This is a genomic window from Novosphingobium sp. G106 (genome assembly GCF_019075875.1).
In the GTDB taxonomy this organism is placed as follows: domain Bacteria; phylum Pseudomonadota; class Alphaproteobacteria; order Sphingomonadales; family Sphingomonadaceae; genus Novosphingobium.
Window position 1 is genome coordinate 2044164 of sequence record NZ_JAHOOZ010000001.1, and the last position, 112237, is coordinate 2156400.

The window sequence follows — 112237 nt, forward strand, 5'->3', positions numbered from 1 at the left end:
ATCGGCAGACGCTCGTCTACTTGCGCTACGCCCGCGCGCTTCGTCCCGGCGGCCTCGCACCCGCGGACCAGCCGGGCGCAAGACGCTTCGAGGCAGATCACCTCTCCACCATCGATCTCGGCCTGCGGTACGCGGCCGCAGACCGTTTCACCGCGAACGCGAGCCTCTTCTACACCGATTGGTATCACATCCAGTCCGACTATCTGCTGGCCAACGGGCTGATCTCGACGCGCAATGCGGGACACGGACGCATTCTCGGCATCGAGGGCAGCCTCGAATGGAAGCCTGCGAAGGGCCTGCAGGTGACTTTCGGCGCAACCTACACCGACGCTCTGCTCCTTAGCACCGAGAACAAGATCGCGATCGACGATCGCCGCCTGCCGGTGGTCCCCGACCTGACGGCACGCCTCGCCGTTCGATATGGCTTCGGTGTCGGGCCATGGAAGGCGGACATCGGGATGCAGGCCAACTACGTCGGCAAGGCCCGATTGACCTTCGATCCGGATCTCGACCGCCAGATGGGAAATTACCTGCCAGTTTCGGCTAGCGCGACCATCGCGCGCGATCGCTTGCGGCTGAGCGTCAGGCTGGACAACCTGTTCGACATCCAGGGCGACACCTTTGCCTTCGGCAACCAGTTCTCGATCATGAACTCGCAGCAGTACACGCCGTTACGCCCGCGGACCTTGACGCTGTCGATAGCGAGATCCTGGTAGCTGCGGCGCTGGACCTCAGTCGCCGAAGATTATCTCGAAGAAAATTTGTGCACCGGAACTGAGGTGCCGCCCAGCCTTGCCGTCATTCGGTGGTTCGGGAGGCCCGATTGAGTTTTCGCAGCCAAAGACCAGCGTGGAACGGAACGCCGGCGCGTTCGCCGCGGAAATTGCTTCTGCTCGCGGTCCACGACGTCGGCCCGCGGTCGGAAAGCGCCGTCGACCTTCTGCTCGATCGTCTCGGCAGGCATGGCCAGGCCGACAAAGCGGCGCTTCTGGTCGTGCCCGATCACTGGGGCGAAGCGCCGATCCGGGCGAAGACGCCCTTCGCCGCGCGGTTGCGCGGCTGGGCCGATCGCGGAACCGAGATCTTTGTTCACGGCTGGTTTCATCGGGATTCGATCCAGCATCGCAGCCGAGCAGCGCAGTTCAAGGCGCGGCACATGACCGCGGGCGAAGGTGAATTCCTGGGCCTCGACCGTGCCAGCGCCCAGGCACTCATGCTTAGCGGCAAGGCTTTGCTGGAAGACATCACGGGCCGCAGCGTTGCCGGCTTCGTCGCCCCGGCGTGGCTCTATGGCCGCGGGGCGCTCGATGCCCTCGCCGAATGCGACTTCAAGATGGCGGAGGATCACTGGAAAGTCTGGGCACCGACCACCGGCGAGGTCCTCGCCGAAAGCCCCGTGCTGACCTGGGCGAGCCGTAGCCGCGGCCGCATCGCATCTTCGCTCGTCGCGGCACGCCTGCTGCCGCCGCTGCTGCAGCGCATGGAGGTTGCGCGCATCGGCGTTCATCCAGGCGACGCTGCCGTTCCGGCGATCCTGGCGAGCATCGATCGTACGGTCGCGCAGCTCAGCAGGTCGCACCGCATCGCCCGATACGGCGATCTCCTGGCGAACAGGCAGACCGCATGCGCGTGCTGACCTTCGTGCATAGTTTCGAACTGGGCGGCGTCGAACGCATTGCGCTGCGCCTCGTCCGGCGCTGGCGCGAAATCGGCGTCGATGCCCCCTTGTTCGTCGGTCGGGTGGAAGGCGACATGCACCGCGACGTCGGCGCCGGCCTCGATTTCTTCACGCCGCCTTCGCCGCCCTTGCGGACTGCGAGTTGGGAAACGCTCTGGATGATCTTGACTTTGCCCCGCGCCGTGCGGCGGCTGCGTCCCGACATCCTGTTCTGTCCCGGAAACAGCTACACGGTCGTCGCGGTCGCGCTCAAGCTGCTGCTCGGGCGCGATTGCCCGCCGATGCTGGCTAAAGTCAGCAACGGTTTCGACCGCCGCGACATGACGTGGTGGCAGCGCGGAGCCTATCGCTTCTGGTTGCGGATGCAGGGCCGCTACCTCGATCTCGCGGTCGGACTGGAAGAGGCGATGGAAGCGGAAATCTGCGAGGCCTTGCGGCTGCCGGCTGAACGCGTCGCGACAATTCCCGATCCGGCCCTGTCGCTGCATCTGATCGAACGGCTCAGAACCGAGCCGCGCCTGCCGAGGCCCTCAGAAGCCGGTCGCCGCTTCGTCTCGGTAGGACGCCTCGTTCCCCAGAAGAACTTCGCGCTGATGCTCCGGGCCTTCCACCGCGGGGCGGCGGAAAACGATACGCTCACGATCATCGGCGATGGACCGGAGCGCGCGCGACTGGCGAAGCTCGCAGCAGATCTCGATCTCGACCGACGCGTCGAATTCCGCGGCTACGTGGCAGACCCTTCGGCGCTCTTGCCGGAATTCGACGTCTGCCTGCTTTCCTCCGACTACGAGGGCGTGCCCGCGGCGGTCCTCGAGGCCTTGGCCGCGCGCGTGCCGATCGTCGCGACCGATTGCTGCCGCAGCATGGCCGGCCTCCTCCTCCATGGCGTACTCGGAGAACTCGTCGCTGTCGGCGACGAGCGTGCCTTCGCCGACGCGATCGCGAATGCATCGCCGGCGCAACCGGACGATGCGCTCAGCCTCGCTCAAGCGCGCCGTTTCACGATCGACCACGCGGGCGAAGCCTATCTGCAGGAAATGCGCCGGCTTCTGCCACGCCCTGCCGGTAGCGCAGAGTTCAGACCAGCCGCGACCCCAGGCACGCCCGTAAGAGAACATTGCGCATGACCCTTCACGCCATGATCGACAGTCCTGCGCCGCCGGTTTTCGACCACCCCGAGCGGGGCGCGGGCATTCCTCGGATGATCGACCCCAAGCCGCTCGTAGAGATCGGCGGAAGCCGGATACGGTGGATCGGCCCCGCCGTCTCGGTGCTGATCCTCCTCGCCGTCATCTATCAGCTTCGCCAGCTCGACTTCCGGCACCTGCTGGAGCTGCTGCCTTTCAGCCCGCCATTCTGGATCGTCTTCGCCGCCTACTATTTCGCCGGCCCGTTTTCGGAATGGGTCATATTCCGGCGGCTCTGGTCGCTTCCGGTCGGCGGCTTCACCGCGCTCCTGCGCAAGCTTGTCAGCAACGAAATCCTGCTGGGATACCTGGGCGAAGTCTATTTCTACGCCTGGGCACGCCGCCATGCCCAGATCACCACGGCCCCCTTCGGCGCGATCAAGGACGTCACGATCCTAAGCGCGCTGACCGGCAATCTGTTCACCCTGTTGATGGTAGCGGTTGCGGCGCCGCTGTTCGGCGCGCTCCATCTCGGAATCAACAGCACTGCCTTCATCGGCTCGACGGTCTTCGTGCTGGTCCTGTCCGCGGCGATGCTGCTGCTGCGCAAGCGGCTGTTCACCCTGCCTAGGCGCGACCTGATCTTCGTAACGCTTGTCCACTCGGCGAGGATCGTCACCATGATGATGCTCGCAGCCACCGCCTGGCACCTGCTGCTTCCCTCCGTGGCGCTGACCTGGTGGCTGCTGCTCGGTACGCTGCGCCAGCTTCTCTCGCGCCTGCCCTTCCTGCCAAACAAGGACGTCGTCTTTGCCGGGCTGGCTTCATTCCTCGTCGGATCGGACGTGCAGATCGCATCCGCCATCGCCCTGTTCTCTTCCCTGATCGTGGGCGCGCATCTTCTTGTCGGAGCCTATGTCGGCGCCGCCGAGCTGCTGCGCGCAGACCGTGGGGCATGATCGCCGTCATGGCTCCCCTGCTGCTCGGTGCCTACCTGCCCTCGACTCCCGAGCTGGGTACTGCCGAAGGGCGCTGCCGGCGCGGCGAGCAGGGCCCCGCCCTGCTCGTGGAAATCGACGGGCTGAAGGATCGGCGTGGCCGGATCAGGCTGGAACTCTATCCGGCGAACGACACCGACTTCCTGCAGGACGACAATCTGCTGGTAGCAGCGGGAAAGACGTTCCGACGGGTCGAAGCGCCGGTTCCGACCGCTGGCCCCGTCGAGCTTTGCATTCGCGCGCCCTCCCCCGGAACCTACGCGCTTGCCGTGTTGCACGACCGCGACGGCAATCGCCGCTTCAGCCTGTCGATCGACGGCATCGGCTTCGGAGGCAATCCGAAGCTGGGCTGGTCGAAACCGAAAGCCGCAGCGGCAAGCATTCGCGTCGGTCCTTCGCCGACCCCGGCGCGGGTCGTCATGAACTACCGCCGGGGACTCTTTTCCTTCGGACCGATCGGGAAATGACCGCTTGCGTATCGTAGATATCTGCGCCTTTTACACCCCCGCGGGCGGCGGTGTAAAAAACTTATGTCGAACGCAAACTGGAGGCTGCACGGCCAGGCTGCGAGGAAGTGATCATCGTCGCGCCGGGCCAGGGTGAAACGACGATACGCCATTCCGCCGCAGGCCGGATCATGACGATACCCGGACCGACGCTGCCCGTCGATCGCCGCTACCGCTATTTCAATGACGAACCGGCGCTGCACGCGCTGCTCGACCGGCTCGACCCCGATGTCGTCGAGGTGTCCTCTCCCTGGGGCAGCCCGGCCATGGTCGCTCGCTGGCGCGGCCGCGCGCTTCGCTCGCTGGTCATGCATGCGGATCCTCTGTCAGCCTATGCCTATCGCTGGTTCGGCGGTATCGCATCGCGCGGGAACATCGACCGCGGGTTCGAATTCTTCTGGCGCCACTTGCGCCGTCTCGACCAGCAGTTCGACATCGTCGTCAGCGCCGGCGCAAGCCTGACCGGCCGGCTGGCGGCAGGCGGAATGCGCAAGGTTCAGACGCTTCCCATGGGCGTAACGCCGGGCATTTTCACGCCGGCACTGCGCGACGAGCGGCTGAGAGCCCGACTGCTCGCTCGATGCGGTCTGGACAGCGATGCGACGTTGCTGATCGGCCTGGGCCGGCTTGCTCCGGAAAAGCGTTGGCCGATGGTGATCGAGGCCGTAGCGGCCGCGGGCTATAGCCATCCGCTGGGACTGGTACTGTTTGGCAACGGACGCGAACGGGCGCGGGTCATCCGGGCCGCAGCCAACAATCCCCATGTCCAGCTGCACGCGCCCATCACCGACCGGGGCGAGCTCGCCACCGTGCTCGCAAGCGCCGACGCGCTGGTTCACGGCTGCGAGGCCGAAACATTCTGCATGGTCGCCGCCGAAGCAAAAGCCAGCGGACTACCTCTCATCGTCCCGGACGAAGGCGGCGCCAGCGACCAGTTCGTTCGCGGCCAGGGCGAAATCTACCAGGCCTGCTCGTCATCGAGCCTGGCAGAAGCGATCGGCCGCTTCATGGGTTCGGACCCGAAGCTTCAGAGACGCCGTGCGACTGCATCGGCCGCGACAGTAGGAAGCATGGACACCCATTTCGCACGCCTGTTCGAGGTCTATGCCAATGCAATGCGTTCGCCCGCCAGCGTAGCCTGAGCCGACTCCGAACGACACTAGCCCTGTGCCATGGAGAGACCGATCACGGGCGCAGCGAACGAGGCGGATTGCGCGAGCGTGGTGACCTGCAAGCCGGCAGCGCGGCAGCGCTCGACGAGGGCACTGGGAAGGCCCCTCCCATCTACCATCACACGCTTGAGCAGCGGCAACCGGCTGCCACATGCCTCGATCACCGAAACCAGTCCCGCAAGTTGCCCGCGATCGATCACGAGCGAGGTGATCCGAAGCTCGCCCAGTGCCCGTGCCAGACGCACGAAATCCGGACGCTGGGGATTTTCGAGACCTATGCGATGGGGCGGAGGAACGACGTAGGTACCGCCGGCGATAATCGTCGCATAGAAACCCGCAGCCGTTTCCACGACGGACCAAGCTGGCAACAAAGCGAGATGGCGGTCGAAATCCTGCCGCGGGCAGGAGTGCACCAGCGTAGCCGCGATTTCGACAAGCAGGTCCACGGATAGACTGACCTGCTTGAACTTGCCCCCCCTGCTCGGGACACACAGGAGCCGCAGATGCCCTTGCAACGGGGCGATCGGCAGCGAATTGCGGAGCTGAATCTTGATCGGCGAATTCAGATAGGCTGCGTGCGCTCCGTTCCAGGCAACGGCGGCGGCCGTATCGCTGGCGCTCAATGTGGTCGGCATGATCAATTGGGAGACCTCTGCCTTGACGAGAGCGAGGTCGAGGATCGACCGGGCAAGGCCATTTCCGATTTGCACCGCAACCGGGCGACTCCGGCTGAATTGCGATGCAAGTTCTCCCGCAAAAGTTCGGACCAGCTCCGAGAACAAATGATAGTCGACGGGCAAATCGACTACCGTGTCCACCGCCATCCTGTGAGCGGATCTGGCGCCATGGCTATGTATGGCATCAATTAGGCAGTTCATGTTCGCTCCGGTAGCACCGTCTCGATCGCGGCGGGGCCGAGCTCATTTCGACGCCGTCCGTTTCGATGACGACACCGAACGCTGTAGCCGCAGTTCGCTCGCCAATAGTTCGCCAACGAAGGGAGGCCCTGAGAGCGAGTTCGCTTAGGCGACCTTCGCATCTTGTATAAATTCCGCGATCCGCTGCGAAGGTTTCGCCGGCTATCCGACGGACGAACGTCCGAAGGGTAGTCATGCGACCGACCGTGAGAATTCTGTGCGCCTCGCTCGTTCTCGCGTTCGCCGCCTGTGGCGGCGCGGCGCGCAAGGCCAGCGACAAGCCGGCCAAGGTCGATCCCGTAGCTCACGAAAGCGAGCTCATGAGGATCACGCAGCGAGGCATAGTCAAGCGACCTGAAATGCACGTGACCTCCTGCTTTCCACCAGCAGGGATTAGAGCCCAGCGGTTTTGTTGCGCATGAGTGCAGGTCCTTATGCAGTTCAGCAGCGTCCTCGGTGGGCGCGTCTCAACCCGAGAGCTTCTCAAATTCCAGTTCGGGGAACCCTTGGTCGGCGGATTGATCGAGCCTGTCGTAGTAATTGTTGGCACCGCCGAAATAGATCAGCACGCGCGGCGGCTTGTCCTGCCGGTTGGCGCCCATCATCCAGGAATGGACCTTGCCGCCCTCGGCCATCAGCGTCTGTCCGTGGATATCAGCAGTGTGCGCCGTCCACTCCCGCTGCGCCTCGAGCCTCGGCTTGAAGACGTCGAAGCCTTCGCGTTCCATTTTCGCGATGCAGCGGCTGATCCAGATCACATTCTGCTCGATCGAGGTCGGCAGGTTGGCAAATGGCGCCTGCGGCCCGGTGACGATGAACATGTTGGGGAAATTGGCCACGCAGACACCCATGATGCTCTCGGACACCGTTTTCCATGTTTCGGCCAGAGTCTTGCCGCTGCTGCCGCGGATCGGAAAGGCTTCGAGCGCGCCAGTATAGGCCTTGAACCCTGTCGCCAGGACGATGATGTCGAACTCATAGTGTTCGCGGGTCGTGCGGATACCGGTTTCCGTGATTTCGACCAGTGGCTCGCGGTCCTTGATGTCGACGAGACGCACATTGTCGCGGTTGAACGCTTCGAAGTAGCCGTGGTCGAGCGGGGGGCGCTTGGCGAACAAGGGATAGTCGTCGAAACTGGGCGAGAGCAGCTTCGCGATCTCGGGATCGTCCACGCGTTCCTTCATCTTCGCGACGATGAATTCCGACGCCATCCGGTTAGCCTCGGGGCTGGTCAGCAGGTCGTCGAAGGTTTCGAAGACCCAGCGGAAGCTGCCGGTCCAGTTTTCCTCGAAGATCCGCTGGCGTTCCTCGTGAGGCGTATCGACGGCGTTGCGACCGACCGGACTGTCGAAGGCCATGCCGAACACGTGGTTGCGACATTTCGCTATGACCGCGTCGTAGTCGGCCTTGATCTCCTTTTCCCATTCCGGGGTCATCGGCTTCTGCATGGCCGGCAGGACGTAGTTCGGCGTGCGCTGGAACACCGTCACGCTGCCGGCGGTCTCCGCAACGACGGGCAACATCTGTACCGTGGTCGCGCCAGCGCCGATGATGCCGATCCGCTTGCCCGCATAGTCGAGCCCTTCCTGCGGCCAGCGGGACGAGTGGAATAGCGGGCCGCGGAAGCTATCCATGCCTTCGATCTTCGGGATCATCGGCTCCGAAATCATGCCCATGCCGCTGACGAAGTATTTGCAGGTATAGGTCTCACCACTGCGCGTGGTGATCTGCCAGCGCCCCTGGCCGTCGAGGTACCGCGCTTCGACGATCTCTGTATCGAGCTGGATATGCGGCCGCATCTGGCACTTGTCGGCGATGAAGTGGAAATAGCGGTGCGTCTCCTCCCAGCCCGGATAGCGCTTTGTCCAGGACCATTCCTGCAGCAGCTCCTTCGAGAAGGCGAGGCAGTAGTAGTAGCTCTCGCTGTCCGTGGCAGCACCGGGATAGCGGTTCCACGTCCAGGTTCCGCCGATGTCCGAGGCCCTGTCGAAGATGCGAACCGAAAGCCCCAGTTCGCGCACGTAGTGGATCAGGGCGAGACCCGCGAAACCGGCGCCGATGCCGATTACGTCGAAGTCTACCTCTGCCGCTGCTCCCTTCTGCAACGAAAGGGCCTCATCGGTCGAAGCGTTCGTAGTGGTCATCTGTCGTGCTCCCAAAACAACCCGGACGGTGCCTTCGTTGGGACCGTCGCTTTTCAGTCCGTATCTTCAATCCGAGCCAAACCAGGCCGGACGCCGTCAGCGCGGTTTGATCTCGGTATCGATTCCGATCTCTCGCAGGATCGCCTCGCGGTCGGAATCGCGTCGCCACATGATCGGCCTGACCGACTCTGTGTCTGCGAAGCGTGGCGCGGGAGAAGGCTGGATGTAGCCACTGTCATCGGCGTAGCTGCCCCGCGCCTTGTTGTGATCGTGAGCGATTGCCTCGTCCATCGTCAGAACTTCGCTGTAACAGCAGTCGCGGTCCTGCAACCTGGCGGTCCAGGCCTCTCGCGAGGCAGAAGCGAAGATCCCGGCCAGACGGGCCTTCATCACGAGCCACTTTGACGGGTCGTACTGATCGGCAAACGCCGGGTCATCGGCGAGTTCGAGCGCCTCGATCAGGCGGGAAAAGAACTTGGCTTCGATGGCACCGATCGCGATGAAGGTTCCGTCAGCACAGGCATAGCAGGCGTAGAACGGCGCGCCGCCGTCGAGCAGGTTTTGCCCTCGCGGCCTATCCCACATGCCGTTGTGCTTCAGCGACCACATCCCCGCCATCATCACCGTGGCGCCGTCGGCCATGCTGCAGTCAATGATCCGGCCTCGGCCGCTTTGCCGCGCCGCGAGCAGAGCCGTGACGAACCCGAAAGCCAGCATCATGCCGCCGCCGCCATAGTCGCCGATCAGGTTCAGCGGCGGCGCCGGCGGCTGTCCTTCGGGACCGATCGCCGCGAGGCAACCGCTGAGCGAGATATAGTTCAGATCATGCCCGGCCTTGTCCGAAAGCGGCCCGTGCTGGCCCCAGCCGGTCATCCGCGCGTAGACCAGGCCTGGATTACGCATCATCAGCATGTCCGGCCCCAGGCCCAGCCGTTCGGCGACACCGGGCCGGAAGCCTTCAATCAGGCCGTCGGCGGTTTCGACGAGCTTCGCGACGATTTCGACGCTTTCCGGTTGCTTGAGGTCGAGCGTGATCGATCGTCGCGAACGCAGGAGGACGTCGCGCCCCTGGTCCTGCCCCAGCGGGTCGCTGCCCCCGGGCCGATCGATCCGGATCACCTCCGCACCATGGTCGGCGAGCATCATTCCACAGAATGGCGCAGGGCCGATCCCGGCCAGTTCGATTACGCGCACACCTTCGAGCGGAGGACGCATCAAACCGCCTTCGACGCGATCCTCACCAGTCATGCGAAACCGCGGCGGGCGCGCGTGGTTGCATAGGCCAAGGCGCCCCTGCCGATTGGCCGGTCGCATCGATCACCCCATGCCGTCGACAGGCCGACGTCCATTTCGCTCTCCTCAGTTGCCTGGCCCATCCTGCTTCGAAGACGCCGCCCAAGACTCGCTGAGCGAGTTTTAACTTATTTGCTTACGTCTAGCAAATATATTTACCGTCACCGCAATTGCTTGATTTTGCTTATTTTACCGACAGGGTATCGAGCGCATTTCGGCGGTAATGCTGGAACACCGCATGCACGTCGATGCGTTCGGGATCGACCAGCCACTGATAGATCAGCCCGAAGATCAAAGAGGCGAACTCCACTGCAAAGCACTGGGGATCGATCGTGCCCCGGATCGTCCCCTCGCTGATACCTTCGCGCACCCAGCGTTCGGCATCGCGGCGGTATGCGGTGTGATTGCGCGCAAGACGCTGACGCACCTCATCGTGGCTCGACATCGATTCGAACCAGAGAATGTAGAGCGCCTTCATCTCGTGCGAGCGGTTGAGCAGGAAATACTCGACCGCATCGAGCGCCGCGCTGAACGCAGGCAGCCCGGTGCTGCTACCGACGGCGTGCCGCAGTTCCTCGGCCCAACGACGATTGAAGTCGCGCACCAGTTGGCTGAACAGGCCTTCCTTGGAGCCGAAGCGATTGCTGGCCAGCCCGCGACTGTAACCCGCCCTCTCCCCGACTTCGCGCAGTGTGGTGTTGTGTGTACCGTGTTCGGCAATCAGTTCCTTCGCCGCTTCGAGCATTCGCGCGTCGGACAGCGCGGTCCGTTCGGCCTGCGTCATGCGCTTGGAAGCCGGACTGCTCTGGACGGCAATATTCTGTTTCATGTCAGCATTCTTCTGCGGCGAACATCGGTTCGTGAACGATGGCTATATGTCCTGCCGCGACTTGCTCCCGCAAGCGCTTCTTGTCGATCTTGCCCACGCTCGTCTTGGGGAGCGCTGGAAGGATCGCCCAATATTCGGGCACCATGAACTTCGCCATGCGGCCGCGCAGCACGGCCCGCAGCGCCGCGAAATCGGGATCGTCGGCACCGTCCCAAGCAACGATAGCCAGTGGGCGCTCCTCCCAGCGCGGGTCGGACACCGCCACCACCGCCACCTCGACCACTCCAGACAGTGCAGCGATCCCGTTCTCGAGGTCGACCGAAGATATCCATTCGCCGCCGGACTTGATCAGGTCTTTGATGCGATCGGTGACCTGGACATAACCGAACGGATCGATGCTGCCGACATCTCCGGTTTCGAACCAGCCGTCGGCCGTGATCGCGTGCGGCGTGTCGTGGTAGCCGGCGGTCACCCAAGGCCCTCGGACCTGCAACTGGCCAATCGCCTCACCGTCCTCCGCAACCGGGGTGCCGCCGTCGTCGACGATGCGCACTTCCATGCCGGCGACGGGCCGACCGCTCTTTGCGCGCCAGGCAGCCTCATCCTCCGGCGCAGTTCCACGAGGCGGGCTGGATAGGACGCACATAGGGCTCGTTTCGGTCATACCCCAGCCCTGCAACACATCGATACCCCACACCTCACGCACGCGCTCGATCAGGTGGCGCGACACGGCCGAACCGCCCGAGATGATTGTGCGGAAGCTCGACATATCCATCGGCTGTCGCAAATTTCGCGTCAGCAGGTCGTTGAGGATCGTAGGGACCGTCATCGTCAGCGTCGGGCGAGCCTGGGCGATCATCTCGGCAATCGGATCGGGCTGGAGGAAGCGCGATGGCATCACCATGTCCGCCCCCGCGAGCCAGCACGAATAGGGCAGGCCCCAGGCGCTGGCGTGAAACATCGGCGGCATCATCAGTACGCGGTCGGCATTGCAGATCCCGAATGCGTCGCTTCCCATTGACGCCAGGCTGTGGAGGAAGATCGATCGGTGACTGTAGGTCACGCCCTTGGGATTGCCAGTGGTTCCCGAGGTGTAGCACATCGCCGCGGCCGACCGTTCGTCGAGTTCCGGCCAGTCCATCATCGGATCGGCGGCCGCCAGCAAGTCGGCCAGGGCATGGGGCACGACATTCATGCCGTCGAATGCCCCGCCCCCGTCGCCATCGGTAACGATGACGTGCCGCAGACCCGGCAAATCGCCTGCAAACGCGGCGAGAAGTTCGACGAGGCTGCTGTCGACGATAATCACCCGATCGTCGGCGTGATTGGCAATCCAGCCAATCTGGTCGGGATAAAGCCTCAGGTTCAGGGTGTGCAGCACGAAACCCGCCGCCGGCACCGCGAGATAGGCTTCGAGATGCGCATGACTGTTCCAGCACAGCGTGCCGACGCGGTCTCCGGGCGCAATGCCAAGCTCGTGCAGGGCGCTCGCCAGTCTCCGCGACCGGTCGGCGATGTCGGCGAAGGTCATCGCCCGCAGGCCCTGGCCGTCGAAGGTGGAGACGGTGCTGTCAGCGAACAACCGCGCACCACGCAGGAAGATCATCTGCGTCGTCAGCGGGAAGTCCATCATCGTCGCATCGATCATCGTGCGGCTTCCTCGACCAGCGTCGCGGCCTCGCGCAGCAGGTTCGGGACATCGTATTCGAGCCCGCGGGCATAGTCGCTCGAAACCTTGCCCTGGGCACAGAGCACCCAGGCGCCTTCGACGATCGCGGCCAGTCGCCACGCGGAAAAGACGATATGCCAGGCGAGCGCCGCATGATCGCGCCCGCTCGCGAGTGACCAGATCTCCGCCATTTCGGCCCTTCCGGGCGCTTCGGAGTGGTTGGAGATCGCCTGCACGAAGGCGAAGCCCAGCGGCGCTGCCGGATCGCGTTTCCAGAAGAACAGGCAGAGGCCAAGGTCGACCAGAGGATCGCCGAGCGTCGCCATTTCCCAGTCGATCACAGCGCGTACTTCGGGCCGCTCCCGCCCGGCAAGGCAATTATCGAGATGGAAGTCGCAATGGATGATGGCGGGGCTGCCTTCCGCAGGAAGCGTGGCGAGCAGCCATTCGCCGACCTCCGTCAGCAGCGGCAGGTCGCGCACGGCATTGTCCGCGCGCACTTTCAGCCAGCGCTCGATCTGCCGCCGCGCGAAGCCTGCAGGCTTGCCGAAGCCTTGCGCGTGCAACGGTGCGGTGTCGACCCGGTGGATCGTGCCGAGCGTTTCCATCAGCGAACGGCCTATCTCGGCAGTCGCATCGGCACCATAGGCATCGGGAAAGGCATCGGTGATGGTCACGCCATCGACGAATTCGGACAGGGCGAACGGCTGGCCGATCACCTGCGGGTCATCGCAATAGGCGACCGGACGCGGCGCCGGGGCGTGATCGGCAAGCGCCGAGATCGCCGCGAATTCGCGCGAGATCCCCGCCGCAGCCTTGTCCGAAACGGTTTCCGTGGGCGGATGGCGCAACACGAAGCGCCCCTCTCGGGCGGTCACCAGGCGCGTGACGTTGGCATTGCCTCCAGCGAGCTGGCCGCCGATCCCGACATCGTGCAGGCCGGCATTGGCGCAGAGCCAGTCCGCGAGCCTGGTGTCGGCATCGGAGGTCACAACCCGCACATCAGGCCCCCGTCGGTGAATACCGTCGAGCCGGTCATGTATGTCGATCCCGCGACCCAGAAGCAGGCCTCGGCGATTTCTTCCGCTTCGCCCATCCGTCCGAGCGGCACTTTCGCCACGATCGCTTCGCGCGCCTTCTTACTGATGCCACTGGTCATTTCGGTCATCACGAAGCCCGGCACCACGAGATTGACCCGGATGCCGCGGCGGGCGAGTTCGGCTGCGAGCACATTGGTCAAGCCAGCAAGCCCGGCCTTCGATGCGCCATAACAGCTATCACCGGAAAAGCCGCGAAAGCCGACTACTGCGCCCACGTTCACGATTGAGCCGCCTTTCCCCATGTGCGGCAGCGCAGAGCGCACGACATGGAGCGGGCCGGAGAGGTTGGTAGCGAGCGTCGCGTCCCAATCCTCGATCGCGAAGCTTTCGACCCGGCCACCCCGATGCAGCCCGGCGCTGTTGACCAGCACGTCGATGCCGCCCCATTCCGCTGCCACCCGCGCGCAGCAGTTCTGCACCTGCGACGGGTCGCTGACATCCGCCGCGATGCCCATAGCCCGGTCGCCAAGCGCCAAGGCTTCCGCCGCAATCGAGTCGCTTCGCGCGACGAGGCAAACCCGGTCCCCCGCCGCCAGCGCGCGTTCGGCGATTGCTCGACCGATACCGCGCGAGGCGCCGGTCACCACCCAGCGGCGGGGCAGTGGCGGGAAGGCCGGCCGATCCACGAGATGCTCCTAGAAAGTCTGCGTGACCGCAACGCCATAGGTCCGGCGCGGCCGCGGTGCGGCGTAGCTCCAGACACCCTGCACGTCGTAGCCGATCGTCCAGCCCTTCTCGTTGGCCAGGTTCTGGCCGAACACGCTTACCGTCGTCTTGTTGAACCGCACGTTGGCCGAAGCATCGACCAGATACTGGCCGCCGTTGCGAAGGTTCGGATTGTTGAGGAACGTGATCTCGTGCGGACCGATGTAATGGACATCCCCGGTAATCCAAGCCGAGGCATTGTCCCCGATTTCGGTTTCATATGTCGCGCCGAAGCTCCACGTCCATTTCGGCGCACGGCGGATCTTGAGGAAGGTCGCGTCCACCGGCGTGCCGGTGCTGAAGATGTCGCCGAAGAATTTCTTATACTTGGCGTCGAGGTACCCTAGATTGCCGTTCACCTTCAGGTTCCGGGTGACCTGAGCCGTCAGATCGAACTCGACGCCCTTGAAATCGGCTGACGACGCGTTGATCGTCCGGTTTTCGCGCCCCGTGGACGTTCCGGGCGCCGGCACGTCGAGATCCTGCTGCATGTCCTTGTACTTCATCAGGAATGCCGAGCCGTTCAGACGTACGCGCCCGCCGGCGAACTCGGTCTTGAAACCGACCTCGTAGTTATCGAGCGTTTCCGGATTGTAGGGGATCGTCGCGGCGCCGATCGTCGATGGCCGGCCGTTGAAGCCACCGCCGCGATAGCCGCGTGACCACAGGGCATAGACCATGGCGTCATTGTTCAGTTCGTAGCGAAGCGAAATCCTGGGCGTGAACTTCGACCAGCTTGCCTTCACCGGCGTCGTCATGACGATCTGCCCGCCCGCAAGGCTGGGCTGGATCACCGCGACAGGGTTTGCCTCCACCAGCGTTCCGTAGATAAAAATCGGCTTGTCGTTGACCAGGCTGGTCTTCTTGTCATGCGTATAGCGTGCACCGACGGTCAGAGTCAGGCCGTCGACCAGCTTGTAGTCGGCTTCCCCGTAGAACGCCCAGGACTTGTTGGTCTGCGTCACGTCCTGCGCACTGGTGAGCAACGGCGCACCAGCGAAGCCGATGTAGTTCTTCAGGTTGATCGTATAGCGCGAATCCCACAGGTAAGCGCCCAGCACGAAAGTCAGCGGGCCGTTCCCGCCCTTGGTCAGGCGTAGCTCGTTGGTCGTCTGACGCCAGCGGGCGGGACGATCGGTGTGGTACAAGGTCTGCGGTCCGGCATCGAAATCCTGATTGATCGCTTCGTTCGTCTTCAACCATCCCAGGATGTAGTCGATCTGAAAATCGGAGCCGAGATCGTAGGTCGCCTTGGCGATTGCCATGTCGAGCTTGAACGTCGCGTTCTTGTCCAGCCGACCGTTGCTCACGCTGACATAGCGGTCGCCGGATGTCGGCACGCCCGGGCTGGGCGAGCACTGCTGATATGCCGCGCAGAAAAGGTCGGTCGGGCGGTTGACCGCGAGGAGCTGTGGCGGATCCTGCTTGGTCTTCTGGTGATCGTAGCTGACCTGGATGTGAAGATCGGTGGTCGGCTCGAACAGCAGCGCGCCGGAGACCGCGTAGAATTCCGAACGCTGGCCCGGCTGGTTGTAGAAGCGGTTGTAGAAATAGCCGTCCGACTTTTCATAGGCTCCACTGACCTTGACCGCCAGATTGTCGGTCAGGCCCGTGCTGGCGACGGCCTCGGCTTTCCAGGTATCGAACTTGCCATAGGTGACGCGCGCCTTGCCCGTCAGGTCGTAGGTCGGCCGTGAGCGGGCAATGTTGATGACGCCACCTGTCGCGTTGCGGCCGAACAGCGTGCCTTGCGGTCCGCGCAGCACCTCGACGCGGTCGATGTCTATGGCTTTGAGCAGGCTGCCCGAGCTTTGCCCGATGTAGACGTCGTCGAACACGACGCCGACCGCCGGGTCGACCGACTTCTCCACGTCGGCAACGCCGATGCCACGGATGTAGACGGCGGCGACGCCCCCCGGCCCCTGTTGGGTATCATCGATGACGACGTTCGGCGATGAATCGGCGAAGTCGCGGACGTCGGAATCGAAGCGCTTGGCCAAGTCGCCGGCCGAAAGAGCACTGATCGAAGCGGGAACATCCTGCATGCGTTCTACACGCTTGCGGGCGGTGACGACGATATCTTCAAGGCCGCCCTCGTTCCTTTCGGCGACCGGCGACGCGGCAGACTGTCCATAGGTGGGAACCGTCCAGGCGACAGCCGAACTGGCAACCGAGAGTGACAGGACAAACCGATTCCGGATCATGCCTGCGAGCATCGAAATCTCCCCTCCATTCAAGCATCGCCGGCCCCTTGCCGGTCATTTTGCTTGCCGCACGCACGACGATTCCGTCGCACCGGCAAAGGCAGATAATCATACTTGCTTACGACAAGCAAGTGTGATTATCTCGACCCATAGGCACTGAAGCGGCGCAACCAAGCTGCCCGGCCTTTCAGCTGCGTCGATATCGGGAGAGCGTGAATGAGTGGTCGATTGAATGGCAAGGTGGCGCTGATTTCTGGCGGCGCCAGCGGCCTGGGCGCTGCGCAAGCCACCCTGTACGCCAGGGAAGGCGCGAAAGTCGTAATCGGCGACTTACAGGAATCGCTTGGTGCCGAAACGGTCGCGACGATTGCGGCCAAAGGCGGCGACGCCCGGTTCGTCCGGCTCGACGTGACCGATCCGGCGAGCTGGCACGCGGCAGTCGCTTTTGCAGCTTCCGAATTCGGAAAGCTCACAACGCTCGTCAACAACGCCGGCATATTTCACCCTGGCGGCGTCGAAAACGAGACCGAGCAAGGCTGGGCGCAAATGATCGCGGTCAACCAGACCGGCGTATTCCTGGGCATGAAGGCTGCGGCGCCAGAGCTGCTCAAATCGGGCAATGCGGCGATCGTCAACATCTCCTCGCTATATGGTTTGATCGGCAGCGCCGATGCGATCGGCTATCATGCGTCGAAGGCGGCGGTTCGCGTGATGAGCAAGGGCACGGCTCTCGAATTCGCGAAGCGCGGCATCCGCGTGAACACGATCTTCCCCGGGCAGATCTGCACGCCGATCCTGGGCGACATCACGCCTGAACAGGATGCCGCGATCAAGGCCGCGATCCCGATGGGCGAAGTCGGCGACCCGATGGATATCGCCTACGGCTCGCTCTACCTCGCCTCGGACGAAGCGAAATACGTCTCCGGCGCCGAGCTTTGGATCGATGGCGGGTGGTACGCAGCATGCTGATCGCACGCACCGGAGGCGCAGGGGCATGAGCTGGGATTTTTCGACCGACCCTGAATTCCAGCAGTCGCTCGACTGGATGCGCGACTTCGTGCGCGAGGAGGTCGAGCCGCTCGATCTCGTGTTCCGCGGACCGGCCGATCCTTTCGACCCGAAAGGACCGGCGCGGCCCATCATCAAGCCGCTGCAGCAAGTGGTCAAGGACCGCGGGCTGTGGGCCTGCCACTTGGGTCCCGAGCTTGGCGGCAAAGGCTTCGGGCAAGTAAAGCTCGGGCTCATGAACGAGATCCTCGGCCGCAGCCGGTTTGCGCCGGTCGTGTTCGGCACCCAGGCCCCCGACACGGGCAATGCAGAAATCCTCGCCCGCTTCGGCAGCGAGGATCAGAAGGCCCGCTATCTCCAGCCTTTGCTGGATGGCGATATTGTCTCCTGTTACTCGATGACCGAGCCGCAGGCGGGCTCCGATCCCGGCGAATTCACCTGCCGCGCGCGGCGCGACGGCGACGAATGGGTGATCGACGGCGAAAAATGGTTCGCAAGCCATGCCTGCGTTGCCGAATTTCTGATCGTGATGACGATCACCGATCCCGACGTCCCTGTGCACGAGGGATCGAGCATGATCATCGTGCCCAATCCCACGCCGGGAATGGAAATAGTGCGCAACACCGCGGTCGGCCCGAGGGACGAGATCGGATCCGGTGTCCACGGCTATATCCGTTTCACGGGATGCCGGGTGCCCGTGGCAAATACGCTCGGACCCGTCGGCGAAGGTTTCAAGGTCGCCCAGTCACGGCTGGGTGGCGGCCGCATACACCACGCGATGCGCACGGTGGGCATGTTGAACAAGGCGCTCGACATGATGTGCGAACGCGCCGTGAGCCGTCGCACCAAAGGAGAGCGGCTTGCCGACAAGCAGATGGTGCAAGAGAAGATCGCCGACAGCTACACGCAGATCCTGCAGTTCCGCCTTCATGTGCTCTACGCCGCGTGGCTGCTCGACCGGGACAAGGGCTACACCCATCCCGTGCGACGTGAGATTTCGGCCGTGAAGGCGGCAATGCCGGGCGTGCTCAAGGATGTCGTCTATCGCGCGCTCCACCTGCACGGTTCGCTCGGCATGTCGAACGAAACGCCGCTGATGGACATGTGGCAATACGTCCCCGAAATGGGCATCGTCGATGGGCCGACCGAGGTTCACAAGGTGTCGGTCGCGCGCGATCTGCTGCGCCACGTCAAACCTGCAACGGGGATATTTCCCAGCTACCACGTGCCGACAGCGCGCGAAGCGGCGCTGCGCAAGTTCTCACCCTATCTCGACGGAAGGGACGCAGCGTGACCGACGCCCTCCTCCAACGCATCGACCGGCTGGAAAGCCGGTTCGCCATGCTCGATCTCGTCAGCGACTATTGCCATGGCTTCGACAAGCGAGATTTCGACCGCTTCCTTGCCATCTGGTGGGAGGATTGCGTCTGGGAGATCGGGCCGCCCTTCGGAACCTTCCACGGCCACGCCGGGATCAACGAGGCCGTGAAGGACATCCTCTGGCCCGCCTGGTTTCAGTCGACCCACTGCACCACCAACCTCCGCATAGACTTTTCGAGCGATGACCATGCCGGCGGCGTTTGCGACGTCGATTGCATCGGTACGACCAGCGATGGCCAGGCGCAAACCGTCGCCGCAACCTACACGGACACCTTCGAACGTCGCGACGGCGTCTGGAAGATTGCGCGGCGGCACGTGAAGATGCACCATTTCAGCCCGCTCGTCGGGATCAAGCTCGAAGCGCCGCAATAGGCGCAACGGCGAGAGGAGAGGAACAGCATGGCCTATCTCGATACGGGCCGGGGCCGAGTCTACTACGAGCATCATGCCGGGGAGAAGCTGCCCGTCCTGCTGATCCACGCCTGGGCGATGAGCACGCGGGTATGGGATTCGACGCTTTCGGCCCTTCAGGAAGCCGGGCATTCGGTTGTCGCCTTCGATCACCGTGGATGCAGCCAGTCGGACAAGGATTTCGACGATTTCTCGATCGGCGCCGTCGCAGGTGATGCCGTCGCGATCTGCGATGGGCTGGGGCTCGAGAAAGTGGCGGTGAACGGCTGGTCTCTTGGCGGCGCCGTCGCGACCGAAGTCGCGCACCGGATCGGCGGGCGGTGTGCGGGGCTGATCCTCACCTGCGGCGCGAGCCCGCGCTATACCCAGGCGGAAGGTTTCCCCCACGGCGGCACCGCCGACGACGTACGGGCCACGGTCGCCGCGATCCGGCCGGATCGCGCCAGCTTCTTCCACGGCATCTCCCGTGCCGTCTGCGCCCGGCCCGTCGGCGAGGCAGTGCTCGATTGGATGTGGTCGGTGTTCATGGAGGCCGCGCCCGGCGCCGACCGCACCCTTGGCGAACTCGCCACGATCGACCAGCGCGACATTCTGGCCGCGCTCGACGTGCCGCTGCTGTCGATTGTCGGCAGCGACGACGTTTTCACACCGCCGGGCATCGGCGAATTCGCCGCGCAAATTGCCAAGCGCCCCCGCCTGGTCCGTTTCGAAGATTGCGGCCACGGCCCCATGTTCGAGGAATATGACCGCTACTGCGCCGAATTGCTCGGCTTTCTCGCCAGACTGGAGTGAGTGCGATGAGCGTGAACTTCGGGCTGTGGTACGATTTCCGCAACCCGCCCCAGTGGCGCCAGCCGTTCGGCCGGATGTACGCCGACTATCTCGACCAGATCGTGCGCGCCGAGGCGCTGGGATTCGATTCCGTCTGGCTCACCGAACACCATTTCTGCGAGGACGGTTACACCCCCTCACCACTCGTTATCAGCGGCGCTATCGGAGCCCGCACGACGCGCATGCGCATCGGCACGAACCTCATCGTCTTGCCCCTGCACGATCCGGTGCGTATCGCAGAGGACGCCGCGACAGTGTCCCTGCTGACCGGCGGACGCTTCGATCTTGGTGTCGGCATCGGTTACAAACAGGGCGAGTTCGAGGCCTTCGGGCGCGAATTGAAGCATCGCCCCAGCCTGATCGAAGACTCCGTGGAGATCATCCGGCGCGGATGGCGCGGCGAGAATGTGAACTATTCGGGCAAACTCCATTCTCTCGGCAACCTGCCGATCACCCCGGTGCCGGAAAGCCCGCCCGCGTTGCTGATCGGCGGAATGGCCGAACCAGCGATCGACCGCGCGGCGCGTATCGGCGATGGTTTCCTGTCGACTGGCGGAATCGGCCTCGACACCTATGTCGAGGCGCTCGAACGGCAGGGCAAGGATCCGGGCCAAGGCCGCATCGCCCTCGGTTGCTGGGCGCTGATTTCCGACGACCCGAAACTGGAGGCCGAACGCGCAGGGCCCCACGCTCTCTACCAGGCGAATGAATATATTCGGTGGGGTGCGTTCGGCCCGCCCGATCAGGTACCCCTGTTCCCCGATGCCGCCACCGCGCTCGATCAGGGATTGTACGAAGTTTGGACGCCCGACGAGGCCATCGCCAAGCTGTCCGCACTGATCGGAAAATACCCTCAGATCGTCGACATTCATTTCTGGGCACAGTTGCCCGGCGAACCGGTCTCGGCAGGTGAGCGCCGGATCGAGTGCCTCGCCGGAAAGGTCCTCCCGCAGCTGAGGACCTGAAGTTGAGGGGCCGCACCGAACCCGCTTCCCACGGTTCAGCTTCCGACTACGGCAGGCCGCCTGGGACGCCCTCGGCACCGGCTCGCTCGCGGCGGTCAATGAGACGGCGACGCCAAGCGAGGCCCAGAGGCCAAAGCATGGCGGCGCCCAACGCCGCGTCGACCGCAACGATGCAGAGAAAGGCACTACTGGTGAACGTATTTCCCCAGGCGAGAAACAACCCCGCGAGGCAAAGTGGAACACCTATTTCGGGATGACGGACGAGCTTGAACGTGCTCCAGCAAAGCCAGCAGAACAGCGCCGCGATCAGCAGCGCGCCGACTATCAAAGCCGCGGACTTGCCGATGATCAACAGCAGCGTCATTTCGGCACCTCTCCGGGTCGCTTGACCCGTCCGTCCCCCTGTGGCTTTCTCCCGAACCACTAGGCTAGTTATATCGTAATACGATACAAATAGCAAGGCAAATTCGCCCGCGCCGCGCTATTCCCCGATGCGGGCGAGCAGATCGGAAAGCATGGGGCGCAGCCGGCGAATCTCTTCGCGGTGGGTGACGCTGAGCTGGGCCAGAAGGCTGTCCGCCTTGTCCGTAGGGACCACCTGCGCCTGTCGGCGGTCACTTGGGGACACCTGCCGCTCCAGCAGGCCAAGTCCTTCGAGACGGTCGACGAGCCCGCTGGCGCTGTGGGGCTTCAGCATCAGCCATTCGGCGATGTTGCCGATCGTCGCTTTGTTCGGTTGCGCGGCCTTTATCGCCAGCAGCGCCTGGTGCTGCTGCGGTGTCAGGCCGACCTCGGACGCGCGTGCCTCGCTGAAGGCCAGGAACCTGCGCAGCGTGCCGCGAAATTCCGCCAGCACGCGGTAGTCGGCATCGTTCAGGGCATCTTTCGTCATGGGCCTCCCGAGCGGTCATTGATAAATATCGCAATACGACATAAATGCGGCCGTCAATCAACGACAGGCCCTTTGCATGAACGCGTCCGCGGCAATCTCCAAGTCCCGAAAACTCGCCGATCACAGCGCAGATCGGCGTATGCTGTGGCTGGTCGCCGCTGCGCTGCCGGTCGGAACGGGCGGCGCCTTCGGCGCGTGGATCCTGCTCAAGCTGATCGCGGTGGCGACCAACATCTTCTGGTTCGGGCACCTCTCGGCTGCACCCAGCCAGATCGCCGACAATAGGCTCGGCCTCGGCGTGGTGATCGTCCCGATCGTCGGCAGCCTCATCATCGGGCTCATGGCGCGCTTCGGATCGGAGAAGATTCGCGGTCACGGCATTCCCGAGGCGATCGAGGCGATCCTCTATGGCGAGAGCCGGCTGTCGCCCAAAGTCGCGGTGCTGAAACCGCTGTCCTCCGCCATATCGATCGGCAGCGGCGGGCCTTTCGGTGCCGAAGGGCCGATCATCATGACGGGCGGCGCGATCGGCTCGCTGTTCGCCCAGTGCTTTCACCTGAGCGCGGCCGAGCGGAAATCACTGCTCGTGTCGGGTGCGGCGGCGGGCATGACGGCGATCTTCGGCTCGCCGGTGGCCGCCGTACTGCTCGCGGTCGAAGTGCTGCTGTTCGAATGGAAGCCGCGCAGCTTCGTGCCCGTCGTCATCGCCGTCCTCGTCTCGCTGGCCTGGCGTCCGCTGCTGGTCGGCTCGGGACCGCTGTTCGCCTTTTCCGCAGCGACTCCGGCGGGCGCGCTAGCGATTGGCGCGGCGATAGGAGTAGGCATTTTCGTCGGCGGCGAGGCGGCGCTGCTGTCCTGGCTGCTCTACCGCGTTGAGGATCTGTTTCATCGCTTGCCGATCCATTGGATGTGGTGGCCGGCCCTCGGCGGCGCGGTCGTCGGCATTGGCGGGCTCGTAGACGCTCACGTGCTCGGCGCCGGATACCAGTCGATCGAGGCCCTGCTGCAGGGTTCGATGGCGCTGCGTGCCCTGCTTACGTTGCTGTTCGTCAAGGCTGTGGTCTGGCTGGTGGCGCTGGGATCGGGCACCTCGGGCGGCGTCCTCGCCCCCTACTCATTCTCGGCGGAGCGCTCGGCCTGCTGGTCGGACAATTCCTGCCCGGAGATCCCGGTTTCTGGGCGATGATCGGCATGGCTGGCATCATCAGCGGTGCCATGCGGGCACAGATGACAGCTGCAGTGTTCGCCGTGGAACTGACCGGCCATTTCGATGCCCTGCCCGCGACGCTGGCCGCTTCGGTCGGCGCCTATGCCGTCAGCGTGCTGGTGATGCGCCGTTCGATCCTGACCGAGAAGATCGCCCGCCGCGGACGGCATATCCTGCAGGAATATACGGTCGATCCGCTCGAGTTCCTCCAAGCCAGAGACGTGATGACTCCGGACCCGACCTGCCTACCAGGATCGATGCCGGTGGCGGACGCCGTGGCCCACTTCGCCCGGCCAGGAGCGCACCGCTCCTATCCGGTCATCGACAGCGACGGCCGGCTGCAGGGTGTGGCTTCTCGGTCAGATGCGCTGCAGTGGCAGATCGACGGCAGTCCGGCGGGTGCCTCGCTGGCCGAGGTGCTGTCCGATGCCTCGCAGCCATTCGGCTGGGCGACATCGCCGATCGGCGAAATTGCCGACCAGATGATAGAGACGGGCATCGGCCGTATCCCGGTCGTCGATCCCGATACGGCACGTGTCGTGGGCATTTTGACCCGCCACGACTTGCTCCGGGCGCGCTACACTCAGACGACTGCCGAAAGCCAACGGAGTCGCTGAAAGCTGCCAGGACTGGGAGCGGATGATGGCAATCCTGTACGTCGTTCTCGCCCTGCTCGGTATGGCCGGGCTTGCGATCGCACTGTTCGCGGAGCACGCGCCGCATTGGCTGCGCTGGGTCGGCGGCGCGCTAAGCGCGGTCCTGCTGGTCTCGGGGGTTTGGCATCTCTAGCGGAGGCGGCGCGCCAAACCCGGAAAGTCCCACTTGGCGCGCCGCCCTCGCCCTACCCTCGCGAAGGCCCGCGCGGTACGTCCCTGAACGGCACGCCCTTGTCCCCCGACGCTTCGCGCGGCATGCCGAGCACGCGTTCGCTGACGACGTTGCGCGAGATCTCGGTGGTGCCGCCGCCGATGCAGCCGACTTGGCGCATCAGGAAGTTCATGCCCTGCGCGCCGGTGTCTTCCTCTTCCTCCTCTGTCCAGGCGGCCGCGCCGGAACCGGCGAGTTCGAAGGCGATCGTCGCCTGGCGGACGCCGGCAACGCCGCGGAACAGGCGGTCGATCGAGGACTGATCGACATTGCCCTTGCCCGATGCCGCGGCCGTGGCGATGCGGCGCGAAAGCTCGTGGCTGACGAGCGAAAGCGCGCGCGCCTCACCGATCAGTTCCTGCGCAGCCGGGTCATCGAGCTTGCCCGCCTTTTTCGCGATCGCGACGTTGGTCGGAGTCTTCGAGCGGGTCTTGCCGCCGCCGCTGACGCCTTCGGGCGTCGTCACATAGGGCGAGTTGTGGCCGAAGCGCTCGTGATACATCCAGCGCTGGCCGACGGTCCAGCCCGCGTCGATCTCGCCCATGCGGTCGCTGTCGGGAATGCGGACGTCGGTGAAGAATTCCTGGCAGGCCTCGGATTCGCCGTTCAGGCGTTCGATGCGGTGGATCTCGATGCCCGGCTGGTGCAGCGGCAGCAGGAACACGGTCAGCCCCTGGTGCTTGGGCACGTTCCAGTTGGTCCGCGCGAGGCAAAGGCCCCAGTCGGCCCACCAGGCGCGCGAGGTCCAGACCTTCGACCCGTTGAGAATCCAGCTATCGCCGTCGCGCGTGGCAGCAGTCGTTGCGCCGGCAACGTCCGAACCGCCGCCGGGCTCCGAGAGCATCTGCACCCAGACTTCGTCACCCTTGAGGATCGCGGGGATGTGCGCGGCCTTCTGCTCGGGCGTACCATATTCGAGCAGCACCGCGGCGCAGGGCGAGAAGGTCGGCACCGAGAAGCGCGACGGATATTCGTGCCCGGCCAGTTCTTCGTTGAAGGCACGGTTGTGCGCCGGGGTCAGGCCCTGGCCGCCGTATTCCTTGGGGAAGCAGATGCCGGCGAAGCCGCCGTCATAAAGCTTGCGCTGCAGGGCACGGTCGCGTGCCACGGCAACGAGCTCTTCCTCGTCGTTCTCGCAGTTCTGGTCGAGATCCCAGGGCTGGACCGGACCGAGGTTCGCCTTGATCCAGGCACGCGCACGCAAGCGGAAGTCCTCGACGCTTTCTTCGATGTCGCTCATGCCGCGTTCTCCTGTGCCATCCGAATCTGGGCGATGAGCCGGCGGTGCTCGGCCGGGGTGCCGTAGAGCAGGCTGTTCAGTGTCACCCGCCGCAGGAAGAAGTGCAGGTCGTGCTCATAGGTCACGCCGATACCGCCGTGGAGTTGGACGCCTTCCTGCGCCAGTTCAGGCCCCTGGACGCCGATGTAGGACTTGGCCGCACTCGCCGTCTCGGCAGCGAGGTCGGTCTGGTCGGCAACAGCTTCGGCCGCAGCGTCGCTGATCGCATGGCTTGCCTCGAGCCAGGACTTCATATCGGCGAAGCGGTGCTTGAGCGCCTGGTAAGATGCGAGCGCGCGGCCGAAGGTGTAGCGGCCGAAAGCCCAGTCGAGCGTCATGTCGAAAGCCGCGTCCATCGCCCCGACCGATTCGGCCGAGAGGATCACCGCGGCGTTCTGGATCTGGCGCGAGACCTGCTCGCCCGCACGGCCATATTCGCCGAGCAGCGCAGAAGCAGGCGCCCGCACGCCGTTGAACGTGACCGAACCGAAACGCCGGGTGACGTCCATGCCCTTCAAGGCCTTGATCTCGATCCCCGGTGCACCGGTTGGGACGAGGACCTGGGTCATCCCGCCCTCACTCATGCCGGTGACGAGCAAGTAGCCAGCCTGCTTTGCCGATTCGACCGGCCGGACCGAACCGTCGATCACGACGTCGTCGCCGTCGCGGCGGATCGTGACGGTGGCTTCGCCAGGCCGCTGCCAGGGCGCGGCGCCCATGGCGCTCGTGGCTATGCTCGCGCCCGAGATGACCTCGCCGAGCACGGCCTGCTGAAGCTCGCCCCCCTGCCCGCTCAGGGCCGCGGCAACCACGTTACAGTCGACGAGCGGCCCCGGTGCGGCATGCTTGCCGAATTCGTAGGCGATCAGCGCGAGATCGACCGCGCCGCGGCCGCTGACGCTGCCGCCGCCGTCATCCTCGCCGACGAGCAGCATGGTCCAGCCGAGTTCGGCGCCGCTTTGCCAATAGGCGGGATCGAAACCCGCGGGATCGTTGCGCAAGTCCTTGCGCATGAGGCTCAGCGGAACCTGATCGCCGAGAAAGCGCGCGGTCGTGTCGCGCAGCAGTTCCTGGTCCGAAGTCAAATTATGCCACATCGAGTCGGTATCCTCCCGCCCGATGCGCTAAATCGCGCGACGCGGATTGGCAATGACACGCTCGCGTCCGGTGACCGCCGGGACGATGCTTGGCACCTATATTGTGATCAGCCCACGCTGGCTCTACGCCATTACCGTCACGGAGAAGGAATGGGCGAATGGCGCTGATCGAGGAATTGCGCGGAAATCTGACCTTGCCGGCCTTCGCCGCACCGATGTTCCTGGTTAGCGGTCCCGCCCTTGCCATCGCCTGCTGCCAAGCGGGCATCATCGGCTCGCTGACGCGCAATCACACGCGCGACTTCGAGGAGATGGAAGCCCAGCTCAAGACCGTGCGCGAAGCACTGGACCAGTTCGCCGATGCCAATCCCGGCAAGGTCATCGGCCCGCTGGCGATGAACATCTCGCCCAATTTCAGCCAGGAGGAATTCCGCCGCCACCTCGATGCTTGCCGCCGCTACGGCGTGCGGATCATCGTCACTTCGGTGGGCGATCCGACGCTCAACGCGCCGCTGGTGCAGGAATACGGCCTGCTCCATTTCCACGACGCGACGACCATCCGCTTTGCCGAGAAGGCCGCGGCAGCCGGGGCGGACGGCATCGTCTGCATCGGCGCGGGTGGCGGCGGCCATGCCGGGACGATCAGTCACCTTGCTTTCGTCCCCGCGGTGCGCGCGTTCTACGACGGGATGATCGTCATGGCCGGCGCGGTCTCGACCGGGGCCGTCATCCGCGCCGCCGAAGTGCTCGGTGCCGACCTCGCCTATGTCGGCACGCGGATCATCGCAACGCAGGAATCGTCGGCACCCGATGCCTACAAGGCGATGCTCGTCGAAGGCGGGGTGACCGACGTGCTCTACACCGCCGCGGTCAACGGCATGCCGGCATCGTGGCTCAAGGCCTCGATGCGCGAGGTCGGGCTCGATCCGGACAATGTCAGCTTCATCCCGCCGCGCCACAACACCGACCACCTGCCCGCGGGGAAGACGCCGTGGCGCGATATCTGGAGCGGCGGCCAGGGCATCGGCCTGATTGACGACCTGCCGACCGTGGCAGATCTGGTCGCGAGGCTGCAGCGCGAGTATGTCGCCGCCTGCGCTGTGCCAGACATGGCCGCCCAGGCCCGGGCCGCGCTGGAGCAGAGCGCGTGAGCGAGGCCCGGATCACGCGAGAGGATGCTGACGGCCTCTGCACGCTAACGCTGAACCGGCCGGACAAGCTCAACGCGCTCGACACCGCCGCCTTCGAAGCGCTCGACGCGCATTGCGCCGCGCTCGAGCAGGCGACGGAGACCATCGGCTGCGTCGTCCTGCGCGGCAGTGGCCGTGGGTTCTCCGCCGGCGCCGACCTCGGCAAGATCGGTGCAACACCGATCGACCCGCGCTTCAAGCCCGGCGTGATCGACCGGCTCAGCCGTCTGCCGCAGCCGGTGATCGCCGCAGTCCACGGCGTCTGCTTCACCGGCGGGCTCGAACTAGCGCTCGCCTGCGATTTCATCGTCGCCGATGCCACCGCCAAGTTCGCGGATACCCATGGCAAGTTCGGCTTGGTCGGCGCCTGGGGCATGGGCCAACGACTCTCGCGCCGCATCGGTACGCCCGCGGCCAAGCACATGATGATGACTGCGCGCGCGCTCCAGGCCAACGAGGCGCGCGATATCGGCCTGGTCGACATGCTGGTCGAAGCCGGCGGGCTCGATGCCGTGATCGCCAGCCTCTCAGCCGAGATCCTCGCCAATTCCCGGCACACCAACTTCGCCGCCAAGCGCATGCTGCGCGAGACCGAGGGGATGTCGCTCGCCGATGCCCTGGCGCACGAACACGAGAACTATCCTGGATCGGCACCCGATTCGCCGGAACGCATCGCCCGCTTCACCCGGAAGTGATCAGTCGACGACGATATCGCCCTTCATGCCGAACATCGTGTGCATCGTATGGGTGCAGCGCAGCTTGTAGGCGCCGCGACGCGGAACCAGGGCGATGTCCTTGCTCTGGCCGCCGCGCAGCTCGATCGCGCCCATATAGATCAGCCCTTTGTCCTGCTCACTGACCGTCGCAGCGGCGAAGAATTCGGGGGCCGAGAAGTTGTGACCGCCGCGCGCTTCGTTGACCAGATGCAGCACTACGGGCTGGCCGGCACGCAGATGGATCGCCGCCGGCGCGAAGTTGAAACTCGACAGCGTAACCGTGACTCGCGGTGCGCGGGCGAAGTCCGGCTCCTGCGCCAAAGCGCTGGACGACACCAGGGCCGAAGCGGCAACGATGAGCAAGCGTGACATGGGGCCTTGCTTGAGAGAGAACCGCATCTCGATAGAAAACCCGATTGAACCACAAGCCGACATTCAGGAACAAGCTGGCAGGCAAGAGATTGACTTGCTCTGAATGACGCGGCGCAAGCCGCTGCCAACCGAAGGGAACCGCATGGCCGATCGGCCCGCCTGCATCAATGCGATCGGCTGCGCCGTCCCTCGCCACGATGTCCATGACGCCTTCATCGCCTGGGCAGAAGGTCAGGTTCCGGGCGAGCGCGAGCGCGCGCTGTTCCGGCGCATGGCCGAACGCTCGGGCATCGCGCACCGCTGGTCGGTGCTGCCGCCGACGGTCGACGGTGGTTCTCCGGTAGACCGCGGCGGCTTCTACGCGGATGGCATGCCGCCGACCTCCGAACGGATGGCGCTGTATGCCGTCCATGCGCCTGCGCTGGCGCTGGAGGCAGTTGCGGCGCTGGCTACTCACACGTCGATCGAAGGCATCACCCATCTCGTCGTCGCCAGCTGCACCGGTTTCGTCGCGCCCGGTATCGACCAGATCATCGCTGACACGCTCGGCATCACGGGGGTCGAGCGGACGCTGGTCGGCTTCATGGGCTGCTATGCCGCGGTCGCCGCGCTGCGCACCGCGCGCCACATCGTCCGCTCCGAGCCCGCGGCACGCGTGCTGGTGGTGACCGTGGAACTATCCAGCCTGCACCTGCACGACGACCACGAGATCGAACCGCTGCTGATGATGCTGCAATTCGGCGACGGCGCCGCCGCCGCGCTGGTCACGGCAGGTGGAGACGGGCTGCTGATGGAGCACCCTTTCGCAGTCCAGCTCGAACAATCGGCCGAGCTGATTCGCTGGACCGTCGGCGACACCGGCTTTCGCATGCATCTCTCGGGCGAGGTTCCGGGCCGCATCCAGGCGGCGCTGCGGGACGATGCGGTGCGGAAGGTGGTGCTGGGCACACGGACACCGGGCGACATCGCCCATTGGGCGGTCCATGCCGGCGGTCGTTCGATCCTCGACGCAGTCGAGCATGGCCTCAATCTTCGCCCGGACACGCTGGCGCCCTCGCGCGGCGTGCTGGCGCGGTACGGCAACATGTCGTCCGCGACGCTGATGTTCATCCTCGCCGACCTGCTCGCGGGATCGCCTCAGGGAGACGGCATCGCGCTCGCCTTCGGCCCCGGTCTCGCCGCCGAGGGCTTCCACTTCCGACCGACATGAACGCGGTCATCGTCGGCGGCGGCCCTGCCGGCACCGCCGCCGCGATCACGCTGGCGCGCGGCGGAATGGCAACGCGGCTGATCGAGCGGACCACGGGCGCGCACGACATGGTCTGCGGCGGGTTTCTCGGCTGGGATGCTCTGGCCTCGCTAAGTCGGCTTGGCATCGATGCGGCAGCGCTGGGGGCAAGGCCGATCACCCGACTGCGGCTGGTTGCGGGCAGGCAGCAGGTCGAAGCCGCCCTGCCCCATGCTGCCGCCGGACTCTCGCGGCGGTGCCTCGACGCGGCGCTGCTGGACCTTGCATCGGCAAGCGGCGCGCAGATCGAGCGCGGTGTCGCCGTGCGCAGCGCCGATCCCGAGCGGCGCACCGTCCGCATCCAGGATGGCAGCCAGATCGCTTGCGACGCGCTGATCCTCGCCACGGGCAAGCACGAATTGCGCGGTCTGGCCCGGCCGCTGGCGCTGCGCCGCGCCACGCTGTCGGTGGGGCTGCGTGCGGTCCTGCCACCGTCGCCGACGCGCGCTTCGGCGCTGACCGACGTGATCGAACTGCACCTTTTCGACGGCGGTTATGCCGGGCTGCTGCTGCAGGAAGACGGCTCGGCCAACCTCTGCCTGTCGGTTTCACAGGAGCGCCTCGCAGAAGCCGGCGCGCCCGCCGTCCTGTTGGCGGACCTCGCTAGCGAACTTCCGATGCTCGACGAGCGGATCGGTGCGGATATACCCCGAGCGCTCAGCGCGATCGCCGGTGTACCCTATGGTTGGCGCGCCCGCTCGACCACCCGCGGCGTGTTCCGCGTCGGCGACCAGGGCGCGGTCATCGCCAGCCTGGCCGGCGACGGCATCGCGCTAGCGCTCGCCGGCGGGATAGGCGCAGCCGAAGCTCTGCTGGCAAACGGTCCCGGTGCCGCAGCGAACTGGCAGACCTCCTTCCGTGCGCAGACCCGGCGCCCGCTGGCCCTTGCCGAGGCCCTGCGGCACGGCGCGGAGCATCCCGCCAGCCGCGGCCCGCTGATGGCCCTGCTGCGGCTCGCACCCGGCCTTGTCCGCCCGGCTGCCCTGCTCACGCGGATCGGTTGATCCGCCATATTACCCTGTTAGGTCACGCCCACCATGAAACGCCTTCTCCTTCCCGCACCACTGCTGTTTCTTCTGGGCAATGCTCCGCCGAGCGTGGAAGGCCTTTGGCGCACCGACGACGGCAAGGGGCTCGTTCGCATCGGAGCATGCGGCGGCGATGTTTGCGGCTGGATAGCGCAGGTCCTCGATCGCACGCCCGGCGTCCCGACCACCGACATCAAGAACCCCGATGCGAAACTGCGCCAGCGCCCAATCCTGGGCCTTCCGACCCTGACCGGCTTCACCCGCAACGGGGCGATATGGTCGGGAGGCCGCGCCTATGATCCAAAGTCGGGCAACAGCTACCGCGCGACCCTGGAGCTCAATCCCGACGGTTCGCTGAAAGTGACCGGCTGCGTGTTGTTCATCTGCCAGTCGAAACGCTGGACACGCGCCGGCTAGCGCTTTTCCCAGACGAACACGCCATAGCGCATCGCGCCGCTGCGCAGCGCCCAAATCAGCCGCGGCAGGCTGAGGATAAAATCACGGCTTCGCGTGGCCGAACTCATCGCGAGGCGACGCAATTCCGGGTCGGTCACCATCCGGCCCAGCAGGCGGCGCAGGCAGATACTCCAGGTCTTGCGGACGTTGCGGCTGATGTCCTCATAGCCCGCGAGCCGGAAACCCGTCGCCGCGCCCAGCGCTTCGTAGTCCGCGCGGCTGCCCATCGACGGAAGTCGGCCTTCGCTGCAGATGGGCTTCAGCAGGTGCCGCACTTCCCAGTCGGTCGGATCCTCGCCTTCGAGCCAGGCGCAGACCACCAGTCGCCCCCCCGGTCGCAGCACGCGGTAGGCCTCGGCGAAGAAACGCAGCTTGTCGACCATGTGCTCGGAGCTCTCGACCGAATAGGCGCGATCGAATGCGGCGTCGGTCAGGCCGTTGTCGAGCCAGTCGCGGACCAGCACGGTAACCCCCGGCGTCCCGCGAGCCTGGGCGACCTGCGCCTGGGCGGCGGACAGCGTCAGGCCGGTCACGGCCACGCCACGGCGCGCCGCGAGATCGGCGGCTGTCGCCGCATAACCGCAGCCGATGTCGCAGACCGCCTGCCCCGGTGACAGCGCCAGCCGCTCTTCGACCAGTCGCACCAGCGCATCGGTGGCTTCGTCGGGCGTCTCGCGGCCGGTGCGCCAGTAGCCATGGTGGACATGCTCGCCCCAGATGCGGCGATAGGCGGCATCGAGCTCGTCGTAGTGGAGCGCGACGCCAGCCGCGGTCTGCGGGATGTCGGGGATGATCAAGAGTCGCTCTCCGCGATCGGCCTGACCGCGAAGCCCGTCGCCGAGGACAGCCTGCCATCGAAGCCGAACAGCGATGCGACCTTGGCCGAGCGTTCGCCGAGGTCCTTGGCATGGAAGAAGCGCTCGTCGGCCATGACCCGGGGCATCATCGCGTGCACTTCCTCGATCGAAGCGCCCGCACCGATCACGCCCTCGTTTTCGGCGATCATCATCCGCGCGATCCGCCCCCCGCCGACGGCGAAGATCTCGCCGTTGACGCTGCAGCCCTCGCTCAGCAGCCAGGCCGCGGTTACCGCGACCTTTTCGGGCTGCATCGTGCGGTAGAACCATTCGGCATAGGCCGAGGGGTGGAACCGCTCGGTCATCCGCGTCCGCGCCGAAGGCGATATGGCGTTGACCCGGACGTTGTCCTTGGGTCCTTCGAGCGCGAGGCAGCGGGTGATGGCGACATAGGCGCCTTTCGCCGCGGCATAGTCCGTATTGCCCATCGCGCCGTAGATCGCGCCCGACGGCATCAGGACGATGCGGCCATAGTGCTGGCGCGCCATGTGCGGCCAGGCGGCGCGCGCCATCCACAGCGCGGCGAAGGGATTGACCCGCATCACCAGTTCGAGATCGTGGCTCGATAGCCGGTCGGCTGCCTTGAGGTCGGGGCACGGGCTGGCGAAATGGACGATCCCGTCGATCCGGCCGAAGGCATCGACGCTGGCTTGAACTGCCGCCACGGCGCCAGCTTCGCTCGCGAGATCGGCGGTACAGGCGACGGAGATGCCGCCCGCGGCCGCTATTTCCGCAACCACAGCCTCCGCCGGGCCGGTGCTGGACTGTTCTCCGTCCATCGCCGCGCCGTTGTCGGCAACCACAACCTGTGCACCCCGGCCCGCGAGTAGCAAGGCCGTCGCTCGCCCCAGACCGCGACCGCCGCCGGTGACCAGGATCGCCCTGCCGTCGAAGCGGATCTCATCCTCTGCCATAGCCCAGTCCTAAGCCGTTTGCCCAAGCCGTTCGCGCACAGGCTACAACCGCTCCGCCCGATTGCAATCGGCGGTTTGCCTTACCATCTAGCCTCCACGACGTGCGCCCGCTTGCGGCGCCCGGCGTGGGCCTGTAGAGGCCTGCGCAACTTTCCCACACCGCATATCCCCAGAGGAACCCGATGGCCGCGCAATACGCCTTCGTCATGAAGGGCATGACCAAGACCTTCCCCGGCGCCCCGAAGCCGGTACTGAACAATATCAGCCTGCAGTTCTACCAGGGCTCGAAGATCGGCATCGTCGGCCCGAACGGCGTCGGCAAGTCGACCCTGATCAAGATCATGGCCGGGATCGACACCGATTTCACCGGCGAGGCCTGGCCCGGCGAGAACATCTCGGTCGGCTATCTCGAGCAGGAGCCCCAGCTCGACAACAGCAAGACTGTGCTGGAAAACGTCAAGGACGGCGCGCGCGAGACGGCCGACCTGGTCGACCGCTTCAACGAGATCTCGATGATCATGGCCGATCCGCCGGAGGACGCCGATTTCGACGCCCTGATGGAAGAGATGGGCACGCTCCAGGAAAAGATCGACGCGGTCGACGGCTGGACGCTCGACAACCAGCTCGAACTGGCGATGGAAGCGCTGCGCTGCCCGCCCGGCGACTGGCCCGTCGGCAACCTGTCGGGCGGTGAGAAGCGCCGCATCGCGCTGACCCGCCTGCTGCTGCAGAAGCCCGACATCCTGCTGCTCGACGAACCGACCAACCACCTTGACGCGGAGTCGGTGGAATGGCTCGAAGCGCACCTCAAGGAATATGCCGGTGCGGTGCTGATGATCACCCACGACCGCTACTTCCTCGACAACGTGGTGGGCTGGATTCTCGAACTCGATCGCGGGAAATACTTCCCTTACGAAGGCAACTACTCGACCTACCTCGAGAAGAAGTCCAAGCGCCTCGAACAGGAAGAGCGCGAGGAATCCAGCCGTCAGACCGCGATCAAGAGCGAGCTCGAATGGATCCGGCAGGGCGCCAAGGCGCGCCAGACCAAGTCCAAGGCGCGTATCGCCAAGTTCGAGCAGCTGGTCGAGCAGCAGAACAACCGCAGCCCCGGCAAGGCCCAGATCGTCATCCAGGTGCCCGAGCGCCTGGGCGGCAAGGTGATCGAGGCCAAGAACCTGACCAAGGCCTATGGCGACAAGCTTCTGTTCGAGAACCTGAGCTTCCTGCTGCCGCCGGGCGGCATCGTCGGCGTGATCGGCCCTAACGGCGCCGGCAAGTCGACGCTGTTCAAGATGATCACCGGCCAGGAAACGCCCGACGAGGGTGAGATCGACATCGGCTCGACTGTGCGCCTCGGCTATGTCGACCAGAGCCGCGATCACCTCGACGGTTCGAAGAACGTCTGGGAGGAAATCTCCGACGGGCTCGACTACATGAAGATCAACGGCCACGACCAGTCGACGCGTGCCTACGTGGGCGCGTTCAACTTCAAGGGCCAGGACCAGCAGAAGAACGTCGGCAAGCTGTCGGGCGGTGAGCGCAACCGCGTCAACATCGCCAAGATGCTCAAGAAGGGCGGCAATGTCCTGCTGCTCGACGAACCGACCAACGACCTCGACGTCGAGACCTTGGCCGCGCTCGAAGAAGCCATCGAGAACTTCGCCGGCTGCGCCGTGGTCATCAGCCACGACCGCTTCTTCCTCGATCGCCTGGCAACGCACATCCTCGCCTTCGAGGGCAACAGCCACGTCGAATGGTTCGAAGGCAACTTCGAAGCCTACGAAGAGGACAAGCGCCGCCGTCTGGGCGACGCGGCCGACCGTCCGACACGGCTCGCCTACAAGAAGCTGACGCGCTGAAGTTCAGAAAACCGCCATTTAACCTGAACAAAAGACCATCTACCCGGTTCACGCTTTCGACAGCGCAGATCGGGTAACCATTCTGTAACAATTGCTGCGACGGTTTCGCAGCTTGGGTGGAATGGAGAGCGGCGATGGCCGGGCGTAAACTCTTGAAATCGGGCGGCATGACCGCCCTTGTCGCAGGGCTGGCCATGCTGGCCCTGCCCACTGGCGCGCAAGCGCAGGATCGCGGTCAAGGCCGCTGGAACCGCGGCGGTGGCGAAGCGGCAGCGCAGAGCAACAATGGCAGCGGCAATGATGGCGGTGGCGCCGCCTGGCGCGGCAGAGACGGCGGTGGCCGCAGCTTTCGCGGCGAACAGTCGACACCGGCGCCGGCACCTGCGCCTCAAGCGCAAGTCCAGGCGCAGCCGCAGCGGAACTGGTCGCGCGGCAATGGCGACGGCAACAGCTGGCGCGGACGCAACAACACGGTCCAGAACGCGCCTGCCCCGCAGGCCCAGGTCCAGACCGAGCGCCGCAACTGGTCTGGCAATGGCCAGCCGGCGTGGCGTGGCCGAGGCCAGGACCAGTGGCAGGGCCGCAGCGGCGACGGCACCCGTGGCCGCGATGACGTGGCGCGCTGGCGCAACGATGACAACAACAACCGCCGGGACAATAGCAACGTCAACCGCTGGAGCGGCAACACCTGGCGTGGGGATGGAAATGCTTGGCGGGGCAACAACAACGCCTGGCGCGGCAGCAACGACAACGCGTGGCGCGGCGATCGGCGGAACTACGCAGGCAACTGGAACCGCGACTGGCGCCGCGACAACCGCTACGATTGGCGCGGCTACCGCAATGCCAACCGCAATGTCTATCGTCTCGGCACCTACTACGCGCCCTATGGCAGCTATTCCTATCGACGGCTGAGTTCGGGGTTCTATCTCGACGCGCTGTTCTTCGGCAGCCGCTACTGGATCGACGATCCGTGGCAGTACCGCCTGCCGCCGGCCTACGGACCCTATCGCTGGGTGCGCTATTACGATGACGCGCTGCTGGTCGATACCTATACCGGCGAAGTCGTGGACGTGATCTACAGCTTCTTCTGGTAAAGCCTTGCCGGAGAGTGTCCGGTAACCGAGCCCCCGCCCGAAAGGTGCGGGGGTTCTTGGTTTTGAGCCGCTTTTGCCTTGCCCTTCGCCCACCTTGCGATAGGGCATGCCAGACGATGACCCGCCCTTCCCGTCCGACAGCATGAGTGCCAGCCCGGCCTCGGAGAAAGCCGCACTGGCCCGTCTCGGCGCCGCGGTCAGCAAGCGGCTGGAAACCGATCCCGCAGTTTACCGCGTTCCCGTCGACCGGGCTGACGTGTTCACGGTGGGCGAATTCCTAAGCACACAGGAATGCACGCACCTTATGGCGATGATCGACCGGGTGGCAGAGCCCTCCCGGACCTACGCCGGCGGCGCGGACAAGACCCGGACTAGCTTTTCGGGCGATGTCGATCCGAACGACAGCTTCGTCCGCATGATCGAACGCCGCATCTGCGACCTCCTCGGCATCGACCCGTGCTGGGGCGAGACCGTACAAGGCCAGCGCTATGAAGTGGGGCAGGAATTCCACGCACACTACGACTGGTTCGACACCAAGGCCGCCTATTGGCCCGACGAGATCAAGCACGGCGGCCAGCGCAGCTGGACGGCGATGGCCTATCTGAGCGACATGGCCGACGGTGGCGCAACCTTCTTCCCGCAAATCGGTTTGAGCATGCAGCCTCAGGCCGGCGCCCTGCTGGTCTGGAACAACATGCTGCTCGACGGTAGCCCCAATCCCGACGTTCGCCATGCCGCGCTCCCCGTGGTCAGCGGCGTCAAATATGTCATCACCAAATGGTTCAGGACGCGTCCATGGGGCTGAAGCCCGCTACTTTCCCTTTGTCCGCAGCGCTGCTCATCCTGGCTTGTCCCCCCGCAACCGGCCCGCGCCGAGAGCCTGCCCTTGCCCCCGCCCGCCGCCGCCCGCTCTCTCGAAGCGAGTCCCGACGAGCAGCCCAGCGAAGATGCCCGTCTCGCGCGCCTGTTCGCCGACGATGCCCGCCGCGAGGATGCGCTCGACCCGCTCGACGCGCTCTACCGCGGCGCCCGGCCCGACCCTGCCATGCTGGCACAGCTCTATACCGATACGCTCGACGACCGTTTGCTCGCCTCTGCCGAGGAGAGCCTGCGCGCGCTCGGCGAGATCGATCGCGCCAAACTGAGCCCCGGCAGCCAGATTTCCTACGACGTCTTCGCCCGGTCGAAGGAAGAGCAGGCAGAATGGCTGCAGCCCGCGCTGCGCTCGCTGACAGCGGTGCGGCCGTTCAACCATTTCGGCGGACTGCACGTCGAGTTCTCCTCGCTGATGTCGAGCGAAGGCGCGATCCGCTTCGACAGCGAGGCCGACTACCGCGACGCACTGGTCCTCGACGGCGCTTTTGGCAAAGTGCTCGACAATGCGATCGCGCGCTTTCGCCAGGGCATGGCCAGCGGCGTGGTCGAGACCAAGGTCACCACGCGCAATATGATCGCGCAGCTCGACGCGATGACCGCGCAGGCGCCCGAGCAATCGCCGTTCTATTCCCCGGTGCTCAAGTTTCCCGCCAGCATGCCCGAACCACGGCGCGCCCAGCTGCGAGAGGCCTATGCCGCGGTGATCCGCGAGACGATCTATCCGGCCTATGGCCGCCTGCGACGCTTCCTGGCCGACGAATATCTTCCCGCCGCACGCGACCAGGTCGGCATCTCGGCGATGAAGCAGGGCACCGAACTTTACGTCGAGCTGATCAAGCGCGAGACCACGCTCGAGCTCGATCCCGAGAAGGTCCACGCGCTCGGTCTCTCCGAAGTCGCGCGCATTCAGCGCGAGATGGACGGCGTGCGCCGCGAGATGGCATTCAGCGGCAACCTGCGCGCCTTCTTCGACTACATCCGCACCGATCCGCAGTTCCACCCCAAGACCGCACAGGAACTGGCCGACGGTTTCGCCGCCGTGGCCAAACAGGTCGACGCGCAGATCCCGCGCTTCTTCCTCAAGGTGCCTAGGACGCCGCTGCTGATCCAGCCCTACCCCGCTTTCCGCGCGAAGTACGAGGCCGGCGCCAGCTATAATCAGGGCGCTTCTGACGGATCGCGGCCGGGCATCTTCTATTTCAACACCTACGACCTCCCCAGCCGGTTCCTGACCGGGATGACCACGCTCTACCTGCACGAAGGCATCCCCGGGCATCACTTCCAGATCAGCCTCGCGCAGGAAGACACCAGCCTGCCCTCGTTCCAGCGCTTCGAGGGCAACAACGCCTTCGTCGAAGGCTGGGCGCTGTATGCCGAGACGCTGGGCTACGCGATGGGCTTCTACAAGGACCCGCGCCAGCACTGGGGCACGCTCGACGACGAGATGCTGCGCGCGATGCGGCTGGTGGTCGATACGGGCATCCATGCCGAAGGTTGGACCCGAGACCAGTCGATCGACTATATGCTGGCCAATTCGGGCATGGGCCGCAGCGACGCCACGGCCGAAGTCGAACGCTACATCGCGATGCCCGGCCAAGCGCTCAGCTACAAGATCGGCGCGATGACCATCCAGCGCCTGCGCGCCAAGGCCGAAAGCGCGCTGGGGCCGAAGTTCGACATCCGCCAGTTCCATCAGCAGGTGCTGGGCTCGGGCGCGCTGCCGCTGCCGGTTCTGGAAGCAAAGATCGACCGGTGGATCGAGGCAGGCCGGTAGCAGCGCAACTGCAATGGATGTGAAACCGACATGTCGCATAGACGCCGCACTTGGGGCAAGAGACGGCGGGTAAAGCGATGGTGAGGCGATATCTATTCCGGCGAAATATCTCTGTCGCGCTGATCGGTCATGTCGCGCTTGGCGGGTCGTTGGCTCTGGCCAATGATGGTCCCCCCGTCACCGCGCCGCAGCCTGAACCGATGCCGACTGAACTGCAGGCGGGTTTTCAAAAGTGCGACGCACCGCTCTTTCTGGTGCAGGATGCATTCCGACTGCAGAACAAGGTGCACACTGCGGGTTGCAAGGTGGAGTACCGACTGCTCGCCAGACTCTCCCGCCTGCCGGAATTCAGCAAGCTGGCGTTCTCGTGCCCCGTCATCGTGACGCTTGACCGCAAGCATCTTCCTTTCGCCAGCATCAGCTATGTGACGCCAAGCCGCTGTGATCTCGCGGGACAGAAAATCGAAAACGCGCTGATGGTGGCACTGCTGCCCATACGGTTCGATGCGCTCGACCCGGAGATTGGCGATTCCATTATGTTCAGCGTCGATCTTCGAGTTGCTGCCGCCCGCGGCACCGCTCCCGAACCCTCCGCCATGTTTGCCTTCTTGCGGCAGGACGGAATGGACCTGGATGCCCGTTCGCGGCTGGTTACCTTCGCTAACCGGGACAAATTGCCGCCGCTTCCCCCGCCACCTAATAGCGCGTCTGGGCCTGGTATGAGCTTCAGCGGAGGTGCACGCGCCGCCCACGCTGACCAGTTCGCGCGCGCCTGGCAGGCGCAGGTCGGCAAGCAGGCGGCAGCCGCCATCCGCAGCGATTCGGACCTCGACAGGCGGCTGCGAAAGAAGGCCTGGTCGGTAACGGTCAGGGTCCGCATCGGAGGCGACCAGACGCTGCGTACCGTCGACATCCTGGCCGCGACAGGTGCGGCCGAAAATCAGGCAGATGCAATCAAGGCCGCGCTGCTGACCATCGATCGTATCGAGCAAATTCCCGGCCAGCCCGGCGTATTCTTCGGCCCAATCACCTTTGCAATCAGCGGCCCCTAAGCAAGGCCATCGCCACTCTTGTCATCCAAGCGCTTCAGCAGCCGGTCGAACCGGCGCTGCAGGCGAATGATCTCGAGCTGGGTGCGCAGGTTGACCTCGTAGTCGTGGCGCGCGGCGATGCGGTCCTTGGCCGACTGGCGGTTCTGGCTCATCATGATCACCGGCGCCTGGATCGCGGCGAGCATCGACAGCATCAGGTTGAGGAAGATGTAGGGATAGGCATCGAAGGGATGGATGCCGAGGTCTTCGAGGATGCGGCTGTTGATCAGGACCCAACTCAGCAGCACCACGCCGAAGGCAATGATGAAGCCCCAGGAACCACCGACTGCCGCGACCTTGTCGGCCAGCCGCTCGCTGAAGGTCGCGTGGAGTGCCGCTTCCTCGTCCGCGTCGAGATCGATCAGCGTCCCTGTCGATATCCGGCGTAGGACGTTCTGCTCTTCGGGGTCCAGCTCTGCGAACCGGCGGCCGAGGAGATCCTCGGCCAGTTGTTCAGGCGTTCTTCCCGGGTTGTGCATCCAACGCCTCCGCGATCAGCTTGCGGGTGTTTGCCACGCCGTAGAGCGCGATGAAACTCCCCATGCGCGGGCCCTGGGCAGAACCCAGCAATGTCTCGTAGAGCGCCTTGAACCAGTCGCGCAGCTGCTCGAAGCCATAGTGAGGGTCCTTGCCGATCTCGTAGACGATGTTCTGCAGTTCCTCGGCCGTGGCTTCATCGGAGGTTCCCGCCAGTTCCTCGTCGAGCGCGGCGAGCGCGGCTGCCTCGTTCTCCTCAGGCTTCCGGCGCTGGAGCGTCGGCGCGATGAAGTCGCGATTGTAGGCGAGCGCGCAGGTCACCAGCACGTCGATCTCGGGATGCGCCTCGGGCGTCGCCTCGGCGACATAGTTGGCCAAGTAGGACCAGACCTGCTCGCGCGTGGCATTGGCGCCGAGTACGCCGACGAGGTTCAGCAGCAGGCCATAAGTCACCGGTAGCCTATCGCCCGCGCCGCCCTTGTCGCCATTGGTGCGCAGCAGGTGCCAGACCGGATTGCCGAGCTTCTGCTCGACCGGCTGATCGGCGAGCTTCTCGCGGAACTGCCAGTATTCGTCGACCGCGCGCGGGATCACGCCGATGTGGAGCTGCTTGGCGCTCTTGGGTTCGCGGAACAGGTAAAAGCCCAGGCTCTCCTCGCTGCCATAGGTCAGCCACTGGTCGATCGTCAGGCCGTTGCCCTTGGACTTGGAGATTTTCTCGCCGTTCTCGTCGAGGAAGAGCTCGTAGATCAGCCCTTCGGGGCGCTTGCCACCGAGGATCTGGGCGATCTTGCCCGACTGCGTACCGCTGTCGGTCAGATCCTTGCCGTACATCTCGTAGTCGACGCCGAGGTCGACCCAGCGCATCGCCCAGTCGACCTTCCACTGCAGCTTGGCCTGGCCGCCGAGGATCGAGTGCTCGATCGTCTCGCCGTGGTCGACGAAGCGGACGATGCCAGCCTCGGCATCGACGACCTCGACGGGCACCTGCAACACCTCACCGGTCACCGGCGAGATCGGCAGTACCGGCGAATAGGTCTTGCGCCGCTCCTCGCGGAGCGTCGGCAGCATAACGCCCATGATCGCGTCATAGTTCTTCAGCACGTTCTTCAGCGCGCCGTCGAACTCGCCCGAATTGTAGCGATCCGAAGCAGCGACGAACTCGTAATCGAAGCCGAAGCGGTCGAGGAATTCGCGCAGCATCGCGTTGTTGTGGTGGGCGAAGCTCTCATACTTGCCGAACGGATCGGGGATGCGGCTCAGCGGCCGGCCGATGTGGGCTGCGAGCAGCCCCTGGTTGGGCACGTTGTCGGGCACCTTGCGCAGCCCGTCCATATCGTCGCTGAACGCCACCAGCCGCGTCGGCGCGCCGCCGGTGAGAACCTCGTAGGCGCGGCGCACGAGCGTGGTACGCAGGACTTCCTGGAACGTGCCGATATGCGGCAGGCCCGAGGGGCCATAGCCGGTCTCGAACAGCATTGGCCGAATTTGACCATCTTGGCCGGCTTTCCCCTGCGGAAAGCGCTTCATCAGCTTGCGGGCTTCCTCGAAGGGCCATGCCTTGGAGGTCTGGGCGGCTGTCGTAAGATCGGCTTCAGTCATGGTCCCGCGCCTTTCGCGCCAAAGCGACGGGCTGGCAAGGGCGAAGGGCCCAGCCGAGGCCGCTCACGGAACCCAAAGCGGGCCCTGCCGGTTACTTATGGCGAAAAACCAAGGAATTCTTGCGCGTGAACTATATCAATACGCTCAACGCCCAGATTCAGTCGATGGTCAAAGGCTTCGTCCAGAACGTGCCGAACCTGATCATTTCGCTGCTCGTCCTCATCGTCACCTGGCTGCTGGCGAAATCCGCTGTGCGCATCGCCGATCGCCTGACCAAGCACACGCAGATGCGCGAGAACCTCAAGCAGCTGGTCGAAACGCTGGTCCGCATGTCGATCTGGGTTTTCGGCCTGCTGATCGCCGCGACGATCTCGATGCCCGGCCTCACCCCGGGAAGCCTGTTCGCCGGCCTCGGCATCGGCGCTTTGGCCATCGGCTTCGCGTTTCAGGACATATTCGAGAACTTTCTCGCCGGCGTGCTGATCATGGTGCGTGACCGTATGCGCATCGGCGACACGATCGAGTGCCAGTCCATCACCGGCAAGGTCGAGCGCATAACCCTGCGCGAAAGCCACATCCGCGCGCCGTCGAATGAACTGACGATCGTGCCCAATTCGGTGCTGTTCAAGAACCCCGTTAAGATCACCACCGACAAGCCGCAACGCCGGTTCCAGATCGTCGTCAGCGTGGTCAGTGACCACGATCTCGACCTTGCCGCGGAGACGATCCGCAAGGCCGTGGAAGGCGTCCCCGATATCGACATGAACCATCCCGTCGCGGTCTTCGCGCAGGAGTTCAAACCAAGCGCAGTCGATTTCCTTGTCCAGTGGTGGGCGGCCGCGCGGCAGAAGGACGAGTTTACCGACCGGATCATTCGCCAGATCAAGCGCCGGCTGGACGATGCCGAGATCCAGATCGCCGGCGCGCAGCCGACCACGATCGAAATGGTCAAGCCGCCCGAGGCAACCGCACAACCCGTGCCCCGGGAGATCGAGCGCGTCTGACCTGTGATGGTTCGGTAACCTCTCGCGTTTACAATAGCGCGCGGATGATGCCTGACCAGCAACTCAGCTCCGCGCTTCCCCCCACGCTAGAGCAGTCCCTCCGACGCGAACTGATCGCCGGCGAGCACCTGCTGTGGCGCGGCCAACCGCGGCCCAACAAGCTGACACGCGGCTTCGGCATCTGGCTTTTCGCGCTGCCCTGGACCGCCTTCGCGCTGATGTGGGAGGCCTTTGCCTTCCTGCCCTGGGTGACCGCGCTGAAGACGCCCGACTGGCTCCAGTGGAGCTTCGGCATCGTTTTCCCGCTGTTCGGCCTGCCGTTCATTGCGGTGGGGCTATGGATGCTGTGGGCGCCGATCCACGCGCTGCGCCGCGCCGGCAAGACCGCCTATGCCCTGACCGAACGGCGCCTGCTACGGGTCGTCGAGGCGCGGGAGATTACGGTCGCGAGCGTCCTGCTCCACCAGATCGGCCCGATCGACCGGCGCGAGGACAGCCAGGGCTTCGGCGACCTGCGCATCCAGACGCACAGCACAGTCGACAGCGAAGGCGACCGCACTACCGAACGCTTCGAGGTTCTCGGCGTCCCCGGCGTCGCCCGGCTCGAGCGCCTGATACTGGAAAACCTGGCCACCAAAGGCTGATCGCCCTTTCCCCGAGTTCCAGTTTCGTTCTAGATAACCGGCATGGCCGCCCTCCCCCCTTCCCGCGATCCATGCCAGCCATGGCGGCTGCTGGCTGCGCGACGCGATCGGGGTCACGCGCGGCATCGGCAAGGGCGAGGCGATCATGGCGGCGGCCGACACGCCGCTGCTGATGCTCAACGCGCCGCTGGTGGCGACGCGGCTCGGCTATCCGGACCTGTCGGGGCTCGACCTGCTCGAGCTCTACGCCTTCATTCACCCGGCGCGCTTCGTCGTACCGACGCCAAAGGGCCTCGCCAATGCGCTCGGCCTGGCCGAGCCTGAAGGCGACGACCAGGTTCCCGCGCTGCTCCAGTCTGCTGCCGCTGCGCTGCTCGACACCTGCGAGAGCCCCGACTGGGCCGAGCGCGAAGGTGCCTGGAGCGCGCTGCAATCGCTGATCCGCATGCGCTGGCCCTGGGCAGCGCAGCTAACGTCGCGGATCGCCCAGCCCGAGCGTGCCGAGCGCTGGCTGTTCTCCAAGCTGCCCGAATGGGACGAAGCGCCCGAGCGGCCACAACCGGCGCAGGTGACGCTCGACGAGGACACCGTGCTGGCCCGTCTCGCGGCGCTCACCGGCGACGAAGCCGAGCAGCGCCCGGGCCAGCGCGCTTATGCCGCCGAGACTGCGCAGACCTTCGCCCCGCGCCGGCGCGAAGCCGCGCCGCATGTGCTGTTGACCCAGGCCGGCACCGGCATCGGCAAGACCTTGGGCTATCTCGCGCCCGCTTCGGTCTGGTCGCAGGAATCGGGCGGCACGGTCTGGGTCTCGACTTTCACCAAGGCGCTGCAACGTCAGCTCCGCCGCGAAAGCCGCCGCGCCTGGCCGGGCAAGCGCGCCGACGGCAGCCAGCCCGTGGTCGTGCGCAAGGGACGCGAGAACTACCTCTGCCTGCTGAACCTGGAAGACGCACTGCAAGGCGGCTTCAACGGCAGGGCGGCAATCCTGGCGCAGCTCGTCGCGCGCTGGGCCGCCTATACCCAAGACGGCGACATGATCGGCGGCGACCTGCCCGGCTGGCTGGGCACGCTGTTCCGCCAGCGCGGCATCACCTCGCTGACCGACCGGCGCGGGGAATGCGTCTATGCCGGCTGCCCGCATTTCCGGAAGTGCTTCATCGAGCGCGCCGCGCGGGCTTCGGCCCAGGCCGACCTCGTCATCGCCAACCACGCGCTGGTCATGGTCAACGCCGCGCGCGGCCGCGATCATGCCGCACGGCCGACGCGGCTGATCTTCGACGAAGGGCACCACGTTTTCGAGGCGGCCGATTCGACCTTCGCCGCCGCACTTACCGGGGCCGAAACGATCGAGCTGAGGCGCTGGGTGCTGGGTCCGGAGCGCGGCTCCAAAGGCCGCCGCCGCGGACTGTCGGCACGGCTTGCCGATATTTCGAGCTACGACGAGCAAGGTGCCAAGGCGATCGCCGCCGCCGCCTATGCGGCCGAGGCGCTGCCCGGCGACGGCTGGCTGCAACGGCTCGGCGAAGGCGCGCCTTCGGGTCCGCTCGAGGAGCTGTTCGCCGCGGTGCGCGCACTGGTCTATGCCCGCGACGAAAGCGGGGGACAGGAAGCGGGCTATGGCCTGGAGACCGAAGCGGCGCAGCTCGACGGTGCCTTCATCGAGCGCGCGCAGGCCGCCGGATCGGCGCTCGCGGAACTGCGCCAGCCCTTGATGCGGCTTGGTCTCCGGCTTGAATCGCTGCTCGAGGAACCGCCCGACTGGCTCGACGGCCCCGGCCGCATGCGGATCGAAGGTGCGCGCCATTCGCTGGCCTGGCGGATCGACCTGCTCTCCGCCTGGGAAGCACTGCTCGAACGGCTCGGCGGCGCGGCCGATCCCGAATTCGTCGACTGGCTGGCCGTCGAGCGCTCGGACGCACGCGAGTTCGACATCGGCCTCCACCGCCGCTGGCTCGATCCGATGAAGCCCTTCGCCCGCGTCGTGCTCGAGCCGTCGCACGGCGTCATGCTGACTTCGGCGACGCTCAAGGACTCGGCCGACTGGGACACCGCGGTCGCGCGCAGCGGCGCGGCGCATATCGGCGTGGCCCCGCGCCTCTCGGCCTTCGACAGCCCGTTCGACTATGCCGCCCAGGCCGAAGTCCTGATCGTCACCGACGTGCCCAAGGGCGACATCCCCGCACTCGCCGCCGCCTATGGCCGGCTGATCGAGGCCGCGGGCGGCGGCGTGCTCGGGCTGTTCACCGCGATCCGCCGGCTGCGCGCGGTCTATGGCCGGATCGCCGACCGCCTCGCCCGCGCAGGGCTGCCGCTGTTCGCGCAGCACGTCGATCCGATCGACACGGGTACGCTGGTCGATATCTTCCGCGACGATCCGCGCGCCTCGCTGCTCGGCACCGACGCGCTGCGCGACGGCGTCGACGTTCCCGGCCATTCGCTGCGGCTGGTGGTGATGGAGCAGGTGCCCTGGCCCAAGCCCTCGATCCTGCACCGCGCGCGGCGCCTCGCTGGCGGCGGCTCAGCCCACGACGATCGCATCATTCGCGCACGCCTGGCGCAGGCTTTCGGCCGACTGATCCGCAGCCGCGAGGACCGCGGCCATTTCGTCGTGCTGTCCTCGGCTTTCCCATCGCGCCTGCTCAGCGCCTTTCCGGCAGGAACCCCCGTGCGCCGCCTGACGCTAGACGAAGCTTTACAACGGGTGGCAGGCGGTGTTTCAGAGGACGCCGTGAACACCGACGCTCCTCTGACCAAACCCGCATGAAACCGCGCTCATGAAAACCCTGGGTATCTGGCGTCACGCCAAGTCCGATTGGAACGACCGCAGCGCGCGCGATTTCGACCGGCCGCTCAACGCCCGCGGGCTCAAGGGCGCGGCGATCATGGGCAAGCATATCGCCGGCCAGCCGATCTACTGGGAGCGGATCGTCGCCTCACCCGCGGTGCGCGTGGCGCAGACGATCGAGCTCGGCTCGCAGGCTGCGCGGATCAATCCGCAAGTGCGCTGGGACCGGCGCATCTATCTCGCCAGCTCGGCCACGCTGATCGATCTGCTGCGCGAGCAGGACGGCGATCCGACGACGATCCTGATGGTCGGGCACAATCCGGGGCTCGAGGACCTGATCTTCGATCTCGTCCCCGACGACGGCAGCAGCCCGCTGCGTGACATCGTCGAGGAGAAATTCCCGACTGCCGCTTTCGCCAAGCTGGAAATCGACATCGCCAGCTGGGCCGATCTCGAAGAAGCGAGCGCGCGGCTCGTTCTGCTCACCCGCCCGCGCGATCTCGACGCGGAGCTGGGTCCCGAACCGGTTAGCTGAACCCGGCCAGCAAAAAACTAACTACGTAATTATTTGAAGGCCTCAAGCGCCTGCAAGAGCCTCTGCAAGGGCAAATCGGATCGCCTGCAACTGCGAAATCAGGTTCGCAGCGACGGATGGGCTCGCCGGTGCGGTTCGCGATTCGGCGGCCGGCTTTACCTCGCCGCCTTCGATCGCCTGCCGTGCCCCGCGCAGCGTGTAGCCCTGCTGATGGACCAGCCGATCGATCGTCGCGACCAGGAGCACGTCCTCCGGCCGATAATAGCGCCGACCGCCGCTGCGCTTGATCGGCTTGAGCATCGGAAACTGTTCTTCCCAATAGCGCAGCACGTGCTGGCGGATATTCAGAGCGGCGGCCACTTCCCCGATCGTACGCAAGGCATCGGGCGCCTTGCCATCGGAAAACCCCGGGAAAGTGGCCTGTTCCGTCATTTTCCGCCAATCCTGTCCTTGAGCATCTGACTGGCGCGGAAGGTCAGCACCCTTCGGGGGGTGATAGGCACTTCGACGCCGGTCTTCGGATTTCGGCCGATCCTTTCGGCCTTGTCGCGCAGCAGAAAGGTGCCGAAGCCCGAGATCTTGACGTTCTCGCCCTTGCCCAATGCATCGCACATATGCGTCAATATCGATTCCACCATCGCGAGCGATTCCGCCCGCGAAAGCCCTAGCTTTCGATTAATCGCCTCCGCAATCGCGGCACGCGTAAGCGTTTCCGTGGAGCGCATAAAGCCCCTATCCCCATTAACGCGACCCCCGCGCAGTGGAGTAATCGGGATTCCGATAAAAAGCAATGCACTGGAAGAGTTTGCGGGAATCTACCGAAATGGCGGGTAACCGCTCTGGTTCAGCAAACCCGCCCGAGGGGCGGATACGGGCCAAGGATACCGGCCAAGGTTGGGATCCCGCCTAGATCCGGATCAGGCTGGCGCCCCAGGTAAAGCCGCCGCCCATCGCCTCGAGCATGACGAGGTCGCCCTGCTTGATGCGACCATCACGGATCGCCGCGTCGAGCGCCAGCGGCACCGATGCGGCCGAGGTGTTGGCGTGCTGGTCCACGGTCATCACCACCTTGTCGGGCGAGAAGCCGAGCTTCCTGGCCGTAGCATCGAGGATGCGAGCATTGGCCTGGTGCGGTACCAACCAGTCGATCTCTTCGGTCGAGATGCCGGCAGCCTCGACAACTTCGAGCAAAACCGACGTGAGATTGGTCACGGCGTGGCGGAAGACCTCGCGGCCCTTCATGCGCAGCTTGCCGACCGTGCCCGTGGTCGACGGCCCGCCGTCGACATAGAGCAACTGGTTGTGCTGACCATCGGCGTGGAGCTTGGTAGCAAGCACGCCGCGCGGCTGGTTCGACGCCTCGTCCAAAGGTTCTGTCCGCGCTTCGAGGACGATCGCGCCGGCGCCATCGCCGAACAGCACGCAGGTCGTCCGGTCCTCCCAGTCGAGGATGCGGCTGAAGGTTTCCGAGCCGATCACCAGCGCCCGGTTGGCCGCGCCCGAGACGAGCATCGAATCGGCCACGCCGAGCGCGTAGAGGAAGCCCGAGCAAACCGCGGCGACGTCGAAGGCGATGCCGCCGTTGCAGCCCAGCTCGTTCTGCACGATCGTCGCCGTCGCCGGGAAGGTCTGGTCGGGCGTCGCCGTGGCCAGCACGATCAGATCGATCGACTTGGCGTCGATCCCGGCGGCTTCGAGCGCACGCTTCGCCGATTCGGTGGCGAGGCTGGATGTGGTTTCATCGGGCGCCGCAACGTGACGGTTGCGGATGCCCGTGCGCTCGACGATCCATTCGTCGCTGGTATCGACCATGCGCGCCAGTTCTTCGTTGCCAAGCTTGCGGCGCGGCAGTGCGGAACCCGTACCCAGAACGACCGAACGACGCATCAGGCGGCGTCCCCCGTAGCGGCAGCCCCCGTCTGGGCGCTACGGCGCCGCTTCAGGCTGTCTTCGCCCACGCGGGCAAGGTCGGCAGTAATCCGTTCGGTCACATTTTCTTCCAGAAGGCGGGCCGTCACGTGGACGGCATTGGCAACCCCCACGGCATTGGCGCTGCCGTGGCTCTTTACGACGATACCGTTGAGCCCGAGGAACACGGCGCCGTTGTGGTTGTTGGGGTCGAGGTGGTGCTTCAGCAGCTCGGTCGCAGGGCGCGACACCAGGAAGCCGAATTTCGAGCGCAGCGAGCTCGAGAAGCTGCGGCGCAGCAGGTCGGCGACGAAGCGGGCCGTGCCCTCGATCGCCTTGAGCGCGATATTGCCCGAGAAGCCGTCCGAGACGACGACGTCGACCTCACCGCGGCAGACCTTGTCCGCCTCGATGAAGCCGTCGAACGAAATGGAAAGATCCCTGGCCGCAGCCCTGAGGCGATCCGAGGCCTCACGCAGCTCTTCGGTACCCTTCATTTCTTCGGTACCGATGTTGAGCAGCCGCACGCGCGGCGCCTCCAGCCCCGTGACGACGCGCGAATAGGCGGCGCCCATGATGGCGAACTGGATGAGGTTGCGCGCGTCGCACTCGGTATTGGCGCCGAGGTCGAGCATGACGACGTCGTTGTCGCCGAGCGTCGGCAGCAGGGCGGCGAGCGCAGGACGGTCGATGCCGGGCATCGTGCGCAGTGCCAGCTTGGCGATGGCCATGAGCGCGCCTGTGTTGCCCGCGCTGACCGCGGCGCCGGCGTCGCCCGCCTTCACCGCGTTGATCGCCATGCCCATCGACGTGGTCTTGGCGCGGCGCAGAGCCTGGCTCGGCTTGTCCTCGCCGCTGATCACGTCGGTCGAATGGAGGATCTCCGACGCGCCGCGCAGGTTCGGATGATTCTCGAGCGCGGCCTTGATTCGCGTCTCGTCACCGACCAGCAGGAACTTGAAACGGTCATGACGACGGCGCGCCAGAGCGGCGCCCTCGACCATTACCCGCACGCCCTCGTCCCCGCCCATCGCGTCGACAGCGATACGCGGAAGACTCATCAAGCGTGTCCCTGACTGACGGGCTTAGAGCCCGACCGCGATAATCTCGCGACCGTTGTAGTGACCGCAGGCGTTGCACAGGTTGTGCGGGCGCTTGAGCTCGCCGCAGTTGCCACATTCGTGGAACGCTTCAACCTTCAGCGCATCATGGCTGCGGCGCATGCCCCGGCGGGACGGGCTGGTTTTTCTCTTAGGGACAGCCATTTCGGCACCTGTTCCTGCAAATTATTACGTTTTCTGAAGGCCGCCCTAGGCCATGGCTAACCGGCACACAAGCCTGCGTATGCAGACCTTTGTGCCGCAACCGGGTCCGGCGACAGCGAAGGCGCGCCTATAGCGATTTCCGCGTGCGTTGCAAGCACTGTGGCGCTAGCCAGCGCGGGAGACTGAAAACGGGGAGGAATACCGAGTGCTGCTTCCGACAACTTTGTGCCTGGCCGCCGCGGCCGCAGTTATCAACATCTGGATTTCGATGCGCGTGGGACGTGTACGCCATGCGGTCAAGGTATCGGTGGGTGATGGTGGCGACGAGGCGCTCGTGCGCCGGATGCGGGCCCATGCCAACTTCATCGAGAACACGCCGCTGACGCTGATCCTGATCGCCGCGATCGATCTTTCGGGCAAAGGCGCGGCCTGGCTGGCGATCGTTGGAGCCATCTACATGCTCGGCCGCGTCTGCCATGCGCTGGGCATGGACGGCGGTTCGATGCAGGCACTGCGCGGCGCGGGCACGGCGATCACCATGCTCACTCAGCTAGGCCTGGCGATCGTGGCAGTGCTGATCGCGCTCGGGCACCTCTAGCCCCAGGAATCAACCAAAGCGCGCGTCCGCCACGAAAGGATTGGTCCGCCGCTCCTGACCGAAGGTGCTCGTCGGCCCATGGCCGGGCACGAAAGTCACCTCGTCGCCCAGCGGCCAGAGGCGCTGGGTGATCGAATCGAGCAGGTCCTGGTGGTTGCCCTGCGGGAAATCGGTGCGGCCGATCGAGCCGGCAAACAGCACGTCGCCCACCATCGCCACCTGCGACGGTGCATGGTGGAACACGACATGGCCCGGCGTGTGTCCCGGGCAATGGACGACGTCGAAGGTCAGTTCGCCCACGGTCACCTGATCGCCCCCATTGAGCCAGCGGTCGGGCTCGAAGCTCTCGCCGGGCAGGCCGAAGCGCATCGACGAATCGTCGAGCCCCTCGATCCAGAAGCGGTCGCCCTGGTGCGGCCCCTCGATCGGCACGCCCATCTCCTTCGCCAGGACACCGGCCTGGCCGCAGTGGTCCATATGGCCGTGGGTGACGAGGATCTTCTCGAGCGTGACCCCGGTCTTCTCGAGCGCCAGCTTGAGCTTGTCGAGATCCCCGCCCGGGTCGACGAAAGCACCGCGCATGGTCTTGGTGCACCAGACCAGCGAGCAGTTCTGCTCGAAAGCGGTGACGGGAACAATGGCGACGCGCATCGGCGGGCCGGATTCTGGGGCAGTTTCGGTCATGCGCCGGAGATGGCGGCGGATCGGCCCAGAATCAATCCTACTATCAATCCTTACTATAGCCGCCCGCCCTTCCAGACGACACGGCCGACCACATCGACATCGCGAGGCGTGAGTTCGATCGGATCATAGGCCGGATTATCGCTCTTGAGCACGATCAGCCCCGGCCGCCCGGTTTCCAGCCGCTTGACCAACAGCGCCCCGTCGACGCGCACGACGTGGATGCCGTCGCGCAAGGGGCGCGGAGCGCTGTCGACGAGGATCTCGTCGCCGTCGCGCAGCACCGGTTCCATCGAATCGCCGTCGACCGAGATCGCCGACAACCCTCGCGGGTCGAGGCCCTGCCGGCGCAGCCAGGCACGGCCGAAGCGGAAAGCGCCGATCGGCTGCTCATCTTGCGCCAGCGCACCCGGTCCGGCCGAAGCGCCGAGCGCGAGGCGTGGAACATCAATCCAGTCCATATTGGAGGATTTTTCCTCCGATGCGCCAAGCTCCCCCTCGCTCACGCCGAAGAAGCGCGCCAGCGTCGCCCGGTCCCCTTCCTCGAGCTTGCGCGGGCTACCCTTGCGCACGAACTGCTGCAAATAGGCCGAATTCCGGCCGATCAGCGCCGAAAGCTGCGCGAGACTCACGCCCCGTTCGGCGGACAATTCGAGCAGACGCTCGCGCGGATCGGATGCGGCCATATGACAATCCTATACGTAGGATTTTTCCTAGACAAGTAGGATTTCAATTGGAACATTATAGGAACATTGATTCGCCGCTTTGGCCATGGGGAGATGTCATGCTGCTGCGCCAGATCGAGAAGTTCCTGCGCGAAACCGGGATGCCGTGGACCAAGTTTGGCCGCCTCGCCGCCCACGATCCGCGCTTCGTCGAGGATCTTCGCAACGGCCGCACGCCCCGTCCGCAGACCGAGGCACGCATCGTCCGGTTCATCGCGACCTATCGGGAGACAAACCATGCGTAGCAACATCCCCGGCCTGCGCCGCCCGTGGCGCGTCCTGCTCTCGGCCGTGACCGATCTCGCCGGCGGCAAGGCCGAACTGCAGCGCCACGTAGAACGCCCCTGGGCCAGCGTCACCTTCGCGGGCACCCGCCACACGATCGTCCTGGCCTTCACCGGCGAGGACGCGGTGGCGGCCGGCGATGCCTTTATGAACGCCCTGCCCGAGCACGAGTTCACGATCCCGCGGCAATTGGTCGCGGACGCGGCGGTGGTGTCGGTCGAGCAGACAATGCTCCCGCAGCCGAAGCTCACAGTGGAGATCGAATTGCTGCTGCTGGAGGACAGCTAACCTTCTCCCGCCAGGCGGGAGAAGGTTACTTCCATCAAAGCGCCTTCGACAGCGCCTTGATGTCCTTGTTCAGGATCTGGTCGTTCTCCGAATAGTCGACCGGGCAATCGATCAGGTGAACGCCCGGCGTGTCGCGGCAATGCGCGATCAGTTCGCGCAAATGCGCAGCGCTTTCCACGCGGTAGCCGTTGGCACCGTAGCTTTCGGCGTACTTCACGAAATCCGGGTTGCCGTAGGTTAGCCCCCAGTCCTCGAAGCCCATGTTTGCCTGCTTCCAGCGGATCATGCCGTAGGAGTTGTCGTTGAGGATCAGCACCGTGATGTTGAGCTTCAGGCGGACCGCGGTCTCCATTTCCTGGCTGTTCATCATGAAGCCGCCGTCGCCGCAGATCGCCATGACCTTGCGGTCGGGATAGACCATCGCCGAGGCCATGGCCGAGGGTAGCCCCGCCCCCATCGTCGCCAGCGCATTGTCGAGCAGCACGGTGTTGGGCTTGCAGGCGGTATAGCCGCGCGCGAACCAGATCTTGTAGACGCCGTTGTCGAGGCAGATGATGCCGTTGTCGGGCATGGCATCGCGGACCTGCTGGACCAGATGCGGCGGGAAGATCGGGAAGCGCTCGTCGCTCGCCAGCTTGGCCGTGTGCTCGATCTCGGCCTTGCGGTAGGCGAGCATGTGGTCGACCTTCCAGGCCGAGGAAGGCTCGATGACTTCCTTCATCTGCCAGACGGCGTTGGCGATGTCGCCGATCACCTCGATATGCGGGAAATAGACGGGATCGACTTCGGCCGTCTTGGTCGACATGTGGATCACCGTCGGCCCTGGCCCTTCCAGCCCTTCGTTGCGCATGAAGAACGGCGGCTTCTCGATCACGTCGTGGCCGATGTTGACGATGCAGTCCGACGATTCGATCGCGCGGTGGCAGAAGTCGCCCGCCGACAGCGCCGCGCAGCCGAGGAACTTCGGGTGCCGCTCGTCGATCACGCCCTTGCCCAGTTGGGTGGTGATGAAGGGGATGCCGGTCTTCTCGATGAACTCGAGCAGCATCTTGGAGGTCATCGTGCGGTTGGCGCCCGCGCCGATCACGAGGACCGGCGACTTGGCGCTCTGGATCGCATCGACCGCCTGACGGATCGACTTCACGTCGGCGGTCGGCCGGCGCACGGTGCTGCGCTTCAGCGGCACGGCCTCGGTATGCTCGTCTGCGATGTCCTCGGGCAGCTCGATATGGGTGGCGCCCGGCTTCTCTTCCTCGGCCAGGCGATAGGCTTCGCGCAGGCGGCTCGGGATATTGTCCGACGAGGCCATCTGGTGGGTGAACTTCGTGATCGGCGCCATCATCGAGACGACGTCGAGGATCTGGAAGCGGCCCTGCTTCGATTTCTTGATCGGCTTCTGGCCGGTGATCATCAGCATGGGCATACCGCCGAGCGTGGCATAGGCGGCGGCGGTGACGAAGTTCGTCGCGCCCGGCCCCAAGGTGGCGATGCAGACACCGGTCTTGCCGGTGTGGCGGCCATAGGTCGCGGCCATGAAGCCGGCGCCCTGCTCGTGACGGGTAAGGATCAACTTGATCTTCTTCGAGCGCGACAGCGAGTCGAGGAAATCGAGGTTCTCCTCACCCGGCACGCCGAAGATATATTCGCAGCCCTCTTCCTCGAGGCACTCGATAAAGAGATCCGAAGCCTTCTTGCCAGCACCGTCGGCCATATCATGAAACCCCCACCTGATTTGCCCAAGAGCTATCAGGAGAAGCCTGCCAAGTCATCAACTCGTAGGCATTCAATTCAATAGCCAAGACCGAGATCGACTGCGTGCTCCAGCGGCTCGCCCTTGCGATAGCGCTCGAGGTTGTCGAGGAACCGCTCGGCCCCGCGCTGGACCAGCTTGGTCTGCGAGCGGCCCGACAGGTGCATCGAGATGTGGACGTTGTCGAAGTCCCATAGCGGATGGTCCGCCGGCAACGGTTCGGGATCGGTCACGTCGAGAAAGGCGGCGCCCAGCCGGCCTTCGCGCAAGGTGCCGAGTAGCGCCTCGGTGTCGATGACGAAGCCGCGCGAGAAGTTCATGATCGCCGCACCGGGCTTCATCGCGGCGAACTCGGCCGAGCCGATCAGCCCCGTAGTTTCTGAAGTCGATGCCACGGCGACGATCACCCAGTCGAAATCGCCGAGCCGGCCGCGCCATTCGTCCGGACCGAGGATGCCGGGCCCCGGCGTGCGGCGCATCATCGTCACTTCGACGCCGAACGAGCCCAGCAGGTTCTGGATGCGCCCGCCGATCCCGCCCGCGCCGAGGATCAGCACCTTGCTGTCGTAGATCTCGCCCTTGCCGGGCGCGTCGTGCAGCCATTCGTGCCGGTCCTGCGCGCGCACTACAGCGCGGTAGTTCTTGGCGATCGTCAGCATGCCCATCACGGCATATTCGGCGATCGTGATCGAGTTGAGCCCGGCCCCGTTGGTCAAGGTGATGCTACGCTCGCGCAGGAGGTCCATCGGGAAGACCTCCACCCCGGCCCCGACGGTGTTGATCCACTTGAGCCGGGTAGAGGCCCGCAGCGCCTCTCTGACGGCATTGAACTCCCAGGCATCGTACCAGCCGATCTCCGCTTCGGGCGCGAGTGCGAGCAGTTCCTCGGCGCCGGCAAACCAGCGCGGCTCGACCCAGTCGGGCAGGCGCGATTCGAGCAAAGGGCGGGCCATGGCGTTCAGTAGGGCAACGGTCTTGGTCATGGGTGTTTCAGGGCCTCGTCTTCGGCAATGGTCTCGCGCAGCTTCTGCTTGAGCCCGCGGGGGGAAATCGGAATCGGCGAACAGGTCGTCGAGGCGCCAGCCGTTGGCTTCGCGCTTGAAGACCAGGCGTTCGTTGCGGGTTTCGCCGAAACCGAGATCGACGCTTACGCGAACCTCGGCGACGCCGGGGGCCACACCTTGCGCCGCCGCGGGCACGGCGCGGAACTTCTTCTGGTCGAAATCCTGGCACAGGCAGAACCAGTCGCCGTCGTCGAGCGCATCGGGCTCATCCTTGGGCAGGACGCGCTGCCAATGCGCGATCAGCGCCGCGGTTTCGGTCGAGAAGATGGGATATTCCCAAGCCGACTTGGAAGTCGACGGCAGGCTATAAGGCTGGAACATCGCCTTGACCCGCGCTTGAATCGCCGCGCCGTCGGCCGCCGGCAATGCGGCGCCGGCCAGCAATAGCGGCGTCAGGATCGTCACGGACATGGCGGCCTCCTCTCCCCGGATGGTGGGGGACGCGGCCGCCCGGCGTCAACCGCCGATCGTCCACTCCCAGCCGATCGGATCGCCATCCATGACCTCCACGCCCTGTGCGGCGAGCTCGTCACGCAGGGCGTCGGAGGCGGCGAAGTCCTTGGCGGCGCGGGCTTCCTTGCGGCGCGCGAGCGTGGCCTCGATTTCGGCTTCGGCGATCGTCGCGGCCTTGGGCCGCATGCGCAGGTCGGCACGAGCGAGATCGAGCAAGCCGAGGCCCAGCACCGCGTCCATGGCGGCGAGCGCCGCCAGCTTCTCGCCCGGATCGACCTTCTTGAGAGCCAAGGCTTCGTCGAACACGGTCAAAGCAACCGCGGTGTTGAGGTCGTCCGAGACCGCCGCATCGAAGCGTTCCAGGAAAGGCGCGAACCTCGGCCCCGCCTGACCCGCGATGGCGCCGCGCTCCCTGAGCTGGGCCACTGCGATCAGCATCCGCTTCAGCCGCGTCAGCGCCGCGCCGAGGCCCTCCCACGAGAACTCCAGCTCGCTGCGGTAGTGCGCCTGGAGGCACATCATGCGGTAGGCGAGCGGGTGGTAGCCCTTGTCGATCAGCAGTTGCAGCCGCAGGAACTCGCCGCTGGACTTCGACATCTTGCCCGATCGCTCGACCAGGAAGTTGTTGTGCATCCAGATGTTGGCACCGGAGTTTCGCGCGACATCCAGGCCATTGGTGCAGCAGAAAGCCTGGTTCTGCGCGATCTCGTTCGGGTGGTGGATTTCGCGGTGGTCTATGCCTCCGGTGTGGATGTCGAAGGGGAAGCCGAGCAGTTGCCCCGACATCACCGAACATTCGAGATGCCAGCCCGGCGCGCCGCGGCCCCAGGGCAGAATCCCATTCCATCTGGCGCTTCTCACCCTCGGGCGTCTTGCGCCAGATCGCGAAGTCGGCGGCATTGCGCTTGCCCTCGACCGCCTCGATGCGGCCCTCACCTTCCTCGGTATGCGCGCGCGCCAGCCGGCCGTAGTCGGCAACGGTCGAGACGTCGAAATAGAGTCCGCTGTCGAGCTCGTAGCAGTGCTTGTCCGCGATGCTCTTGGCGAAATCGAGCATCGCCGGCACGTACTTGGTAGCGATCGACCACTCGGCCGGCTGGCGGATGTTGAGCGCCTTCACATCGGCCCAATAGGCCTCCGTATAGTGCTGGGCGATGTCCCAGATGGATTGGGCGCGTTCCTTCGCCATCTTCTCCATCTTGTCCTCGCCCTCGTCGGCGTCGTCGGTCAGGTGGCCGACGTCGGTGATGTTGATGACGTGGGTGAGCTTGTAGCCCTTGAAGCTCAGCGTCCGCCCGAGCACGTCGGCGAAGACGTAGGCGCGCATGTTGCCGATATGCGGGTAGTTGTAGACCGTCGGTCCGCAGGAATAGACGCGCGCCTCGCCGGGATGGACGGGCTGGAAGAGCTCCAGCTGGCGGGTGAGGCTGTTGAACAGCTTGAGCGGCGCGGCTTCGGTCATGGCCCCGCGCCTTAAGGTCAAGCCGCGTGGGCGTAAAGCAGCAGCGCGACGCCGCCCATCACCACGGCGAGGCCGGCGATCTCGTGCCCCGCCATCTTGCGCCCCGTGAGGCGACCCGAGGTTAGCGCGACAATCGGCAGTTCGATCAGCGACATCGTCCGCACGTTGGAGGCGGGGGTCAGCGAAAACGCCGTGAACCAGAAGGCCGAAGACGCCGCGCCGGCCGCGCCGGCACCGAGCGAATTGCGCCACTCGCGCAGCGAGCCGATGAAGGCCTCCCGCTCCCATACCGCGAGGTAGGTGCCGAGCAGTGCGGTCTGAACCACCAGCGAGGACGCGAGCACCGTCAGCGCGCGGACCACGAAAGTGCCCCCATTTCCCTCGGCGGGCAACGCCTCCATCGCGCCGCGAAAGGCGATCGAGCACAGCCCCGTCAGCGCACCCGAGACGATGCCCGCCATGATCATCCCGCCCTCGCTGACCAGCTTGTCGTATTCGCCGGGCTTGACCGAAGCGAAGATCACACCCGCGGTGACGAGACCTGTCGCCGCCCAGGCGAGCGCCGGCAGATGATCGCCGAGCAGCACCACGCCGAGCAGCGCGACGATCACGGGCTCGGTCTTGATATAGGTGTAGGCGACCCCGAAGGCGCGGCGATGCATGACGAACAGCATCATCGCCGTGCCGCCGATCTGCGTGACCGCGCCGAGCACGGTCCAACCGACCGCGGCAGCGGTGAAATGCGGCAGCGGCGCATCAGCCACCGCCAGCACGCCGACCAGGAACAGCAGCGCGAAAGGCAGGCCGAAGACGAAGCGTACCTGCGTAGCCCCGAGCGTGCCGATCTTGCCGGTGAGATTGGCCTGCGCGCCGTTGCGCACCACCTGCAAGGCCGCTGCGACCAGGGTCAGCGGCACCCAGAGCAGTCCGTGGTCCATCAGAACCCCTCGAACCGGACAACCTCGGACAATGGCGCGCGCGGAACGTCGAACAGGTTGACCGGCGCCGCCGGATCGCGGCGGCCGATGGCCAGGCCGCAGAAGAAGACATAATCCTCAGGCACGGAGATCGCCTCGCGCACCTGCCGACCATACATCGCCCAGCTTTCCTGCGGGCAGGAGTCGAGCCCCTCCCCGCGCAGCAGCAGCATGACCGTCTGCAGCCACATGCCGATGTCCGACCACTGCGGTGGTCCCATGTAGCGCGGCGTATGCACGAGCATCAGCACCGGCGCCCCGAAAGCGCGGAAGTTCTCTGCGAACTGGCCAAGCCGGCCAGCCTTGTCCTCGCGCGCGATGCCAAGCGCCTCGTACATCATCACCTCGCCCACCCCGACGCGGCGCTCCTCGTAGGCACCGTCGAGGCCCTTGGGATAGATGTCGTATTCCATCGAGCGCCCGGCCTTGCCCAATGCCAGCGCCTCGCCGATTGCCGCCTGGAGCCGCGCAAGCGGTTCGCCGGTCAGCACCACGGCATTCCACGGCTGGACGTTGCCCCCTGAAGGTGCGCGCTGCGCGGTCTCCAGCACGCGTTCGAGCACGGCTCGGTCGACGGAGGTATCGAGGAAAGCGCGGATCGAGCGGCGGCTGGCGGCAGCTTCGGAAACCTTCATCGCCTAGTCGAAACCGTGAAACCGAACGGCTTCATCCAGCGCCACGCGGCTGCGCTCGTAGTGATTGATCGGGGCCTCATCGTCGCGGTAGCCGATTGCCATGCCACAGAAGAACACGTGGCTCTCATCGCTGACGCCGATGTGCTGCTTGATCAACCGGCCGTGCGCAGCCAGCGATTCCTGGGCGCAGCTATCGAGGCCTTCCTCGCGGAGCAGAAGCATCACGGTCTGCAGCCACATCCCCACGTCGGACCACTGCGGCGGGCCCATGACACGCGGCAGATAGCAGAGCAGCAGCACCGGCGCGCCGAACCCGTTCCAGTTGCGCGCGTTCGATGCAGCGCGCTTGGCCGCGTCCTCGCGGGCAATGCCCTCCTTGTCGAGGCGGCGCGCGGTGATGACGCCGAGCCGGTCCATGTACGCCTGCGGAATGCCATGCGGGATGACGTCGTATTCCTTGGGATCCTGAGCTCCCGCGGCGATCATCTTTGCCTGCAATGCTCGCAGCGGCTCACCCGTGAGCACCGTCGCTTCCCACGGCTGGAAGTTGCAACCCGACGGACTCATCTGCGCCTTCTCGAGCACGCGGCGCAGCACCGCGAGGTCTACCGGCTTATCGAGAAAGGAACGGACCGAACGGCGCGAGGCAACGGCTTCGGATAGCTTCATCAGTTGTCCTCAAACAGGCCCGCGAGCTGCTCGATCATCGTCCCGCCGAGCTGTTCGACGTCCATGATCGTCACCGCGCGCTTGTAGTAGCGGGTGACGTCGTGGCCGATGCCGATGGCGACAAGCTGGACTGGCGACTGGCGCTCAATCCAGTCGATCACCTTGCGCAGGTGCGCTTCCAGGTAGCCGGCGCTGTTCACGCTCAGCGTCGAATCGTCGACCGGCGCGCCGTCTGAGATGACCATCAGGATGCGGCGATCCTCGGGCCGCGCCAGCAGGCGCGTGTGCGCCCAGAGCAGCGCCTCGCCGTCGATGTTCTCCTTGAGCAGCCCCTCGCGCATCATCAGCCCGAGGTTGCGGCGCGCGCGGCGCCAGGGCTCGTCGGCCTTCTTGTAGACGATGTGGCGCAGGTCGTTGAGGCGGCCCGGATGCTGCGGCTTGCCCGCGCCGAGCCAGGCCTCGCGGCTCTGCCCGCCCTTCCAGGCGCGCGTGGTGAAGCCGAGGATCTCGGTCTTGACCCCGCAACGCTCGAGCGTGCGCGTGAGCACGTCGGCACTGATCGCGGCGATCGAGATCGGCCGCCCGCGCATCGAGCCCGAATTGTCGATCAGCAGGGTGACGATCGTGTCCTTGAACTCGATGTCGCGCTCGATCTTGTAGGACAACGACTGGCCGGGCGAGACGACCACGCGAGCGAGCCGCGCCGCGTCGAGCAGGCCTTCCTCCTGGTCGAAATCCCACGAACGGTTCTGCTGTGCCATCAGCCGGCGCTGGAGCCGGTTGGCGAGCTTGGTGACGATGCCCTGCAGGCCCTTGAGCTGCGCGTCGAGATAGGCGCGCAGCCGGGTCAGCTCTTCCTCGTCGCAGAGATCGGCGGCCCCGACCACCTCGTCGAAGGCCTCGGTGAACACCTTGTAGTCGAAGGCGGACGGCAAGTCGGTCCAGGGGCGGTTCGGGCGAACGGGCAGCATGCCCTCCTCGCCCTCGTCGCCGCCGTCGGCTTCGTCGGTATCGTCCGAGGCTTCGGATTCGCTCTGGTCGTCGCCGTCGTCCTCGCCCTCAGTGGTCTCGGCCGCCATTTCGCTGGGTTGCTGGTCCTCGCCCGCGCTGTCGCCCTGCTCGTCGTCCTCGGTTTCCTCGTCGCCGTCCTGGTCGTCGCCGTCGTCGGGCTGCTGGTCCTGCGGCTCGACGCGGACGAGTTCGAGATGCTGGAGCATGTCGAGCGACAACGCCTGGAACGCCTTCTGGTCGTCGATCGAATTGGCGAGCGCGGCGAAGTCGTCGCCGGCGCGTTCCTCGATCCAGCCGCGCAGCATCTCGACGCCTGCTTTGGCCGGAGCCGGGACCGGCTGGCCGGTCAGCGCCTCGCGTAGCAGCAGCGCCAGCGCCGACTGGACAGGCACGTCCTCGACGTTCGTGGCGCGGGTGATCGGATCGGTGCCCATGCGCACTGCCATCGTCGCGTCGAGATTGTCGCGGATGCCGGCATAGTCGTTCGCCCCCAGCGCCTCGTAGCGCACCTGCTCGATCGCATCGTAACAGGCGCGCGCGACGGGCTCTATCGGCGCGTGGCGGCTATGCAGCGTGTCGCTGTGATGGCGCAGCTTGAGCGCGAAGCTGTCGGCAAAACCGCGCGCTTCCATCGCCGCGCCGCGCGGCAGGCTGCGTCCGGGCATCGGCACACGGAAGGTATGGCCCGACTGGCTCGGCGCATCGGCCGTCCAGTTGACCTCGACCTCGGCGTCATGCGCCAGCGCGCGGCTGGCACCGGCTAGGACGGACTTGAAGCGGTCTGCTGGGGATTCGTCGGACATAACCGGTGCTCAATGGCCAACCCGTCATCCCCGCGCAAGCGGGGATCGCTGGCCTCCAGGTCGGATCAAGCGGCCAGCGGTCCCGGGTCAAGGCCGGGACGACCGCAAGATCAGATCGACTGACCCGTCTTCGCCCAGTCGGCGAGGAAGCCCTCGATGCCCTTCTCGGTCAGGACATGCTTGAACAGGTTCTTGATCACCGCGGGCGGCATCGTCGCGACGTCTGCGCCGATACGCGCGCTTTCGAGCACGTGGATCGGGTGGCGGACTGAGGCGACGAGGATCTCGGTGGAGAACGCATAGTTGTCGTAGATCAGGCGGATGTCACGGATCAGGTCCATGCCGTCGAAGCCGTTGTCGTCGTGCCGGCCGACGAAGGGCGAGACGAAAGTCGCGCCGGCCTTGGCCGCGAGCAGCGCCTGATTGGCCGAGAAGCACAGCGTGACGTTGACCATGGTGCCGTCGCCGGTGAGCTTCTTGCAGGTCTTGAGCCCGTCGATGGTCAGCGGCACCTTGATGCAGACGTTGTCGGCGATGCGGCGCAAAATCTCGGCCTCGCGCATCATCCCGGCGTGATCGAGCGCGACCACTTCGGCGCTCACCGGGCCGTGGGTCAGCGCGCAGATTTCCTTGGTCACCTCCTTGAAATCCCGGCCCGCCTTGGCGATCAGCGAGGGATTGGTGGTGACGCCGTCCAGCAGGCCGGTCTCGGCAAGATCGGCGATTTCAGCGGTGTCGGCGGTGTCGACGAAAAACTTCATGATGGCTCCTGCGGGCGATTCCGCGCCCGCTATAGGCCGCCCGCCCGTCTGCCGCTAGGGTTGCGGCACCGGCGGCTGAATCGCCGGGCGCGCGGCGGCCAGAGCGGCCGACAGCGCCGGATCGTTGGCCGTAGCCGGATTGGCGCGGATATCCGCCTCGTCCGCGCCGATCTCGTACCAGATGCCGTTGTCGGCCGAGAGCGCAATGGCATGGGCGACGTCGCTCAGGGTGACGCCCGGCAGTGCCGCGATCGCCTGGGCCACGGTGGGGTCCTGCGCCGCGGTCAGCGCCTGCTCGAGCGGTGTGCGCAGCGCATTGACCAGGCCCGAGCCCATCTCAAGCCGTAAGGCGCTGGTCGCCGCGGTCGGCCGGCCGCGCAGGATGGCGGCGGCATCGGTGATCGGCAGCTTGCGCGCGGCTTCGGCCATGGCCGGCACCGCACCGCGCGCGCCGGCTTCGGCGAACTGGTTGAGCCGCTGGATAAGCTGCATGCGGAAGGCCGATTGCGCCAGCACGCCCGTGCCCGCCGCCGCGCCCTTGGTGAACAGCACGGGCAGGCCGAAGCGCGCCACGACGCTGTTGATGAACCCGTTCGTCTGGCTCAGGCGCGTCAGGGCGGACTGGGTCGAGAGCACCATCAACCGCCGCACGGCCTCGCTCGCGGGATCGCCCGCAGCCTGGGCCAGCGCCACGCCCGGCAGGGCCGCCATGACGCCGACGGTCAGCGCTCCGACCAGGAATTCACGGCGGTCGATGGCGGGGTATCCGGTTGCAGTCATTCGGCTTTCCTCTTGATTCTGACGGCTTGCCTGCAGGGCGATGCCTATATCCGCGATGAATAGCTATAGGCGACAGGATGAATCGCGCTCGACTCCTCGTATTCAACGCCGCGCTCGGTGCGCTCGATTACCGCGTTCCCGAGGGAATGGCGATAGAGCCCGGCTCGGTAGTGGTCGCGCCGCTGGGGCCACGGCAGATCGTGGGAATTGTCTGGGAAGCGGAACGCCTGCCGGCGACGGAGGTGCCCGACAGCAAGCTGCGCCCCTTGCTCGAAGTGCTGCCCGTGCCGCCGCTCCCCGCGCCGCTGCGCCGGCTGATCGAATGGGCCGCGGACTACTACGTTGCGCCGCTCGCCGCTGTGGCGCGAATGGCGCTGGGCAGCAGCGCTGCGCTGCGCGGCGGCGGGACGACCACCGAATATCGCCTGACCGGAGAGGAACCTGCCCGGCTCACGCCCCAGCGCGCCGCTGCAATGGATGCGCTCCATGGCGAGCAGGCGACGATCCGCGAACTCGCCGCAATCGCCGGCGTCTCCGAAGGCGTGCTGCGCGGCATGGTCGGGGCCGGGCTGCTCGAACCCGTTACCGTGGATATCGATCGCCCGTACCCGCGTGCCCGGCCCGACTTCGCCGTGCCCGAACTCAGCGAAGGACAGCAGGAGGCCGCTGACATATTCGTCGCCGCGGTAGAGGCCGGCGGCTTTGCGCCCTTTCTGCTCGACGGAGTGACCGGCTCGGGCAAGACCGAAGTCTATTTCGAAGCCGTTGCGGCAGCATTGCAGCAAGGGCGACAGGTTTTGACACTGCTTCCCGAAATCGCGCTGACCGAAAACTTCCTGCGGCGTTTCGAGGCGCGTTTCGGCGTCGCGCCGGTGCTCTGGCATAGCTCGCTCAAAGCCAGCGAACGGCGGCGGGCCTGGCGGGCGATCGTCTCGGGAGAGGCGCAGGTCGTGGTCGGGGCGCGCTCGGCCCTGTTCATGCCCTATCGCAAACTTGGCCTCATAGTCGTTGATGAAGCGCATGAAACCTCGTTCAAGCAGGACGACGGCGTGCGCTACAATGCCCGCGATGTCGCCGTCATTCGCGCCCGGTTCGAAAGCATCCCGGTGATCCTGGCCAGCGCTACGCCCGCGCTCGAATCGATGCATCTCGCCGATACCGGCGTCTACACGCGTATCGCCCTGCCCGACCGTTTCGGTGGCGCCAAGCTACCGACGATCTCGCTGGTCGACTTGCGCACCGAGCAGCCCGAACGCGGCCGCTGGCTCGCCCCGCGGCTCGTCGAGGAGCTGAAGGACCGGCTGGAGAAAGGGGAGCAGTCGCTGCTGTTCCTCAACCGCCGCGGCTATGCGCCGCTGACCCTCTGCCGCCACTGCGGCTACCGTTTCCAGTGCCCCAACTGCACCGCCTGGCTGGTCGAGCACCGCCTGTCGCGCCGGCTCGCCTGCCACCACTGCGGCCACGAAGTGCCCGTTCCCGAGGCCTGCCCCGAATGCAGCACGCCCGACTGCCTCGTCGCTTGCGGCCCCGGCGTCGAGCGCATCGCCGACGAGGTCGCCGAGCTGATGCCCGAGGCGCGGGTGGCAGTAGTCACTTCGGACACGCTCAACAGCCCCGAGAAGGTCGGCGAATTCGTTGCCGCGGCGGAAGGCAAGCTGATCGACGTCATCGTCGGCACGCAGCTCGTGACCAAGGGCTACCACTTTCCCGAACTCACTCTGGTCGGCGTGGTCGATGCCGACCTCGGCCTCGAAGGCGGCGACCTACGCGCGGCCGAGCGGACCTACCAGCAGGTGGCGCAGGTCGCGGGCCGTGCTGGCCGCGGCGAGAAGCCCGGCGAAGTCCTGATCCAGACGCGCCACCCCGAAAGCAGCGTAATTGCGGCACTGGCTGCCGGCGACCGCGACGCCTTCTACGCCGCCGAGACCGAAGCCCGCCGCGACGCCGGCGCCCCGCCTTTCGGCCGATGGGCAGCGATCATCGTTTCCTCGGAGGACGAAGCCGAAGCCCGCGATGCCGCGCGAGCGATCGGCGGAAGACGCCCGGACCTGCCCGACGTGCTGATCCTCGGCCCCGCGCCCGCACCGATGGCCCTGCTGCGCGGCCGCTACCGCTACCGCCTGCTGATCAACGCGCGGCGCTCGGCCGAAGTACAGCGGATCATCGGCGAGTGGCTCGGCCAGTTCGACTTCCCACAGGGCGTGCGGGTGAACGTGGATATCGATCCCTACAGCTTCGTCTGACGGCCGCGCTCACGCAGGACCTCCATGTCCCGATCGAGAAAATAGTTGAGCGCCGTGCGTATGGCGGCAATCGCGCCGAGTTTGCCGATGTCGTCCCAATCGGGCGCCAGGGTGGTTTCGACGATGTCCGCCGCCAGCTGGAATGTCAGCCCCGCCACCAGCCATCGGCCGAACGCGAGCCAGGCCTGGCGCAGCCTGTCTTCCGGACCGCCTGACAGCAGCAGATAGGACAGGCCGATGGCACCTTGGACGCAGCCGACCGCGATCGCGAGGATCGCCAGCATATTCGCGCCGAGCGCGATATATTCGGCGCTCAAGTGAGCGAAATAGGCCAAGGCGCACTCCCCGGCAGACCAGGAACGAGGCGATAGCCTAGGCTGCCGGCCCCGCCCCGCTATCGGGACAAGTACCGACTGCCAAAGAGGTTGGATCGAACGCCTAGCCCTCGAGCAGTGCCGCCGCCTCGATCAGCCTGTCGCCGTGCTCAACCTCTTCCTTGCCGTTCTGGCGGAAGAGCTTGGCAGCTTCCTCGTTGCCGATGTTCGCGGCCCACTTCTCGTACAGCCCCTCGCCCGCGAACTCGCCCTTGGCCAGACCGCGCAGGGCCTCGGCGGTGACGGGCGCGGTCGGGATCGGGCCGGCGAGGTAGGGATTGTCCGCAGCGGCGGGCGGCAGGTATTCCTCGCCGCTGATCGCGCGGATCGCCTTGGCAACTCGGTGGCCGTGGGCCAGTTCCTCGCGGCCGTTATGCTCGAGGATGGCGATCACGCCTTCGTGGTCGGTTCCCGCAGCCATGTTGCGGTAGAGCTCCTGCCCTGCCGCCTCGAGCAGGACCATGACCTTGAGCTGGTCGATGCTGGGCGCGTCGACGGCGTTGATATGGGCGAAAGCTTCGCCGATCGAGGCCGGCGCGCCGGCGGGCAGTTCTACGGTCATGACCTATTCCTTCGCAGCTTTTGCCCGAGGCTATACCGCGGCGGCGGCCGCGTCACGCCGCTGCGAGCAGTGTGCCCAGGAAACCGCCGATCTGGTCAAAACGCAGCGGCAGCGCGGTCAAGGGCCGCGCATGTCCTTTCACTTCGACTTCGATAAGCCCGGCCGGTGCGAAATCGACGTCGGACAGTGCTTCGAACACGGCCTGCGAGATGACCACGTCGCAGCCGATCTGCTTGGTCGCTGTCTCGAGGTGGAACGCCGTATTCACCGCCTCGCCCATCGCGGTGAAATCGGCGGCCCCAGCTGCGCCGAGGTTGCCGATCGAGGCCATGCCGGCGCTGTAGCCGCAACCGAACCGCAAGGCCTGCGGCGGACTGAACTTGCGCTCGGCGACGCGGAACACTTCCTGGTATTCGCTGACGATGTTGAAGGCCTGGACGATGTCGGCGCGGGCCATCGAGTTGCCGTTGTGGATCCACAGGCCCATCACCGCGTCGCCGATGAACTTGGTCGACCAGCAATTGGTCTGCTGCAGCCGGTCGCCGATCTCGCGGAATATCTCGCTCATCATCTCGCCGGTGCGCTCGGGGCCCATCTCGGCGGACATCCGCGTGTAGTTGCGCATGTCGGCGACGATCACGCTGACGAGCTGCTGCTTGAGCAGGAACTGCGTATTGCCCCCCGGCGGCTCGGAAATGGCGGTGGGTTCGCTGTTCTGGACGAATTCGATGAGGTGCGCACCGATATGGATGACGTCGCCCGACTTGAGCTCGGTCGGCGTAGTCACCGGCCGGCCGTTGAGCCGGGTTCCATTGGTGCTGCCCAAGTCATTGAGAATGCAGTGCCCGGTGGCATTGCGCCGCAGCATCGCATGCTCGCGCGAGGCCATGGCATCGGCGAGAACCACTTTGTTCGAAGCCGAACGGCCCAGCCCACAGATAGAGAGCCGCTCGATGGCGATTTCGATTTCCCTGCCGTCCACTTCGTATCGGATGAAAGTATCGGCCACGCGCTGGCTCACCTGATATCCCCAAGCAGACCAGCCTATACACCATCGACATTAACAATCGTCAATCGCGCCCCTGTTCCGTTCAGCGCGACGGCATTCGTTCCCGTTCGAGCAATTCCTGTTTAATAGTCATACCATAGGCATAGCCACCCAGGGTTCCGTCCGACCGAATTACACGGTGGCAGGGGATCAGTACGGCGACATTGTTGGCGCCATTGGCCGATCCGGCGGCGCGAACCGCACCCGGCTTGCCCACGGCGGCAGCGATCTCGGCATAGGAGCGTGTCTTGCCGGGCGGGATGCGGCGCAGTTCCCGCCAGACCGCCTCCTGGAATGCCGTGCCCTGGACGTCGAGCGGGATATGGCGCGAGTCGCCCGGCTTCTCGACAGCGGCAACGACTTCCGCAAACAGCGCGGCGAAGTCCTCTCCACCCTCGATCAGTTCGGCCCTGGGGAAGCGGGCAGCCAGGTCCGTGCCGTTCTCGCCGAACGACAGGCGGCAGATGCCCTTCTCAGTCGCTGCGACGAGCATCGGCCCGAGGCTGGTTGCGACCACGGTCCAGTGGATCGAGACCCCGCGCCCGCCATCGCGCCAGGCCGAGGGCGTCATGCCGAGCCGGCCTTCGCTCGCCTCGTAGAAACGCGACGGCGCGCCGAAGCCCGCGTCGTAGACCGCGTCGGTCACCCGCCCGCCGGCGCTCAGGGCATCCTCGGCCCGCTCCATCCGCAAGGCGCGCGCGAAGGCAGCGGGCGAGAGCCCGACCGCACGCTTGAACAGGCGCTGGAAATGCGCGGGCGAATAGCCGGCGGCGGCGGCCAGCGTTTCGAGCGGCACCGTCTCCTCTGCATCGCGTAGCATCTTGATCGCCTGGACGACCGCCGCCTCGTCGCGCGAGACGTCGTCGGGCCGGCAGCGCAGGCAGGCGCGCAGGCCAGCCGCCTCGGCATCGGCCGCGGTTGCATAGAAGACGACGTTCTCGCGCTTCGGCGGACGTGCCGGGCAGGACGGTCGGCAATAGATGCCCGTCGAATGGACGCCGGTAATGAAAGTCCCGTCGAAGCGGCGGTCCTTGGCCAGCGCGATGCGCCAGCGGGCTTCGTCGTCGGTGGGAGTCTTGATGGTCACGTCGTGATACATGGCACGCCTCCTTCTGGAGGCAAGGGATGCCGCACGATTGCGCGGCCTGCTTCCCGCGGTTTGCGTTCAAAGCCACAGGACATGCAGCGGCCTTTCATTGCGGGCGGACGGCAAGGCGGGCAAACAGCCGCGCATGAGCCGATTCGCCCGCTTTCTCGCCATCCTTGCCATGCTGGGCGGAGTCTTCGCGATCGTCGTACCGGCGCGGCTGGAGGCGGAGCCCGCCGACATCGCCGCCGCAGCGCGCAGCGTAGTGCGGATCGTGCTGATCTCGCGCGATGGCGAGCAGCTCTCGCTGGTCGGCCACGGATCGGGTGTCGCGGTCGGTCCGAACCGCATCCTGACAAACGCCCACGTCATCGCACCGGCGGAGGGCGACGAGACGATGCGGATCGGCGTCGTCCCCTCCGAAGGCAAAGGCGGCTGGTTCGCCCGCGTCGTCGCGGTCTCGCAAGGCAACGATCTGGCACTGATCGAACTTGTCGACGCTGGCTCGCTTCCCGTCGCGACACTCTACAACGGCCCCGTGGCCGACGGCGAGGACGTCTATGCCGTCGGCTATCCGGGCAATGTCGACATCGCCCAGGGCTACTCGATCAGCGACATGGTGAGCCCGTCCGCGCCGGTGAAGACGCGCGGCAACATCTCGGCCGGGCGATCGTCGAAACAGTACGACACGCTTCTGCACACCGCCCCGATCGGCGCCGGCAACAGCGGCGGTCCGCTGCTCGACGCCTGCGGGCGGGTGATCGGCATCAACTCGTTCGGCACGGTGTCGCAGGACGCCGATTCCGAATTCTACTTCGCCGCCTCGATGCGCGAGGTTTCGCGCTTCCTGCTAAAAGCCCAGGTCAAGCCGCAGACCACAGGTGCACCTTGTCGCAGCCTGGCCGACTTCAATCGCGACGAGGCCGCGCGCGCCACGGGCGAGAAGGAGCGTGCCTTCGAAACCCAGCGCGTCGCCGCGGTCGCTGCCGACAAGGCCCGCAGTGAGGCGCAGCTCGAGATCATCGGCAAGCGCGAGAACGGCATGGCGCTGTCGGGCCTCGCCCTGTTGCTGGCCCTGGCCACGGGCGGTGCTGGCGTGTTCCTGCTCACCAAGAAGCGTAAGCGCGACACGATCATCGCCTCGGTCTTCACCGTCCTGCTGCTCGGCGGCGCGGTGACCGCCTGGGTGATGCGTCCCTCGCTGGCCGAGATCGGCACGCGCGCGGACGAACTGCTCGATCAGGCCAGCAAGGGCGGCAAGAGCGCGGTGTCCGCAGGACCGCTTTCCGGCAATCTCGTCTGCGTGCTCGATCTCCAGCGCAGCCGCGTCACCGTGTCGCAGACAGCGGATGTCCCGCTGTCCTGGCAGGAGAACGGCTGCGCCAACGGCAACAGCCAGTTCGCCAGCGGCCCCGACGGCTGGTTCCGCTTCAACGTACCCAAGGACGACGAGACGGTCACCGTTTCCAACTTCGATCCGGCGACCGGAACCTACCAGGCGCAGCGCTACCTGCTCGACTTCGAGACGATGGCCAGGATTCGCGCCGAGCAAGCCAAGCTGCCCGCCCCTCAATGCGGCGGCGGACCCGATGCGGCGCGTGCGATGAGCGCCGGCCTGCTGGGCCTGAAAGCCATGCTGCCCGACTCGCCGAACGAGCGGCTTGTGTACAATTGCAGCAAGGCCTCCGCGTCGCCCCAACCCACGGAGTAAGGGATCCGGGGGCAATCCCGGAGCGACGTTCAGAACAGCTTCCCCCGCCTTGCATCCCGTCACAATCGTCGCTATGCGCGCCCCGACTGCGGGCCGCCGTGCGTATTCGCGCGGCTTTGTGTGCCTGCCCCATCCGGTAAGAGGGAACCGACGCGCGTGGAGAATTCCGGCGGCATTACGGCCAGTTTGCAAGGGCGCTACGCCTCTGCGCTGTTCGATCTGGCCAGTGAGCAGGGCTTTGTTACCGCGGTCGAGACCGACCTCGAAAAGCTGGGCGAAGCGCTCAAGGGCAGCGACGACCTGGCCGCACTGATTCGCAATCCCAAGGTCAGCCGCGACGATACCGCCAAGGCGATGGACGCCGTCGGCGGCGTGCTCGGCCTCTCGCCCTTGACCAAGAATTTCATCGGCGTGCTCGCGGCCAACCGCCGCTTGGCTGCCCTCCCCGACATCGTCCGTTCCTTCGCCGCCATCGCCGCCGCCCAGCGCGGCGAGGTGAATGCCGAAGTGACCAGCGCCCACCCGCTGGACGACAAGCAGATTGCCCAGCTCGCCGCCAAACTGAAGGCGCGCGAAGGCAAGGAAGTGAAGATCAAGGCCTCCGTCGATCCCGAGATCCTCGGCGGCCTCGTCGTCCGTATCGGGAGCCGTCAGATCGATAGCTCGATCCGCACCCGTCTCAATTCCCTCGCGAACGCGATGAAAGGCTGAACATGGATATCCGCGCCGCAGAAATTTCGAAGGTCATCAAGGACCAGATCGCCAACTTCGGCACCGAGGCCCAGGTCTCGGAAGTCGGTTCGGTGCTGTCCGTCGGTGACGGTATCGCCCGCATCCACGGCCTCGACAAGGTTCAGGCCGGTGAAATGGTCGAGTTCGCCAATGGCGTGAAGGGCATGGCCCTGAACCTCGAAGCCGACAACGTCGGCGTCGTCATCTTCGGCTCGGACAGCGAGATCAAGGAAGGCGACCAAGTCAAGCGTACGGGCACCATCGTCGACGTTCCCGTCGGCAAGGGCCTGCTCGGCCGCGTCGTGGACGGCCTCGGCAACCCGATCGACGGCAAGGGCCCGATCGTCGCCGAATCGCGCCAGCGCGTGGAAGTGAAAGCCCCGGGCATCATCCCGCGCCAGTCGGTGTCAGAGCCCGTTCAGACCGGCCTCAAGGCCATCGACGCTCTCGTCCCCGTCGGCCGCGGCCAGCGCGAGCTGATCATCGGTGACCGCCAGACCGGCAAGACCGCCGTCGCGATCGACACCTTCATCAACCAGAAGGACGCCCACAAGGGCACCGACGAGAAGGCGAAGCTCTACTGCATCTACGTCGCCGTCGGCCAGAAGCGCTCGACCGTCGCGCAGATCGTCCGCCAGCTCGAAGAGAACGGCGCAATGGAATATTCCATCGTCGTCGCCGCCACCGCTTCGGAGCCCGCGCCGCTGCAGTACCTCGCGCCCTACACCGGCGTGACCATGGGCGAATACTTCCGCGACAACGGCATGCACGCCGTCATCGTCTATGACGACCTTTCCAAGCAGGCCGTCGCCTATCGCCAGATGTCGCTGCTGCTGCGCCGCCCGCCGGGCCGCGAAGCCTATCCGGGCGACGTGTTCTATCTCCACTCTCGCCTGCTCGAGCGTGCGGCCAAGATGTCGGACGCCAATGGCGGCGGCTCGCTGACCGCGCTGCCGATCATCGAAACCCAGGCGGGCGACGTGTCGGCCTACATTCCGACCAACGTGATCTCGATCACCGACGGCCAGATCTTCCTCGAGACCGGCCTGTTCTACCAGGGCATCCGTCCGGCCATCAACGTCGGCCTCTCGGTGTCGCGCGTCGGCTCGGCCGCCCAGACCAAGGCGATGAAGTCGGTTTCGGGCTCGATCAAGCTCGAGCTCGCGCAGTACCGCGAAATGGCGGCCTTCGCGCAGTTCGGTTCGGACCTCGACGCTTCGACCCAGAAGCTGCTGAACCGCGGCGCGCGCCTGACCGAACTGCTCAAGCAGGCTCAGTTCAGCCCGCTGCCGTTCGAGGAGCAGACCGTGTCGATCTTCGCCGGCACCCAGGGCTACCTCGACAGCGTCGAGACCAACCGGGTCACCGAATATGAAGCCGAGATGCTGAGCTGGATCCGTTCGGAGCACGCCGACATCCTGACCGCGATCCGCGACAGCAAGGCGCTGGGCGACGAGCCCAAGGCCAAGCTCAAGGCCGCGCTCGACACGTTCGGCAAGCAGTTCGCGTAAGGAATAACGCGTCGTCCTGGTGGAAGCCGGCCGGTGAAAGCTGGGACGACGAATTAGGGAGCCGTCATGGCCTCGCTGAAGGAACTCAAAGGGCGGATCAACTCGGTCAAGTCGACCCAGAAGATCACCAAGGCCAAGCAGATGGTCGCCGCGGCGAAGCTGCGCAAGGCCCAGGCGGCCGCGGAAGCGGCACGCCCTTACGCCGCGCGTCTCGCAGAAGTCATGGCCAGCCTCGCCAGCAAGATCACGGTGAGCGAGAACTCGCCCAAGCTGCTGGCCGGCACCGGCAGCGACCAGGTCCACCTGCTTGTCGTCGCCAACTCGGACAAGGGCCTCGCCGGCGCCTTCAACTCGAACATCGTCAAGGCTGCCCTGGCCGCGGCGCGCGAGCTCGAAGCCAAGGGCAAGACCGTACTGTTCTACCTCGTCGGCAAGAAGGGCCGCGCGGTCATCCGCCGGACCTATCCGAAGAGCGTGCTGCAGATGTTCGACACGACCGACGTGCGCGAGCCCGGCTACAACGAGGCCGAGCGCATCGCCGACGAACTGGTCACGCTCTATGAAAACGGCAAGTTCGACGTCGCGCACCTGTTCTTCTCGAAGTTCAGGAACGCGCTGACGCAGGAACCGACGCAGCAGCAGATTATTCCGGTCCCCGCGCCCAAGGCCGCGTCGGCCGATACGGGCGCCGTCGTCGAGTACGAGCCCGACGAGGAGGAAATCCTCGCCGCGCTGCTGCCGCGCTACCTGCGCACGCAGCTGTTCGGCGCGCTGCTCGAGAACAACGCGTCCGAACAGGGCGCGTCGATGACCGCGATGGACAACGCCACGCGCAACGCGGGCGAACTGATCAACGCGCTGACCATCCAGTACAACCGCAGCCGCCAGGCCGCGATCACCACCGAGCTCATCGAGATCATCGCGGGCGCGGAAGCGCTCTAAGACATAGCAGGCAAGGAAACGAAAATGGCAACCGCCCCCGTCCTGAACCAAACCACCGCAGGCAAGATCAGCCAGGTCATCGGCGCCGTCGTCGACGTGACCTTCGAAGGCGAACTTCCCTCGATCCTCACCGCGCTCGAGACCGATAACAACGGCAACCGCCTGGTTCTCGAAGTCGCCCAGCACCTCGGCGAGAACACGGTCCGCACGATCGCCATGGACGCGACCGACGGCCTGACCCGCGGCCAGCCGGTGAAGTCCACCGGCGCGCAGATCACCGTGCCGGTCGGCCCCAAGACGCTCGGCCGCATTCTCAACGTCATCGGCGAGCCGATCGACGAGCGTGGCCCGGTCAACTCGGACATGTTCGCCCCGATCCACGCCAAGGCCCCGGAATTCGTCGACCAGTCGACCGAAGCCGCCATTCTCGTCACCGGCATCAAGGTCATCGACCTGATCGCGCCTTATGCGCGCGGTGGTAAGATCGGCCTGTTCGGCGGTGCCGGCGTCGGCAAGACCGTGCTCATCCAGGAACTGATCAACAACATCGCCAAGGGCCACGGCGGCGTCTCGGTGTTCGCCGGCGTCGGCGAGCGCACCCGCGAGGGTAACGATCTCTACCACGAATTCCTCGACGCCGGCGTCATCGCCAAGGATGCCGAGGGCAACGCCACCTCGGAAGGTTCCAAGGTCGCGCTCGTTTTCGGCCAGATGAACGAGCCCCCCGGGCGCCCGTGCCCGCGTCGCCCTGTCGGGCCTGACCATGGCCGAATACTTCCGCGACGAGGAAGGCCAGGACGTGCTGTTCTTCGTCGACAACATCTTCCGCTTCACCCAGGCGGGTTCGGAAGTGTCGGCTCTGCTCGGCCGTATTCCTTCGGCGGTGGGCTATCAGCCGACTCTGGCCACCGACATGGGCCAGCTGCAGGAGCGCATCACCTCGACCAACAAGGGGTCGATCACCTCGGTCCAGGCGATCTACGTTCCCGCGGACGATCTTACCGACCCGGCGCCGGCCGCCTCGTTCGCCCACTTGGACGCGACGACCACGCTGAACCGCGCCATCTCCGAACTGGGCATCTACCCGGCGGTCGACCCGCTTGACTCGACGTCGCGCGTTCTGACCCCGGCCGTCGTCGGCCAGGAGCACTACGACACCTCGCGCCGCGTCCAGGAGACGCTGCAGAAGTACAAGTCGCTGCAGGACATCATCGCGATCCTGGGCATGGACGAGCTTTCCGAAGAGGATAAGCTGACCGTCAGCCGCGCGCGCAAGCTCCAGAAGTTCCTGTCGCAGCCGTTCCACGTCGCCGAAGTGTTCACCGGCATCCCGGGCAAGTTTGTCCAGGTCGAAGACACCGTCCGCTCGTTCAAGGCGGTCGTCGACGGCGAGTACGACCACCTGCCCGAGAACGCCTTCTACATGGTCGGTGGCATCGACGAGGCGATCGAGAAGGCCAAGAAGCTGGCCGAAGAGGCGTAAGGCATCATGGCTCTCCACTTCGAACTCGTCACGCCTGCCAAACTCGTCCGCTCGGACGACGTCCACATGGTCGTCGTCCCCGGCTCCGAGGGCGAGTTCGGCGTGCTGGAGGGCCACGCGCCCTTCATGTCGACGATCCGCGACGGCGCCCTGAAGGTCTACAAGACCGACGGCGCCGCTCCGGAAGAGATCAAGATCGTCGGCGGCTTCGCCGAAGTCAGCGCCAGCGGCCTGACCGTGCTTGCGGAGCACGTCGAGAGCTGATCGATCCGATCAACGATACCCGAAGGGGCGCATCGGTTAATGCCGCTGCGCCCCTTTTTCGTTGCGTCACGATCGCCGGGCTGCCGTCCGCGCATGGAAATCGGCAGGCTTGTCGGCTATCCAGGCGAGGAATTTCGCGATGGCTGGATGTCGCCGCAGCGCCTCTGCCTCCGGCCCGCTCCGCGCCAGCTCAAGGTTGCTGAAATTGGCGTGAATCGCACGGTGGCAGATCGGATGGAGCGGTACCACCGCGCGCCCGCCGCGGCTTTTCGGCACCGGATGATGCCACTCCACGCGCCGTCCCAAGGGGCGCGTGCAGAGCCAGCAGGTACCGTCCGCAGCCCCTTCCACTCTACCCGGCCCAAATGTCCGCTCGCGCATTAGGAACTTATCAAATTTTAAACCTTATCATTCAATCAAGAACGCTTGCGGGAGCCCTACCATGGACGGGCCGCCGCTGATGGGATTGAAGCTATGAGCGCATTCGGGCGACGCAATGGTGCAGGCGGCATGGGACCGGGCGCTCGCCCGGCTTTCGGTGTCGCGAGGCCGATGAAGAGCGGCGTCGAGGCACGGCCCGCCTCCAACCCCGGCGCACCTGCCGGCGGCGAGCAGTTCCCGCCGCTCCCGGCCGAGGAGCCCGCCCCGCGCTCGAACGACCGCAACGTCGATGCGATGACCCGCCTCAGCGACCGCGCCAATGCGGCGCAGGAAGCCAACACCTACGACCATTCTGGCTTCGAGGCCTCGATCCACAAGATCAAGGAACAGGTGCTGCCGCGCCTGCTCGAACGCGTCGATCCCGAAGCCGCCGCCACGCTGACCAAGGAAGAGCTGTCGGAGGAATTCCGGCCGATCATCATGGAAGTGCTGGCCGAGCTCAAGGTCACCTTCAACCGCCGCGAGCAGTTCGCGCTCGAGAAGGTGCTGATCGACGAGCTGCTCGGCTTCGGCCCGCTCGAAGAGCTGCTCAACGATCCCGACGTGTCGGACATCATGGTCAACGGCCCCGAGCAGACCTACATCGAAAAGAAGGGCCGCCTGCAGCTCGCGCCGATCCGCTTCCGCGACGAGCAGCACCTGTTCCAGATCGCCCAGCGCATCGTCAACCAGGTCGGCCGCCGCGTCGACCAGACCACGCCGCTGGCCGACGCCCGCCTCAAGGACGGCAGCCGCGTCAACGTGATCGTGCCGCCGCTGTCGCTGCGCGGCACCGCGATCTCGATTCGTAAGTTCTCCGAGAAGCCGATCACGATCGACATGCTCGCGGGCTTCGGCTCGATGAGCGACAAGATGGCCACCGCGCTGAAGATCGCCGGCGCCTGCCGCTTCAACATCGTCATCTCGGGCGGTACCGGCTCGGGCAAGACGACGATGCTCAACGCCATGTCGAAGATGATCGACCCCGGCGAGCGCGTGCTGACGATCGAAGACGCCGCCGAACTCCGCCTGCAGCAGCCGCACTGGCTACCGCTCGAAACCCGCCCGCCGAACCTCGAAGGCCAGGGCGCGATCACCATCGGCGACCTCGTCAAGAACGCGCTGCGTATGCGCCCGGACCGCATTATCCTCGGCGAAATCCGCGGCGCCGAATGCTTCGACCTGCTCGCCGCCATGAACACCGGCCACGACGGCTCGATGTGCACGCTTCACGCCAACAGCCCGCGCGAGTGCCTGGGCCGTATGGAAAACATGATCCTGATGGGCGACATCAAGATCCCGAAGGAAGCCATCAGCCGCCAGATCGCCGAATCGGTGGACCTCATCGTCCAGGTCAAGCGCCTGCGCGACGGTTCGCGTCGCACGACCAACGTCACCGAGGTGATCGGCATGGAAGGCGACGTCATCGTCACCCAGGAGCTGTTCAAGTTCGAGTACCTAGACGAGACCGACGACGGCAAGATCATCGGCGAGTTTCGCAGCTCGGGCCTGCGCCCCTACACGCTGGAAAAGGCGCGCCAGTTCGGCTTCGACCAGGCCTTCCTCGAAGCCTGCCTCTAAGGCCGGCGACGCTGCCCATCCGCTTCCGGCAGGGTTACACAAGTTACACCCTGTAACCCGGCTCGGGATGGGTAATATCGTTACTGGCCAATATGTTGGTCCGCGGCGGACAGGGTGTCCGTTCAAAGGGTAAAAATATCGGACGCTTCAAAGAGCAGCGGACGCACCGCGGCTCGTAAAGCCTGTCAGAGCGCCGCGAAGTAGGAAAATGTTTCCTCACGGCAGCCGCAGTATGAGTGGCGCGCAGTGGGCTATCAGCCGATTTCACGAGATTTCAGGCGCATGATTGCAGCCTCGGCATCGTTGCTCGCGTCCTTCAGCCGTTCGGCCAGTTTTTCGAGTTCCCGCTCGTTCCTGGGACATCTTCGTCGCGCGTCGGCCTTCGTCAGGAACCAGCCGCTCCAGGATTTCCTGGCAGGCTTCAGTTCGGTAATCGAAGCCAGCAACACGTCGTGCGCGACGCCGGCGAGGTCGACGTGCCGTCGGTCATGCCCCTGGCGCCATCGACCAGGCCTCGCGATGGATGGCGAGCCAGGCTTTCGGCGATCTTTTCCGCGAGTTGCTCCAAGCTCATCGATGATTCCGGTCAACCATGGCGAGCTAGTGCTGGCGATGGTTTGCGAACAGCCAGCCGCCGAGGACTATCGAAGCAAAGCAGGCCCCCATCATTAAGATCAAAGCCAGCTTTTCGGGGCGCCTTTCCGCAAGTCCACACAGGACGACAGCTCCAGCAAATAAGATTGAGCCTCTCTTTATCCACACTGCACGCGATGACATTTCGCGTGCGTTGCAGGCGGCATAGTTCCGTCAAGGGAATGGCCGATCCCGCCGACAAAGCGGACGTAGCGCCTCTCTTCGATCGTCCCCAATAGCGGCCGTATGTTCAGCTCCTGCAATTCGAGCTAATCTCGTCGAACAGCTGATCATGGGGTGGAGATGGCTAGCAAAATGCGGCGGATGAACAGGATCGCGCTGTTGATCGGTTTTGGGACGACCGGCTTGCATGCGGAACCCGTTCCCGCGCATCTGCAGGGACCGCAGGTGCGGCTCTGGTATGAGGAGAGTGGACGTCTTTCAGAGGACATCGCTCCGCCCAGATCAATCACCCTTTGGAATACGATCATCGGAGAGGGAGAGGCAGAGGAGATAGCGAACGATGCGCTCTTCACTATCCACGTCCGCACTTCAGGTGAGCAGAACTTGGCTCAGCCGCTCTTTCTTTCGGCCACGGACAAGGCTAGCAAGATCCTCGCGCAGCGCACTTTCAAAAGCATTCTCACAAGTAAGGATGGCAATGCCGTCGTACCACTCTGGGTTCGAGACATTGGGTGTGCCGGCACAGTCGTGTTCGCGGCTCGGATTGGAAGTGAGCGTCAATCTTTCTCAATTGATTTCCCGTGCGGGGAATAGCTCGCCCCGCCGACGTATCAGTCATTCGGTTCGTGGAAGTATGGGATTGAAAGCTGCCGCTCGTTCATGGAGGTGAAAACGCCTTGTCGCCCAATTTGAGGCTCGACCGCTGGCAACAACAACGACTGCGACATCGAATTTTAGGAGCCAGCTGCCGCTATCGACAACCATTTGTACAGGCCGACCGTCGCGAAGCGAGACCACCGAAAGCGATCCTAACAACGCGACATACCCTACCGAGAGACCTGAGCTAGAGGTTGTCAGGACGGGAGGCGAACGCAGCCTGAGCGTTCGCCGATCCCATATGACCGCGCCAAATTGGATGCAATTTCACTTTTTGGAACTTGCGCGCGGTCGACCTGGAAGCCAGACGCGAAATGCAAGGGGCAGGACCGGCGTCCCCGTGCTTAGCATAATAATATAGGTTTTTCAGGGTTAAATGAACAATTGTTATCGAAAGGCGGCGCTGCTTGCGTCCGCTGCAATGCTTTGTGCGTCTCCAGCCATTGCAGCAGACATCGTAATTGCAACTGGCACGACGGATACCACCCAAAAATCTGTCGGCGGTATGGATACGCTGGCTGTCGAACAGGGGGGGACACTTTCGGTTACCGATACGGCAATCAAATGGAATGGGTCGTCCACCGACCTTAGGATAACCAACGACGGCACAATCGAATCGACCGATACGGAAGGCCGCGCCATTAATGCCGGCGGCAGCGCGACTGCACCTCGTACGGTCACGCTTCTGAATAACGGCCCAGGCATTATCAGGTCCGAGGACGATGCCATTCGAATCAATACGGACATTACCGACGGCACAGTTCGTTTGACGAACGCTGGGACTATCCTCTCGACGATAGACGGCCAAGCGATCGACTTCGATGCAGTCGCCAGTACCGCGAGTGGTCAGATCCAGATCGACAATTTGGCGGGTGGGATTATCCAATCGACCGATGCGGATGCAGTCCGCCCGGGCGAGGGCGCGGACGTCAACAATGCCGGCACTATCTATGCCGGCAAGGTGGCGAACGATTCATCGGATGGCGTCGATTTCCAAGCCCATTCCGGGACGGTCACCAATCTCGTCGACGGCGTGATATCTGGTGCGCGGCACGGCGTCACCACTAGCGAGGACGTTACCGTCGTCAACTACGGCACCATCATCGGCCGCAATGGGTCAGGAGTCGGCTCAGACGGTACAGCAACCGTTATCAACTATGGTCGGATCACCGGAGCCTACGATGGCTCGGGTAATGGTGATGGTGACGGTGTGGATATCGATAATGGCGGCACCGTCGAAAATTATGGCGTGATCGAAGCCTTGGGCTCGGCGGGTGTGACGTCGGCGGGAGAACCGGCCGGTAGTGATGGCGTAACCATTGGCGGCAACGGCGGAACGGTCATCAATCACCAAGGTGCCACAATATACAGCGTCGGCGGCGCAGTTCCCATTTCGAAGGGTAAGGTGATTAACGATGGCACCATTACGGGCGGCTCCGTTGGCGTACTTTGGGGCGGCGCTAGTACGCTCACCAACACCGGTACGGTGACCGGCGCAGTAGTCGGCGTGCTGGGCGGTGCCGAGGGGGATACAGTCACCAACTCGGGAACGATCTCCAGTCCCAACATCGCACTCGCGCTGCAAGGTGGGAACGATCAGCTCACCCTTTTGCCGGGTTCCATATTTATCGGAACGGTGGATGGCGGTGACGATATCGATCAAGTTACGCTTGCGGGTAATGGCGCTGGCTCCTTTGCCGGTGCGGTAAATTTCGAGCATTTAGAGGTTGCTTCCGGCGACTGGACGCTAATGGCAGCTTCGGTTTTCGCGAATGGCACTACCATTGAAAGCAACGCCGCATTGACGGGATCCGCGGACGTCCTGGTCGGCTTGATCGATGACAACGGAACTCTGATAGTTGATCAGCAGGTCGACGGGAACTTTTTGGCAATCCTGACCGGCACAGGCCAACTGATCAAGTCAGGCGCGGGCAAGCTGACCATAGGCGATCAATCGTTTTCCGGCGGTACCCGAATAAATGCGGGCACTGTGCTGGTGAACGGCTCCCTGCCTTCGGCAGTCACCGTCGGCAATGGCGCAACCTTGGGCGGCACGGGTGCGGCCGGGGAAGTTCGGGTGGAGAGAGGTGGAACGATCGCTCCGGGTGTTGGCCGGGGTGGCACGTTTCGGATCGCGGGAGATTTCTACCAGGAGGCGGGTTCGGTCTACATGATCGGGCAAAACGGCGCCGCGCTTTTGATCGGCGGAAAAGCCACGCTTGAGAATGGCGCCCTGGTCGAACTCTCACCCGATGTGCGATCCCGGGCCATCGGCACCCGTTTTGCGCTGCTTTCGGCGGACGGAGGGATCACCGGCAATTATGCAATCGCGCAGGACCCTCAGGCGAATACTGAGGTCAGATTGACCCGCGACGGCAATGAGATTGATGGCGTGATTGCCCGGACTGCAGCGTCGTTGGCCGGGATCGGTTCAACATCCAATCAGATCGGCGTCGCTGGATCATTGGCGGTTCTGAGCACGGAAAACGACGCATATGCGGCCTTGACGCTCGACCCTTCCCGCGATTCCGTCCGCGCGAATTTGGGCCAGCTTGCCGGCGAAGTGCATGCATCGCTGCGGACAGCAATGACGCAAGACGCGTTGAGTGCCCAGGATGCCGCGGGGAGCCACCTCGACGATCTGACGGAGCGTCGCTCCGTTTTGTGGACGCAATTTCTAGGCGGCCAAGCCAGATACGATGGCGCGGCAGGCGCAGCAGATGCCAGCCATGACACGTTCGGCGTGATTGCAGGCGTGGAGATGACGCTAAGCAGGAATGCCCATATCGGAATCGCTGGCGGCTACACGCGCACCACTCTCGATCTGCAGGGCCAAGCGAGCGATGCCCGGGTCGGAAGCGCGCACTTGCTGGCCTATGGTGGCGCCGATATCGGCAGACTCAGGATAAAAGGCGTGATCGGCTGCGCCTTCAATCAAATAGAAACCCGGCGGTCGATCGCATTTGACGGCTTCACTGACCAAGATCGGGCCATTTATCACGGAAACATGCTACATGGATTTGGCGAAGTTGGCTACGCTCTGCCTTGGCTGAATGGTGTGATCGAACCCTTTGCTCGTGCGACATCACTGCGTGCTCATACCGACCGATTTCTCGAGATGGGCGGGGATGCTGCGCTTGCTGGGAGCGCGCATTCGACCACTGCGATATTCTCCGATCTTGGGGCGCGGCTGCTGAAGCCGGTAGGCGCCACGGTGTACGTCGACGCTGGCCTGGCATGGCGGCATGCCTATACTGACTATCGCTCGGACGCGCTGCTAGCGTTTGCCCAAGGCGGAGCGGACTTCACGGTTACCGGCACAACCTTTTCAAGAAATGCTGTCAGACCGGCCCTCGGCATCCTCTGGAAGCCAGTAGATAATTTACGTCTCGGCGCTAGCTACGCAGGTGCTTATGGAACGGGGGGTACCGAAACGCGAGGCAGGATCACCGTGGCCCTCGAGATCTGACAGCGCCAAACGCCGACTAAGCGGTCGTTCAGCCGCTTAGTTCATTCGCCCTGAAGCTGTCATTTTGAAGTTCAAATCCCGTGATGGGCGTTGTCGAAAAGAAATGCAGCAATCCAGCAAAAAAGTGTCGAACCTAGGAACAGGTATCCGTGCCAGATTCCGTCGCTCTTTCGTTGCCGATGTGCGCCAAAGCCGAAGGCGAAATGTGCCACGAAGAAGAGGAGGAAGATTGGGAGCGCTGTTATTCCCCAAACAACGAATTCTCCGCCGCTAGCACCGGGTATGTCCGCCAACTCTGGTTCCATCCAGGTTTGAGCACCGAGATAGAGAAAAATCCCTATTCCGATCATGTTGCTCGCCAGCCAAAGCCACCATCGATTGAGCGCAGTTGTCATGAAGCGCCGTGTAGCTCTGGCACGGTCTGCTTTCTAGCCCAGCTTATCCAAGAGCGGACTTTCCGGACACCCGACAGAGCTGCCCTCCCCCTTACTCGCCGAACCACGCCTTCGCGCCCACCGCCAGCAGCAGCACCGCCACGAAGGCAGCCCAGAAGGATACGGTCGTCCAGGGCACGAAGCCCACGGCATCGGGATCGCGCCTCCGCATGCGGCGGCGGTCGGCGACCCAGGCGATCGCGGCGAGCAAGACTGCTGCGCCGCCGAACAATAATAAGTCAAAAGGCGTATCTTCCATGTCCCGCCCTTGCCTCAGCGGCAGGCCGAGTTAAAGCCCGCGCCGTGGACCTCCCCCAACGCCCAATGTACGCGCTCGGCCTGCGCATCGCTTCGGCCCTGCTCTTCGCCACGCTCTACATGCTGGTCAAGCATGTCGGCGAAAGCGGGGTGAAGTTGCCCGAGATCATGTTCTGGCGGCAGGCGGTGACGCTGCCGATCCTGCTGGGCTATCTCGCCTTCACCGGCGGGCTCCATCGGCTCAAGACCAAGCGGCTACCCATCCACGGTCGGCGTGCGGTGATGGGCATGACCAACATGGCGTTCAATTTCGGCGCGACGATCCTGCTGCCGCTGGCCGAATCGACCGTGCTGGGCTTCACCACGCCGCTGTTCGCCGTGGTGCTAGGGGCGCTCGTCCTGCGCGAGCATATCGGCCCCTATCGCTGGCTCGCGGTACTATTGGGCTTCGCCGGGGTGTTGATCGTCGCCCAGCCCGGCGGCGAAACCGTCTCGACCCTCGGGATGACGCTGGGGCTGCTCTGCGCGCTGTTCCTCGTCGTGATCAACTACCAGATCCGCGATCTCGGCCGCACCGAGGAGCCCATCACCACCGTGTTCTATTTCGCGGCCTTCGGCACGCCGATGGCCGCGCTCGCGCTGCCGTTCTTCATGACGGCGCATAGCCCGCAGCAATGGCTCGAACTGATCGCGATCGGCGTCGTCGGCACTTTCGCGCAGCTGCTGATGGCGGCATCGCTGCGCTTCGGCGCCGTCGCGAGCGTGATCGTGATGGACTATACGCAGCTCATCTGGGCGACGATCTACGGCTGGCTGATCTGGGAGAAACTGCCGACCGCCGCGACCTGGTTCGGTGCGCCGCTGATCGTCGCCGCCGGCATGGTTATCGCCTGGCGCGAGCACCGGCTGGGCCGTCAGGATGCGCTCGAAGCCGAGCAGGCGCGGAACATGTCCGCCTGATCCGGGTTTATCCGGTCGAGCAGGCGCCAGACGGCGCCCGCATTGCGACAAGGATAAAAGCCATGCTCAAGAAGCTGATCTTCGCCATCGCCGTGGGCAGCATCGCCCTCACCGCCTCGGCCTGCAACACGGTCAAGGGCGCCGGCCGCGACATCGAATCGGTCGGCCAGGCCGGCGATAACGCGATCAACCACTAAAGGCTTCAGCTGCCGCCGATCTCGCTCAGGCTGGGCGCGGCGGGCGGCTGGACGTGTCCTTTCCAGGTCAGCACCGGCTTGCGCGCGGCCTGCGTCTCGTCGAGACGGCGGCGGGGCGCGAAGTGCGGCGCTGACTTCAGGCTCTCATCCCCTGCAAGCGCGCGTTCCGCAACCGAACGCAGGCTGGCGATCAGCCGGTCCAGCCCCTGCTTGCTTTCGGTCTCGGTCGGCTCGACCAGCATCGCACCGTGGACGACGAGCGGGAAATAGACCGTCATCGGGTGGAAGCCCTCGTCGATCAGTCCCTTGGCGATGTCGAGCGTCGAGAAACCTTCGGGCAGGTTGGAATCACTGAACAGCGCCTCGTGCATGCAGGGGCCGCTGGCACCGAACGGCGCGTCGAGCAGCCCGTCGAGGCTGCGCAGCACGTAGTTCGCATTGAGCACCGCGTCCTCGGCGACCTGGCGCAGGCCGTCGGCGCCGTGGCTGAGAATATAGGTCAGCGCGCGCGTGAACATGCCCATCTGGCCGTGGAAGGCGACCATGCGGCCGAAGGCCTGCGGGCTGTCGGCTGGGGCATCTTCCTCCTCGACCAGGCGTGCCGTCCCGTCTGCATCCTTCGTGACGAAAGGCAGGGGTGCGAAGGGTGCCAGAGCCTCGGACAGCACGACCGGCCCCGAACCTGGCCCGCCGCCGCCGTGCGGGGTCGAGAAGGTCTTATGCAGGTTGATGTGCATCGCGTCGATGCCGAGGTCGCCCGGGCGCACCTTGCCGACGATCGCGTTGAAGTTGGCGCCGTCGCAATAGACGTAGCCGCCCGCGGCGTGGACAGCGTCGGAGATCGCCTTCATCTCGCGCTCGAACAGACCGCAAGTGTTGGGGTTGGTGATCATCACGCCGGCAACGTCGGGCCCGAGCCGCGCCTTGAAGGCGGCAAGATCGACGCGGCCGTCGGCGGTGCCGGGAATCGCTTCTACCTTGTAGCCGGCAAAGGCCGCGGTCGCGGGATTGGTCCCGTGGGCGCTCTCAGGCACGAGAATGACCGAGCGCGCATCGCCCTTGGCATCGTGCGCGGCGCGGATGCAGAGCAGGCCGCAAAGCTCGCCGTGGGCGCCGGCCTTGGGCGAAAGCGCGACGCTGGCCATGCCGGTCAGCTCGATCAGCCAATGCGCGAGCTGGTGCATCACTTCGAAAGCGCCGCGCACGGTCTGCTGCGGCTGCATCGGGTGGACATCGACGAAGCCGGGTAGCCGCGCCATCTTCTCGTTGAGCCGCGGGTTATGCTTCATCGTACACGAGCCGAGCGGGAACGGCCCGAGGTCGATCGCATAGTTCTGCCGGCTGAGGCGCGTGTAGTGGCGCACGGCTTCGGGCTCGGTCAAGCCGGGCAGCGGCGGAGCCTCCTTGCGCAGGAAGCGCGACAACGAGGCCAGCGGCGGCGCTTCGGGCTCGTCGAGGTCGACGCCATAATTGGCGCCGGTGCCGAGTTCGAAGATCAGCGGCTCCTCGAGCATCAGCCCCTTGTCGCCGCTCGAAGTGGTCGGCACTGCATCAGCCGCGCCGCCGGAACCAAGGGCCGGCTTCCAGCCGGAAGCGTTGGGCGCGTTCATGCCGGTACTCCTTCAAGCACTTCGCTCAGCGCGGCGGCGAGCGCCTCGATGTCTTCGTCGGTCGTGGTCTCGGTCGCGGTGACCAGTAGGCCGGAATGCAGCGCATCCACGCCCGGGTAGAGCCGGCCGAGCGAAACCCCGCCGAGCACTTGCCGGTCGGCCAGCGCGCGCACGACCTCGCGGGCATCGCCGGGCAGGACGACCGTGAACTCGTTGAAGTACGCGTCGTTGAGCACGCTCACGCCCGGCACCTTGGCGAGGCGCGCCGCCACCACCTGCGCCCGGCCGTGGTTGACCGCGGCCAGCCGCGCCAGTCCCTCACCGCCGAGAAGGCTCATGTGGATCGAGAAGGCTAGTGCACAAAGGCCTGAGTTCGTGCAGATATTGCTCGTCGCCTTCTCGCGGCGGATATGCTGCTCGCGGGTCGACAGCGTCAGCACGAACCCGCGCCGGCCATCGGCATCGACGGTCTCGCCGCAGAGCCGCCCGGGCATTTGCCGGACGTATTTCTCGCGGCAGCCGAACAGGCCGAGGTAGGGCCCGCCGAACTGGAGGCCGACGCCGAGCGACTGCCCCTCGCCCACGACGATGTCGGCGCCGAGATGGCCCGGCGCTTCGAGCAGGCCGAGCGCCACGGGCTCGGTCACCACGACCACCAACAACGCGCCCGCCGCCTGCGCTGCCGCCGAAATAGCGGCGAGATCGGGAATCCGGCCGAGGATATCGGGGTACTGGACCACCGCACAGGCAGTGTCCTTGTCGATCGCGGCAATCACTTCGGCATCGTCGGGCGCAGCGTCGAGCTTCGGCGCGCGCGCATCGATCGCATCGCCGGTGAAGCGCGCCATCGTCTCGACACAGGCGACGTAGTGCGGGTGCAGCCCGCCCGAGAGCACGGCCTTGCCCCGCTTGGTCACCCGCGCCGCCATGGCGATCGCTTCCCAGCAGGCGGTCGAGCCGTCGTACATCGAGGCATTGGCGACATCGACGCCGAACAGCCGCGCGACCTGGGTCTGGAACTCGAACAGCACCTGCAAGGTACCCTGCGCGATCTCGGGCTGATAGGGCGTGTAGGCGGTGAGGAACTCGCCGCGCTGGATCAGGTGATCGACCGAGGCCGGGATATGGTGCCGATAGGCCCCTGCCCCCAGGAAGAACGGAGCCGAGCCCGCGCTGATGTTCTTCGCCGCGAGTGCGCTCATGTGCCGCTCGACCGCCATCTCGCTGGCGTGGTTCGGCAGGCCGGCGATCGGTCCCGACAGCCGCACCTCGGCGGGCACGTCGCTGAACAGGTCATCGACCGTGGCGGCACCGATGACGCCGAGCATCTCGGCCCGATCGGCGGGGGTAAGCGGCAGGTAGCGCATGAGATCAGAGCCCTTCGACGTACTTCTCGTAAGCGGCAGCATCCATCAGGCTGCCAAGCTCGCCCGCATCGGATAGCTTGACGCGGAACAGCCAGCCGCCGGTCTCGGCGTCGCTATTGACCAGTTCGGGCGCGTCGCCGAGCGCGGCGTTGACGTCGGTCACCTCGCCGCTGACCGGCGAATAGACGTCCGAGGCGGCCTTGACCGAGTCGACCACCGAGACGGAATCGCCCTTGGCTACGGCCTGGCCCACGCCGGGTAGTTCGACGAAGGTGATGTCGCCGAGCTGGCCCTGGGCATAGTCGGTAATGCCGACCGTGCCGACGTCACCGTCGACTTCGATCCACTCGTGCTCTTCGGAGAAATAGCGGCTCATCGGGGGCTCCTTAGCGATGGTAGCGATGGGGGACGAAAGGCATGGACACAACCGTGGCGGCAAGGCACTTGCCGCGAACGTCGAGTTCGAGCCTGGTGCCGGGCGCGGCCAGCGCGGCGTCGACATAGGCCATGGCGATCGGACGCTGCAGGCTGGGCGAGAAGCCACCTGAGGTCACCTGGCCGACCTGCCTGTCGCCCTGCATGACCGGGGCACCCTCACGCGCCGCCTGACGGCCTTCGAGCGCGAGGCCGACGCGCTTGGCCGAAGATCCATCGGCAAGCAGCGCCAGCACGCGGTCGGCGCCGAGGAAGCCGCCATCGGCACGGCGGCGCTTGCTGATAGCGAAGGACAGATCGGCGCTGATGGGATCGGTCTGCTCGTTGAGATCGTGCCCATAGAGCGGCAGCCCGGCCTCGAGACGCAGCGAATCGCGCGCGCCGAGGCCGATCGGCTTGACCTCGGGTTGCGCGGCCAGGGCATTGGCCAGTTCGACAACGTCCGTCGCGCTCACCGAAATCTCGAAGCCGTCCTCACCGGTATAACCCGAACGGCTTATGCCGAGGCGCTTGCCCTGCCAGTCGTAGATGTCAGCCTGCATGAACTTGAGCTCTGCCAGCGGCGTGCCGCCCTCATGCAGCGGCGAAATGCCGAGCCGCGCGAGGGCGTCGGCCGCCTTGGGCCCCTGCAGCGCCAGCAGCGCCTGCTCGTCGAAGTAGGTAAGCACGATCTCGTCGGGCAGATGCTCGCGCAGATGGCCGATGTCGTCCCACTTGGTCGCGCCGTTGACGACGACCGAGAAGTCCTTCCCGGTGTTGAGCACCATCAGGTCATCGAGAATACCGCCATCCTCGGCCATCAGCAGCGAATAGCGCATGCGCCCGGGCTTCAGCGCCGAGATGTCGCCGGGAAGCAGCGCTTCGAGCGCCGCGGCCGCGCCGTCTCCGGCCACGCCGAGCTGGCCCATGTGGCTGACATCGAACAGGCCCGCATTCTCGCGGGTCCACAGATGCTCTGCAATGATGCCTTCATACTGGACGGGCATCCAGTAGCCGGCGAACTCGACCATCCGCGCGCCGCGCTCGCGGTGCCAGGCGTCCAAAGGCAGCACCAGGATTTCCGGCGGGGCTTCAGCTTCATCGCTGTCGATTACGTCAGTCACAGGCACAACTCCGCACAGTTTGGCACACCGGTCAGGTGCCCCCTCTGTCACGGAAGCCTGAGAGCTTTCCCCCGTTCGCGCCAAGAAACTTGGACTTGAACGAGGTTACCCCTTCGGCGGCTCCGCAACGGTGACGGAGCACTTTCCAGAGCATCGCTATCGACCCTACGCGGTCCTTTGGCCTGAGAGATTCCGGGGCGGTTGCTCCTTCGGCGCCCTGCGACCCATCAAAACGACGAATCGCAGGAACTCTCCCGCGCGGTCAGCGACTGACCAGACCTTTCGCGGGACCGCTCCAGCGAGTCAACCGCGGGTTCTTGCCGCGCCAGCGAATTATCCCCGAGCCCGCCGGATCGCATAGCGCATCGCGTCGTACTCGTGAACGAAACGACCGCCCGCCTTTTCCTTGGCCAGGGCAATGACCGCCTGCACCATGGTGTCGGCCTTGATCGAGTGGAACCGCCGGAGCCCGCCGCGCAGAAAGGGATCGATCAGCGGGTTCAGGATCATCGCCAGCCGTTCGGCCGGCCGCCGCTCGGCCCGGGGTCCGCGCAACAGCGCCGGACGCAGGATATCGAGCCGGGTAAAGTGCAGCTTGGCTAGGGCGTCCTCGGTCTCGCCTTTGACGCGTAGGTAGAAGTTGCGGCTCGCCCGGTCGGCACCAACGGAGGAGACTAGGACCATATGTCCGATGCCCGCCGTCTTCGCGGCTCGCGCACAGTCGAGGACAAGGTCGTGGTCGATCGCGCGAAATGCCGCCTGGTCGCCGCCTTGCGCGCGAATCGTCGTGCCGAGCGCGCAGACGAGAACATTGGCATTCGACGCGGCAATCGCATCGGCCCAGCCCCAAGGCTCGGCGACCAGCATCTCCATTTGCGCGCCAGGCGGCAGCGGCATTTCGCGGCGAGCGACGCCGACAATACGCAGATCGGCTCGACCGACCACCGCATGGATCAGGCGCGAGCCGACGAGGCCGGTGGCCCCGACGAGGCAGATCCGCACAGGCTTCATACGTTGCGCAGACCCTCGGGAGTGCGGCCGTAGATCTGCGCGTGGCGCGAGATGGCGAAACGGTCGGTCATGCCGGCGATGAAATCGGCGATATGGCGGCTGCGCGCAGGCTCGTGCTCGGGCAGGCGGGCGAACCAGCTCTCGTCCATGTGCGCCGGTTCCTGCGAGTAGGCTGCAAAAAGCTCAGCGGTGACCGCGCGGGCGCGCTCGGCCGTGGCGAGCTGCTCGGGGTGGTAATAGAGTTTCTCATACATGAAACGCTTGAAGCCGCGCTCGGCCTCGGCAAGTTCGGGTGAGAAAGCGGCGCTGGCGTGCTCAGCTGCGCGGACGTCGGCGACGCTGGTCATGCCCTGGGTGCGGCGGCGCGTCTCGGCGATGACGTCGTTGACCATCATACCGATCTGTCCGCGGATCAGCTCGCGCAGCTGGCGTTCGCGCGGGGCGCCGGGATAGCGCTTCTCGACCTCGCCCCAGTGGGTCGCCACGAACGGATGCGCCAAGAGCTCGTCGAGATCGAGGAAGCCCGCATAGAGCCCATCGTCGATATCGTGGTTGTCATAGGCGATGTCGTCGGAGATCGCCGCGACCTGGGCCTCCAGCGACGGCCACGTGGTCAGCTCCAGCGGATAGGCCGCATCGATCTCGGCCAGCGCCCAGTTTACCTCCCCCACCGGCCCGTTGTGCTTGGCCAGGCCCTCGAGCATTTCCCAGGTCAGGTTGAGCCCGTCGTGCTCGCAATAGGGCGATTCGAGCTTCATCAAGGTGCGCAGGCAGTGCGCGTTGTGGTCAAAGCCGCCGTGAGCATGGAGCGCCGCGTGCAGCGCGTCCTCGCCAGCATGACCGAACGGCGGATGGCCGATGTCGTGCGCCAGGGCCAGGGCCTCGGTCAGGTCCTCATCGAGCCCCAGCGTGCGCGCGATGACGCGGGCGATCTGCGCGACTTCGAGGCTGTGGGTGAGCCGCACGCGGTAGTGGTCGCCATCGGGCGCGATGAACACCTGGGTCTTGTAGCGCAGCCGGCGGAAGGCGATCGAATGGATGATCCGGTCACGGTCGCGCTGATAGTCGCTCCGCGGCCCCCGCGCCAAAGCGGCATCGAGCGGGAACTGACGTCCGCGCGACTGGCCTGGATCGGAAGCGAAAGGCGCGCGGGTCATGGGATCAGCCGCCCATGATCCAGTCCACCGCGGCATCGGAATGGATGCGCGTGCAGTCGTAGATCGGCAGGACATTGGCATCGACGTCGACCACCATCTCGAGCTCGGTGCAGCCGAGCACGATCGCCTGGGCGCCGTCCTGTTCGAGATTGGTGATGATCGTCTTCAGCTCGCGCTCGGACTGGCGCGTGGCTTTGCCGATGATCAGCTCGTCGTAGATGATCCGGTCGAGCGTATCGACGAAGGCCATCTCGGGCGGCAGCAGCTCGATATCGTGCGCGATCAGCTTCTGGCGGTAGAAAGTCTCGACCATGACGTTGCGCGCGCCGAGCAGCGCGGCCTTCTTGACCGCGCTCGCCGCCATGCGCTGGCCGACGGCTTCGGCGATGTGCAGCACGGGCACCGAGACCGCGCCGGCTACCGCATCATAGACCTTGTGCATCGCATTGGTGCCGATCAGCAGCGCGGTCGCCCCCGCCGCTTCGAGCCGCTTGGCCGAATCGGCGAGCACACCGCCGGCGCGCTTCCAGTCGTCGTCGGTCGACAGCCGTACCAGATCGGTGAAGTCGAGACTTTCGATCAGCAGCGGCGCGCTGGCCTGCTTGCCGGCCTTGGCCTGCACGCCGCGGTTGATGTGCTCGTAATAGGTACGGGTCGAGTACCAGCTCATGCCGCCGATGAGGCCGATTTTGCGCAAGGGTCCGATCCTTTCGGGAAAAAAGGCAGTTTCCCCGGCCCTAACCCAGCCCGGCGGTGTCCGTCCAGCTAGCGGCCGAACCCGGTTGCGCACAAGGCGGCAGAACTCGCCGTCACGCCAATGACGTCCTTGTCGCCGACGCGCTCAACCGCGATTACATAGTCGGCGACCGAGCGCTTCTCGCCCTGCAGCGCCTCGAGCTTGCGGAGCTGGCTGATCGTCAACCGGTCGACCATGCGCCTGGCCATGCAATCGGCGTTGCTTTCGGACAGACCGGCATTGACCAGCGCCGCCTGGACGCGGTGCTCGGCGATCTTCTCGGCGCAGGCCGCCAAGAACAAGCGCCGGGGCGAGGAACAGCGCGACCAGGGCGAGAGCGCGGCGCATCAGTGCTGAAGCGCCTTGACGATGTCCTCGACCATCTTCTTGGCGTCTGCGAGCAGCATCATCGTCTGGTCCATATAGAACACCTCGTTGTCCACTCCGGCATAGCCGACGCCCGACATCGAGCGCTTGATGAACATGACCGTCTTGGCCTTCTCCACATCGAATACAGGCATGCCATAGATGGGCGATGAACGATCGGTCTTCGCGGCCGGATTGACCACGTCGTTGGCGCCGATGATGAAGGCAACGTCGGTCTGGGCGAACTCGCCCTGGATATCCTCGAGCTCGAATACCTCGTCGTAGGGGACGTTGGCCTCTGCCAGCAGCACGTTCATGTGGCCCGGCATGCGCCCGGCGACCGGATGGATCGCATATTTGACGCGGACGCCCTTGGCCTTGAGCAGATCGGCCATCTCGCGCAGCACGTGCTGCGCCTGGGCAACGGCCATGCCGTAGCCGGGGATGATGATGACCTGCTCGGCCTCGGAGAGCAGGAAGGCCGCATCCTCGGCCGAGCCGCGCTTCCACGGGCGCTCGATCTTCGTGCCATTGGCGCCGCTGCCGTTCTCGGTGCCGAAGCCGCCGGCGATCACCGAGACGAAGCTGCGGTTCATCGCCTTGCACATGATGTAGCTGAGGATCGCGCCCGAAGAGCCGACCAGCGCGCCGGTGATGATCATCGCCGTGTTGTGCAAGGTGAAGCCCATCGCCGCCGCGGCCCAGCCCGAATAGGAATTGAGCATCGAGACGACCACCGGCATGTCCGCGCCGCCGATCGGGATGATCAGCAGGAAGCCGATGAGGAAGGCCAGCCCGGTGATCAGCCAGAAGTCGATCGGCGATTGTGAATGCCAGAAGCCGAAGATGAAGAAGAAGATCGCCAGCAGGATCAGGCCGTTGATCGCGTGGCGCGCAGGCAGCAGGATCGGCGCGCCGCTCATGTTGCCGTTCAATTTGGCGAAAGCGATGATCGAACCCGAGAAGGTGATCGCGCCGATGGCGACGCCGAGGCCCATCTCGACGCGGCTCAGCGGGTCGATCACGCCGGGCGCGTCGAGGATGCCGAAAACCGCGGGATCGATATAGGCCGCCCAGCCGACGAGAACCGCTGCAAGGCCGACGAGGCTGTGGAAGGCCGCAACGAGCTGCGGCATCGCGGTCATCTGGATCTTGCGGGCGATGGTGAGGCCGATCGCGGCGCCGATAGCGATGGCGCCGATGACTTTGGCTAACTGGACAAAATCGATCGACCACGTCGAAAAACCGTCGTGGATTTGCAGGCTACCGCCCGGCGGATGCGTAACGAGAGTCGTGATTACCGCAATAGCCATCCCCGCCATGCCGAGCCGATTGCCCGTCCGCGCCGATGTCGGTCGCGACAGCCCGCGCAGGGCAAGGATGAACAGCACGCCCGCGACAAGGTAGGCAATCAGCGCCCAGTCGGGCAGTGCGGCACGCTCCATCCGTCTAGCGATCCTTCCGCTTGAACATCGCCAGCATCCGGGCGGTGACGGCGAAACCGCCGAAGATGTTGATGCTCGCCAGGACGATCGCGGCGAGGCCCAGCCAACTCGAGCCGATCCCGCTGGTCGAAGCCCCGGCGATCAGCGCACCGACGATGATCACCGAGGAGATCGCATTGGTCACGCTCATCAGCGGCGTGTGCAGCGCCGGTGTGACCGACCAGACGACGTAGTAGCCGACGAAACAGGCGAGGACGAAGATCGAGAAGACCGAGATGAAGTCCATATTGCTCCTAATCCTCCCCGGCACGGGGAGGGGAACCGTCCGCAGGACGGTGGAGGGGGCTCTCCGCCAATGCGACGATCGCCTGAGCAGCGTCCGCGGCATCAACCAGAACGCGCCGCGCCGAGACCCGGGTCACCCGATAGCCGATTTGCTCGATGAACTGTGCGCGACGCAGATCGTAGGCCGGTCTTTCGCCCATATCGTGCACGTCACCGTCGACCTCCACCGCCAACCGCAACTTCAGGCAACAGAAGTCGACGACGTAAGGCCCGATGGGATGCTGCCGGCGGAATATATGGCCGTTGGGGCGCAAGCGCAGCATTCGCCAGAGCGCGACTTCGGCAAGGCTTGGTGTCTTGCGGAGCTGGCGGGCGCGATAAACCACCCGGCGTTGTGCGGGAGGAAAGCCCCCTCCACCGCGCTTCGCGCGGTCCCCCTCCCCGTGCCGGGGAGGATCGGGCGCATCGCCGCTCACCCCGGCCTTTCGCCTGAAACCAAGCTTGAGCCACACGTCGCGGCGACGCCCAGCGTTATGAGTTGGCGAACCGTCACCGGCATCGCGCCTATGCGTGTCTCTCCGTTCGCCCGTTCCTCGAGGACGGCGAGACGCAAGCTCATCTGTGCGAGGCGATCAGACCGACTACGAAGACCGCGATAATGGCGACGGCGATCGCGCCATATTTGATCATGTTGATGAAGCCAGCGTAGGTTTCATTCGCCGCCTTCATGTCATTGCCCGATGCCATGCGATCCATCCTTGAATTGGGAATTGGTGTTTCAACTAGGCCTCTATCGCCCAGTTCGAATTCGCTCAAGCGCTTCCCCATCCATTTAGCCTTAATTCAGTCTTTACCCGATCGCGCTATCCCCGGCGAAACCTTGGGAATGGATTGCGCCAGGATCATGCCAGAGTTCGAGCAGCGTGTGCTCATGCTGATAGACGATGAGCCGGCCCAGTGCCGGTTGATCTCTGCGCTCGCCGCGCGCGAGGGCTGGCGCACGATCATTGCCCGCGATTCGGAAACCGCGATCGCCACGCTCGGCACGCGCCAGGGCATGCAGCTCGCCGCGATCATCCTCGACCAGTGGGTGCCCGGCGACGACGCCTGCGGGCTGATCGCCGAGCTCAAAGCCCGCCGCCCGGCCATGCCGATCCTCATGCTGACGACCAGCGCCTCGCCGCTGCTGGCGGTCGAAGCGATGCGCGCCGGCGCCACCGATTACCTGATCAAGCCCGTCGCGCCCGAACGCCTGATGGAAGCGCTGCGCAGCGCGACCCGGCGTGAAGCACCGCGCGACGAGCTCGCCCCGCTGACCGAGAAGATGCCCTCGAACCCCGATTTCGAGGCGATGATCGGCGCTGCATCCACCTTCCGCGCGGCGCTCGCCGTGGCGGCCAAGGCGGCGCGTGGCCACGCGCCCGTGCTGATCGAGGGCGAAAGCGGCACCGGCAAGGAAATGCTGATGCGCGCGGTTCATGCGGCGAGCCCGCGTTCGCGCATCCCGCTGCGAATCGTCAATGTCGGCAACATCCCGGCCAATTCGATCGAATCGCTGCTGTTCGGCCATGAGAAAGGCGCCTTCGCCGGTGCCTTCGAGCGGCAGATCGGCGCACTCCAGCAATGCGACGGCGGCACCCTGGCGATCGACGAGATCGACCGCCTGCCGCTGCAGATGCAGGAACGGCTCGTCGAATCGCTGACCCGCGGCGACGTCCGCCCGATCGGCGCGCCTTACAGCTTCAAGGTCGACGTCCGCCTGATCGCGGCCAGCAATCTGCCGCTCAAGGACATGGTCGCGGGCGGTCACTTCCTGCCCGAGCTGCTCCAGGCACTTTCGGCCACTACCGTCTCGCTGCCGCCGATGCGCGAACGGCCGGGCGACATGGCTGCGCTCTGCCGCCACTTCCTCGCACGCATCGGCGAACAGCCGGGCCTGCGCCAGCTCGGCATCACCGATGGCGCGCTTTCGCTGCTCGCCGCCTACGACTGGCCGGGCAACGTCCGCCAGCTCCAGGCCGTGCTGTTCCGCGCCGCCGTGTTCTGCGACGGCGACGCACTGACCGCCGAGGATTTCCCGCAGCTTTCGAACATGCTCGGTTCGGGCCAGAACCTCAACGCCGCTCCGGCGCCACCCGAAAGCTCGGGCGTGACGCTCTACACCCCCGACGGCAACCTGCGCCCGCTCGAAGAGATCGAGGCCGACGTCATCCGCCTTGCCATCGGGCTCTACCGCGGACGCATGACCGAAGTCGCCCGGCGCCTCGGCATCGGCCGCTCGACGCTCTACCGCAAGCTTTCCGAACTCGGCATCGACAACGCCGCCTGACCGGTCCTAACCTCGCCGCGAGGTGATGGAGAGGTCGGATGAAGGAAAGCAAGCGGCTCGCCGCGATCGAGGAAATCAAGCAGCTCAAGGCCAAGTACTGGCGCGGGGTCGATTCGGGAGACGGCAAGCTGGTGCGCTCGATCCTCGCCGAGGACTGCGTGCTCGACTACATGGGCTGCTGCACCGATCCGGTGACCGGCACCGACCACATGCCGCAGATGAACGTGGTCATGAGCGGCCGCGACGCCTGGCAGACCGACAACCTCGATCCCGGCGACGGTCCGCGGCTGGTCACGGTCCATCAGGGCCACCAGAGCGAGATCGAGATCACCGGCGACACCACCGCTACCGGCATCTGGGTCTTCAGCGACAGGTTCTTCATGCCCCCGGGCGCGCCGTTCGAGCGTCTGGTAGGTTATGGCCACTACCACGACACCTACGAGAAAGTGGGCGACACGTGGCTGCTCAAGACGACCCGTATTACCCGGCTGCGCGTCGAGACGACCTGAGGAGAACATCATGGCATATAGTGGAAGCTGTCACTGCGGCGCGGTGACCTTCACCGTCGAAGGCGATCCGCCGGCCGGCGCGATGTCGTGCAATTGCTCGCACTGCCGGCGCAAGGGCTTCCTGCTGAGCTTCGTGCCGGCCGAGCAGTTCAGGCTCGACAGCGGCGAGGACAGCCTCGTCACCTATACCTTCAACAAGCACGCGATCGCGCACCGCTTCTGCAAGACCTGCGGTGCCCAGCCTTTCGCCGAGGGCGAGAACGGCGGCGTGAAGATGCGCGGGATCAACCTGCGCTGCGTGCCCGACATCGACCTCGACGCGCTGACCATCCAGCAGGTCGACGGGGCGAGCCACTGACATGAGCGATCACAGGGCGGACTTCGCCGGTCGCACTGCGCTGATCACCGGCGCCGCCTCGGGAATCGGCGCCGAAGTGGCGCGCTGGCTCGACGTGCGCGGCATCGCCGAGCTGGTGCTGGTCGATATCGACGCGGCCGGGCTGGAGGCGCTGGAACTGACCTGCCAGGTACGGCGGCACGTCGGCGATGTCGGCGATCCCGCGCTATGGGACGATATCGAAGCCGGCATCACGCGGCTCGATCATGCGCTGATCAATGCCGGCGTAGCCAATGGCGCGCCGCTAGCCGAGTTCGACTTCGCCGAATGGCGGCGGATCATGTCGATCAATCTCGACGGCGCTTTCCTCGGCCTGCGCGCTGCGCTTCGGGCGATGAAGCGCTCGGGCGGCAAGAGCGTGGTCCTGACCAGCTCTGTCGTCGGTGAGAAAGCGGTCGCCCACACTGGTGCCTACGGAGTGAGCAAGGCGGGAGTCGGTCATCTGGCGAAGATCGCCGCGGCCGAGCACCTGGCCGACGGCATTCGGATCAACGCTGTCGCGCCCGGTCGGGTCGATACGCCGATCTGGACCAAGACCGACCATTTCCGCGCGCTCGAAGCGGATCTCGGCCGCGAAGCCGCGCTGCGGACGCTGGGCAACCAGGTCGGCGGCGACCACGCCTTCACCAGCGCCACCGAAATCGCCGGCCAGATCGGTTTCCTGTTGTCCGACGAATGCGCCAACATCACCGGCCAGGTGCTGGTCAGTGACGGCGGCTACAGCATCTAGGCTGCCCTGGCTCTAGAGAGGGGGCAACTGCGCAAAGTCGGTCAATGCCGCATCACGAAGACCGCGCCAGACGCGCACGGCCTGGACTGTCTCGGCGACATCGTGGACGCGCAGCAGTTGCACGCCGGCATCGAGCGCCTTGAGCGCCAAGGTCAGCGAGCCGCCGAGCCGCTCGTGTGCCGGCGCCTCGTTCGACAACGCGCCGATCATCCGCTTGCGGCTGACCCCGACCATCAAGGGCTGGCCGAGCGCATGGAACAGCGGCAGGGCGTTGAGCAGCGCGAGATTGTCGGCGATCGACTTGCCGAAGCCGATGCCCGGATCGAGCACGATCTTCTCGCGCCCCACGCCCGCGGCGATGGCGGCATTCCGGCGCGCGGCGAGCCAGTCGAACACGTCGAGCACGACATCCTGATAGGCGCCGCCCGAATGCAGATCCTCACCCTCGCCCGGCGCGTGCATCAGCACGACGGGCGCACCCGAGCGGGCGGCCGTTTCCAGGCTGCGCGGATCGTGGCGCAGCGCCGAGACGTCGTTGATGACCTGCGCACCCGCAGCAAGCGCAGCTTCCATCACCGCCGCGCGGCGGGTGTCGATGCTGATCGCGGCGCCCATGGCGGCGAGCCGCTCGACCGCAGGGATCACGCGCTTGATCTCGTCGCCTTCCCAGACCGCCGCCGCGCCGGGCCGCGTCGATTCCCCGCCAACGTCGATCATCGCCGCACCCGCTTCGAGCATCGCCGCCGAATGCGCATTGGCGACTTGGGGATCGTCGAGGAACTGGCCGCCGTCGGAGAAGCTGTCGGGCGTGACATTGAGGATGCCCACGACTTGCGGCTGATCGAGCCGGATCGTCCGCGCGCCGCATTGGAGCGGAGCGGGGGTCTGCTTCAAGGCTTCCCACTGCACCTGAGCTTCCTCAGGCAAATTTCTGATTTCGCGAACTGAAAACCGTTCGCGCGAGACAATCCTACCCTCCCGCCGCTCTATCAGCGCGAAGCGGCTGGCATAGGCCATGCCGCCGGCCAGTCGCACCGCCTCGCCTTCCTCGCTCTGCGGGCTTTCGGCGAGGGCAATCGGGCGGAGGTAGAATGTCATCTCAGGGTTCGGTCGCGAGCAGGTAGAGCTGCCGCACGGCGTCAATCGGCTTCACCTGGCCCTCGTGCTCGATATGCCAGAACGTCCAGCCGTTGCACGACGGCGCACCCTGGAGCTTGGCGCCGAGGCCGTGAATCGAGCCCGTCTCCCCGGTCGCACAGGCAAGCGAACCATCGGTGCGTACCGAGGCCTGCATTCTGCCCTTCTTATCGGTCAGAACCGCGCCCGGCGCGATCCAGCCGGTCTCGATCAAAGTGCCGAAGGCGACCTTGGGTGCGGCCTTGGCGCTCTGCATCGTGGTCAGCGCGCTCTCGTCGAGCGGCAGCGCCAGTTCGATACGTTCCATGGCGACCTCGCGGTAGCCCTCCTCGCGCTCGCAGCCGATCCAGTGGCGGCCGAGGCGCTTGGCAACGGCGCCGGTCGTCCCGGTCCCGAAGAACGGGTCGAGCACAACGTCGCCCTTGTTGGTGGTCGCCAGCATCACGCGGTAGAGCAACGCTTCGGGCTTCTGCGTCGGGTGCGCCTTGGCCCCATCCCGCTTGAGCCTTTCGGGGCCGCTGCAGATCGGCAGGACCCAGTCAGAACGCATCTGAAGTTCGTCATTCAAGGTCTTCATAGTGCGATAATTGAAGGTGTACTTCGCCTTCTCGCCCATGCCCGCCCAGATCAATGTCTCGTGGGCATTCGTGAAGCGCGTACCCTTGAAATTGGGCATCGGGTTGGCCTTGCGCCAGACGATGTCGTTGAGGATCCAGAAGCCCAGGTCCTGCAGGATCGCACCGACGCGGAAGATGTTGTGGTACGAGCCGATCACCCAGAGCGAGCCGTTCGGCTTGAGCACGCGGCGCGCCTCGGCCAGCCATTCGCGGGTGAAGCGGTCGTAAGTAGCGAAGCTGTCGAACTTGTCCCAGTCGTTGGTGACCGCGTCGACATGGCTGCCGTCGGGGCGATTGAGATCGCCGCCGAGTTGGAGATTGTAGGGCGGATCAGCGAAGACCATGTCGACCGAAGCCGACGGCAAGCTGCGCATCGCCTCGATGCAGTCGCCCGAAAGGATCTGCCCCAGCGGCAGAATCTGCTCGCTCGCAGCCCTGTCCGCGGCGCGCGCGCGCACCCGTTCCTTTACCGCCACTTGCACCATGATGCTCGCCAAAACCCCCGTAATTGCATCCTAGGGTGAGTCCTCGCGGAGTCCGCGTCAAGCTGCGACTCCTCGGGAATCCTAGGTTACCATGGTTAACACCACGTCAACGAAGGGGAGAACGGAGCAAGCCCGGCACAGCATGTTGAGTCCCGACCGGCAACGGGGACTCGATATCTAGTGGGTGTGGCGGGACGGACTCGGCGGCGAAAAAAATATTTTCCGGCAGACCGTTTTCGACGAGCGACCAGCCGTTCAGGCGGGAGGCAGCCCCGGATCGATGCCCGTCTTGGCCACCGACACGTCCCAGAGCCGGCGCGCGAGTTCGGGATCGCTCGCGGCCTTGGTCCGCCTGGCCTTGCCCGAAGCGCCGCGCATCTCGCCCATGCTTTGCGGACCGTAGTAGCCGCCCGGCTCGGCATCGGCCGCGGTGGCCGCCTCGAGCGCCGGCCAGGCGCCCTGGGCGGCAGTGTTGAGCAGCATGCCGAACAGCGGCGTGAACACGCGGAACGGGCCGGCATGGCGCATCAACTCGGTCGCGGCGACGCCGGGATGGCAGCCGATCGCAGTCACCGGCGATCCCGCCGCGCGCAACCGCCGGTCGAGCTCGGCGAAATGGAGCATATTGGCGAGCTTGCTGTCCGAATAGCGCTGCGTGCGGTTGTAGCCCCTTTCCGCGTCGAGATCGTCCCACTGGATGTTGCCGCGGTTGTGCGCGAGGCTGGCGGTGACGACCACGCGCGATCCAGCGGTCTCAGCGAGCTTGGGAAGCAGGAGCGACGTCAGCGCGAAAGTGCCGAGGTGGTTGACCCCGAACTGCAGCTCGAAGCCTTGTTTCGTCCGGGTCAGCGGCGGGAACATGACGCCGGCGTTGTTGAGCAGCACGTCGAGGCGCGGCTCCTGTGCAGCCAGCTCGGCGGCGCGGCGCACCGAAGCGAGGTCTGCCTGGTCGAGCGGCAGGAAGGCGAGGTTGGCGTTCGGCGCCGTCTCGCGGATTGCCGACATCGCGGCCAGCGCCTTGCCCTCGTCACGGCAGCCGAGCAGCACCCGCGCGCCCTTCTCCGCCAGCACTTTCGCGGCTTCGAAGCCGATGCCGGTATTCGCGCCGGTGACGATGAAGGTCTTGCCCGACTGGTCGGGAACGTCAGCGGCGGTGAACCCGCTCACAGCGACATCTCCAACTGCGCGACCGGCGCGAAGCTGCGGCGGTGGTGCGGGGTCGGGCCGTGGAGGCGCAACGCGGCCAGGTGCTCGGGCGTGCCATAGCCGGCATTGCGGTCCCAGCCATAGTGCGGATGCTGCCCCGCGAGATCGCGCATCAGCCGGTCGCGGTGTTCCTTGGCGATGATCGAGGCGGCGGAAATGCACGGCTCGATGGCGTCGCCGCCGACGATCGGCCGCGCTCGCCAGCGCCAGCCGGAATTGCGACCGGCCGGCGTCAGGTTTCCGTCGATCAGCACCTCGGCGGGGTCCTCCCCAACTCGCGACACAGCGCCTCGACCGCCAGGGTCATCGCCGCCATGGTCGCACCGAAGATGTTGAGCCGGTCGATCTCGTCGACCTCGACCACGCCCACGGCCCAGCGGCAGCGCCGCTTGATCACGCTCTCCAGCTCGGCCCGCCGCTCACGGCTGAGCTTCTTGGAATCGTCGAGCCCGCTCGGCCGCGGCTTGCACAGCAGCACGGCGCCGGCAACGACCGGCCCGGCCAGCGGCCCGCGCCCGGCCTCGTCGACGCCGATCACCAGACCAGTGGTACCAACGCGGATTCTATGCGTTATTGCGGGCATGCGACTCTCATCGGTGGTCACCGCGATATCCCCCGTCATGCTGGCGCTCGCAAGCTGCGGTGCGGCGGCTTCGGGGGATAAGCCGGCCGCTGCGCGAGCCAACGGCGACTTCACCGTGGCCAGCATCGCCGAGTTCGAAGAGCCCTGGGCCATGGCCTTCCTCCCGGGCACGCCGCTGGCGCTGATCACCGAGCGCAAGGGCCGGCTCAAGCTGTGGCAGGAAGGCGGCGAGGTGCGCGAGGTCGATGGCGTGCCCCCCGTCGCCTATCAGGGCCAGGGCGGGCTCGGCGACGTCGCCTTGGCGCCGGACTTCGCGACCAGCGGCTTGGTCTATCTGACCTGGGCCGAGGCTGGACAAGGCGACACCCGCGGCGCGGCGCTCGGCCGCGCGAAACTGGTGCTCGACGGCGCGCCGAAGCTCGAAGGGCTGCAGGTGATCTGGCGTCAGGAGCCCAAGGTGACCGGCGCCGGCCACTATTCGCACCGCATCGCCTTCTCGCCCGACGGCAAGTACCTGTTCCTGTCCTCGGGCGAACGGCAGAAGTTCGCCCCCGCCCAGGCGCTCGACACCAATCTCGGCAAGATCCTGCGTCTCACGCTCGACGGCAAGCCGGCGCCGGGCAATCCGTTCTCGGGCGACACGAAAGCTGGCCCCGTCACTGCGCAGATCTGGACCTACGGCCACCGCAACGTGCTCGGCCTCAAGTTCGACGCCAGCGGGCGGCTATGGGACCTGGAGCACGGCCCCAAGGGCGGCGACAAGCTCAATCTCGTCGAGCCCGGGCACAATTACGGCTGGCCGCTGGTGTCGGACGGCGACAATTACGACGGCACGCCGATCCCGCGCAATTCGACGCAGCCCGACCTCGCCCAGCCCGCAATTAGCTGGAACCCCGTGATCGCACCGGGCGATTTCATCTTCTATCGCGGCAACCAGTTCCCGGCATGGCGCGGCCAGGCGATCATCGCGGCGATGCAGCCCGCCGCCATCGTCCGCGTCTCCATAGATGGCGACAAGGCCCGCGAAGTCGCGCGCTACCAGATGACGCACCGCATCCGCGAGATCGTCGAGCGCGAGGACGGCTCGATCTGGCTGCTCGAAGACGGCAAGGAAAACGGCGCCGGACACCTGCTGCGTCTGGCGCCCGTCCGAAAGTAGCATGACGACAGCGTAAATTCGGTCGACAAGCCGGGCGCGCGACCCTATCGGCGCGGCGCCCATGGCCAATATCATTCCCCTTCCCGAGGTCGACTCCGCGCTGATCGAGCAGTTGCTCGACCGCGCCTTCGAGCCCGAACGCCACAAGCGCACCGCATACAAGGTGCGCGAGGGGACTGACTGGCTACCCGGGCTGAGCTTCGCCGCTCTCGACGAGAACGACCTGCTGGCGGGCACGATCCAGTGCTGGCCCGTGGCCCTGACCGATCCGAGTGGCCGCCGCCATCCGCTGGTCATGGTAGGCCCAGTCGCCGTCCTGCCCGAGCACCAGGGCCGCGGCTTCGGCAAGGCGCTGATGGTGGCGAGCCTCGGCGCGCTGAGCCCCGAGGCACCGCTGCCGCAGGTGATGATCGGCGATCCCGAATATTACGGCCGCTTCTGGGGCTTCACCAACGAACACAGCACCGGCTGGGACCTTCCCGGCCCCTTCGAACAGCGTCGCCTGCTGGTCCGCTGCGACAACCCTGCGGTCCTCCCCAAGCAAGGCATGCTCGGGCCTTGGCGTAGCTGACCCGATCTGGCAGGGCATGCCGATGCCCTACGAGCCGCCCCCCCAGCTTGCCGGCCTGTCGCTCGCCGAAATCGCCGAGCTGGTCGCGGCGCGCAAGCTACCCCCGGTCGACCAGTGGAGCCCCGAGCGCAGCGGCGACAGCCTGATGCGTATCGCCGCCGACGGGCGCTGGTATCACGACGGCGGCGAGATCACCCGCCCGGCGATGGTCCGCGCTTTCGCCTCGCTGCTGCTGCGTGACGAGGCCGGGCAGCACTGGCTGGTGACGCCGCAGGAAAAGCTCTCGATCGAAGTCGAGGACGCCGCCTTCATCGCGATCGACGTCAAGCAGGATGGCGACGCGCTGGCATTCCGACTCAACACCGACGACCTCGTCATCGCCGGCGCCGAACACCCTATCCGGGTGGCGGGCGATCCTGACGTGCCGGCAATCTACCTCGGCGTGCGACAGGGCGCCGAAGCTCGACTCAATCGCAGTACCTATACCCAACTGGTTGATATTGCGCTTGAAAGAGGCGATCTTTCCGTTACGAGCCAGGACATGACATTCTCACTGGTGCCCGCATGAGCACGGTGTTCGACCGGGTTTCGCAACTCTATCGCGAAGGCCAGGACAGCGAACCGCCCGCGCTGTTCACCGACCAGCGGCTCGAGGGCATAACCGAGTTTCGCAGCGCCGCGGTGCTTATAGCCTTCACCGAGCGCGCCGAGGGGCCGGGCATCCTCCTGCTCCACCGCCCTTCCACCATGCGCTCGCATCCGGGCCAGATCGCTTTTCCCGGTGGCTCTATCGATCCCGGCGAAACGCCGATCGAGGCCGCGCTGCGCGAGACCTGGGAAGAACTCGGCATCCATCAGCGCAACGTGCGCGTGATCGGCTCGGGCGACGTCTACCACACCCATTCGGGCTTCGAGATCACGCCGGTGATCGGCGTCGTGCCCGCAGACATCGAGATCAATCCCAATCCCACCGAAGTCGCGCAGTGGTTCGAGGCGCCGGCGAGCTTCCTGCTCGATCCGGCCAACCACAAGCAGCAGTGGGTCGAATGGGAAGGTGCGATGCGCGCCTATTACGAGATCAACTGGCAGGGGCACCAGACCTGGGGGATCACCGCGGCAATCATCGTCAACCTCTCGCGCCGGCTGCGCTGGCATGGCTGAGCGCCTGCCCGAAGCCGAATGGACGCAGCGCGCCGAGCTTGCCGAGCTGATCGCGGCGCTGGGCACCGGCAATGCGCGCTATGTCGGCGGCGCAGTGCGCGACACGCTGCTGGGGCTTGCGGTCAAGGATATCGACCTTGCGACGACCTTGCTGCCTGAAGTGGTCATGGAGAAGCTGAATGCCGCTGGCATCCGCGCCGTGCCCACCGGGATCGATCACGGCACGGTCACCGCGGTGCTCCACGGCGGCCCGGTCGAGATCACGACCTTGCGTCATGACGTCAGCACCGACGGCCGCCGCGCCACGGTGGCCTTCGCCGAGGATTGGCGCGAGGACGCAGCCCGGCGCGATTTCACGATCAACGCGCTCTATGCCGATCCGGCTACGGGCGAGATCTTCGACTATTTCGGCGGCCTCGCCGACCTCGCGGCGCGGCGCGTGCGCTTCATCGGCGACGCGCGCCAGCGCATCCGCGAGGACCATCTGCGCATCCTGCGCTATTTCCGCTTCCAGGCGCGGTTCGGCTCGGAGCCCGCCAATGCCGAGTCCGAAAGCGCCTGCGCCGAATTGGCCGCGACGCTCAAGGGCTTATCGCGCGAGCGGATCGGCATGGAATTCCTCAACCTGCTGAGCCTGCCCGACCCCGCCCCGACCATTGCGCGGATGAAGGAACTCGGCGTGCTCGACGTCATCCTGCCCAAGGCCGATATCGAAGCGCTCGCCCGGCTGGCCGCCGAGGAACAGCGCCAGGGCGCCGCGCCCGATCCGATCCGGCACCTCGCCGCGCTGCTGCCGCCCGAACCGTCCTTTGCCGCAGAGGTCGCCGCGCGCTTCCGCCTATCGGGCGCGCAGAAGAAGCGGCTGGTCCAGGCCGCCGAGCGCGTCAGCGGCCCCAAGGACGCCCATGCCCTCGCCTACCACCTCGGCTATCAGGAAGCGGTGGACTGGCTGCTGCTCGAAGGCGGCGAGATCGCGCCGCTGGTCGGCTGGGAAATCCCGGTCTTTCCGCTCAAGGGGGGCGCCATCGTCGCGCGCGGGGTCACCGCCGGGCCCGAGGTCGCACGGATCCTGCTGATGATCGAGGCGCACTGGGTCCACGAGGGTTTCCCCGGCCCCGAGCGCGTGCAGGAGCTGCTCGACGAGGCGCTGCACCAGTGACCCGCTCAGCGGCCAGCAAGCTGGACGCCGCTAGGCTGGGCCGATGAGCCTCCGCGATACCCTCGAATTCCTTGCCCAGCAGCCGTTGCTGGCGCTCGCATGCGGCGCGATCTTCGCCGTCACGCTCGGCGGCATGATCAAGCGCGTGACGCCCCGCCTCGGCCGGCTGATCCAGGGCCTCGGCAACCTCTCGCTGGTCGCGGCGCTGCTGCTGACGATCGTCCAGGTCGCCCGCCTGACCAGCGGGCACGACCTCGCGCTGCCGCAGATCGGCCTGCCCGAACAGCGCGTCACCGGCGGCGAGACGCGGATCGAGATGAGCAACGACGGCCATTTCTGGCTCCAGGCCAGCGTCAACGGCCAGAAACGCCGCTTCCTCGTCGATACCGGCGCGACGATCACCGCACTATCGGAAGGCACCGCCGAGGCGGCGCAGGTGGAGCAACAGGAACTGCGCCAGTCAGTCCTGATGCGCACCGCCAACGGCACAGTTACCGCTGAGCTCGCGCGGATCGACGAACTGCGCTTCGGCAACGTCGTCGCGCGCGATCTCGACGCGGTGATCGCGCCGGGTCTCGGCGAGACCAACGTCATCGGCATGAACCTGCTCTCGCGGTTGGCAAGCTGGCGGGTAGAAGGGCGGACGCTCGTGCTGGTGCCGAACCACCCGCAGAACAACACAGATCCTTCCTGACCGTCTCCCCCTGCGCAGGCAGGGGTCCAGATGACGGTGCGTGACACACTGCGTTGCGCCAAGTGGCTAGCTCATCTGGGCCCCCTGCCTTTGCAGGGGCGATGGATCAAGTTACGGCGATTAGAACTTGTTATCCCTTGGGAAACCCTGTGGCGGCAGGCGACCCGAGGCGCCGCGCGCGACCTTCCACATGCGCATGTCGGGTTCGGTGCGCACGCGGCCGGTATCGCCGCCCATCTTCCAGCTGAGGCCATCCTCCAGCTTCAGCGTCGTCGCGTCGGACAGGCCGCCGTCGCGGTAGCGCTGCAAGGTCACGCCCTGCCCCTTGGCCAGCAGCGGCAGTTCCTCGAGGTTGAAGATCAGCAGCTTGCGGTTGTCGCCGACCACGGCGACGTGATCGTGCTCGGGCGCGATCTCGCGCACCAGCACCAGCTTGACGCCGGGCTTGGTGTTCATCACGCCGCGGCCCTTGCGCGTCTCAGCCAGCAGTTCGTCAGCCTCGGCTGCAAAGCCGCGGCCGGTGTTCGAGGCGAGCAGCAGCTGGCCCTTGGGCTTGTAGACGATGCAGGCGACGATCTGCGCATCGGCGTCGATGTCGATCATCGTCCGGATCGGCTCGCCGAATCCGCGCGCTCCAGGCAGCTTGTCGGCCCCGAGCGTGTAGAACCGGCCGTTGTCGATCGCGATCAGCAGCTTGTCGGTGGTCTGGCAATGGAACGCGTAGGCCGGGCCGTCGCCTTCCTTGAACTTGAAGTCGCCATCCAGCGGGACGTGGCCCTTGGCACCGCGGATCCAGGCCTTGGCCGAGAGGATCACCGTCACCGGCTCCTTCTCGATCATCGCGTCCATGTTGAACTCGCGCGTCGGCGCCGCCTCGGCGATCGTCGTGCGGCGGCGACCGAGTTGAGTATCCTCGGCATATTCCTTGCGCAACGATTTGAGATCACGCTTCAATCGCGTGCGCTGCTTGGCCGGGCTGTCGAGCAGCTCCTGCAGTTCCCCCCTGCTCCTTGAGCAGGTCGGCGTGCTCCTTGCGGAGCTCCATTTCCTCGAGCTTGCGCAAGCTGCGCAGCCGCATGTTGAGGATCGCTTCGGCCTGGCGGTCGGTCAGGGCGAACTCGGCCATCATCAACACCTTGGGCTCGTCCTCGGTGCGGATGATCTCGATGACGCGGTCGAGGTTGAGGAAGGCGATGATATAGCCTTCGACCAGTTCGAGCCGCGCCGCGATCTTGTCCAGCCGGTGCTGGCTGCGCCGCAGCAGGATGTCGATCTGGCTGATGACCCACTCCTTGAGCAGGTCCTTGAGCCCGAGCACGCCCGGCGTCCGGTGCGCGTCGAGCACGTTGAGATTGAGGCTGAACCGCGACTCAAGCTCGGAAAGCCGGTAGAGAGATTCCTTAAGCAGATCAGGATCTACGTTGCGGTTCTTCGGAACCAGGACGAGGCGGATCGATTCGTCGCTCTCGTCGCGGATGTCCTCGAGAATCGGCAGCTTCTTGTCGGCTATCAGGCTGGCGATCTGCTCGATCAGCTTGCCCTTCTGGACCATGTAGGGGATCTCGGAGACCACCAACTGCCACATGCCGTTGCCGAGCCGCTCGATCCCGGCTTCGCGGTCCTCGGCCTTTTCCGCCTCGGCTGCGTGAAACCGCGCGCGCACACGGAAAGCGCCCTTGCCGGTCTCGTAGGCGTGCGAGATCATCGCCGGGCTGTCGACGATGACCCCGCCCGTGGCGAAATCGGGGCCGTGGAACACCTGCATGAGTTCGGCATGTTCGGTGTTTGGATTGTCGATCAGCAGCAGGGTCGCGTCGATGATCTCGGCGACGTTGTGGCTGGGCACCGAGGTCGCCATGCCCACGGCGATGCCGGTCGAGCCGTTGGCGAGCAGGTTGGGGAACAGGCCGGGGAATATCTCGGGCTCTTCCTCCTCGCCGTTGTAGGTCGGGTGGAATTCGACCGTGCCCTCGTCGAGCCCGGCCATGAGCTGGATCGCCGTGCGCGTCAGCCGCGCTTCGGTGTAGCGGTAGGCGGCGGCGTTATCGCCGTCGATATTGCCGAAGTTCCCCTGCCCTTCGACCAGCGGGTAGCGCAGTGAGAAGTCCTGCGCGAGGCGGACCATCGCATCGTAGACCGAGGCATCGCCGTGCGGGTGGTATTTGCCGATGACGTCGCCGACAACGCGCGCCGACTTCTTGTAGGCGCTGGTCGGATCGAGCTTGAGACCGCGCATCGCCCAGAGCAGGCGGCGGTGGACCGGCTTCAGCCCGTCGCGCAGATCGGGCAGCGAACGCGCGGTGATCGTCGACAGCGCATAGACGAGGTAGCGCTCGCTAAGCGCGCTGTCGAAAGGCGCATCGACGATCGCGTCGAAAGGATCGGGTTCGGTTGTGCTGACCATGAAGCAACGGCCCTAGCAATGCGGGCGAGCGGGCGGAACAGCCAAGGCGGGGTTTTCCGCCGCTGTTCGCCTAGCGCAGCTGCATATCGCGCGATTCGCCGGGGATATGGACCTCGATCCCGTCGAGCGCCGGCGTGAGAGCGATCTGGCAGGACAGCCGGCTGGTGCGGGTGACGCCGGCGGCGAGGTCGAGCATGTCCTCCTCGTCGGCCGAGGCGGGCTTCAGCTTGGCGAACCAGTCAGGCGCGACGACGACGTGGCAGGTCGAGCAGGCCATCTGCCCTTCGCAGGTGCCTTCGAGCGGCATGCCCGCGCCCTGGCCGACCTCGAGCAGCCGCGTGCCTTCTGCCGCGTCGACTTCAAGGCGCGCGCCATCGGCACTGATGAACGTTACTCGGACCACGTCAAACTCCCTGCGCCGCCGCTGCGGCGACGATCCGTGCGCAGGCATCCTCCAAATCCCCGGGCCGGGTATAACGTCCGAATCCGATACGAATAGAGCTTTTCGCTTGCCTGTCGGTGAGCCCGATCGCGCGCAGGACGTGACTCGGCCGCCCCGAGCCGCTGGCGCAGGCCGAGCCCGCCGAAAAGGCCAGGTCACGCAGGTCCGACATCAGCCGGGCGACGTCGAGGCCGTCCAGACGCAGGTTGAGATTGCCCAACCAACGCGACGCCTCGTTGCCGTTCAGTTGCCACCCGGCGAAGATTCTGCGCGCCGACTTCCACAGTTCGGCGACATGCGCGGCGTCCTCTTCCATTCGCGCCTTGGCAAGTACCGCGGCCGCGCCGAAGCCGGCGCAGAGCGCTGGACTCAAAGTGCCCGAGCGCAGCCCGCCTTCCTGCCCGCCACCGTGAATTAGCGGCGCCAGTTCGACCCCGTCGCGGATCCACAGTGCGCCGATGCCCTTGGGGCCACAGAGCTTGTGCGCCGACAGCGCGATCAGGTCGGCCCCCTCGGACGGCGCGAGCTTGCCCGCACCCTGGACCGCGTCACAGAGGAACAGCGCGCCGGCATCGTGCGCTGCGCGGGCGAGTTCTGCGACGGGCTGGATCGTGCCTATCTCGTTGTTGACCTGCATTACCGCGACGAGATCGGTGCCGGCGGGAATGGTCGTATCCTTTGGGACAAGGCCATCGCTTCCCACCTCGATCATCCGAACCCCCGCGCCACTGGCGGCTGCAGCGTCGAGAACGGCCGCATGTTCTATCGTAGAAACAGCGATCTGTGATGGTCTTCTACCAAGGATAGCGAGGTTCAATGCCTCTGTTGCGCTGCCGGTGAAGACCACCTGCCCGCCAGTCGGCAGCAGCGTTGCAACCTGTTCGCGCGCGAGATCGATCGCCGCGGCGGCAGTGCGGCCGGGACGGTGCGGGCTGTGCGGGTTCGCGAAGCCCATTGCCTCGGGTCCCGACAACCAAGGCAACATGGCCTCGCGTGCCTCGGGAGCGAGCGGCGTGGTGGCCTGGTAATCGAGGTAGATCATCCTGCTGCGCTCGCCTTGCCGGCGACTTCGGACCAAGCCGCTGCGAAGCGCTCGATCTCTTCCCCTGTCGTTTCCTTGCCGATGCTTACACGAATGACTTCAGAGGTAACCTTATCATCCAAAGCCATCGCCCCAAGCACATGGCTGGTGCGCAGCGAGCCCGACGAACACGCGCTCCCGGCCGAAACGGCAATGCCCATGCCGTCGAAGCGGATGAGTTGAGCGGCGGCGGACTTGCCGGGCATGCGATAGGCGCCGATCGTCGGGACTCGCGGCGACTCCCCGGCCACCACCTCACCGCCGGCGGCCAGAATCGACAGCTCCAATTGCTGCCGCAGTCGCGCCGCAGTGGCGAGCCAATCGCTGCTTTCCCCAAGCGCGGCGGCCATTGCCAGCACTCCAGGCAGGTTTTCGGTGCCGGCGCGGTAGCCGCGCTCCTGTCCGCCGGTCGGGCGCAGCATGGCCCAGTCACGGACGAGCAGCGCGCCCACCCCGATCGGTCCGCCGAACTTGTGCGCGGAAAGCGCGATCAGGTCGGCATCGGGCAGAGCGATCTTGCTTACGCCCTGCGCGCAATCGGCAAGCAACAATCCACCCGCCGCGCGGACCACCGCCGCGATCTCGTCGAGGGGCTGGATCACGCCGGTCTCGTTGTTCACCTGCTGCACCGTGACCAGCCCGCCGAGCGCCGCCGTGGACGGATCGACCAGCCCGCCGGAATCGACCGCTAGCCGCACCGCGCTTTCGGCATGGCGCAGGACCGCTTCATGCTCGACCGAGGAAACCGAGGCGAGCGGCAGACGGCAGCGGCTGATGGCCAGTGCCAGCGCCTCGCTGGCACCCGAAGTGAAGATCACTTCGCCCGTCCAGCCCAAGGCCTTGGCGATCCGCGCCCGCGCATCCTCGAGCGCCGCCCGCGCCCGCCGGCCCTCGGCGTGCGGGCTCGAGGGATTAGCCCATTCGGCGAATCCGGCGAGCATCGCCTCGCGCGCCGTGGGGAGCAGCGGCGTGGTCGCGGCGTGGTCGAGATAGATGCGTTCTGCCGGCATTTTCGTAATCATTGCTTTCGCTGCAACCCTTTCTATATAGCGCTCTCTTTCCAATCCCAGCCCTATCCGGCCCGGCGGCCTCGCAAGACGCGGGCGCCGCGGATGGGCTCAAGCAGAGCCAGTCGCCCATGCCAGCAGTCATCTTCCCCGGACCCGAAGGCCGCCTCGAAGGCCGTTTCCAGCCGGGGCCGCGCCCGCGGGCGCCCGTCGCCATGATCCTCCACCCGCATCCGCAGGCGGGCGGGACGATGAACGACCGCATCACCCAGGCGATGTACAAGACCTTCGTCAACCGCGGCTTCGCCACACTCCGCTTCAACTTCCGCGGCGTCGGCCGCAGCCAGGGCAGCTTCGACAACGGCATCGGTGAACTGTCCGACGCCGCGGCCGCGCTCGACTGGGTGCAGTCGATCCACCCCGAGGCCTCGACCACCTGGATCGCCGGCTACTCGTTCGGCGCGCTGATCGGCATGCAGCTGCTGATGCGCCGCCCCGAAATCCGGGGCTTCATCTCGGTCGCGCCGCCGGCGAACATGTACGACTTCAGCTTCCTGGCGCCCTGCCCCGCTTCGGGCATCATCGTCCAGGGCGTATCCGACACGGTGGTGACGCCGAACGCCGTGCAGAAGCTCGTCGACAAGCTGCGCACGCAAAAGCACATCACGATCCACCACGACGAGATCCCGCGCGCCAACCACTTCTTCGAGAACGAGCTCGACGAGATGATGCGCTCGGTCGACAACTATCTCGACATGCGCCTCTCGCCGGATTGCCCGATCAAGTGATCTGAGGTTCGGCGCTCCCGCGCATCGCGGGGCGCTGGCCTACTCCTTGGCCGCACTCACCAGCGACTGCCCGCTCTGGCCCGGCAGCGTCCAGATCGCGACGTTGACCGCCATGACAACGGCCAGCACCAGCATCAGCGTGACCTGCTTCCGCGAACCGCCCCTGCGCCACAGCCAGAAGGCGCCCACAATCAGCGCGAGCGTGGTCAACACCAGCAACGACAGAGCCAGCGACGCCATCAGATACGGTCCGCGTCGGCGTCGTTCTCGTCAGGGGTCAGGGTATTGAGCAGCATGCCCAAGCCGTCGAGCCCGCCGCTGCCTTCCGCGCCGCTACCGCCAGCGCGCGCGGTGATATAGCCGCCGACCAGCATCGCCAGCCCCGGCAGCACGCGCTCGCCCAGCGCCTGGTCGAGCCCCGCGTTGCGTTCCGCCTCTATCAGCACAGCGCGGCGCGCGACGTCGGGGCCTATGGCGAGATCGAGGATTGCATTACCGGGATCGGTCTCGAGCGGCCCGGGTCCCATGACATCGGCGGCCAACTGGCCGCCGCCT

General features: G+C 65.5%; 111 protein-coding genes, 5 pseudogenes and 2 riboswitches (2 of these 118 only partly in view). Of the genes and pseudogenes, 53 read left to right on the forward strand and 63 right to left on the reverse strand.

The features are described 5' to 3' along the window. The 6 genes from KRR38_RS09745 to KRR38_RS09770 all read left to right on the forward strand — a co-directional run. Window positions 1-716: the end of a TonB-dependent receptor domain-containing protein gene (locus tag KRR38_RS09745; protein ID WP_375293456.1), read on the forward strand. 1591 nt of this gene lie to the left of the window's left edge; the window shows 716 of its 2307 coding nt (coding positions 1592-2307); its start codon lies beyond the left edge, outside the window; the stop codon is at window positions 714-716. A gap of 107 nt (window positions 717-823) precedes the next feature. Beyond that, window positions 824-1636, forward strand: a complete 813-nt coding sequence (locus KRR38_RS09750; protein ID WP_254514726.1) for a polysaccharide deacetylase family protein — start codon at window positions 824-826, stop codon at window positions 1634-1636. Then, window positions 1624-2805 (forward strand): glycosyltransferase, encoded by a 1182-nt coding sequence (locus tag KRR38_RS09755; RefSeq protein ID WP_217400971.1) that lies wholly within the window; start codon window positions 1624-1626, stop codon window positions 2803-2805. Before KRR38_RS09750 ends, KRR38_RS09755 begins: the two co-directional genes overlap by 13 nt. After that, window positions 2802-3764, forward strand: coding sequence for a hypothetical protein (locus KRR38_RS09760; protein ID WP_217400973.1), 963 nt, complete (start codon window positions 2802-2804; stop codon window positions 3762-3764). Before KRR38_RS09755 ends, KRR38_RS09760 begins: the two co-directional genes overlap by 4 nt. Next, the gene (locus KRR38_RS09765; protein ID WP_217400975.1) at window positions 3761-4270 is read left to right on the forward strand and encodes a DUF2141 domain-containing protein; all 510 of its coding nucleotides are present in this window, start codon (window positions 3761-3763) and stop codon (window positions 4268-4270) included. Before KRR38_RS09760 ends, KRR38_RS09765 begins: the two co-directional genes overlap by 4 nt. A 107-nt stretch (window positions 4271-4377) precedes the next feature. Next, window positions 4378-5451: a glycosyltransferase gene (locus KRR38_RS09770; protein ID WP_309141009.1), complete on the forward strand. Its 1074-nt coding sequence runs from the start codon at window positions 4378-4380 to the stop codon at window positions 5449-5451. 17 nt (window positions 5452-5468) lie between these two features. Here the strand turns inward: KRR38_RS09770 and KRR38_RS09775 are convergent, their stop codons facing one another. The 8 genes from KRR38_RS09775 to KRR38_RS09810 all read right to left on the reverse strand — a co-directional run bounded on the left by KRR38_RS09775 (window position 5469) and on the right by KRR38_RS09810 (window position 16354). Then, window positions 5469-6299: a hypothetical protein gene (locus KRR38_RS09775; RefSeq protein ID WP_217400977.1), complete on the reverse strand. Its 831-nt coding sequence runs from the start codon at window positions 6297-6299 to the stop codon at window positions 5469-5471. 566 nt (window positions 6300-6865) lie between these two features. Further along, entirely contained in the window at window positions 6866-8542 is a 1677-nt protein-coding gene (locus KRR38_RS09780) for an NAD(P)/FAD-dependent oxidoreductase (protein WP_217400979.1), read from the reverse strand. 96 nt (window positions 8543-8638) lie between these two features. Next, a complete protein-coding gene (locus tag KRR38_RS09785; protein ID WP_217400981.1) occupies window positions 8639-9757 on the reverse strand; it encodes a CaiB/BaiF CoA-transferase family protein in 1119 nt (372 codons plus the stop codon). Between the two features lie 262 nt (window positions 9758-10019). After that, window positions 10020-10619: a TetR/AcrR family transcriptional regulator gene (locus KRR38_RS09790; RefSeq protein WP_217400983.1), complete on the reverse strand. Its 600-nt coding sequence runs from the start codon at window positions 10617-10619 to the stop codon at window positions 10020-10022. 46 nt (window positions 10620-10665) lie between these two features. Further along, entirely contained in the window at window positions 10666-12312 is a 1647-nt protein-coding gene (locus KRR38_RS09795) for a long-chain-fatty-acid--CoA ligase (RefSeq protein WP_217400984.1), read from the reverse strand. Continuing rightward, window positions 12309-13334 carry a phosphotransferase family protein gene (locus KRR38_RS09800; protein ID WP_217400986.1) on the reverse strand — a complete coding sequence of 342 codons (1026 nt, stop codon included), beginning with the start codon at window positions 13332-13334 and terminating at the stop codon, window positions 12309-12311. The genes KRR38_RS09795 and KRR38_RS09800 overlap by 4 nt, the downstream gene beginning before the upstream one ends. Beyond that, window positions 13322-14059: an SDR family oxidoreductase gene (locus KRR38_RS09805; RefSeq protein ID WP_217400988.1), complete on the reverse strand. Its 738-nt coding sequence runs from the start codon at window positions 14057-14059 to the stop codon at window positions 13322-13324. The genes KRR38_RS09800 and KRR38_RS09805 overlap by 13 nt, the downstream gene beginning before the upstream one ends. 9 nt (window positions 14060-14068) lie before the next feature. Next, window positions 14069-16354: a TonB-dependent receptor gene (locus KRR38_RS09810; protein ID WP_217400990.1), complete on the reverse strand. Its 2286-nt coding sequence runs from the start codon at window positions 16352-16354 to the stop codon at window positions 14069-14071. 204 nt (window positions 16355-16558) lie between these two features. Between KRR38_RS09810 and KRR38_RS09815 the strand changes: the two genes are divergently transcribed. From KRR38_RS09815 to KRR38_RS09835, 5 genes are read left to right on the forward strand one after another with little or no spacing between them, the layout of a single operon-like run. Next, window positions 16559-17311, forward strand: coding sequence for a glucose 1-dehydrogenase (locus KRR38_RS09815; RefSeq protein ID WP_217400992.1), 753 nt, complete (start codon window positions 16559-16561; stop codon window positions 17309-17311). A 25-nt stretch (window positions 17312-17336) separates the two neighbouring features. Then, the gene (locus KRR38_RS09820; protein ID WP_217400994.1) at window positions 17337-18644 is read left to right on the forward strand and encodes an acyl-CoA dehydrogenase family protein; all 1308 of its coding nucleotides are present in this window, start codon (window positions 17337-17339) and stop codon (window positions 18642-18644) included. After that, window positions 18641-19102, forward strand: coding sequence for a nuclear transport factor 2 family protein (locus tag KRR38_RS09825; protein WP_309141010.1), 462 nt, complete (start codon window positions 18641-18643; stop codon window positions 19100-19102). The genes KRR38_RS09820 and KRR38_RS09825 overlap by 4 nt, the downstream gene beginning before the upstream one ends. 27 nt (window positions 19103-19129) lie before the next feature. Further along, complete coding sequence (locus KRR38_RS09830; protein ID WP_217400996.1) at window positions 19130-19933, forward strand: alpha/beta fold hydrolase; 804 nt, start codon at window positions 19130-19132, stop codon at window positions 19931-19933. A gap of 5 nt (window positions 19934-19938) precedes the next feature. Next, complete coding sequence (locus KRR38_RS09835; RefSeq protein WP_217400998.1) at window positions 19939-20937, forward strand: LLM class flavin-dependent oxidoreductase; 999 nt, start codon at window positions 19939-19941, stop codon at window positions 20935-20937. A gap of 46 nt (window positions 20938-20983) precedes the next feature. Here the strand turns inward: KRR38_RS09835 and KRR38_RS09840 are convergent, their stop codons facing one another. Beyond that, the gene (locus KRR38_RS09840; protein ID WP_217401000.1) at window positions 20984-21301 is read right to left on the reverse strand and encodes a hypothetical protein; all 318 of its coding nucleotides are present in this window, start codon (window positions 21299-21301) and stop codon (window positions 20984-20986) included. 117 nt (window positions 21302-21418) lie between these two features. Further along, on the reverse strand, window positions 21419-21829 hold the full coding sequence (locus KRR38_RS09845) for a MarR family winged helix-turn-helix transcriptional regulator (RefSeq protein ID WP_217401002.1): 411 nt from the start codon (window positions 21827-21829) through the stop codon (window positions 21419-21421). 139 nt (window positions 21830-21968) lie between these two features. Here KRR38_RS09845 and KRR38_RS09850 point away from each other — a divergent pair. Then, window positions 21969-23653: pseudogene (locus KRR38_RS09850) on the forward strand (chloride channel protein). A gap of 25 nt (window positions 23654-23678) precedes the next feature. Next, window positions 23679-23825 (forward strand): hypothetical protein, encoded by a 147-nt coding sequence (locus KRR38_RS09855; protein ID WP_217401004.1) that lies wholly within the window; start codon window positions 23679-23681, stop codon window positions 23823-23825. Window positions 23826-23877: 52 nt separating this feature from the next. Here KRR38_RS09855 and KRR38_RS09860 read toward each other — a convergent pair whose 3' ends face one another. Together KRR38_RS09860 and KRR38_RS09865 are read right to left on the reverse strand one after the other, a co-directional pair. After that, window positions 23878-25143 carry an acyl-CoA dehydrogenase family protein gene (locus tag KRR38_RS09860; protein ID WP_217401006.1) on the reverse strand — a complete coding sequence of 422 codons (1266 nt, stop codon included), beginning with the start codon at window positions 25141-25143 and terminating at the stop codon, window positions 23878-23880. Then, window positions 25140-26279, reverse strand: a complete 1140-nt coding sequence (locus tag KRR38_RS09865) for an acyl-CoA dehydrogenase family protein (protein WP_217401008.1) — start codon at window positions 26277-26279, stop codon at window positions 25140-25142. Before KRR38_RS09865 ends, KRR38_RS09860 begins: the two co-directional genes overlap by 4 nt. A gap of 158 nt (window positions 26280-26437) precedes the next feature. Here KRR38_RS09865 and KRR38_RS09870 point away from each other — a divergent pair, with 158 nt between their 5' ends. Next, window positions 26438-27430, forward strand: a complete 993-nt coding sequence (locus KRR38_RS09870; protein ID WP_217401010.1) for a nitronate monooxygenase family protein — start codon at window positions 26438-26440, stop codon at window positions 27428-27430. Continuing rightward, window positions 27427-28164, forward strand: coding sequence for an enoyl-CoA hydratase/isomerase family protein (locus tag KRR38_RS09875; RefSeq protein WP_217401012.1), 738 nt, complete (start codon window positions 27427-27429; stop codon window positions 28162-28164). Before KRR38_RS09870 ends, KRR38_RS09875 begins: the two co-directional genes overlap by 4 nt. Here KRR38_RS09875 and KRR38_RS09880 read toward each other — a convergent pair whose 3' ends face one another. Next, entirely contained in the window at window positions 28165-28557 is a 393-nt protein-coding gene (locus tag KRR38_RS09880) for a cupredoxin domain-containing protein (protein ID WP_217401014.1), read from the reverse strand. It lies immediately after the preceding gene. Window positions 28558-28699: 142 nt separating this feature from the next. Between KRR38_RS09880 and KRR38_RS09885 the strand changes: the two genes are divergently transcribed. Genes KRR38_RS09885 through KRR38_RS09895 form a run of 3 tightly spaced genes read left to right on the forward strand, consistent with a single transcriptional unit; the run spans window position 28700 to window position 31290 of the window. Further along, window positions 28700-29767 (forward strand): type III polyketide synthase, encoded by a 1068-nt coding sequence (locus tag KRR38_RS09885; protein ID WP_217401016.1) that lies wholly within the window; start codon window positions 28700-28702, stop codon window positions 29765-29767. Then, window positions 29764-30849 (forward strand): NAD(P)/FAD-dependent oxidoreductase, encoded by a 1086-nt coding sequence (locus KRR38_RS09890; protein WP_217401018.1) that lies wholly within the window; start codon window positions 29764-29766, stop codon window positions 30847-30849. The genes KRR38_RS09885 and KRR38_RS09890 overlap by 4 nt, the downstream gene beginning before the upstream one ends. Before the next feature lie 33 nt (window positions 30850-30882). Further along, window positions 30883-31290, forward strand: a complete 408-nt coding sequence (locus KRR38_RS09895) for a DUF2147 domain-containing protein (protein ID WP_217401020.1) — start codon at window positions 30883-30885, stop codon at window positions 31288-31290. Here KRR38_RS09895 and KRR38_RS09900 read toward each other — a convergent pair. Then, the gene (locus KRR38_RS09900; protein ID WP_254514727.1) at window positions 31287-32126 is read right to left on the reverse strand and encodes a class I SAM-dependent methyltransferase; all 840 of its coding nucleotides are present in this window, start codon (window positions 32124-32126) and stop codon (window positions 31287-31289) included. The two genes, KRR38_RS09895 and KRR38_RS09900, sit on opposite strands and share 4 nt — an antisense overlap. Beyond that, entirely contained in the window at window positions 32123-33100 is a 978-nt protein-coding gene (locus tag KRR38_RS35965) for an SDR family NAD(P)-dependent oxidoreductase (protein WP_254514728.1), read from the reverse strand. Before KRR38_RS35965 ends, KRR38_RS09900 begins: the two co-directional genes overlap by 4 nt. Before the next feature lie 182 nt (window positions 33101-33282). Between KRR38_RS35965 and ettA the strand changes: the two genes are divergently transcribed. The 5 genes from ettA (at window position 33283) to KRR38_RS09925 (ending at window position 39758) form a co-directional block, all read left to right on the forward strand. Beyond that, window positions 33283-34962, forward strand: coding sequence for an energy-dependent translational throttle protein EttA (gene ettA, locus KRR38_RS09905; protein ID WP_217401024.1), 1680 nt, complete (start codon window positions 33283-33285; stop codon window positions 34960-34962). A gap of 134 nt (window positions 34963-35096) precedes the next feature. Further along, window positions 35097-36056: an RcnB family protein gene (locus KRR38_RS09910; RefSeq protein ID WP_217401026.1), complete on the forward strand. Its 960-nt coding sequence runs from the start codon at window positions 35097-35099 to the stop codon at window positions 36054-36056. 106 nt (window positions 36057-36162) lie between these two features. Next, window positions 36163-36861 (forward strand): 2OG-Fe(II) oxygenase, encoded by a 699-nt coding sequence (locus KRR38_RS09915; RefSeq protein ID WP_254514729.1) that lies wholly within the window; start codon window positions 36163-36165, stop codon window positions 36859-36861. An 81-nt stretch (window positions 36862-36942) separates the two neighbouring features. Further along, entirely contained in the window at window positions 36943-38706 is a 1764-nt protein-coding gene (locus KRR38_RS09920) for a DUF885 family protein (protein WP_254514730.1), read from the forward strand. 50 nt (window positions 38707-38756) lie between these two features. Next, entirely contained in the window at window positions 38757-39758 is a 1002-nt protein-coding gene (locus tag KRR38_RS09925) for a hypothetical protein (protein WP_217401028.1), read from the forward strand. Here KRR38_RS09925 and KRR38_RS09930 read toward each other — a convergent pair. Both KRR38_RS09930 and KRR38_RS09935 read right to left on the reverse strand, forming a co-directional pair. Next, complete coding sequence (locus tag KRR38_RS09930) at window positions 39755-40276, reverse strand: DUF1003 domain-containing protein (protein ID WP_217401030.1); 522 nt, start codon at window positions 40274-40276, stop codon at window positions 39755-39757. The genes KRR38_RS09925 and KRR38_RS09930 overlap by 4 nt on opposite strands. Then, a complete protein-coding gene (locus KRR38_RS09935; RefSeq protein WP_217401032.1) occupies window positions 40251-41876 on the reverse strand; it encodes a lysine--tRNA ligase in 1626 nt (541 codons plus the stop codon). The genes KRR38_RS09930 and KRR38_RS09935 overlap by 26 nt, the downstream gene beginning before the upstream one ends. 125 nt (window positions 41877-42001) lie before the next feature. Between KRR38_RS09935 and KRR38_RS09940 the strand changes: the two genes are divergently transcribed. The 4 genes from KRR38_RS09940 (at window position 42002) to KRR38_RS09955 (ending at window position 46844) form a co-directional block, all read left to right on the forward strand. Then, the gene (locus KRR38_RS09940; protein ID WP_217401034.1) at window positions 42002-42880 is read left to right on the forward strand and encodes a mechanosensitive ion channel family protein; all 879 of its coding nucleotides are present in this window, start codon (window positions 42002-42004) and stop codon (window positions 42878-42880) included. A 47-nt stretch (window positions 42881-42927) separates the two neighbouring features. After that, the gene (locus KRR38_RS09945) at window positions 42928-43524 is read left to right on the forward strand and encodes a hypothetical protein (RefSeq protein ID WP_217401036.1); all 597 of its coding nucleotides are present in this window, start codon (window positions 42928-42930) and stop codon (window positions 43522-43524) included. A gap of 145 nt (window positions 43525-43669) precedes the next feature. Beyond that, window positions 43670-46288: an ATP-dependent DNA helicase gene (locus KRR38_RS09950; RefSeq protein ID WP_254514731.1), complete on the forward strand. Its 2619-nt coding sequence runs from the start codon at window positions 43670-43672 to the stop codon at window positions 46286-46288. A gap of 10 nt (window positions 46289-46298) precedes the next feature. Further along, complete coding sequence (locus tag KRR38_RS09955) at window positions 46299-46844, forward strand: histidine phosphatase family protein (protein WP_217401038.1); 546 nt, start codon at window positions 46299-46301, stop codon at window positions 46842-46844. Between the two features lie 42 nt (window positions 46845-46886). On the opposite strand, the gene KRR38_RS09960 is transcribed toward KRR38_RS09955, so the two are convergent. The 5 genes from KRR38_RS09960 to rpmF all read right to left on the reverse strand — a co-directional run bounded on the left by KRR38_RS09960 (window position 46887) and on the right by rpmF (window position 50017). Next, the gene (locus KRR38_RS09960; protein ID WP_217401040.1) at window positions 46887-47276 is read right to left on the reverse strand and encodes a MerR family transcriptional regulator; all 390 of its coding nucleotides are present in this window, start codon (window positions 47274-47276) and stop codon (window positions 46887-46889) included. Beyond that, entirely contained in the window at window positions 47273-47569 is a 297-nt protein-coding gene (locus tag KRR38_RS09965) for an integration host factor subunit alpha (RefSeq protein ID WP_217401042.1), read from the reverse strand. Before KRR38_RS09965 ends, KRR38_RS09960 begins: the two co-directional genes overlap by 4 nt. Before the next feature lie 181 nt (window positions 47570-47750). Then, entirely contained in the window at window positions 47751-48734 is a 984-nt protein-coding gene (locus tag KRR38_RS09970; protein WP_305800860.1) for a beta-ketoacyl-ACP synthase III, read from the reverse strand. Continuing rightward, entirely contained in the window at window positions 48731-49813 is a 1083-nt protein-coding gene (plsX, locus tag KRR38_RS09975) for a phosphate acyltransferase PlsX (RefSeq protein WP_217401046.1), read from the reverse strand. Before plsX ends, KRR38_RS09970 begins: the two co-directional genes overlap by 4 nt. Window positions 49814-49837: 24 nt before the next feature. Continuing rightward, window positions 49838-50017, reverse strand: a complete 180-nt coding sequence (gene rpmF / locus KRR38_RS09980) for a 50S ribosomal protein L32 (protein ID WP_217401048.1) — start codon at window positions 50015-50017, stop codon at window positions 49838-49840. Between the two features lie 205 nt (window positions 50018-50222). Between rpmF and KRR38_RS09985 the strand changes: the two genes are divergently transcribed. Beyond that, entirely contained in the window at window positions 50223-50615 is a 393-nt protein-coding gene (locus tag KRR38_RS09985; protein ID WP_217401050.1) for an MAPEG family protein, read from the forward strand. A gap of 9 nt (window positions 50616-50624) precedes the next feature. Here KRR38_RS09985 and KRR38_RS09990 read toward each other — a convergent pair whose 3' ends face one another. Together KRR38_RS09990 and KRR38_RS09995 are read right to left on the reverse strand one after the other, a co-directional pair. Then, window positions 50625-51299: an MBL fold metallo-hydrolase gene (locus KRR38_RS09990; RefSeq protein WP_305800778.1), complete on the reverse strand. Its 675-nt coding sequence runs from the start codon at window positions 51297-51299 to the stop codon at window positions 50625-50627. Window positions 51300-51352: 53 nt separating this feature from the next. After that, the gene (locus KRR38_RS09995) at window positions 51353-51982 is read right to left on the reverse strand and encodes a LexA family transcriptional regulator (protein WP_217401052.1); all 630 of its coding nucleotides are present in this window, start codon (window positions 51980-51982) and stop codon (window positions 51353-51355) included. Window positions 51983-52080: 98 nt separating this feature from the next. Between KRR38_RS09995 and KRR38_RS10000 the strand changes: the two genes are divergently transcribed. Together KRR38_RS10000 and KRR38_RS10005 are read left to right on the forward strand one after the other, a co-directional pair. Then, entirely contained in the window at window positions 52081-52266 is a 186-nt protein-coding gene (locus KRR38_RS10000; RefSeq protein WP_217401054.1) for a hypothetical protein, read from the forward strand. Further along, the gene (locus KRR38_RS10005; protein WP_217401056.1) at window positions 52259-52594 is read left to right on the forward strand and encodes a hypothetical protein; all 336 of its coding nucleotides are present in this window, start codon (window positions 52259-52261) and stop codon (window positions 52592-52594) included. The genes KRR38_RS10000 and KRR38_RS10005 overlap by 8 nt, the downstream gene beginning before the upstream one ends. 34 nt (window positions 52595-52628) lie before the next feature. Here KRR38_RS10005 and KRR38_RS10010 read toward each other — a convergent pair whose 3' ends face one another. The 9 genes and pseudogenes from KRR38_RS10010 to KRR38_RS10050 form a co-directional block, all read right to left on the reverse strand. Continuing rightward, entirely contained in the window at window positions 52629-54305 is a 1677-nt protein-coding gene (locus KRR38_RS10010; protein ID WP_217401058.1) for an acetolactate synthase large subunit, read from the reverse strand. 77 nt (window positions 54306-54382) lie between these two features. Continuing rightward, window positions 54383-55819 carry a D-2-hydroxyacid dehydrogenase gene (locus tag KRR38_RS10015; RefSeq protein ID WP_309141011.1) on the reverse strand — a complete coding sequence of 479 codons (1437 nt, stop codon included), beginning with the start codon at window positions 55817-55819 and terminating at the stop codon, window positions 54383-54385. A 45-nt stretch (window positions 55820-55864) separates the two neighbouring features. Further along, window positions 55865-57323: pseudogene (cysS, locus tag KRR38_RS10020) on the reverse strand (cysteine--tRNA ligase). A 17-nt stretch (window positions 57324-57340) separates the two neighbouring features. Beyond that, window positions 57341-58261 carry an EamA/RhaT family transporter gene (locus KRR38_RS10025; protein ID WP_254514732.1) on the reverse strand — a complete coding sequence of 307 codons (921 nt, stop codon included), beginning with the start codon at window positions 58259-58261 and terminating at the stop codon, window positions 57341-57343. Next, window positions 58261-58935, reverse strand: a complete 675-nt coding sequence (locus KRR38_RS10030) for a nitroreductase (RefSeq protein WP_217401060.1) — start codon at window positions 58933-58935, stop codon at window positions 58261-58263. Before KRR38_RS10030 ends, KRR38_RS10025 begins: the two co-directional genes overlap by 1 nt. Before the next feature lie 3 nt (window positions 58936-58938). Then, window positions 58939-59604, reverse strand: a complete 666-nt coding sequence (locus tag KRR38_RS10035; RefSeq protein WP_217401062.1) for a nitroreductase — start codon at window positions 59602-59604, stop codon at window positions 58939-58941. Beyond that, the gene (cobT, locus tag KRR38_RS10040; RefSeq protein WP_217401064.1) at window positions 59604-61418 is read right to left on the reverse strand and encodes a cobaltochelatase subunit CobT; all 1815 of its coding nucleotides are present in this window, start codon (window positions 61416-61418) and stop codon (window positions 59604-59606) included. Before cobT ends, KRR38_RS10035 begins: the two co-directional genes overlap by 1 nt. Before the next feature lie 110 nt (window positions 61419-61528). Beyond that, entirely contained in the window at window positions 61529-62179 is a 651-nt protein-coding gene (fsa, locus tag KRR38_RS10045; RefSeq protein ID WP_217401066.1) for a fructose-6-phosphate aldolase, read from the reverse strand. Window positions 62180-62233: 54 nt separating this feature from the next. Next, window positions 62234-62959: a DUF4197 family protein gene (locus KRR38_RS10050; protein WP_217401067.1), complete on the reverse strand. Its 726-nt coding sequence runs from the start codon at window positions 62957-62959 to the stop codon at window positions 62234-62236. Between the two features lie 77 nt (window positions 62960-63036). Between KRR38_RS10050 and KRR38_RS10055 the strand changes: the two genes are divergently transcribed. Continuing rightward, window positions 63037-65202, forward strand: coding sequence for a primosomal protein N' (locus KRR38_RS10055; protein ID WP_217401069.1), 2166 nt, complete (start codon window positions 63037-63039; stop codon window positions 65200-65202). Here the strand turns inward: KRR38_RS10055 and KRR38_RS10060 are convergent. The 4 genes from KRR38_RS10060 to KRR38_RS10075 all read right to left on the reverse strand — a co-directional run bounded on the left by KRR38_RS10060 (window position 65187) and on the right by KRR38_RS10075 (window position 68285). After that, window positions 65187-65537 carry a DUF1622 domain-containing protein gene (locus KRR38_RS10060; protein WP_254514733.1) on the reverse strand — a complete coding sequence of 117 codons (351 nt, stop codon included), beginning with the start codon at window positions 65535-65537 and terminating at the stop codon, window positions 65187-65189. The genes KRR38_RS10055 and KRR38_RS10060 overlap by 16 nt on opposite strands. Window positions 65538-65640: 103 nt before the next feature. Then, window positions 65641-66138, reverse strand: a complete 498-nt coding sequence (locus KRR38_RS10065; RefSeq protein ID WP_217401072.1) for a ferritin family protein — start codon at window positions 66136-66138, stop codon at window positions 65641-65643. A 52-nt stretch (window positions 66139-66190) separates the two neighbouring features. After that, the gene (locus KRR38_RS10070) at window positions 66191-67159 is read right to left on the reverse strand and encodes an adenylate/guanylate cyclase domain-containing protein (RefSeq protein WP_217401074.1); all 969 of its coding nucleotides are present in this window, start codon (window positions 67157-67159) and stop codon (window positions 66191-66193) included. A gap of 70 nt (window positions 67160-67229) precedes the next feature. Continuing rightward, window positions 67230-68285 (reverse strand): bifunctional transcriptional activator/DNA repair enzyme AdaA, encoded by a 1056-nt coding sequence (locus tag KRR38_RS10075; protein WP_217401075.1) that lies wholly within the window; start codon window positions 68283-68285, stop codon window positions 67230-67232. 133 nt (window positions 68286-68418) lie between these two features. Between KRR38_RS10075 and KRR38_RS10080 the strand changes: the two genes are divergently transcribed. From KRR38_RS10080 to KRR38_RS10105, 6 genes and pseudogenes are all read left to right on the forward strand, one after another. After that, on the forward strand, window positions 68419-69984 hold the full coding sequence (locus tag KRR38_RS10080; protein ID WP_217401077.1) for a S1C family serine protease: 1566 nt from the start codon (window positions 68419-68421) through the stop codon (window positions 69982-69984). 156 nt (window positions 69985-70140) lie between these two features. Beyond that, window positions 70141-70695, forward strand: a complete 555-nt coding sequence (locus KRR38_RS10085; protein ID WP_217401078.1) for a F0F1 ATP synthase subunit delta — start codon at window positions 70141-70143, stop codon at window positions 70693-70695. Between the two features lie 2 nt (window positions 70696-70697). After that, on the forward strand, window positions 70698-72227 hold the full coding sequence (atpA, locus tag KRR38_RS10090) for a F0F1 ATP synthase subunit alpha (protein WP_217401079.1): 1530 nt from the start codon (window positions 70698-70700) through the stop codon (window positions 72225-72227). A gap of 66 nt (window positions 72228-72293) precedes the next feature. Continuing rightward, window positions 72294-73169: a F0F1 ATP synthase subunit gamma gene (locus tag KRR38_RS10095; RefSeq protein WP_217401081.1), complete on the forward strand. Its 876-nt coding sequence runs from the start codon at window positions 72294-72296 to the stop codon at window positions 73167-73169. A gap of 24 nt (window positions 73170-73193) precedes the next feature. Further along, window positions 73194-74652 (forward strand): annotated as a pseudogene (atpD, locus tag KRR38_RS10100) (F0F1 ATP synthase subunit beta). A 6-nt stretch (window positions 74653-74658) separates the two neighbouring features. Next, complete coding sequence (locus KRR38_RS10105; RefSeq protein ID WP_217401083.1) at window positions 74659-74916, forward strand: ATP synthase F1 subunit epsilon; 258 nt, start codon at window positions 74659-74661, stop codon at window positions 74914-74916. A 66-nt stretch (window positions 74917-74982) separates the two neighbouring features. Here KRR38_RS10105 and KRR38_RS10110 read toward each other — a convergent pair whose 3' ends face one another. Further along, the gene (locus KRR38_RS10110; RefSeq protein ID WP_217401085.1) at window positions 74983-75297 is read right to left on the reverse strand and encodes an HNH endonuclease; all 315 of its coding nucleotides are present in this window, start codon (window positions 75295-75297) and stop codon (window positions 74983-74985) included. A gap of 93 nt (window positions 75298-75390) precedes the next feature. Between KRR38_RS10110 and KRR38_RS10115 the strand changes: the two genes are divergently transcribed. Next, window positions 75391-76917 (forward strand): CpaF family protein, encoded by a 1527-nt coding sequence (locus tag KRR38_RS10115; protein WP_217401087.1) that lies wholly within the window; start codon window positions 75391-75393, stop codon window positions 76915-76917. A 254-nt stretch (window positions 76918-77171) separates the two neighbouring features. On the opposite strand, the gene KRR38_RS10120 is transcribed toward KRR38_RS10115, so the two are convergent. Then, window positions 77172-77507, reverse strand: a complete 336-nt coding sequence (locus KRR38_RS10120) for a hypothetical protein (RefSeq protein ID WP_217401089.1) — start codon at window positions 77505-77507, stop codon at window positions 77172-77174. Window positions 77508-77865: 358 nt separating this feature from the next. On the opposite strand from KRR38_RS10120, the gene KRR38_RS10125 reads away from it, so the two are divergent. Further along, window positions 77866-78327: a hypothetical protein gene (locus KRR38_RS10125; RefSeq protein ID WP_217401091.1), complete on the forward strand. Its 462-nt coding sequence runs from the start codon at window positions 77866-77868 to the stop codon at window positions 78325-78327. A 439-nt stretch (window positions 78328-78766) separates the two neighbouring features. Then, window positions 78767-81859 (forward strand): autotransporter domain-containing protein, encoded by a 3093-nt coding sequence (locus tag KRR38_RS10130; protein ID WP_217401093.1) that lies wholly within the window; start codon window positions 78767-78769, stop codon window positions 81857-81859. 71 nt (window positions 81860-81930) lie between these two features. On the opposite strand, the gene KRR38_RS10135 is transcribed toward KRR38_RS10130, so the two are convergent. Together KRR38_RS10135 and KRR38_RS10140 are read right to left on the reverse strand one after the other, a co-directional pair. Beyond that, window positions 81931-82254 carry a hypothetical protein gene (locus KRR38_RS10135; RefSeq protein ID WP_217401095.1) on the reverse strand — a complete coding sequence of 108 codons (324 nt, stop codon included), beginning with the start codon at window positions 82252-82254 and terminating at the stop codon, window positions 81931-81933. A 91-nt stretch (window positions 82255-82345) separates the two neighbouring features. Continuing rightward, window positions 82346-82552: a hypothetical protein gene (locus tag KRR38_RS10140; protein ID WP_217401097.1), complete on the reverse strand. Its 207-nt coding sequence runs from the start codon at window positions 82550-82552 to the stop codon at window positions 82346-82348. A gap of 44 nt (window positions 82553-82596) precedes the next feature. Between KRR38_RS10140 and KRR38_RS10145 the strand changes: the two genes are divergently transcribed. Both KRR38_RS10145 and KRR38_RS10150 read left to right on the forward strand, forming a co-directional pair. Beyond that, a complete protein-coding gene (locus KRR38_RS10145) occupies window positions 82597-83511 on the forward strand; it encodes a DMT family transporter (protein ID WP_309141012.1) in 915 nt (304 codons plus the stop codon). A gap of 62 nt (window positions 83512-83573) precedes the next feature. Beyond that, complete coding sequence (locus KRR38_RS10150; protein WP_217401099.1) at window positions 83574-83708, forward strand: entericidin A/B family lipoprotein; 135 nt, start codon at window positions 83574-83576, stop codon at window positions 83706-83708. Between the two features lie 5 nt (window positions 83709-83713). On the opposite strand, the gene gcvPB is transcribed toward KRR38_RS10150, so the two are convergent. The 12 genes from gcvPB to KRR38_RS10210 form a co-directional block, all read right to left on the reverse strand. Continuing rightward, a complete protein-coding gene (gcvPB, locus tag KRR38_RS10155; RefSeq protein WP_217401101.1) occupies window positions 83714-85318 on the reverse strand; it encodes an aminomethyl-transferring glycine dehydrogenase subunit GcvPB in 1605 nt (534 codons plus the stop codon). Next, window positions 85315-86685, reverse strand: a complete 1371-nt coding sequence (gene gcvPA / locus KRR38_RS10160) for an aminomethyl-transferring glycine dehydrogenase subunit GcvPA (protein ID WP_217401103.1) — start codon at window positions 86683-86685, stop codon at window positions 85315-85317. The genes gcvPB and gcvPA overlap by 4 nt, the downstream gene beginning before the upstream one ends. A gap of 4 nt (window positions 86686-86689) precedes the next feature. Beyond that, window positions 86690-87061 carry a glycine cleavage system protein GcvH gene (gene gcvH, locus KRR38_RS10165; RefSeq protein WP_217401105.1) on the reverse strand — a complete coding sequence of 124 codons (372 nt, stop codon included), beginning with the start codon at window positions 87059-87061 and terminating at the stop codon, window positions 86690-86692. 10 nt (window positions 87062-87071) lie between these two features. Further along, window positions 87072-88229, reverse strand: coding sequence for a glycine cleavage system aminomethyltransferase GcvT (gene gcvT, locus KRR38_RS10170; RefSeq protein ID WP_375293416.1), 1158 nt, complete (start codon window positions 88227-88229; stop codon window positions 87072-87074). Window positions 88230-88257: 28 nt separating this feature from the next. After that, window positions 88258-88382, reverse strand: a riboswitch (glycine riboswitch). Window position 88383: 1 nt separating this feature from the next. Next, window positions 88384-88490: riboswitch (glycine riboswitch) on the reverse strand. A gap of 66 nt (window positions 88491-88556) precedes the next feature. After that, window positions 88557-89234: an NAD(P)H-binding protein gene (locus KRR38_RS10175; protein WP_217401109.1), complete on the reverse strand. Its 678-nt coding sequence runs from the start codon at window positions 89232-89234 to the stop codon at window positions 88557-88559. Continuing rightward, window positions 89231-90391, reverse strand: coding sequence for a deoxyguanosinetriphosphate triphosphohydrolase (locus KRR38_RS10180; protein WP_217401111.1), 1161 nt, complete (start codon window positions 90389-90391; stop codon window positions 89231-89233). Before KRR38_RS10180 ends, KRR38_RS10175 begins: the two co-directional genes overlap by 4 nt. A gap of 4 nt (window positions 90392-90395) precedes the next feature. Continuing rightward, on the reverse strand, window positions 90396-91088 hold the full coding sequence (locus KRR38_RS10185) for an aspartate/glutamate racemase family protein (RefSeq protein ID WP_217401113.1): 693 nt from the start codon (window positions 91086-91088) through the stop codon (window positions 90396-90398). A 68-nt stretch (window positions 91089-91156) separates the two neighbouring features. Beyond that, the gene (locus KRR38_RS10190; RefSeq protein ID WP_217401115.1) at window positions 91157-91423 is read right to left on the reverse strand and encodes a hypothetical protein; all 267 of its coding nucleotides are present in this window, start codon (window positions 91421-91423) and stop codon (window positions 91157-91159) included. Window positions 91424-91474: 51 nt separating this feature from the next. Then, the gene (locus tag KRR38_RS10195; RefSeq protein WP_217401117.1) at window positions 91475-92938 is read right to left on the reverse strand and encodes an NAD(P)(+) transhydrogenase (Re/Si-specific) subunit beta; all 1464 of its coding nucleotides are present in this window, start codon (window positions 92936-92938) and stop codon (window positions 91475-91477) included. Window positions 92939-92942: 4 nt separating this feature from the next. Beyond that, entirely contained in the window at window positions 92943-93224 is a 282-nt protein-coding gene (locus tag KRR38_RS10200; protein ID WP_217401118.1) for a proton-translocating transhydrogenase family protein, read from the reverse strand. 7 nt (window positions 93225-93231) lie between these two features. Beyond that, the gene (locus tag KRR38_RS10205; RefSeq protein WP_309141013.1) at window positions 93232-93735 is read right to left on the reverse strand and encodes an endonuclease domain-containing protein; all 504 of its coding nucleotides are present in this window, start codon (window positions 93733-93735) and stop codon (window positions 93232-93234) included. Window positions 93736-93838: 103 nt separating this feature from the next. Then, window positions 93839-94039 carry an aa3-type cytochrome c oxidase subunit IV gene (locus KRR38_RS10210; RefSeq protein WP_254514734.1) on the reverse strand — a complete coding sequence of 67 codons (201 nt, stop codon included), beginning with the start codon at window positions 94037-94039 and terminating at the stop codon, window positions 93839-93841. A gap of 88 nt (window positions 94040-94127) precedes the next feature. Here KRR38_RS10210 and KRR38_RS10215 point away from each other — a divergent pair, with 88 nt between their 5' ends. The 4 genes from KRR38_RS10215 to KRR38_RS10230 are packed head-to-tail and all read left to right on the forward strand — an operon-like array spanning window position 94128 to window position 97188. Further along, entirely contained in the window at window positions 94128-95552 is a 1425-nt protein-coding gene (locus KRR38_RS10215; protein WP_217401120.1) for a sigma-54 dependent transcriptional regulator, read from the forward strand. A gap of 38 nt (window positions 95553-95590) precedes the next feature. Further along, the gene (locus KRR38_RS10220) at window positions 95591-96061 is read left to right on the forward strand and encodes a nuclear transport factor 2 family protein (protein ID WP_217401122.1); all 471 of its coding nucleotides are present in this window, start codon (window positions 95591-95593) and stop codon (window positions 96059-96061) included. 10 nt (window positions 96062-96071) lie between these two features. Then, window positions 96072-96419: a GFA family protein gene (locus KRR38_RS10225; RefSeq protein WP_217401124.1), complete on the forward strand. Its 348-nt coding sequence runs from the start codon at window positions 96072-96074 to the stop codon at window positions 96417-96419. Between the two features lies 1 nt (window position 96420). Beyond that, window positions 96421-97188, forward strand: coding sequence for an SDR family NAD(P)-dependent oxidoreductase (locus KRR38_RS10230; protein WP_217401126.1), 768 nt, complete (start codon window positions 96421-96423; stop codon window positions 97186-97188). 12 nt (window positions 97189-97200) lie between these two features. On the opposite strand, the gene folP is transcribed toward KRR38_RS10230, so the two are convergent. The 4 genes and pseudogenes from folP to KRR38_RS10250 all read right to left on the reverse strand — a co-directional run bounded on the left by folP (window position 97201) and on the right by KRR38_RS10250 (window position 101216). Further along, window positions 97201-98286 carry a dihydropteroate synthase gene (folP, locus tag KRR38_RS10235; protein WP_217401128.1) on the reverse strand — a complete coding sequence of 362 codons (1086 nt, stop codon included), beginning with the start codon at window positions 98284-98286 and terminating at the stop codon, window positions 97201-97203. A gap of 1 nt (window position 98287) precedes the next feature. After that, window positions 98288-99427 (reverse strand): site-specific DNA-methyltransferase, encoded by a 1140-nt coding sequence (locus tag KRR38_RS10240; protein ID WP_217401130.1) that lies wholly within the window; start codon window positions 99425-99427, stop codon window positions 98288-98290. 255 nt (window positions 99428-99682) lie between these two features. Continuing rightward, entirely contained in the window at window positions 99683-100594 is a 912-nt protein-coding gene (locus KRR38_RS10245) for an oxidoreductase (protein ID WP_217401132.1), read from the reverse strand. Then, window positions 100591-101216, reverse strand: a pseudogene (locus tag KRR38_RS10250) (ribonuclease HII). The gene KRR38_RS10245 and the pseudogene KRR38_RS10250 overlap by 4 nt, the downstream one beginning before the upstream one ends. Here KRR38_RS10250 and KRR38_RS10255 point away from each other — a divergent pair. From KRR38_RS10255 to KRR38_RS10280, 6 genes are all read left to right on the forward strand, one after another. Beyond that, window positions 101215-102375, forward strand: a complete 1161-nt coding sequence (locus tag KRR38_RS10255) for a PQQ-dependent sugar dehydrogenase (protein WP_217401134.1) — start codon at window positions 101215-101217, stop codon at window positions 102373-102375. The pseudogene KRR38_RS10250 and the gene KRR38_RS10255 overlap by 2 nt on opposite strands. A gap of 61 nt (window positions 102376-102436) precedes the next feature. Then, a complete protein-coding gene (locus tag KRR38_RS10260) occupies window positions 102437-102946 on the forward strand; it encodes a GNAT family N-acetyltransferase (RefSeq protein WP_217401137.1) in 510 nt (169 codons plus the stop codon). 22 nt (window positions 102947-102968) lie between these two features. Continuing rightward, window positions 102969-103514: a DUF1285 domain-containing protein gene (locus KRR38_RS10265; RefSeq protein ID WP_217401139.1), complete on the forward strand. Its 546-nt coding sequence runs from the start codon at window positions 102969-102971 to the stop codon at window positions 103512-103514. Continuing rightward, a complete protein-coding gene (locus KRR38_RS10270; RefSeq protein ID WP_217401141.1) occupies window positions 103511-104107 on the forward strand; it encodes a CoA pyrophosphatase in 597 nt (198 codons plus the stop codon). The genes KRR38_RS10265 and KRR38_RS10270 overlap by 4 nt, the downstream gene beginning before the upstream one ends. Then, complete coding sequence (locus KRR38_RS10275) at window positions 104100-105266, forward strand: CCA tRNA nucleotidyltransferase (protein ID WP_217401143.1); 1167 nt, start codon at window positions 104100-104102, stop codon at window positions 105264-105266. The genes KRR38_RS10270 and KRR38_RS10275 overlap by 8 nt, the downstream gene beginning before the upstream one ends. A gap of 43 nt (window positions 105267-105309) precedes the next feature. Continuing rightward, the gene (locus KRR38_RS10280) at window positions 105310-105960 is read left to right on the forward strand and encodes a TIGR02281 family clan AA aspartic protease (RefSeq protein WP_217401145.1); all 651 of its coding nucleotides are present in this window, start codon (window positions 105310-105312) and stop codon (window positions 105958-105960) included. A 120-nt stretch (window positions 105961-106080) separates the two neighbouring features. Here KRR38_RS10280 and parC read toward each other — a convergent pair. The 4 genes and pseudogenes from parC to KRR38_RS10300 all read right to left on the reverse strand — a co-directional run bounded on the left by parC (window position 106081) and on the right by KRR38_RS10300 (window position 110897). Continuing rightward, window positions 106081-108364, reverse strand: a pseudogene (gene parC / locus KRR38_RS10285) (DNA topoisomerase IV subunit A). A gap of 70 nt (window positions 108365-108434) precedes the next feature. Beyond that, entirely contained in the window at window positions 108435-108767 is a 333-nt protein-coding gene (locus KRR38_RS10290; protein WP_217401147.1) for a 2Fe-2S iron-sulfur cluster-binding protein, read from the reverse strand. A gap of 1 nt (window position 108768) precedes the next feature. Continuing rightward, complete coding sequence (locus tag KRR38_RS10295) at window positions 108769-109848, reverse strand: cysteine desulfurase family protein (protein ID WP_217401149.1); 1080 nt, start codon at window positions 109846-109848, stop codon at window positions 108769-108771. After that, window positions 109845-110897 carry a cysteine desulfurase family protein gene (locus KRR38_RS10300; protein WP_217401151.1) on the reverse strand — a complete coding sequence of 351 codons (1053 nt, stop codon included), beginning with the start codon at window positions 110895-110897 and terminating at the stop codon, window positions 109845-109847. Before KRR38_RS10300 ends, KRR38_RS10295 begins: the two co-directional genes overlap by 4 nt. A 128-nt stretch (window positions 110898-111025) precedes the next feature. Between KRR38_RS10300 and KRR38_RS10305 the strand changes: the two genes are divergently transcribed. Further along, window positions 111026-111682: an alpha/beta hydrolase gene (locus KRR38_RS10305; protein WP_217401153.1), complete on the forward strand. Its 657-nt coding sequence runs from the start codon at window positions 111026-111028 to the stop codon at window positions 111680-111682. Window positions 111683-111721: 39 nt separating this feature from the next. Here KRR38_RS10305 and KRR38_RS10310 read toward each other — a convergent pair whose 3' ends face one another. Then, window positions 111722-111922, reverse strand: coding sequence for a hypothetical protein (locus KRR38_RS10310; RefSeq protein ID WP_217401155.1), 201 nt, complete (start codon window positions 111920-111922; stop codon window positions 111722-111724). Next, window positions 111922-112237, reverse strand: the 3' portion of a protein-coding gene (locus KRR38_RS10315) for a DUF937 domain-containing protein (RefSeq protein WP_217401157.1). The gene runs 197 nt beyond the window's last position; only the last 316 of its 513 coding nucleotides appear in the window; its start codon lies beyond the right edge, outside the window; its stop codon occupies window positions 111922-111924. Before KRR38_RS10315 ends, KRR38_RS10310 begins: the two co-directional genes overlap by 1 nt.

Coding starts and splice junctions, on each gene's coding strand:
- KRR38_RS10265 (WP_217401139.1), top strand. CDS start 102,969: ATGCCCTACGAGCCGCCCCCCCAGCTTGCCGGCCTGTCGCTCGCCGAA.
- KRR38_RS09965 (WP_217401042.1), bottom strand. CDS start 47,569: ATGCGCTCCACGGAAACGCTTACGCGTGCCGCGATTGCGGAGGCGATT.
- KRR38_RS10030 (WP_217401060.1), bottom strand. CDS start 58,935: ATGAAGGTTTCCGAAGCTGCCGCCAGCCGCCGCTCGATCCGCGCTTTC.
- KRR38_RS35965 (WP_254514728.1), bottom strand. CDS start 33,100: ATGGCAGAGGATGAGATCCGCTTCGACGGCAGGGCGATCCTGGTCACC.
- KRR38_RS10065 (WP_217401072.1), bottom strand. CDS start 66,138: ATGACCGTAGAACTGCCCGCCGGCGCGCCGGCCTCGATCGGCGAAGCT.
- KRR38_RS09950 (WP_254514731.1), top strand. CDS start 43,670: ATGGCGGCGGCCGACACGCCGCTGCTGATGCTCAACGCGCCGCTGGTG.
- KRR38_RS10080 (WP_217401077.1), top strand. CDS start 68,419: ATGAGCCGATTCGCCCGCTTTCTCGCCATCCTTGCCATGCTGGGCGGA.
- ettA (WP_217401024.1), top strand. CDS start 33,283: ATGGCCGCGCAATACGCCTTCGTCATGAAGGGCATGACCAAGACCTTC.
- KRR38_RS10130 (WP_217401093.1), top strand. CDS start 78,767: ATGAACAATTGTTATCGAAAGGCGGCGCTGCTTGCGTCCGCTGCAATG.
- KRR38_RS10095 (WP_217401081.1), top strand. CDS start 72,294: ATGGCCTCGCTGAAGGAACTCAAAGGGCGGATCAACTCGGTCAAGTCG.
- KRR38_RS10055 (WP_217401069.1), top strand. CDS start 63,037: ATGAATCGCGCTCGACTCCTCGTATTCAACGCCGCGCTCGGTGCGCTC.
- KRR38_RS10135 (WP_217401095.1), bottom strand. CDS start 82,254: ATGACAACTGCGCTCAATCGATGGTGGCTTTGGCTGGCGAGCAACATG.
- KRR38_RS09845 (WP_217401002.1), bottom strand. CDS start 21,829: ATGACGAAAGATGCCCTGAACGATGCCGACTACCGCGTGCTGGCGGAA.
- KRR38_RS10075 (WP_217401075.1), bottom strand. CDS start 68,285: ATGTATCACGACGTGACCATCAAGACTCCCACCGACGACGAAGCCCGC.
- KRR38_RS09860 (WP_217401006.1), bottom strand. CDS start 25,143: ATGAGCGACATCGAAGAAAGCGTCGAGGACTTCCGCTTGCGTGCGCGT.
- KRR38_RS10180 (WP_217401111.1), bottom strand. CDS start 90,391: ATGACCCGCGCGCCTTTCGCTTCCGATCCAGGCCAGTCGCGCGGACGT.
- KRR38_RS09955 (WP_217401038.1), top strand. CDS start 46,299: ATGAAAACCCTGGGTATCTGGCGTCACGCCAAGTCCGATTGGAACGAC.
- KRR38_RS10275 (WP_217401143.1), top strand. CDS start 104,100: ATGGCTGAGCGCCTGCCCGAAGCCGAATGGACGCAGCGCGCCGAGCTT.
- KRR38_RS09995 (WP_217401052.1), bottom strand. CDS start 51,982: ATGGCCGCATCCGATCCGCGCGAGCGTCTGCTCGAATTGTCCGCCGAA.
- gcvPA (WP_217401103.1), bottom strand. CDS start 86,685: ATGCGCTACCTGCCGCTTACCCCCGCCGATCGGGCCGAGATGCTCGGC.
- KRR38_RS09960 (WP_217401040.1), bottom strand. CDS start 47,276: ATGACGGAACAGGCCACTTTCCCGGGGTTTTCCGATGGCAAGGCGCCC.
- KRR38_RS10280 (WP_217401145.1), top strand. CDS start 105,310: ATGAGCCTCCGCGATACCCTCGAATTCCTTGCCCAGCAGCCGTTGCTG.
- KRR38_RS09945 (WP_217401036.1), top strand. CDS start 42,928: ATGCCTGACCAGCAACTCAGCTCCGCGCTTCCCCCCACGCTAGAGCAG.
- KRR38_RS10140 (WP_217401097.1), bottom strand. CDS start 82,552: ATGGAAGATACGCCTTTTGACTTATTATTGTTCGGCGGCGCAGCAGTC.
- plsX (WP_217401046.1), bottom strand. CDS start 49,813: ATGAGTCTTCCGCGTATCGCTGTCGACGCGATGGGCGGGGACGAGGGC.
- rpmF (WP_217401048.1), bottom strand. CDS start 50,017: ATGGCTGTCCCTAAGAGAAAAACCAGCCCGTCCCGCCGGGGCATGCGC.
- KRR38_RS10050 (WP_217401067.1), bottom strand. CDS start 62,959: ATGACTGCAACCGGATACCCCGCCATCGACCGCCGTGAATTCCTGGTC.
- KRR38_RS09765 (WP_217400975.1), top strand. CDS start 3,761: ATGATCGCCGTCATGGCTCCCCTGCTGCTCGGTGCCTACCTGCCCTCG.
- KRR38_RS10260 (WP_217401137.1), top strand. CDS start 102,437: ATGGCCAATATCATTCCCCTTCCCGAGGTCGACTCCGCGCTGATCGAG.
- KRR38_RS10225 (WP_217401124.1), top strand. CDS start 96,072: ATGGCATATAGTGGAAGCTGTCACTGCGGCGCGGTGACCTTCACCGTC.
- KRR38_RS10255 (WP_217401134.1), top strand. CDS start 101,215: ATGCGACTCTCATCGGTGGTCACCGCGATATCCCCCGTCATGCTGGCG.
- KRR38_RS10230 (WP_217401126.1), top strand. CDS start 96,421: ATGAGCGATCACAGGGCGGACTTCGCCGGTCGCACTGCGCTGATCACC.
- KRR38_RS10125 (WP_217401091.1), top strand. CDS start 77,866: ATGCGGCGGATGAACAGGATCGCGCTGTTGATCGGTTTTGGGACGACC.
- KRR38_RS09885 (WP_217401016.1), top strand. CDS start 28,700: ATGGCCGATCGGCCCGCCTGCATCAATGCGATCGGCTGCGCCGTCCCT.
- KRR38_RS09780 (WP_217400979.1), bottom strand. CDS start 8,542: ATGACCACTACGAACGCTTCGACCGATGAGGCCCTTTCGTTGCAGAAG.
- KRR38_RS09835 (WP_217400998.1), top strand. CDS start 19,939: ATGAGCGTGAACTTCGGGCTGTGGTACGATTTCCGCAACCCGCCCCAG.
- KRR38_RS10305 (WP_217401153.1), top strand. CDS start 111,026: ATGCCAGCAGTCATCTTCCCCGGACCCGAAGGCCGCCTCGAAGGCCGT.
- KRR38_RS09890 (WP_217401018.1), top strand. CDS start 29,764: ATGAACGCGGTCATCGTCGGCGGCGGCCCTGCCGGCACCGCCGCCGCG.
- KRR38_RS10215 (WP_217401120.1), top strand. CDS start 94,128: ATGCCAGAGTTCGAGCAGCGTGTGCTCATGCTGATAGACGATGAGCCG.
- KRR38_RS09865 (WP_217401008.1), bottom strand. CDS start 26,279: ATGTGGCATAATTTGACTTCGGACCAGGAACTGCTGCGCGACACGACC.
- KRR38_RS09840 (WP_217401000.1), bottom strand. CDS start 21,301: ATGACGCTGCTGTTGATCATCGGCAAGTCCGCGGCTTTGATAGTCGGC.
- KRR38_RS09930 (WP_217401030.1), bottom strand. CDS start 40,276: ATGCACAACCCGGGAAGAACGCCTGAACAACTGGCCGAGGATCTCCTC.
- KRR38_RS10295 (WP_217401149.1), bottom strand. CDS start 109,848: ATGATCTACCTCGATTACCAGGCCACCACGCCGCTCGCTCCCGAGGCA.
- KRR38_RS10270 (WP_217401141.1), top strand. CDS start 103,511: ATGAGCACGGTGTTCGACCGGGTTTCGCAACTCTATCGCGAAGGCCAG.
- KRR38_RS10220 (WP_217401122.1), top strand. CDS start 95,591: ATGAAGGAAAGCAAGCGGCTCGCCGCGATCGAGGAAATCAAGCAGCTC.
- KRR38_RS09815 (WP_217400992.1), top strand. CDS start 16,559: ATGAGTGGTCGATTGAATGGCAAGGTGGCGCTGATTTCTGGCGGCGCC.
- gcvH (WP_217401105.1), bottom strand. CDS start 87,061: ATGAGCCGCTATTTCTCCGAAGAGCACGAGTGGATCGAAGTCGACGGT.
- KRR38_RS10115 (WP_217401087.1), top strand. CDS start 75,391: ATGAGCGCATTCGGGCGACGCAATGGTGCAGGCGGCATGGGACCGGGC.
- KRR38_RS10015 (WP_309141011.1), bottom strand. CDS start 55,819: ATGTCCGTGACGATCCTGACGCCGCTATTGCTGGCCGGCGCCGCATTG.
- KRR38_RS09790 (WP_217400983.1), bottom strand. CDS start 10,619: ATGACGCAGGCCGAACGGACCGCGCTGTCCGACGCGCGAATGCTCGAA.
- KRR38_RS10110 (WP_217401085.1), bottom strand. CDS start 75,297: ATGCGCGAGCGGACATTTGGGCCGGGTAGAGTGGAAGGGGCTGCGGAC.
- KRR38_RS09990 (WP_305800778.1), bottom strand. CDS start 51,299: ATGACCGAAACTGCCCCAGAATCCGGCCCGCCGATGCGCGTCGCCATT.
- KRR38_RS10010 (WP_217401058.1), bottom strand. CDS start 54,305: ATGGCCGACGGTGCTGGCAAGAAGGCTTCGGATCTCTTTATCGAGTGC.
- KRR38_RS10240 (WP_217401130.1), bottom strand. CDS start 99,427: ATGGTGCAAGTGGCGGTAAAGGAACGGGTGCGCGCGCGCGCCGCGGAC.
- KRR38_RS10005 (WP_217401056.1), top strand. CDS start 52,259: ATGCGTAGCAACATCCCCGGCCTGCGCCGCCCGTGGCGCGTCCTGCTC.
- KRR38_RS10025 (WP_254514732.1), bottom strand. CDS start 58,261: ATGGACCACGGACTGCTCTGGGTGCCGCTGACCCTGGTCGCAGCGGCC.
- KRR38_RS10175 (WP_217401109.1), bottom strand. CDS start 89,234: ATGAAGCCTGTGCGGATCTGCCTCGTCGGGGCCACCGGCCTCGTCGGC.
- KRR38_RS09880 (WP_217401014.1), bottom strand. CDS start 28,557: ATGTCACGCTTGCTCATCGTTGCCGCTTCGGCCCTGGTGTCGTCCAGC.
- KRR38_RS10105 (WP_217401083.1), top strand. CDS start 74,659: ATGGCTCTCCACTTCGAACTCGTCACGCCTGCCAAACTCGTCCGCTCG.
- KRR38_RS09755 (WP_217400971.1), top strand. CDS start 1,624: ATGCGCGTGCTGACCTTCGTGCATAGTTTCGAACTGGGCGGCGTCGAA.
- KRR38_RS09795 (WP_217400984.1), bottom strand. CDS start 12,312: ATGATCGATGCGACGATGATGGACTTCCCGCTGACGACGCAGATGATC.
- cobT (WP_217401064.1), bottom strand. CDS start 61,418: ATGTCCGACGAATCCCCAGCAGACCGCTTCAAGTCCGTCCTAGCCGGT.
- atpA (WP_217401079.1), top strand. CDS start 70,698: ATGGATATCCGCGCCGCAGAAATTTCGAAGGTCATCAAGGACCAGATC.
- KRR38_RS10310 (WP_217401155.1), bottom strand. CDS start 111,922: ATGGCGTCGCTGGCTCTGTCGTTGCTGGTGTTGACCACGCTCGCGCTG.
- KRR38_RS09915 (WP_254514729.1), top strand. CDS start 36,163: ATGCCAGACGATGACCCGCCCTTCCCGTCCGACAGCATGAGTGCCAGC.
- folP (WP_217401128.1), bottom strand. CDS start 98,286: ATGACATTCTACCTCCGCCCGATTGCCCTCGCCGAAAGCCCGCAGAGC.
- KRR38_RS09935 (WP_217401032.1), bottom strand. CDS start 41,876: ATGACTGAAGCCGATCTTACGACAGCCGCCCAGACCTCCAAGGCATGG.
- KRR38_RS09760 (WP_217400973.1), top strand. CDS start 2,802: ATGACCCTTCACGCCATGATCGACAGTCCTGCGCCGCCGGTTTTCGAC.
- KRR38_RS09830 (WP_217400996.1), top strand. CDS start 19,130: ATGGCCTATCTCGATACGGGCCGGGGCCGAGTCTACTACGAGCATCAT.
- KRR38_RS09820 (WP_217400994.1), top strand. CDS start 17,337: ATGAGCTGGGATTTTTCGACCGACCCTGAATTCCAGCAGTCGCTCGAC.
- KRR38_RS10035 (WP_217401062.1), bottom strand. CDS start 59,604: ATGAAGCTATCCGAAGCCGTTGCCTCGCGCCGTTCGGTCCGTTCCTTT.
- KRR38_RS10195 (WP_217401117.1), bottom strand. CDS start 92,938: ATGGAGCGTGCCGCACTGCCCGACTGGGCGCTGATTGCCTACCTTGTC.
- KRR38_RS10300 (WP_217401151.1), bottom strand. CDS start 110,897: ATGCCGGCAGAACGCATCTATCTCGACCACGCCGCGACCACGCCGCTG.
- fsa (WP_217401066.1), bottom strand. CDS start 62,179: ATGAAGTTTTTCGTCGACACCGCCGACACCGCTGAAATCGCCGATCTT.
- KRR38_RS09810 (WP_217400990.1), bottom strand. CDS start 16,354: ATGCTCGCAGGCATGATCCGGAATCGGTTTGTCCTGTCACTCTCGGTT.
- KRR38_RS09785 (WP_217400981.1), bottom strand. CDS start 9,757: ATGCGTCCTCCGCTCGAAGGTGTGCGCGTAATCGAACTGGCCGGGATC.
- gcvPB (WP_217401101.1), bottom strand. CDS start 85,318: ATGAACGCGCCCAACGCTTCCGGCTGGAAGCCGGCCCTTGGTTCCGGC.
- KRR38_RS10200 (WP_217401118.1), bottom strand. CDS start 93,224: ATGGACTTCATCTCGGTCTTCTCGATCTTCGTCCTCGCCTGTTTCGTC.
- KRR38_RS09895 (WP_217401020.1), top strand. CDS start 30,883: ATGAAACGCCTTCTCCTTCCCGCACCACTGCTGTTTCTTCTGGGCAAT.
- KRR38_RS09910 (WP_217401026.1), top strand. CDS start 35,097: ATGGCCGGGCGTAAACTCTTGAAATCGGGCGGCATGACCGCCCTTGTC.
- KRR38_RS09855 (WP_217401004.1), top strand. CDS start 23,679: ATGGCAATCCTGTACGTCGTTCTCGCCCTGCTCGGTATGGCCGGGCTT.
- KRR38_RS10150 (WP_217401099.1), top strand. CDS start 83,574: ATGCTCAAGAAGCTGATCTTCGCCATCGCCGTGGGCAGCATCGCCCTC.
- KRR38_RS09870 (WP_217401010.1), top strand. CDS start 26,438: ATGGCGCTGATCGAGGAATTGCGCGGAAATCTGACCTTGCCGGCCTTC.
- KRR38_RS10000 (WP_217401054.1), top strand. CDS start 52,081: ATGCTGCTGCGCCAGATCGAGAAGTTCCTGCGCGAAACCGGGATGCCG.